This window comes from Microbacterium martis (assembly GCF_047246685.1).
Lineage (GTDB): Bacteria > Actinomycetota > Actinomycetes > Actinomycetales > Microbacteriaceae > Microbacterium.
In genome coordinates, this window is record NZ_JBFOKT010000002.1 from 572,112 (window position 1) to 683,229 (window position 111,118).

Below are 111,118 nucleotides of genomic sequence, written 5' to 3' on the forward strand. Positions count from 1 at the left end.
GCGACGTCACCGGCGGCACCGGCAGCATGCCCGCAGGCGGCACCGGATCGATGACGGAGGGCGCGGAGACCTCGGGCGACGACGGCATCGCCGGCGGCACCCAGGTGCTCGCACCCGTCACCGCTCCGGTCTCGGTCGGCGGCAACGCGATCTCCGTCCTCGGAGAGAGCGACGTCACCGGGGGCACCGGAACCGGCATGATGCCCGGCACCACGCCGGGCGCGATCACGGGCGGGGACGACTCGCTCGCCGGCGGCACCCAGGTGCTCGCACCCATCACCGCCCCGATCTCGGTCGTGGGCAACGCCATCTCCGTTCTCGGCGAGGGTGAGGTCTCGGGCGGAACCGGAACGGGTTCGACTCCGGTCATGCCCGGGCTCGGCGACATCGGAACCTCGGGTGACGGCGGCCTCCTCGGTGGCAGCCAGATCGGCCTGCCGGTGACGCTTCCCATCACGATCGGCGGAAACGCCATCGCCGTGGGCGGCGAGAGCACGGTGACCGATCCCGGCACCGGTCCCGGCACGGACCCGGGCACCGATCCCGGCACCGACCCGGGCACCGACCCCGGAACCGACCCCGGCACGGATCCCGGCACGGACCCCGGCACGGACCCCGGCACGGACCCCGGAACCGACCCCGGAACGGACCCGGGCACTGACACCGGCATGGCGAGCGGCGGCGCGATCGCGTCGGGCGCCGCGATGAACGGGTCCGCTGACGGCCTGGCGATGACGGGTGGCACCGCGTCCACCGGTCTGGTCGCCCTGGCCGCACTCCTGCTCCTCCTCGGAGCAGCCGGCCTGCTGCGTCGTCGTCACTCGATGGCGTAGCCCGTCGCCGGTGGTGCGGCCGCCCTCGGGGGAGGAGGCCTCGCCGCACCACCGGTGCGCCGCCGCGCCCTTCTCCCCAGTGACGGTCGGGCTCCCCAGGCCCCCGTCCACGCCGGCGGCAGCAGCGAATGCCCCGTGGTCCCCAGCCACGGGGCATCCGCCATGCCCGGGTGAGACCCGTTGCATCCGTCGGGAGAAAGACCGGATGCCGGGCCCATCGCGCCGTTCCGCCCGACATCCGTGCAATCCTCCGACATCCGTGACACGGCGACCCGGCATCCGTACCCGGACGGCGACCGGCGCCCCGGCCCGACGGCGCACCCGGGGTTACCCGGTCACGTCTGTCGGGAGAATGCACGGATGCCGGGCCCATCGCGCCGTTCCACCCGACATCCGTGCAATCCTCCGACATCCGTGACACGGCTCACCGCCCCGAACGGCTCCCCGTGCCCCCGCCGCCCACCTCCCTAGATCACGGCGGCTCGCGCCCCGAGGAAGGAGGCGAGGCGTTCGGCCTCGGCGAGCAGCTCGGCTTCGGCCCGGTCGTCGAGCGGCGCGTACGGCCGCAGCCGCAGCTCGCCCTCGTCGATGCGCCAGGTTCCTCGCAGATAGCCGTCGACGAGGAAGGTCCCCTCGCGCGCACCGTTGCCCGGCGGCAGGGGAACGCGGTGCGGCGCGTCGATGATCCGCCGTCGGTCGCGGTGGGAGAGGAGCACGTTGTCGTATTCGGGCAGCAGGCGCGGTGGCGCGGGATGCTCCGCGTCGGGGCGCGGTGCGTCGGGAAGGTCATAGAGCTCCGCGCCGTGCTCCGACGTGAATCGCCGCAGGTCGGTGCCCAGCCGCTGGACGACCTCTCGCAGTCCCGTCAGCCCCGACCACGCCTGCACGTCGTCGACGCCGGCCGGCCCGAACGCTGCGAGATACCGCAGCACGACGGCATCGATCGATGGCGCGGCGTCGAGCGGTCGGCCGATCCACTGGTCCATCAGCGCGAGCTGGGCCTGGCCCTGCTGCCGCCCCCACATCCCGCGGGGCGTCGGCTGAACGGTCGGCAGCAGGTAGCTGACGGCGTAGGCCATCGCATCGGCATCCCGATCGGGCCACAGCTCTGCGAAGCGCGCGCGCAGTTCGGCGCGGGTGTGCGGATGCCGGGCGAGCAGCTCGCGCCCGCGAACCAGCACCTCCCGCTCGTGCTCGACGCTCAGCAGCTTGCGGAAGCCACCCCGGAATCCGCGGACGATCGCCGGCTCGGTCAGCGGCCTCAGCGACAGGGCGTCGTCGGCTGTCGCCAGATGCACGGTTCCGCGCAGGAGGGTCGCCCGTACCAGCCTACGGTCGTCGATCGCCGTCGCCAGCTCGTCCGGCGCGAAATCCTGCAGCCGCGACCACAGCCCGACGTAGGGCGCCAGCGGCGCCTGGCCCTGCATGCCCACGAGGTGGCGGACGGCGTCGACCGGCGACTCCGCTCGGCGTTCGAGGAGCCATTGGCGCGCCAGGAGCGCGCGGTTCAGGGCCCGGTCGGAGAGGGTCGGGGCGGTCATCATCAACGGCGTCCGTCGAAGAAGCGGTGCAGGTCGGCGACCAGCAGGTCAGGCGCCTCCATCGCGGGGAAGTGGCCGGCCCGGTCGTGCTCGGTCCACGATTCGAAGGCGGATGCCGGGTCGACGACGCGGCGCACCGACATATCGGCGGCGAAGACCGATGCGGCGGCGGGTGGAGTGGGCGGGGCCTCCCAGCCGTCGTTCAACCAGCCGCCGCCCGACGCGCCCCCGGCCTCCTCGCCCGCGCCCGCCGCCATCGCGGCGAACCGGCGGTACACCTGCATCCCCTCGTACATCGCGTGCGCCGACGACCATCCGCCCACGGTGAACCAGTAAAGGCTCACAGTCGTGAGCAGCCGGTCGAGCCCGATGGCGTCTTCGGCGAGGGCCGACTCCGGCCCGGTCCACTCCTGGAACTTCTCCACGATCCACGCGAGCTGCGCAACCGGGGAGTCGGTCAGACCGTACGACAGCGTCTGGGGCCGCGTCGCCTGGATGTGCAGATACCCCGCGCCGTCATCACGGAACGCGTTGAAGCGCTCGGCCCGCCCACGGTCGGAGTCGTCCAGCCCCTCCAGCGATACCGCCGGACCGAGGGGGAAGGGGCTCGGGCCGGTCACGTGGGTGGCGATCACGCGGCCGGGAGCTACCATCGGCAGCATCCCGACGATTCCCGACCCCACGTCGGTGCCGTGCGCGAGGAATCGGTCGTATCCGAGCCTCGTCATCACCTCCGCCATCGCACCCGCGACGCGGAACAGATCGCCCCAGCCGGCGCCCGAGAGGGGCGAGAATCCGTAGCCGGGCAGCGAGGGGATCACCACGTGAACGGCGTCTTCCTCCCGGCCGCCGTGCGCGACGGGGTCGGTGAGCGGCCCGATCACGTCGAGGAACTCGACGAACGAGCTCGGCCATCCGTGCAGCAGGAGGAGCGGTCGGGCGCCGGCCACAGCCGAGCGCACGTGGACGAAATGGATCGACTGGCCGTCGACCTCGGTGACGAAGTGCGGCAGCTCGTTGAGTCGCGCCTCCTGCGCGCGCCAGTCGAAGCGGTCGCGCCAGTGCTCGGCGAGCGGACGGAGTGAGGAGACGGGGATGCCGCGGCTCGTGCCCGTGCCGTCGAGGTCGGCAGGCCATCGGGTCAGGGCGAGACGCCGACGCAGGTCGTCGAGGGCGTCGTCGCTGATCTCGATGCGGAAGGGGCGGATGTCGTGCGAGTGAGTGTCCATGGAAGAACCGTAGAACGCATTGCGGAACGTTCACTTCCTCATTATGCGGAATACTGAAGCGATGTTGAAGACTTCCGAGCGACTGCTCCAGTTGCTCAGCCTGCTGCAGGTGCGCCCCTTCTGGGTGGGGCGCGACCTCGCCGAACGCTTCGCCGTGTCGACCCGCACCATCCGCGCCGACATCGAGCGCCTGCGCGAACTGGGCTATCCGATCGAGAGCACACCCGGAGTCGCCGGTGGCTATCGACTGGGCGCGGGCGCCGCGCTGCCGCCGCTCCTGCTCGATGATGACGAGGCGGTCGCGGTGGCCGTCGGGCTCAGCACCGCCGCCGACGGGTCGATCGCCGACCTCGAAGAGGCCTCGGTCCGGGCCCTGGCGAAGCTGCACCAGGTGCTGCCGTCGCACCTGCGCCACCGCATCCGCACGCTCCAGTCGACCGTCGTGCCGGTGCCGTTCCATGGGTCGGCGGTCGACGCCGAGGTGCTGCTGACCCTCGCCTCCGCCTGCCGCGACGCCGTGCAGCTGCGCTTCGACTACCGTTCCCACTCCGACGCCGAGTCCCGGCGACTCGTCGAGCCCTATCGTCTCGCCCTGCGCGCAGGCCGCTGGTACCTGCTCGCCTTCGACCTCGACCGCGACGGCTGGCGCACGTTCCGCGTCGACCGGATCACGCCCCGGATGCCGACCGGCCGGCGCTTCACCCCGCGTGAGCTGCCGTCGGAGGGCGTGGCCGATCACGTCGATCGCGGAGTCGCCTCAGCACCGTGGGAGTATCGCGCCCGCATCGTGATCCTCGCACCGGCATCCGTCGTCGAAGAGCGGATGCCGCGGGCCGCCGGCGCCGTGACGCCAGTGGACGACGCGACCTGCGTGCTGGAGACCGGGTCCGACGACCCGGCTGCGCTGCTGCGGTACCTCAGCATGCTCGACCTCGACTTCTCGGTCGCCGACACCCCCGCCCTCGCCGCCGAGGCCCGTCGCCTGTCGGAGCGCTTCGCCCGCGCCGCGGCATCCGCCCCCTGAACAGCGCGCGCCATCCGCCCCCTGAGCCCGCGCCGCGGCATCCGCCCTTCCCGGCGCAGCCGGATCTCGCAGAACGACGCTTTCTTCGCAGAGATCCGCCCGAATCCTGCGAAGTTCGTGCCGTTCTGCGAAGTTGTGAACGCCCGCACGCCCGCCCGCCCACACGCCCGCAAGCCCCAACAACGCCGAACGCCCCCTGTAAAACACAGGGGGCGTTCGAGAAGGAGCGCGCCTACTTGGCGGCGACGACCTGCAGCGTGATGACCGCGGTCACGTCGTCGTGCAGACGAACCGTGGCCTCGTGCTCACCGACCTGCTTGATCGGCGAGGTGATGTGCACCTTGCGCTTGTCGATCGAGCCCAGGCCGGCGGCCGCGACGGCGTCGGCGACGTGCTCGGTCTTGACCGAACCGAACAGACGGCCTTCCTTGCCGGCCTTGACGGCGAGACGCACCTTGGTGCCCTCGAGAGCGTTCTTCAGGGCGACGGCGTCGTCACGGTCGTGGATCGCGCGTGCCTGACGCGCGGCCTGGATCGAAGCGACCTGCTTTTCGCCGCCGCGGGTCCACGCCGTGGCGAAACCCTGCGGGATGAGGAAGTTGCGGGCGTACCCGTTCTTGACCTCGACAACGTCACCGGCGCTGCCCAGACCGGCGACCTCGTTCGTGAGAATCAGCTTTGCCATCTCGATACCCCTTAACGGCCGGCGCCAGCGTAGGGCAGGAGCGCCATCTCGCGCGCGTTCTTGATCGCCGTGGCGATCAGGCGCTGCTCCTGCACCGAGACACCGGTGATACGACGGGCGCGGATCTTGCCGCGCTCCGAGACGAACTTGCGGAGGGTGGCGACATCCTTGTAATCGATGACGCCGACCCGGATGGACTTCGCGGGGGCGGCGTTCTTCGCGCCCTTCCGCGGCTTGCGGCGATCGCCGCTCGACTTTCCAGCCATTGATCTTCCTTAGTGATGAGCGGCCCTTCGACAAGCTCAGGGACCCAGGGGCCCCGGCTCAGACCGCGAGAGATGAATTCAGAAGGGGGTGTCGTCGCCGAAGCTGCCCGGAGTGCTCCAGGCGTCGGCGCTGGTCGACGAGCCGGGCGTGGACCACGGCTCTTCGGACACCTGCTGCTGGGCGGGACGGGACTGCCCGCCGCCGCCACCGCCGGTCGACGCCGCACGGGTGACCTGCGCGGTCGCGTAACGCAGCGAGGGGCCGATCTCGTCGACCTCCAGCTCGATCGCGGTGCGCTGGTTGCCCTCGCGGTCCTGGTACGAGCGCTGACGCAGACGGCCCTGCGCGATGACGCGCATGCCCTTCGTCAGCGAGCCCGCCACGTGCTCGGCGAACTCGCGCCACACCGACGCGCGGAGGAACAGCGCTTCGCCGTCCTTCCACTCGTTCGCGGCACGGTCGAAGTTCCGAGGCGTCGATGCGATGGTGAAGTTCGCCACCGGCAGCCCGTTCTGCGTGTACCGCAGTTCGGGGTCGGCCGTGAGGTTTCCCACCACGGTGATGACGGTCTCGCCGGCCATGAGCCTTACGCCTTCGCAGCCTTGGCCGCCTTGCGGGCAGCCTTCTCTTCGGTGCGCTTGGCCTCGGATGCGACCATCGCCTGAGCCTCTTCGGCGCGCAGGACCTTGGTGCGCATGATCTGCTCGTTCAGCTTGAGCTGACGGTCGAGCTCCTGCGTGGCCTCGCTCGTGGCGGTGAAGTTGACGACGGCGTAGATGCCCTCGCTCTTCTTCTGGATCTCGTAGGCCAGACGGCGCTTGCCCCAGATGTCGACGTTGTCGATCGAGCCACCATCGTTGGTGATGACCTTCAGGAACTTGTCGAGCGTGGGGGCGACCTGGCGCTCATCGATCTCGGGGGTCAGAATGACCATGAGTTCGTACTGGTGCGTCACTTACCCACCTCCTTCGGACTAGAACGGCTTCCGCGTATCTCACGGAAGCAGGAGGGTGTGTGAACGTGCCCGCCCGAGGGCAGACAACCTGGCAAGTCTAGCGGACTCCGGATGCCGGCGCGAACCGGCCTCAGAACCGACGCGGCGCCGTGCGCACGACGAGGAAGACGAGTGCCGGCGCCCGTCGTCGGGCTCGCACCGAATCTTTGGCATGCTGGACGTCGTGCCCCGGTGACCGTCATCGGGGCATACGACCGAAGGGGGGACGCCATGCGCGTCAACAAGTGGGGGGTCGGCGTCGTTCTCGCCGCCTCCGTCCTGCTCGCCGGATGCTCGGCCGGCTCGGACGAGCCCGCCGAGAAGAAGCCCAGCGAGGCTGCGACGGAAGAGACCCAGGCTCCGGCATCCGATTGCCCCGAGCTGAAGGAAGGCGACACGATCGAGGGCGCCGTCCTCGCCGAGTGCGTGACGGATGCTCTGACCGGCACGGCCGGATTCGCCGCCAAGATGACCACGATGGGCATCGAGTCGACCACGCGCTCCACCCCGTCGGAGGGCGCGCTCGAGACCATCTCGCCCATCGGCTCGGTGATCGTGATCGGCGACGAGCGCTGGGTGAAGAGCTCGTCGAGCGAGTGGCAGGCTCCCGACACCGCGTCGAGCGACCCGGTCGTCGCGGGACTCAGCAGCGCGGCCTCGGCCATCGACCCGTCCGACCCGATGGGCCTCGCCGGCGCCATGGCGGGCGAGTACACCGTGACGGGCACGGGCACGCGCCTCGGCCAGGAGGTCTTCCTGCTCTCGGGCACGTCCGACCAGCAGGGCACCACGGTCGAGATGGTCTTCGAGGTCACCGCCGACTACGCGCCGCTCGCGGCCACCGGCTCGACCGAGCTGAACGGTCAGAGCCTCGACACCACGACCGAGATCACCGAGTGGGACGTCGCGCAGGAGATCGTCGCACCGCTCTAAGCGCTCTCGCACCGTGCTGAGCGCTCTCGATCCGTGAGTAGCGTGGGCGCATGACGTTCGACTCCCGGCCGCTGACCGAGCCCGTCGACCGGGCCGCGGTGCGGGCGTTCGCCGCGCAGGTGCGCGCGCGACAGGGAGCAGGACCGACGGTCAGCACGATCATCGGCATCGTGGTGCTGTCGATCGTGGCGGTCGTCATGCTGCCGATCGTGGCCAGTGTGGTGATCAGCCTGGCCCTCAGCGCGGGGTCGCCCGCGGTCGCCGCGATACCGCTGGGGCTCCTCGCGCTGGTGGTCGCGGGCGTCGCGGTCCTCATCGGGCTCGGCATCCGCAACACCCAGGTCACCCGGTACCGCCTCGGCCGCTTCGCCCGGGCGAACGGCATGACGTACGAGCCGTCTGTCGCCGACCCGCCCCTGCCCGGGATGATCTTCCAGATCGGTCGGTCACGCCAGGCGACCGACCTGGTGCGAGGCACACGGCCGCGCTTCGTCGAATTCGGCAACTACCAGTACACGGTGCAGTCGGGCAAGAACTCCACGACGTACCGCTGGGGCTACGTCGCCGTGAAGCTCGACGTGCCGCTGCCCAACATCGTTCTCGACGCGACGGGCAACAACGGTTTCGGATCGAACCTGCCCGCGTCGTTCCAGAAGGAGCAGCGCCTCTCGCTCGAGGGCGACTTCGACCGGTACTTCACCCTGTACTGCCCGGTCGGATACGAGCGCGATGCGCTCTACCTCTTCACGCCCGACATCATGGCCCGGTTCATCGACGACGCCGCGCAGCTCGACGTCGAGATCGTCGACGACTGGCTGTTCCTCTATACGCAGCGCAAGGTGTCGACGCTCGATCCGGCGACGTGGGCGTGGCTGTTCGGCGCGGTCGGCGCGCTGCTGACGAAGTTCGATCAGTGGGCGCGCTGGCGGGACGAGCGGCTGCTCGCCGAGAACGCGGATGCCGGCGGCGCGGCATCCGTCCCGAACGCGTCGAACGTCGCCGCCCTGCCCTTCGCGCCGCCCGCGGGACTGCTCACGCCACCGCCGGGCGTCGCCCCGCAGGGCCGACGCCTGAAGCGCAGCGCCACGTGGCTGCCGATCGTGGTCGTGGTCGGCTTCGTCGTGTTCTGGATCTGGAGCTGGTTCGACTGAAAGACCAGACGGAGGGGGAGTGTGGGGGTGGGGCCGGCTGGGGACCGAACTCCCACCCCATCCCCCCTCGGGATCGAAAGGAAATCGACTCTCCCTCCGCATGACGGCTCTCGCCGTCGCGCCGGCGGTCAGCTGGGGACTGACGCTGCTCGGCGCTTACGGGGATGGTATACCGGCGCACGTTGCATCAGGTTGCGGCGCCCGTCGCCTCGAGCGGGCGACCGACGCGTCACGACACGGCCCTGCGGGAGCCGAGACCTTCGAGCACGCCGTCGAGCACGCGCCAGGCGTCGGAACCGCGCATGGCCGCCCCGATCCGTTCGGCCTCGGTGCGGTACGACGGCTCGGCCAGCACGCGCGAGACCGCCCGGCCGACCTGCGCCGGGGCGACCGTCGTGGCGCGCAGGTTGATGCCGGCGCCCGTCCAGCCGACGCGGGCGGCCACCTCGACCTTGTCCTCCGTCTGCCCGGCGACGACGATCGGCACCCCGTGCGCGAGCGCCTGCTGCACTCCCCCGAAGCCGCCGTTCGTCACCAGCACATCGGTGAGCGGCAGCAGCCGGTCGTACGGGAGGTACTCGGCGACGCGGACGTTGGCGGGCAGCTCGGCGGGCAGCGCCGACACCGGCCGACCACCCGTCGTCACCACCACGAGACAGCCGGATGCCGCGAGCGCGGTCATGGTCGGCACGACGAGCTGTCCGAAGTCGCTGTTCGCGATCGTGCCCTGAGTGACGTGGACGACGGGGCGCGTGCCGTCGAGGTCGTCCCACCAGTCCGGTGCTGCGATGTCGGATGCAGCAGACGGCAGGGGTCCGGCGAAGTGCACCGTGGGCGGCAGGTCGGAGCGCGGATACTCGAACTCGGGCACGGAGAACTGCACGTACGCGTCGGCTCGGCCGGCCCAGTCGAGCACGAAGCCGCCGAGGTCGCGGCCGACCGCTTGCCGCGCCATCTCGTCGGCCTGCCGCTGCACGCCGCCGAAGATCAGGCGCTCGGCGACCATGCGCAGAGCGGCGTTGCGCAGGCGTCCGATCGGGCCGGCCATCGGCGCGATCCCCAGGCCGAACGGCGCGACATCCCTGCTGCGGGCCCCGAGCGGGACGATGCCGAGCGCGACGACCGGAGGTCGCTGGTCGACCGGGAGCAGCTGCAGGAGCGCCCCGCCGACGAACAGCGGCTCGGTGAGCACGGCGTCGATGCGGCGCTCGCCCAGTTCGCGGCGCACGGCGTCGAGCTGGGCCGCGCCGGGACGGACGAAGAGCGTGCCGATGTCGAAGCGCAGCGCGGCCGGTCCGGTGAGGCCCACTCGCTCGGGGAAGGCCGCGTCGGCATCGTCGAGGTCGACGTCGGCCTCGGGCGGCAGCGCGACGAAGCGCGCGCCGGCCGCGGTGACGCGATCGGCGTACCGGATGCTGGTGAGGAAGCTCACCTCGTGCCCCTGTGACACGAGGTGGCGTGCCACTTGGAGCAGCGGCATGACGTGGCCGTGCGCCGGCGTGCAGGTGAGCAGATAAGTGGACATGCTGGCTTCTTTCCCCGAAAATCGAATGTACCGTCGTAGTATTCATCACCCCGTGAGGAAAGTCAATGAGCCAGACCGTGCCGCGCACCTATCGATCCGCCCTGCGGACGCGGCAGGCGCAGGAGACGCGAAGCCGCATCATCGCGGCATCCGCTCGCCTGTTCGCATCGCTCGGGTATCAGGCGACCACCATCGCCGCCATCGCCCGCGAGGCCGGGGTGTCGGCCGAGACCGTCAAGACCACCGCATCGAAGGCCGAACTGCTGATCGCGGCGTTCGAGGTGACGTTCTCGGGCTCGGAGGCTGCGACCTCGCTCGCCGACACCGAGGTCGCCGCAGGGGTGGTGGATCTCCCCGACGACGTGTTCCTCGACGCGGTGATGACGCAGATCACCGTCGCGAACTCGCGGGGCCACGCGCTCTGGACCGTGCTGCTGGGCGCCGCGCTCTCCGACCCCGTGGTCGACCAGGCGCTCCGCGGCATCCTCGAACGGCGCCGCGCCGACTATCGCGCGTTCGTGAGCGAACTCGTGGCGCGAGGCCTCGTCCCGGAGATCGGCGACCCGGATGCCGTTGCCGACGCGCTGTCGTTCCTGCTCTCGCCGGAGAGCTACCAGCAGCTCGTCACGCAGGCGGGCTGGACGCCCGCGGCCTACGCGGCCTGGCTGCGCTCGCGCGTCGACGCGGAGCTCGGGGTGTCGCGGAGGTGACGTCCGGGGGTCAGCGATCGAGCTTCTCGATCCGGGCCACCAGCGCCGCCCGCTTCGGCGAGCGCGCCGGGAGCATCTCGAGCGCGAGCCGCAGAGCCTCGGCATCGCCCTGGCCCTCGGGGATCTCGGCGTAGGCGAGCAGCACGTCGAGACTGGCCTCGGAGAGCATCGTCTCGCGCAGCGCCGCCCGCACCGACTCGCGGAACTCCTCGACGCCCGGCGACGTCGACTCGGGCAGCACCGGCCCGCGATAGGCGGTGAGGGCGACCCGATGGGCGCCGCGATCGAGAAGCGACAGCACGTCGTGGGCGTCGGTGTCGAGGTCGACGGGCAGTCGGTACGGACGCGACTCGGGCACCAGGTCGGGTGCCGTGCGTTCCAAGACCTTCCGCAGCCGCACCATCTCGGGGCGCAGCGTGTCGGGCGAGACACCGGGTCCGTACACGAGCTCGCAGAGCCGCTCGGCCGACAGGCCCTGACGGTGCACGGCGAGCATGAGGAGGATGGCGGCATGACGCGCACCGAGCTCGATCATCGACTCGTTGTTCGCTGATTCCGTCTCGAGCCGCGCCCGGTCGCGCCCGAGCACGTGCAGGGTCGCGCGGTTGGTCCGGAGCGGACGCGCCTTCTTCGCGACCGAACGGGGGCGCGGGGTCGCGCTCCGCTCGCGCAGCCGGGTCACCAAGAGCTCCGACTCGACCGCGCGTGCCGTCGCATCGACCAGCAATCGCGCCTGAGTGGTGACGACCTCGGGTCCTCCGGTGATGTCGATCACGCCCAGCAGTTGCTGCGTCTCGGGATCGCGCACCGGCGCGGCGGTGCACGACCAGGGATGCACCAGACGGTTGTAGTGCTCGGCTCCCCGGATCTGCACGGAGTGACCGAGCGCGAGGGCGGTGCCCGGTGCGCTCGTGCCGACGGCCTCCTCCGACCAGTTCGCACCGGCGACGAAGCCCATGTCATCGGTGAGCGAGCGCACGCGGTGGTCTCCCTCGATCCACAGCAGACGCCCCGCCCGGTCGCCGACGGCGACGACGACGCCCGAATCCTCCTCGGCATCGGGCAGCAGCAGGGCGCGGATCAGGTCCATCGCCGATGCCAGCGGGTGCGTGCGGCGATAGTCGTCGAGCTCGTCTCTCCGCAGTTCGAGCGGCGGCGCGCCTTCCGGGCCCACCCTGCCGAGTCGCGACCGCTCCCACGACTCGCGCACGAGCGGTCGCACCTGCTGCAGGCGCCGATCGTCGAGATTGCCGGCGAGCATCTCTTCGTGCGCGCGCTCGATGAGCAGCCGCGATGCATCAGAGGGCGCAACGCGTGAGACCTGCCACAGCGCAGACACAACGGTTTCCGATCGTCGAAGAGGACGCCTGTTCCTCAGTGTAGGAGCCGGATGCCGCGGGCGGAACGGGTTGTCGGACGCCGTCCATAGCCGCTTCCTCGCGTCCTGGCAATGGCGTTTTCCAAATCGACGGGAATTCCTATCGTGGGCAGCGTCCACCGAGTCAGGAGTCCTCATGTCTATCCCCACCTCCCACCGCATTGGCTCGAGAACCCGTCGCATCGTCGAGAGCGCGGCACCTGTCGGAGCCCCGGCGCCCCGCCGGGCTACGACCCCGCATGGCGCCCCGGCAACCGCGCCGGCATCGACCCGGGCACCCGCCCCGGCCGCCGCCCCGCGGCACGAGCTGGTCGATTTCGACCGCTACGTGGTGAACGACGACGGCCCGGTCGGGTACGTCGAGGTCGTCGCGCCGGTCTTCGTCTGCTACCTCGGCCACCCCTATGCCATGGCGGAGGAGATCGCCCAGGTGCACGACTTCGACCGCGCCGTGCAGATCGTCACCGAGCGCGCCGCGTCTTCGCGTCGGCCTAAGCTCGCCTGATGAGTCTTGAGATCTGGCCGGGATCGGCCTACCCCCTCGGAGCGACCTTCGACGGCCAGGGAACGAACTTCGCGCTGTTCAGCGAAGGAGCGGAACGGGTGGAGCTCTGCCTGTTCGACGACGACGGCAACGAGCAGCGCATCGACCTGACCGAGGTCGACGCGTTCGTCTGGCACGGATACCTGCCCTCGGTGCAGCCCGGGCAGCTCTACGGCTACCGTGTGCACGGGCCCTTCGACCCCACGCAGGGACAGCGCTTCAACGCCAACAAGCTGCTCCTCGACCCGTATGCCAAGGCCGTCTCCGGTCGGATGGACTGGGGTCAGTCGCTCTTCGGCTACGACTTCGGCGACCCCGACTCGCGCAACGACGACGACTCCGCTGCGGCGATGGTCAAGGGCGTCGTGGTGAACCCGTTCTTCGAGTGGGCGGGTGACCGGCAGCCGAAGACGCCCTACGCGCAGACCGTCATCTACGAAGCCCACGTGAAGGGCCTCACCCAGCAGCATCCCGACGTTCCGGAAGAGCTGCGCGGCACCTACGCCGGCATCGCGCATCCGGCCGTCATCGAGCACCTGACCCGCCTCGGGGTGACCGCGCTCGAACTCATGCCCGTGCACCAGTTCGTCGATGACTCGGTCCTCGAAGACAAGGGGCTCTCGAACTACTGGGGCTACAACACCCTCGGCTTCTTCGCCCCGCACAACACCTACTCGTCGAGCGGCGAGCACGGCCAGCAGGTGCAGGAGTTCCGCGCCATGGTGCGGGCCCTGCACGCGGCCGGCATCGAGGTCATCCTCGACGTGGTCTACAACCACACCGCCGAGGGCAACCATATGGGCCCGACCATCTCGATGCGCGGGATCGACAACGAGGCCTACTACCGCCTCGAAGAGGACAAGCGCTACTACACCGACTACACCGGCACGGGGAACAGCCTCAACGCCGGCAGCCCGCACGCCCTGCAGCTGCTGATGGACTCGCTGCGCTACTGGGTGACCGAGATGCACGTCGACGGCTTCCGTTTCGATCTCGCCTCGACGCTCGCCCGCGAGTTCTACGACGTCGATCGCCTGGCCGCGTTCTTCGAGCTCGTGCAGCAGGACCCGATCGTGTCGCAGGTGAAGCTGATCGCCGAGCCGTGGGACGTCGGGCCCGGCGGGTACCAGGTCGGCAACTTCCCTCCGCAGTGGACGGAGTGGAACGGCAAGTACCGCGACACCGTGCGCGACTTCTGGCGCGGCGAGCCGCAGGCGCTCGGCGAGTTCGCGTCGCGTCTGACCGGCTCGGCCGACCTGTACGAGCACTCCGGTCGGCGACCGGTCGCCTCGATCAACTTCGTCACCGCGCACGACGGCTTCACACTGCGCGACCTCGTGTCGTACAACGAGAAGCACAACGAGGCGAACGGCGAGGACAACAACGACGGCGAGAGCCACAACCGCTCCGACAACATGGGCGTCGAGGGTCCGACCGACGACGAGAACGTGAACCGCGCTCGCGCGCGCCAGCAGCGCAACTTCCTCGCCACCCTCCTGCTGTCGCAGGGCGTGCCGATGATCTCGCACGGCGACGAGCTCGGGCGCACCCAGGGCGGCAACAACAACGGCTACGCCCAGGACAACGAGATCACCTGGATCGACTGGCAGCACGCCGACCGCCCTCTGGTGGAGTTCACCGCGTCGGTGTCGCGGCTGCGGCGGCAGCATCCGACCTTCCGGCGCAGCCGGTTCTTCAACGGTCGCCCGGTCGCCGTCGAAGAGGGCGAGCGCATCCCCGACGTCGACTGGCTGCGGCCCGACGGCAGCCGCATGCAGCCCGAGGACTGGGATTCGGGCTTCGGGCGCCTGGTCGGCATGTTCCTCAACGGGCAGGGCATCCGCGAGCGCGACATCCGCGGCCGTGCCGTCACCGACGTGAACTTCCTCGTGTACTTCAACAGCGGTGACGAGCCCGTCGACGTCACACTGCCCGACGCCCGCTACGGCGAGCGCTGGCACATCGCCGTCGACACGGCGGGCGAGCTGGCCGACGGCGCCGAGCACGATGCCGAGGCGTCGCTGATCGTCGAGGCGAAGTCGCTGCTGGTGCTGCAGGAGTACGACGGCCCTGCGGCGCCGACCGACGACTCGGTCGACGCGTCGCTGCGCGTGCAGAACGACCAGGCGGAGACCGCCGCCCCCGCCCCGAAGACGGAGCTCACCACCTCATGACCCGACGGCCCGTGTCGACGTATCGGCTCCAGATCAGTGACGACTTCCGTCTCGACGAGGCGGCGGGCGTCACGGAGTACATCGCCGATCTCGGCGCCTCCTGGGCGTATCTGTCGCCGCTCCTCGCCGCCACGCGCGGGTCGAACCACGGGTACGACGTCGTCGATCACTCGCGCGTCGATCCGGATCGGGGCGGAGAGGCGGGGTACGAGCGCTTCGCCGCCGCCGCGCGGGCCGCCGGCCTCGGCATCCTCGTCGACATCGTGCCGAACCATGTCGGGGTGAGCCAGCCGCGACAGAGCGTGTGGTGGTGGGACGTGCTGCGACTCGGGCGCGGGTCGCGGCACGCCGTGGCGTTCGATGTGGACTGGAAGGCCGGCGGCGACCGGCTGCGCCTCCCGATCCTGGGCTCCTCCCCCGCCGACGTGATCGCCGCCGGAGAGCTCGTGGTCGACACGACGCCCGCCGACGACGCCCCCGACGGCACGCTGTCGTACTTCGAGCACGTTCTCCCGCTCGCCCCGGGCACGGGCGAGCTCGCCGGCGACCTGCCCGCGCTCCTCGCCGCTCAGCATTACGAGCTGCGCTTCTGGGAGGACCAGAACACCGAGCTCAACTACCGGCGGTTCTTCGCCGTGGTCGAGCTCGCCGGCATCCGGGTCGAGCTTCCCGACGTGTTCGGCGACTCCCACCGCGAGATCGTGCGCTGGGTGCGTGAGGGCCTCGCCGACGGCATCCGGGTGGATCATCCCGACGGATTGGTCGACCCGGCCGGCTACCTCGAGCAGCTGGCCGATGCCACGGGCCGGGTGTACACGCTCGTCGAGAAGATCCTCGAGCCGGGCGAGGCGCTGCCCGCCTACTGGCGCACCGACGGCACGACGGGGTACGACGCCCTCGCCGAGCTGGATCGTCTGTTCGTCGACCGCGACGGCGTCGCCGCCCTCGACCGCCTCGATGCGCGGTTGCGGGAGGAGTCCGGCCTGCCGTCCGCCGCGTCATGGCACGATCTCATCCACGGCACCAAGCGCATGATCGCCGACGAGCTGCTGGGTTCGGAGGTGCGCCGGCTCGTGCGCACCCTGCCGTACGGGATCGTGAAGGCCGAGGATGCCCTCGCCGAGCTGCTCGCCTGCTTCCCCGTGTATCGCTCGTATCTGCCCGAGGGCGTCGTCCACCTGCGTCACGCCTTCGCCGAGGCGCGGCGCCGCCGGGCCGACCTCGAGGCCGCGTTCGCCGAGCTCGAGCCGCTGCTGGCCGACCCGGCTCTCGAGGTCGCCCAGCGCTTCCAGCAGACCAGCGGCGCCGTGATGGCCAAGGGCGTCGAAGACACCGCGTTCTACCGGTACACCCGCCTCGGCACGCTGACCGAGGTCGGCGCCGACCCGTCGATCGCGGCCGTGACGGTGGAGGAGTTCCACGAGGCGCAGCGCAGCCGGCTGGCCGGCTGGCCGCATTCGATGACCACGCTGTCGACGCACGACACCAAGCGCTCGGAAGACGTGCGAGCCCGCCTGTCGGTGCTCTCCGAGATGCCCGACCGCTGGGCCGAGGTGCTCGACGAGCTGCGCGCCGTCGCGAGCACCGGACACGGTCCGCTCGACGCGCTGATCTGGCAGGCGGCCGTCGGAGCGTGGCCGATCTCGTCGGAACGGCTGCTCGCCTATGCCACGAAGGCGGCGCGCGAAGCGGCCGACGCGACCCGATGGCAGCATCCCGACGAGCGGTTCGAGGAGGGCCTCGCGGCGATCGCCGAATCGATCGACGGCGATGCCCGACCGATCGTCGAGCGTTTCGTCGCCGAGATCGCGGATGCCGGGCGCTCGAACTCCCTCTCCGCGAAGCTGCTGCAGCTCACCGGACCGGGCGTCCCCGATGTCTACCAGGGTTCGGAGCTGTGGGACTTCTCGCTCGTCGACCCCGACAATCGGCGCCCGGTGGACTTCGCCGCGCGTCGGCGCCTGCTGACCGAGCTCGACGCCGAGGTCGCCCGCGGCGTCCTGCCGCCGATCGACGAGTCGGGAAGGGCGAAGCTGCTGGTGACCTCGCGGGCGCTGCGGCTCCGTCGCGACAACCCCGAGCTGTTCCGCTCCTACCGTCCGGCCGTCGTCGAGGGCGAGGCGGCCGATCACGCGGTCGCCGTGCACCGCGGCGGAGTCACCGCCGTCGCGACCCGCCTGCCGGTCGGCCTCGCGCGCCGCGGCGGCTGGGGCGACACCGTGATGATGCGACCCGAGATCCCCGCGACCGATCTGCTGACCGGCCGCCGCATCGAGCCCGGGCCCGTGCGCCTGGCCGACCTGTTCGCCACGTATCCCGTGGCACTGATCGAACTCGACCGCTAGAGAGGACACCCGATGATCGAGGTGTGGGGCCCGCGGGCTCGACGGATGCGGGTGCGCCTGCTCGACGCCGACGGCGCGACGATCGACGAGCACGAGCTCGACGCCGCCGGCGACGGGTGGTGGCGAAGCGACCGGAAGCTGTCAGACGGCGATCGCTACGGGTTCCTCATCGACGACGGCGATCAGCTGCGGCCCGATCCGCGGTCGCGTCGTCAGCCCGAGGGCGTGCACGGGCCGTCGGCCGCGTTCGACCCGAGCACGTTCGCGTGGACCGATCAGTCGTGGACCGGCCGTCAGCTCGCGGGCGGACTGATCTACGAAATGCACCTCGGCACCTTCACCCCCGACGGCACGCTCGACGCGGCGATCGACCGGCTCGACCACCTGGTCGATCTCGGAGTCACCCATGTCGAGCTGCTGCCGGTCAACGACTTCAATGGTCGGTGGAACTGGGGGTACGACGGCGTGCTGTGGTACGCCGTGCACGAGGCCTACGGCGGACCGCGCGCGTACCAGCGTTTCGTCGACGCGGCGCATGCGCGCGGCCTCGCCGTGATCCAGGACGTGGTGTACAACCACCTCGGCCCCAGCGGCAACTACCTGCCGGAGTTCGGCCCCTACCTGCGCGAGGGCAGCCGGAACACCTGGGGCGATTCGATCGACCTCGACCAGCCCGCGGTGCGCGCGTTCATCGTCGAGAACGCCCTCATGTGGATGCGCGACCACCACGTCGACGGGCTGCGGCTCGACGCCGTGCACGCGCTGCTCGACGACCAGCCCGTGCACATCCTGCAGGAACTCGCCGAGACCGCCGATGCGCTCTCGGCGCAGCAGAATCGTCCCCTCTCGCTCATCGCCGAGTCCGACATGAACGATCCCACGCTCATCCTTCCGCGCGAGGCGGGCGGGTACGGGCTCACCGCGCAGTGGTCCGACGACTGGCACCACGCGGTGCACGTCGCACTCACGGGCGAGACCACCGGCTATTACGCCGACTTCGCGGCCGAGAACGCCCTCGCCAAGGTGTCGGAGGGCGGGTTCTTCCACGACGGGACGTTCTCGTCGTTCCGGGGTCGCGACCACGGGTCGCCGGTGCCGCCCGCCGTTCCGGCCTGGCGTCTGGTGACCTTCGCCCAGGACCACGATCAGATCGGCAACCGCGCCGCCGGTGACCGCCTCTCCGCCACGCTGTCCGCCGACCGTCTCGCCGTCGCGGCGGTGCTCACTCTGACGGCGCCCGGCACGCCGATGCTGTTCATGGGCGAGGAGTGGGGGGCGTCGACGCCGTGGCAGTTCTTCACGTCTCACCCCGAACCCGAGCTCGGCCGCGCCACGGCCGAGGGACGCATCGCCGAGTTCGCCGAGATGGGGTGGGATCCGGATGCCGTGCCCGACCCGCAGGATCCGGCGACGTTCGAGCGCTCCCATCTCGACTGGTCCGAGTCGGAGCAGGGCGATCACGCCCGTCTGCTGGCGATGTACCGCGCGCTGGCCGCGCTGCGACGGGATCGAGCCGAGCTGACCGATCCGCTGCTGGCGGCGACGAGCGTGACGACGACAGACACGGATGGGTCGCCGCAGCACCGTGTGTTCCGCATCGACCGCGGCGGTCTGTCGGTGCTCGTGAACCTGTCGACCGAGCCGGCCGAGTTCGACATCGGCTCCGACGACGAGGTGCTGCTCTCGACGGTGGCCGTCGAGGCCCGGTCGGCACGGATCGAGCTGCCGGCCGATGCCGCAGCCGTCGTCGGTCCGCCCCGGCGGGCGGGTCTCTAGCCCGCGAGCACCGGCAGGAACGACGCCGCGAAGCCGAGGAGGGCCGCGCCGAGCATCACCAGGGCGATGGTCGTGCACGCGCGCTCGGACGCGGATCTCGCCTCGACGCGCATGCGCTCGGGGTCGCGGTCGGAGACGTAGGCGAAGGGGTCGGGGCGCTCGGCGAGGTGGCGCGCCTCGGCCGCGGTCAGCGGCCGGGTGCACGTGCGACCGCCCGCCGACCACAGCGCCATGGGGCGGTCGTCGAGGTCGTCGATCACCGCGACGGCGGTGCGGGTGTGCGGCCCCTGGGCGGCCCGCACCAGCAGTCCGATCACGAGCAGCGGAATCCCGACCAGCAGGCCCACCCAGCCGATGACCTCGCCCACCGCACCGATGCTCTCGACGATCTCCATCTCCGCAGCCCTCAGACGCGCAGGATGCGACCGCTGACGATGCCTTCGACGGCGCGGACGTATGCCGCACCGATCTCCTCATCCGTCACCGGCCGGTGGCCCGGGAAGGCGGCGTGATAGCGGGGAGAGTTCGCCAGGACGTCGGGCGACACCGCATTGAGACGGATGCCGCGCGGCGCCTCGGCCGCGGCCGTGATCGTGAACGATTCGAGGGCGCCGTTCGCCATCGCGGCGGCGGCTCCGGCGGCCACGGGCTCGCGGGCGAGCACGCCACTGGTCAGGGTGATCGATCCGCCGTCGCGCACGTGGTCGAGCGCCTGAAGGACCACGTCGATCTGGGCGAGGGTCTTCGCCGTGAACGCGTGGACGACGTCGTCGCGCCGGAGCTCGGTGACCGGCCGGAACGCAGCGGAGCCGACCGCCACCACGACCGCGTCGACGTCGCCGACGGCGGCGAACAGGGCGCTGATCGATGCGGGGTCCGTCACGTCGACCGACGGATCGGAGCGGCGAGAGGCGCGGACGACCTCATGCCCGCGAGACTCCAGCGTCTCCGCGACGACGCCGCCGATGCTGCCGGTCGCGCCGATCACCAGTACCCTCATGCCCGTTCCCTCCGCAGCGCGTCGCGCGGGAACGCGACGGGAGTCCACCGTACCGCGCGCGGCTGTGCGCCTGCCGTCGTCGGCGCACGGGCGCACGGGCGCACCGTCGCCCCGCATCCGCTCAGTAGATGTTGGTCGGCCCGAGGGGCTCACCCGTGCGCTGAGCGGCGATCTGCGTGCGCAGTGCGATGTCGTCCCACAGACGCACCTCTTTCACGAGCAGTCCGTCGTGGATCGTGAACTGCGAGACGCCGAGCAGATCGTGTTCCGTTCGAGCGGTCCGCGGTTCCGCCGGCACAACGTCGGGCGGCGGAAGGCACTGGCTTTTCGCGCAGCGTTTCCGAACGCCCGCATCGGCCGGTTCGTCACCGACTCTGCCAGCGACCTGCCGCTGGCGGAATCAGCGCGGGATGTGGTCCTCGTGGCGCCGTCTCCCCGATCGGCGCAGGCGTTCCGGAATGCCGGGATACGCTTTCGCCGCTGGGGTGGACGACCTTCCTGATCTCGTCGTCCTGGCGTTCAGAGCGTTGACCTGTCAGCCCCGGGCGGCCCACCAGTCGCGCAGCCGCTGCTCGGCGGCATCCGCTCCGAGAACGCCCTCGTCGAGACGGAGGTCGAGCAGGAACCGGTACGCCTCGCCCACCTCGCGGCCGGGCGCGATGCCGAGGACCTCCTGGATGCGATTGCCGTCGAGTTCCGGACGGATGGCGTCGAGCTCCTCCTGCTCGCGCAGCGCGACGATGCGCGCCTCGATGTCGTCGTAGGCGGCCGCCAGGCGCGCGGCCTTGCGCTTGTTGCGCGTGGTCACGTCGGCGCGGGTCAGGATGTGCAGCCGCTCCAGCAGGTCGCCGGCGTCGCGCACGTAGCGGCGCACGGCGGCATCGGTCCAGGCGCCCTCGGCGTAGCCGAAAAACCGCAGATGGAGTTCGATGAGGGTGGCGACGGCATCCGTCGTGGCGGTGTCGAACCGCAGCGCCTGCAGACGCTTGCGCGCCATGCGCCCGCCGACGACGTCGTGGTGGTGGAACGTCACCACTCCCCCGTCTTCGAGCTTGCGCGTGCGCGGCTTGCCGATGTCGTGCAGCAGAGCGGCGATGCGGAGCGCCACGTCGGGCGCCGAACCGGGATGCCGGCGCTCTTCGAGCTCGATCGCCTGGCTCAGAACGGTCAGCGAGTGCTCGTAGACGTCTTTGTGATGGTGATGCTCATCGACCTCGAGGCGCAGCGCGCTGACCTCGGGCAGGAACTCGTCGATCAGCCCGCTGTCCACGAGCACGCGGATGCCGCGCACCGGGTCGGAGGTGCCCATGAGGCGCACGAGCTCCGACTGGATGCGCTCCGGGCTCACGATCCCGAGCGTCGACCGCAGGTGCCCGATCGCCGCGAAGGTGGCGGCGTCGACGTCGAAGCCCAGCTGGGCGCTGAACCGCGCCGCCCGCAGCATCCGCAGCGGGTCGTCGCCGAACGAGACCGCCGGGTCGGTGGGGGTGCGCAGGATGCCGGCGACGAGGTCTTCCACTCCGCCGGTGGGGTCGACGAGCTTCACCGACGGCACCCGCAGGGCCATCGCGTTCACGGTGAAGTCGCGGCGCACGAGATCGCCCTCGATCGTGTCGCCGAACTCCACGGTCGGCTTGCGGGTCACGCCGTCGTAGCTGTCGGCGCGGTACGTCGTGATCTCGACCTGCTCGCCCTGCACGCGGGCGCCGATGGTTCCGAAGGCGCGACCGATGTCCCAGTGCGCGGTGGCGACCGGTTTCACGATCGCGAGGATCTGGTCGGGCGACGCGTTCGTGGTGAAGTCGAGGTCGTGCGTCTCGCGACCGAGAAGCGCGTCGCGCACGGGCCCGCCCACCACGGCGAGGTCGAATCCCGCTGTCGCGAACGCATCGGCGAGGGTGCGGACGACGGGATCCTCGGCGAGCGCGCCGAGCCGGGCGAGGCCGTCGGCCATGTTGAGCATGGGTTCCAGCGTACTCGGGGCGTCTCGGGCAGCCGGCCGGGTCCGCCGCGCGGGCGGACCTCAGGCAGGCGGAGGCGGCGGGCGTTCCGCCACGGCCGAGACGCGCTTAGGATCGGCGTGTGACCGACGACGCGACCTCCTCCCCTCCGCCCCCGCCCTCCCGCCGCGGTTTTCTCAAGATGGGAGGCGCGGCACTGGCCGGGGCTGTCGTGGGCGGAGCGGGCGGCGCCGCGATCGGCGCGGGCGTCGTCGCGGGTCAGCGCAACGGGTTCGCCGCCGGACCCGACCATTTCGCCGCGCTGACGCCGCGCACCGAGCCCGGCTTCGACCACATCGTCGTCGTGATGGGCGAGAACCGCTCGTTCGACAACCTCCTCGGCTACCTGTACTCGCCCGACGACCTGCCGGCCGGCGAGACGTTCGAGGGGCTCGCGTTCGGCGAGCACAGCAACACGTCGTCCGACGGCACCAAGGTCGACGCGCACGTCTACGTCGGCGAGACCGACACGATCTTCAGCCACCCGAACCCCGACCCGGGTGAGGCGTACCCGCACGTCAACACCCAGATCTTCGGATCGATCGAGCCGAAGACCAACGCCGACCTGTTCGAGGATCAAATGGCGGCGCCCTACAACGCGCCGTCGCACGGCGAGAAGGCCACGATGTCGGGCTTCCTCGAGGACTACATCATCAACTTCCGCCGGCTCCGCCACGGCAAGCGGCCCTCGGCCGACGAGGCGAAGCACATCATGGGCTCGTTCTCGCCCGAGATGCTGCCGGTGCTGTCGACCCTCGCCACCGAGTTCGCGGTGTTCGACCACTGGCACGCCGCGGTGCCGTCGCAGACCTTCTGCAATCGCTCGTTCTTCCATGCGTCGACCTCGCACGGCTTCGTCACCAATCAGGGCGGTGGCGGCTACGACAAGTGGATCGACGCCGAGCCCGAGCCGACCGTGTTCAACCGGCTCGAAGACAAGAAGATCAGCTGGAAGATCTACATCGACAAGCTGCAGATGGTGTCGTTCACCGGGATGCTGCACGCCCCTGTCCTCGAGAAGTACTGGCGCACCGAGCACTTCGGCACGATGGAGGACTTCTACGACGACGCGAAGAACGGCACCCTGCCCGCCTACGCGTTCATCGAGCCCCGCATGGTCTACAACCACAACGACTTCCACCCGCCGTTCGGCTCTCCGCGCGGCAGTGAGGTCGACGGCGAAGAGGTCTTCGACAGCGCCATCTCCGACGTGCGCGCGGGCGAGCGCCTGGTGCACGACATCTACGACGCCATCCGCATGAGTGCGACGCCCGACGGTTCGAACGCCGTCAACACCCTGCTGCTGATCACGTTCGACGAGCACGGCGGATGCTACGACCACGTGTCTCCGCCCGCCGCCACGAAGCCGACCACCGACACCGGCCCGGGTGAGATGGACTTCACGTTCGACCGCCTCGGATGCCGCGTGCCGGCGATCGCCGTGTCGGCCTACACCAAGCGCGGAACGATCATCCACGACGAGATGCACCATGGGTCGGTGACCGCGACGCTGTCGCGCATCCACGGGCTCGCACCGCTCAACAACCGCGATGCGACCGCCAACAACCTGCTGAACGTGGTGAATCTGAGCGAGCCGCGGCATCCGGCCGACTGGCCTGTCACGAAGCCGGCCTACGCGCCGCCCAACCCGGAGCAGACCGAGCCGCACCCGGGCAAGAAGGAGCACCTGAAGCCGCTCACCCCGCCGGCGCGCGGTCTGCTCGGACTCCTCATCTCGAAGTACGGCAAGCCCGGCGAGCCCGAGCCGCAGACGTTCGCCGACGCCTACCGTCTGCTGCACGAGCACGGCAAGGAGCTGTTCGGTCCGCCGTCCGGCAGCTGAGTCCTTTCCGCCCGACCGACCGCCCGAGGTCTAGGCTCGGGGGCACCCATTCCGACGAGAGGATCTGCTCATGGGCCGCGAAGAGAACAAGAACGACGAGCTCCGCGAGGAGCACCGCGAACAGGACGAGCACCGGCAGGAGCTGCGCGATGCCGCGGAGGCGGGCGAAGGCACCGTCGCCGACCTCGGCTCGCAGGACGAGCGTCGCAAGGAGGGCGAGGGCCGGCTCTGACGCCGGCCCCGTCGAGTGACAGCCTCAGACCGGGTCGCCCTGCACGGGCCCCTCGGTGTTCGGCTTCCAGCCCAGCGCGGGAGCCACGTAGGTGGCGAACGACTCGAGCACGTGGAGGTTGTAGGCCGGTCCGAGCTGGTTCGGGATCGCTTATGGTGTAATGTGAGAGTTCAATGGCGACAAAACGCAGGACGCGAGCGCCCGGCGCAGCGATTTACACCAGGATCAGCCGAGATCCCGAAGGCGACAAGATCGGCGTATCGCGCCAGGAGAAAGACTGCCGGGAACTCGCGGACCGACTCGGCCTTCCAGTCGTCGCCGTCTACACCGACAACGACATCGGAGCGAGCAACCGGACGGGAAACAAGCCCCGGCCCCAGTATCAGGCCATGCTCGAAGCCGTCCGCGACGGGCTCATCGGCACCATCGTCGCCTACAGCAACAGCAGACTCACCAGACGCCCGCTCGAATGGATCGAGCTCATCGGCCTTGCCGAGTCCGGAGCCCTGGAGATCAAGACCGTAGTCTCGGGCAGCCACGACCTCACCACGGCAGACGGGAGAGCCGTCGCGCTCACCGTGGCAGCCTGGGACGCCGCCGAAGCAGATCGAATCTCCGAGCGCCAGACCGCCTCCTTCCACCACAAGGCTCTCCAAGGCAAGCCCAAGCTCCAGCGGCAGCGGGCCTTCGGCTGGGAAAAGGATGGGCTCACCATCGAGCCCACAGAGGCCGAGCGTATCCGTAGAGCGGTCGAGGAGATCCTGGGAGGCGCCAGCATTACATCCATAGCCCGGCGCTGGGAGGAAGAGGGAGTGCTCACCGCGGCAGGAGGAAGCAAGTGGGAGCACTCAGTGCTCAAGAAGGTCCTCCTTGGCTGGCGCACCGCTGGAGTCCGCACCTACCACCGGGAACCACTCTATGACGAGACTGGCCAGCCCATCATGGGGACCTGGGAGCCCATCATCACCCTCAGGGAACGGCGGCAAGCACTGCGAGCGCTCGAAGCCCACTCCCGGGTCAAGGTCCGCCAGGGCACTTGGCCTCTGGCTGGACTCCTCCGCTGTGGGATCTGCAAGAAGCCTCTCTATGGAGCAACCCCGAGCGGCACCCGGAACCGAGCAACCTACGGCTGCAAAGCGGGACATTTGGGAATCTCCGCTGGACTCCTGGAGGCCTATGTGATCCGGCGCTTCTACGCCTACGCCTACTGGAGAGAGGAATACGGGACCTACATCCAACCCGGAAGCTCCGAACCGGACCCCGAAGACCTCCAGCGCGTAGACGAGATCAGCGAGCAGATCGCCGAACTCATGGAGGGCTACCGGACCAAGACACTGCCCGCCGCCATCGCGTTCGCTGAGGTGGACAAGCTCTACGCCGAAAGAGACGAACTGCAAGAACGGATCGAGGCTGCCAGCGCGGAGCCCCCGCCCACCACAGTGCCGTTCAGCCGGGGTATGCCGCTCGAAGATCAGATTCGAGAAGTGCAGGATGCTCTCGCGCGCCCCCCGGCAGAGCCCAATAGCAGCGACCGGCTAGAACAGCCCATCCCCCTCCACCAGGGAACCATCGACTCATTCAACCAGCTCCTCAAGCTCCTCATCGACTACATCGAGATCGCCAAGGCAGGACCGGACCAGCGGACGATGGAGGACCGCGCCAGCATCCACTGGCGCGACTGACAGCCAGCACGCTGTACACATGAGGCCGGGGCAATGGTGCCCCGGCCTTCGTCGTAGCTGCCCGCTCCTGCGCCCATCGCGCCGAGCGTGAGCAATCACGCCGACCTGCCAGGAGTGGTGCTGAGATCGCGCCATGTGGTCAGCGGCTGGACAGCTCAACCCTTGGTCGGGTGCTGCGGTGCCGTGTCGTAGGCGGGAAGGCCGTAGTGCCGCTCGTAGATCTCCCGGAACTCCTTCTTGAGCGGGCCCATCTGGTTGAAGTCGATGCCCTGCTCTTGCAGCCACTCCCTCGCGGCAACCGTGTCATAGGGCTTCCTGCCCGCCGCCAGGTTTCGCTGCGCCTCTGCCTGGAGGAGTTGGGCGCGCGCCCGGTCGGTCTCTCCCAGGGGTACGGCTGGGGTTGCTACCTCGCGCGCCTTCTCGATGTAGGGAGCGAGCAACTTCGCCAGCTCTTCCTCGTGGGCGTTGCTCAGGTCGATCTCAAAGTGTCTGCCGAGGAAGCCGAAGCTCACCGAGCCGCCCCCATCGGGAGGGATCGGAGTCCCGTCGAGGTCATCGACTTTCATCACCACATCTGCCATGGCTCCATCTTATACTCACGGGCACTCATGGGCCCGTCATCGCCCTGAGTCTCTGAGACTTCGAAGGTGCTCAGAGGGCCGATCTTGACCTCCGCAGGATGCTACGCCAGAAGTTTTTTCAGAAAGTTTTTGTAGATCGGCCGAACTCACCCGCGGAATCATGCGGCAAAAGAGGGCATAAACCCCGTGCCTCCTTGGGGTGGCGGAGTGATCGCCATTTTGGGCTTGCGTCTCACAGACTCGGTCTGTAATGTCGAAGACACGAAGCAACCCCGGGGAGGAAACGAGGAACCGGTCAAGGGCTTCTGAACCTTGAAAACTGAATCCGATTTTTCCGAGAGAGGCCTGGAATGGCCTTCCTCAAGAGAGCGCCGTTGGCGCGCCAACAGACCTCGGCGGAGCACAGGCTCCGTCCGACCCAAAGAAAACCGGCTCAAGAGAGCCACCAATCAAACCCAGCCCACAAGGGCAGAAAGCAGTTCAACATGAGCAAGTTTGCTGAGTTCACCGAACTCCCCACCCCCGGCTACATCGTCAAGGAGAAGGGCCGGACCTACCTGAATGACGCTGCTGTGAAGGCAGCAAAGAAGAAGCCCGGCACCTGGATCGAGCTGGCCGATGGTCAGCTCGTGGATAAGGCGTACTTCGGGACGCTGGAGGGCCAGGCCGCCAAGATCGACAACCGCCTTGAGCTGCACTTCATCCTCGAAGAGCGCAAGGAGAACCGGGACACGCCGAGCCGTATCCCCAGCTACTCCTACAGGGGCCGGGTGTTCCTCCGCTACATGGATGCGGTGGCAGAGGCACAGGCCGCGGAGCTGGAGCGCAAGCGGAAGGCCAAGGAGGCCAAGAAGCGTGCGAAGCGCGAGGCGCGAGAGCTTGCTGAGCGGGCCCTCGAAGAGCAGGCAGCCGCCTAACCCAGAGCAGTACTGGGGTCGCTACCCACAGCGGGTAGCGGCCCCACCAAACACAAGAGACTGGTAATGAAATGAACAAGAAGAAGATGAATGCAGAGATCGACCGGGCGCTCGCTGAGAAGATCCAGCTCCTCGTCAACGATCCGGATTTCCCGGCAGAAGAGTCGCTGCACGAACTCGGGCCGAAGGAGGTTGTGCGCAGGATCTGGAGGCTCAACGGTTGGGGGCCGGAGGAGCAGCCCTGGGGTCTTCTGCAGTTGTATGTAGCGGACGAGATCCGCAAGTTCGCTGAGTACATCATGGAGAACGACGGAGCACCAGTTTGCTACATGGTTCTCCGGGAGTTCGCGATGGGCTTCTGGGATAGGAAGCATGCCCTGGCGAACTCCCTCGAAGAGCCGATGTTCTTCCGATTCCACACCTACGCAGCGCTCTTTGGGATGGGGACGCCGATGCTCCAGGCGATCACTGAGGAAGCGCTGGAGATGGTCGAGTGCACCGACAGCGTGGAAATCGACTACCGCTTTTGGCAGCTCACTCAGGGGCTGGCGGCATGACGAAGAAGAGGCAAGCGAAGAGCATGCCCGCTGGGCTTCTGGTCGACACGGTCCACTTCCTCAGCTTCCAGCGGGCCGAAGCTCGGCGGCGAGAGGAGCCGGAGGTCTATGCCGAGTTCCATTTCATGACGGGAATCAAGTCCGACATGTCCAAGGCGATCATCATGCCGGGGCTTGGAATCGTCCCCAGCCCAGTAATGAGAGAGGCACTGCGGATCGTCCAAGCAGACGCCGCATGACACAAGTAGGAGCCCCCGGCCAGTGGCCGGGGGCTCTTTGTGTTGGTGCGGGATCAGTCTGCGAGACCGTCAGCGATCCACTGTGCTCCATCGTGGAGCCAGGGCCGGCTGATCTCCCAGCCGCCCTGAATCGCGTGAGCCATGATCTCGATAGCCTGCCGAAGCACTTCCATCAGCTCCTGGAAGGTCACGGCTGCTTGTCCCTCACCGAGTACATGAGCGGCACGCCGTTGCCGACGATCACGGAGTAGACCTCCTGGCCCTGTGCCTCGGCGTCAGCCAGGGCCTTCTTGAACTCTGGCATCAGCTCGGGCTTGATGTGCTTGTGAGCTTCCGTTGCATCGTAGGTTGCCACGACGATTCCTTCCGTCTGGGGAAATGAGGAAGGGCCGGGGAATCATCCCCGGCCCTGTCTGGTTCGATCAGTCCTGCTTCTTGAGGACATCGATGCGGTCGGCCAGCTCGCTGATGACCTTGAGCGCTGCATCGCGCTTGGCCACGGCCTCCTCCTTGCTCTTGGCGTAGAAGGGGCGGGTGCGGTTCGCGTCATCCACGAGGCCGCCGACCTCGTGGCGGAGCCGGGAGAAGACGCGGCTGAGATCCTTGCGGTCGAAGCTCTCGGCCTGGGGAGCGGCGGTCTGGGTCTGCGTCGGGTTTGCCATGATGTTTCTTCCTTCTGATCTGGGTTTTTAGGAGTGGTGAACATGGCCAACATTATGCGGGAACTAGGAGGAGTCAACTCCTCCTAGAAAATAGTTCTGATCTGGGTGTTCCTACGGTCGGGGGACGCTTTTCCTGACGGTTCCGAGGATGCAGAAACTGCCTTCTGAGCGCGCAGCCTAGAGCCGCGTAGTCATCGACCCTCTGGGCTGTGTTCTCGCGTCTCACGGGCAACCATGGGCTGAGATGGGCGTTTCTTGATGATGATGCGAGAGGCATCGATCCTGGAGGAAAGTGCCACCATCGAGCGGGCATGAGAATGGGCCGCGATCCGAGATGGATCGCGGCCCTCAGTCGCTCACTCAGAACCTGCCGAAACCTCCTCCGCTCGGCGCTGTGTATTTGGGTGCCTCGACCTCTTCGAAGCCGAAGCCTCCGTCGTCGTCCTCGTCGTAGATCGCTGGGTCGATCTCCGCCGTTGGCTTTGAGGCGATCGCTCGCCCCTTCTTGGGGTACTCCTTGATCAGGTCAGCGATGTCCTGATCCGAGCTGTAGGCGAAGCGGACCTTGACGGGCTTGCCGGTCTCTTCCTTCACATAGCCGATGCCCGCATAGGCGTAGCCGTTGGCCTTGGTGCTCAGCGGGATCGCCGTCGAGTCGTAGCCTGCGGCCCTGGCTCCATCACCGAGGAAGAAGTCATTGAAGTACTCGCTGTTCTGCTTCAGGAGGATGATGTTGGCGAAGTTGCCACGCATCCTACCGAGGAGATCCTTGTCGGCCTCCTGTGTGGCAGCTACAACATAGACACCGAGGGATCGACCCTGAGCCAGAATCTCGACGAGAAGAGTGATCGCCGCCCTTCCGTCCTTGCCCATGGCCTGGAGCGCGATGAGGAGCGAGAGGAACTCATCGATGAAGAGCACGACCATCGGATTCTCCTTGGTCGCGTCGAGAGAGCGCCCGAGATCAGCGTTTTCCACATCCACGCGCTTGTTCTTAGCCCGGTGCTTCATCACCTTGTGAACCTCTGCGATCACATCGCAGGCGCCCGAGTTCTCATAGACCAGCTCCGTGAAGAGCCTGGACTCCTCGTAGGGCCGAAGCTCGGATGCCTTCGGGTCGATGCCGTAGAACACTGCCGTGCCTCTGTCCACAAAGTGCGCGAGCTGTCGAATGATGCCGTTGAGGGGCGAGCCCTTCCCCGATCCAGTCATGCCGATGATGAGCAGGTGGTGCATGGCCAGCGCCCAGAGCTTTCCGCTCTCCCGGATTGCGAGCGGGATCAGGTGGGCCACCTTCGCCGGGTGCTCCTTGAAGAACTCGACACCCGCCTTCAGCTTCATCAGAGGATCGCCGGGAGCGGTCTTGTGGGCGGCGTAGCTGATGGTGAAACCGTCCTCGGTATCGATCTCCTGGAGCCGCTTGAGACCGAGCTGCGAGACGATCTTGCCCTCGAGTCGGCGGATCTCATCCGGGCCGTGCCCGTCGAGCTTGAGGTCAATGCGGAAGTGGTTTGCGCGAAGCTTGCGCTCCTCTCGCTTCTCCCGTCGCCGTCGCTGCTTGTCTGTCTCGCTCTCTGGAACCTCCTCGGGTGCCAGCTCCACCACTCGATGACTCTCGGGGAGGTCTCGCACGGCGATGTGAATAGCCGCCTCGGCGATCTGCTTCCGAGCGTCGAGCTTCTTCCCGCGTCCGAGCCCCCGGTTGTCCTTGATGCTGGCGCGGACGGCTCTGGGGTTAGGCGAGAGCCACGCCCACTCCCACGGTTGCTCCTTCTCCTTGAGGTCGCGGATGAAGAGGCTCGATGGTGCGTACATCTCTCGGATGCCCTTGTTGGCGAGCAGTGCGCTCTCGATCTCGAAGTGGATCTTGGGCTCGGCCTTGAACCAGGATGCTGGGCTCCAGTTTCGCTTCTCCCGGTAGTTCTTCCAGCGCTGGCGGCGCTGGATGATTGCGGCTAGCCCGAAGCGGATCACGAGGATAACCGCCAGGAGAACGATGCCGATCAGCGGCAGGTTGTCGATGAGTGGCGCAGCCAGCTCACCGATGTAGTCGAACAGATTTCCCATGATCAGTTACCTCCGATCTTGACTCGGTTCTCAAAGGAGAACGGTGTTCCATCCCTGTGAAGCAGGGGCAGGATTTTCAGCCGGCCTGACTCGATGAGGCCGTAGTTTCCGCGTGCGTTCACACGCTGCAATAGGCTGGGGATCTGGTTGCCGTGAGTGAAGTAGATGCCCCGGTCATAGATCGTTCCATCTTCGAACTCGTGGGCGAGCGTGGCGAAGATCGCGTCGTAGTCCTCCCAGCTCTTCTTGCTGATCTCGACTTCGACGAGCACATTTTTCGCCCGTGGGCCAGTGCGATCACCGTCGAGGATCACTGTGAGATCAGGCTGATGGACAGCCTTGCGCTTCGTCTCGCCTCGCTGAGGAGCGCCGAGAGTGAGCAGCGCAGGCCGTGCTTCCACGATCTCGTTCCACTGGAGCCGACCTTCAGCAACTGCCTGAACGGCTGACTTGATCACATCGTCTCGCCACCGTCCGAAGTCTCCTCGGTGGTCTATTGAGGCGTCCGCTTCGAGTTCTTCCTTGAGTTTCCGCTTCACTCCATCGAAGGAAGCGCGCATCATCTTCTCGCTGATGAGGTTGTCGAGGGGTACAGGATCGATGCCGAGAGCCTTCTTGTAGAAGCCATGAGGAGAGGCTAGGAGAGCCGCCACATGGCCGATCATCTGGTAGTGAGTGAGCCGGGATTTGCTCAGTCCGTCGATGCGATCCGGCTTCTCTAGCGCGTAGCCGTAGCTCCAAGCCGCACCGATCCCGGCATCAGTGATGCCATAGTGCTGAACCTTGGTGCCGATGTTCTTGGTTCGCTTCAGCGCTCCGATTCGAACGATCTTGTCGAGCCGCTGCTTGGTTCCTTGAACGGTTGTCAGCTCGCCGCCGGGGGCAAATCTGGTTTCCTGCCGGTTGCTGAGCACCGAGAGAGCTTCCACATCTACTGCTGGAAACATGCCCGTGAAGGCTACGAGCCGAGCGTTTCCTTCGGTGATGTAGGCACCGCTCGGACGCTTGGCCTTCTCGGTCTGAGGCTCTTCCTCCGCTGTTTCGATGGGCTCTTCGGATGCCTCAGCAGGCTCCTCGGGGGCGGCTAGCCTCACTCGGATCGGTGCGGGTGCGGTGGCCCGAGGCGGCTGAGCAGGCTGCTCGTAGTCCTCTTCCTCCAGGAAGTTGGGGACAGAGCTGGCTGTCGTGGTGGGTTCTGTCATGGTCTCTCTCCTCTTTTCGGGCTCCTTGGGCGGGGACTGCGGCTGCCTATTGCAGCTCGCCCGCGGGAGCAGAGAGCCATATCGTTTTGCCTATTGCAGGAGTGGTTGCAGGAGTCCTTGCAGAAGCTATTGATCGAGGCCGCAATAGTGCTTCTGTTGAGATCTCGCGGCTATCTTCACTGAAAAGACGCGAATAATGTTTCCTCGTATCACTAGAGGAAATCACCACCACTACCACTTTGGATTAGTCCCGCCGAGCCCGAGACCGCAGCCCCCTTCCAACAGGCTTCCAACAGTCTCTGTCGGCAGCCTCCAGCAGCCCTCCTCCTCAGCCTCAGCCTCAGCCTCAGCAGCAGAACTCAGCCAGCGGCTCAGTCAGCAGCCAGCTCAGCAGCGGTGGCGTCGCACCACTACTGAGGAGCCTCAGCACAGCGGGAGCCCCAGCAGCAGTGGCGTCACATCACGGCCTCGGTAGGCTCATGGCATGGCGACTCAAGACAGGAACACGACCGGATGGTTCACGGCGGCTGAAGTGGCCGAGGCCATGCAGCTCAGCGAGCAGGACTTTCTGCGGGCCTTCATCGATGGACCCGATGACGAGCTTGAGTACTGGAGCGGCGAGCCTCAGATTCACTGGCGTGACCTCCTCGCCTGGGTCGAGAAGCACTACTACGAGACCAGTGAAGTCGGTCCAGACAATCCGATGGTGAAGTGGCACATCGACCGGGGCGGCGACCCGGAGACGATCATCGAGAACAGGAAGCGTGAGCAAGCTTTCGATGGTGCTAGAGATCTCCTCGAAGAACTCCTCGGCCTCGACGCCTGGACAGATGGACTCAACGGCCGCGTGGCCACCAACTGGAACATGGAAACGCTCGACTACGAGGTCGAATCCCTTCCAGATGGCATGTGATGTGACACAACCCTGACTGGTCGTAAGTGCGCCGATGGATTTTCGGCCTCTGGGGTAGTGGTGGATAGCCTCCAGCAGTGGTGTCACATCACGGCATCGATACGCTCATTGCATGAGCACAGAGGTCGAGCAGGCGGAGCTGATCTTTGATCGCTTCGAGAGCATCTGGCGAGAGCGTTTCGGAGACTCCGGTCCTGTTATCCAGGTAGCTGAAGGCGAGCAGATCGCGGAGCGATTCGAGGTCGGCCAGTTCGGCTACGGTCTCATGGCCAGCATCATGCGGACAGGTCGAGCTCTCGTGATGCTTTCTCAGTCTGGCTACGCGGTCGAAGCTAGCCCGATGTTCCGCTCTCTCCTCGATCAGGCGATGGCCCTCGAAGCCTTGCTCGTCCATGGCGTGCATGCCGTCCACGCATTCGGCCTTGAGCACAGGTTCAACTTCCAACAGCTATTGAGGGCCGCGGAAGAGGGCTTCCCCTTGGGGCAAGGTGATCGCGAGTACATCTCGAAGTTCCTCGCAATGGCTGATGCACTGCCGAAGAGCAAAGAACTCGGCCAGGCTCAGCACGGCATCAAGACTTCAACGATCGGACGAGAATATGGTCAGTCAGAGAAGTACCTCTACCAGATGTGGCTCTATGCGACTCCGCTCTCCAAGCCGAGCATGAAGCTGGCGGATATGTACTCCCAAGCCGAGCGAGAGGCTGGGGGCATAAGAATGCTCACCTTCCTCGACAGTGACCCCGACGCAACGGTTGACCCAAGGCTCGTGCTCCAGATGATTGTGCCTAGCGCTCTGCTTGCCTTCGCCCTGTCGCTTCGAGACACTGCCTTCGCAGAGCAAGTGCGAACGGAGGCCATGGGGTTTGACCTCCCCATCGACCCCAGGTTGGACCGTAGCGAATAGCCTTCAGCTGTTTGTCCTGGTGTGACACAACCCTGGGAAGAGCTAGACGGCTCGGGGAAGTGTGCGGCGATATGGCTCACTGATGCTGTTTGGATAGGTCAGCGTCAATCATGTGGATGCTCCTGGATAGCCGGGGGCGTGGGTCCTTTACTCCTTTCTCCCCGCGCCTTCGGCTTTCTCTGTGTCTGGCGCTTCGAGCGATCTTCACCGTTTTGATATAGATCTCGATTCGCCGCGCTCGGTGGCGATCTGAGATCAGGAGATCAATCCCATGAAGAACGGAAAGAACAGGCCCGCACTCATCGCCGCTTCCACCGGCCTCGCTCTTTGTCTCGGCCTCGGTGCCGTTGCAGCATCAGCGGCTGAAATCTCGAACGGTGGGTTCATGGTGCGAGCGGTCGATGCTGATGGCTTCGAAGGAATTGCTGGAATGAAGCCGAAACCGGGCAATGGTTCCCACCCCGGCACTGAGAACCCGGGAGAGGGCGGAAGCCACCCAGGCGAGGGTGGCAACGAGGGCACGAACCCCGGCGGAGGGGGAAGCAACCCAGGCGGCGGTGGCGAGGGTACCGACCCCGGCGGAGGTAATGGGGCCAATCCTGGCGGAGGCAGTGGCGGCGAGCAGGAGACACCAGAGCAGCCAGAGGACGGCTTTTGGGGACACCCGCGAATCGACTCGTGCGTGGTCAATCGGGATGATGTCCGCCTGGGCTGGAGCTACCCGGATCTTGTGAAGTCTGGCGAGTTTCCGAAGGTGATCGTGGAAAGCGAGTGGCTGCAGAACGGTGAGGTGGTCTACAGGTACTCGTATGACGCGGTTGTCGAGTATGAGACAGAGCAGAAAGGGCATCGCTACGGATTCTCGCTGTATCGGGAGGATGCGCTAGTGGTCGGCGCGAGGGCGCGGCTTGTAGACGCAGAGAATCCGTCGAGAGCAACGAGCTGGGTCGAGTTCGAAGTGGCATCGGGTGATACTGAGTGCACCATCAAGTAGGAGTCTGACTATGCGGCCTCTGGCGCCCTTGGCTCCGACAGAAACCGCCCGGCACTCCCACAGTGCCGGGCGGTTTTGTGTGTCCGAAGCGAGTGGCCCAGAAGCCAGTTTCGGAGCATGCTGAAGTGAGCCGAGATCGCAGTCTCAGCGCGCAGCCTGGAGCATCGATCCCCTCGACGCTGTAGCGCGCATCTCAGCCCGTAGCCTGCGACCTCGGGCGAGATCCGTCCAGCGCGCATGACGATACATGGATCCCGTTCCTCGCGCGATGGTCAGCGTTGTGTGACACCACGGCTCGATGTCACAAGTGCGCCGATATTGCCTCCGTCAAGAGGAGGCACCCAATGAGTACCCTGCATCAATCAGCACGAACCGGGCGCTGGCAGCGCTGTGTAGCCAAGAGTCATTGCCCCTACGGAGAGCACAGGAGCATCCCCGACCTCGCACGAGCTGGAGGCGCGGAGATCGAGCCAAGCGGCCACGGCCAGACCCAGACCGTCTCGCCCCTGCTCGCCGGTGGCTACAGTGTCGGCACGGGCAAGCGCACTCAGTACTACCGGGAGGATGGCTCGAAGCTCACTCCCAAGGAAGCGCGGGTGAGGCGGAATCGAATCCAGCGGCTCCTACGGGCAGCGGGTGGAGCCTCGAAGCGAGCGGCGAAGCGGCAGCTCAAGCGCACCATGACCCGGGCGAAGCTCCGCGCGAAGTGGGCGGTGCAGGATAGCTCTGCCGCGATCCTCCTAGGGATTGCTCGGGCGCTTGAGGCTACGGCTGAGGGTTTCCAGCGCGAGGTCGATGCTCTGGCTACAGAGTTCGGGGATGAGTGGGAACTTCAGCTAGCGGCCTTCGAGGAGATCATGAATCCTCCGGGGGCGGACTGTTGAGCACCGTCCACTCGCCAGAGCCTGCGATCTGAGACGCTTTCAGCCCGTGATCGCACAACCTGCCCGCCTGAGCACCATCGACGCTTAGGCGGGCAGCGCTGTGGAGCGAGCGCGGAAAGCGCGAAGAGTGCGAAATGACTATGTCAATATGAAGCGGCCCAGGGGTGACGGCTTGATCTGGCCCAAGTGAGGTCTCGGCCGGGAGGGGCCTGGGTTAGATCCGTGTGCGTAGCGCGTCAGTGATCTGTTCGGTGGTGGGTGTTCCCTTGAGTCCGTGTGGGGTGGCGTAGACGCGGCAGGCGAGGTCGCTGGTGCGGCCGTCTGAGGGGAAGATGTCGGTGCCGTTGATCGTGATCGTCGGCGAGCCGGCGAACGGGGTTTCGGCTGCTTCTTCGGGAGTGCGCAGCAATCGGGTGGTGACGAGGACATCGGTGCGTCCCAAGGCTGTCAGCGCTTCCTGCGCGCGGGCTTGCGCGCTCTCCCAGCTCGGGCATTCAGCGATGTGCAGGATCTCAACGGTCATCTCCTCATTATCCTCTCCTCCCTGGCCCGGGGCGCTGGTCTCGAAACGCTCCGGCGGGACACCGGCGACGCGAACGCCTACCGGACCCTCCGACGATGCACCCGGAATCGTCTCGTCAACGCATTCACCGACAGGCCCTCGACCCGCGCCGCGCCCGGATCTCCGAATAGGAACCCTAGGAAGGCGAGGAGCCATAGGAGCGAATCGCCACCGATCCCGGCCGCTGCTGATCCCGAGTCGCTGATCCTCCTACTGGTGTGCGGCACCACGGCTCGGGCGATTCTCGGATCATTGTGGTGTCACACAACTTCCTCCTCAGCTCCTAATGAGATGCCGACTTGGAACCTACGATCTGGGCCGACACGGGGCCGTCTCGACCACCCAGAGGGGCAGGAACCCCGATCTCATCGATGCTCTGGCAGGAATCCTGGGGTGTGTCGGGGTGCCGATGGTGTGCCGGGTTCCCGACACACCCAGAACCGCGATCTCATCGATGCTCTGGGCTGAGTGTGTCGGTGTGTCGGGTATTTCAGGACCAACCTTCTACACGAGATCTGGAGTAGTCCACTTCTTGTAGAGGAGAAGTAGCTGCCGAAATGACGACACACCGACACAGGGGGCTACAGCCCCGATATAGCTGCCTATCTGGCGTGCCGTGCCGCCGACACACGCAGTGGCACACGGCACACCATACAGATGTGCGACACCACTACAGACCTTCACCGTTTTGATATGACAGTTGCGCAGCTCGGCGCTGGGGCTTTGGGGTGGTTCCCAAATGCTTACGGCTCGGAGCGGTGGATTGAGTTTGGCCTCCAGTGCCTGTGTGTCCTCTCCACCGCCCCGGGCCGTTTCTTTCATTTTGGCCGTTTTGATATACCTCTTGTTCCCCAACCAGGAACAGACGCACTTAAAACCTGGAGGACCCATGTCCAATAAAGATGTTGCCGCTCAGCTCGCTCAACTCCGTATTGAGGAGGGCGACCGGATGGAAGTCTTCTGCGAGAACTACAAGCCGTACGGCGGCTGGGATAGCGACGCATTGAAGGATGCTTACCTGGCTTCGCTGTCGGGCCAAGAGATCGCTGAATCCGCTGCACCGGCAGCCGCAACCAGCACCGATCGTAAGAAGTCACCCGCCAAGAGGGTTGCTGATAGTGATGGGCTCATCCCAGAGCGCTACGACGAATCCGGGCTCGGCGATGCCTTCATCGAGGCGCACCCCGAGCTGATCTGGAATAGCACTCGACGCACCTGGATGCGCTACGACGAATCCCGGGGGGTCTGGGATTTCTTCGGTAGCGAAGCCGCCGAGAAGATGATCGATGTGTTCCTCAAGAAGGTTCAACGGGACGGCGAGGAAGCCTTCGGCAAGGATGACTTTGCTGCCGGGAAGCGCCTAGGAGATCAGCGCACACAGGAAGCGGTGGCGAAGAAGATCAAGACCAAGCGGCACATCGAGCAGCGGCACCTTGACTCCGACCCCTACCGCCGAGTTTTTCTCAATGGGGTCTTCGATCCTCGATTCCCAGAAAAGGGCATGGCTCCCTTCGATCCCGAGCTTTACGCCACTCGTTGCATAGCGCTCAACTACAAGCCGGGCGCAACTCATCCCAGAGTCAAGGATGTCTTGGCACCCCTGCCTGATGATGCCCACGAGTGGTTCCAGCTCATGGCCGGCCAGTCCTTGCTGGGCTTCCAGCCCGCCGCCGAGTTCGCCATATTCCTCCACGGTCCCACGGCTGGCAACGGCAAGTCGATGGAGATTGATTGGCTGGAGTCAACGGCAGGAAAGTACATCGAAGAGGATCCGGATCAGAGCGGATACTCTGCCAGACCAGATCAGGCGACGCTCCTTGCCGGGGATAACTACGACCTTGTCAGCTTCGAGGGTCTGAGCCAGGCGATCATCGAGGAGCTGCCCGACAAGCACATCCACTCTTCTCCCTTCAAGCGGCTCATCGGCACCGACAGTTTCAAGGGACGGCAGATCCGAGAGAAGCACCGGATGATCCACAACCGAGCAACCCTCTGGATCACCTGCAACATTTTCCCCTCCATCGACAGCTCCGACCAGGGCGTTATCCGGCGGATCAAGATCATTCCCTTCACCAAGAAGTTCGTGGACACCCCCGAAGAGCTGAGCAAGTACCCCGCTGGGACTGCATTCCTGAAGGATCCCAGCCTCAAGAAGATGGTGAAAGAGGACACGGCACTCAAAGAGGCGTTGCTTGCCTTTCGGATGGCCGGGGCAATCCGCTGGTGTGCAGCACCAGAGTCCAAGCGTGCCGCCCTCGAGGGAGCCGTCCCGGCAAGTGTTGCCCGGGCCACTGCGGCCCAGCTTGAGCGGGAAGACACTATCCAGGCATGGCTCGATGACTGCATCATCTTCGATCCCCGCGAGGACGAGAACGGCGAGACCCTGGCTCCCGCACACTACTGCCTCACCATGGACCTCTACCGCAGCTATAGCGCTCATCTGAAGGCAAGCGGCCACGCTTACGGCGTGAAGCTCAACACCTTCCAGGATCGGTTTGAACTCAACTTGAAGGTGCAGGCGAGCCAGCTGCAGAAGGTACGGGGAAGAGTGAGCGGACTATCTCACTCTCGCTACGAGACAGCCGATGGGGAGTTCGAGAAGCCCGGCGCAACGCCTCGCCATGTGAAGGGAATCCGCTTCCGCACCGTACTGGACGACAACGAGATCAAGCCCGGTCTGACCGCCGAGGAGATCAAGCGACTCAAGCTCATCGATCTCGTGAACCAGATGACGCTTGCTGGGATCACCGTCGAAGACCTCGCTGAGGCAGTGGAGAACGATCCCCGAATACTCGTGCCAGCAGATGCGTCAATCGATGACCTCGAAGGCCTGGATGACTGAGTAGAGGAATTACATCCGAATGTGTGTCTACGCCCCGATCTTCACCATTTTGATATTGATCCGTAGGACCACTAACCCCGGGCATTCGCCCCGGAAAGGAAACCATGAGAAATGAGAATCTTAAACGCCTCAGAGACCACCGTCCCCTACGGATTCTATGAGGGCATGGACCTCCAGGAGTTCGCTCAGGAGCACCACTTTGCAGCCGCGCGGCTCATGGAGGAAAGCCGCTTCAAGATCGAGTTCCCCGATCAGTACTACGACCTCGATCTCTACCTACGCCAGGCACGACGGGCTTATCGCTTCGCTGGGCTTCGCTACCGGTGATGTGACACCACGACTGAAAGGAGAAGGATCATGCACACAAATCAAGACACTGCTCTCACTACTCGCTCTCTCAGGGAGCGGGTCGAGTCTCGGCTCACTCATCTCGATCTCGGCAGCTACGACTTCGCTTGGCTCGATAGCCGGAATGTCGAGAAGATCACGGGTGAACTTCGGTGGCTCGAAGATGCTGCGGCTGAGTGCCGGGTGGAGGCTGCGGCTGGCGATGCCTCTCAGTTCGAGGGCTACGCGGAGACCCTGATCGCGAGTGCCGAAGCCTACGAGGAGGTACTTGAGGTCGTCCAGATCGAGAGCCACCTTCGCTGACCACTAGCCGCCGCGAGGGGCCGCGATCCGTAGTGGATCGCGGCCCCTTCCCTTTGTCCCGAGGCTCATCTTCACCGTTTTGATATAGCTCCCGAGCCGATGGACGGCTGACCTTAGGAAGGAGCAAGACAATGCTAGAAACCGCTGAAGTGACTGGGAACTTCGTACTGCCGACACCCCGAGGCGGCGAGACAGAGCTAACCCGCGAGCAGTACCGCTATCTCATCGATGATGGTGGGCTCACAGCTCGCCAGCTCACCACGCTGACCGCTGCATCTCAGATCCTCGATCATGTCAGCACCGATGAGCCTCTGAGCTTCGCCCAGATCGTGGGGCGTATCCATGAGGATCAGGATGCTGTTCCTTCGAGCACTGAGCGCAGGGCGCTCGATGCTCTTCTTGCGGCTCAGCTCATCAGCCGGAGGGGTGGCGGGTGGACGACTCGCTATGTCTCCCCGGGCCGTCGAGTCCGGTGATGAGTGTGCGACACCACGGCTCGCCATGTTCTCGCGCTCTCGCTCTGAGCCTTCGGCCATTGCGAAGGCTCGGAAGCTCACGCCCTGGTGGCTCAGATGCTTTATCCCGGGCTACCGCTTCGGCTTCGAGCTGACTGCGTTGCCGGATCAGTACCGGGTGACCTACGCCCGCTGGAACAAGTACCGGGGAGCTGTGAATAGGAATCTCGTTCCCCGGCTCACGCTTACGCCGGATGAGTTCTGGGAGTGGTACGCCTGGCTCGATGGAGGCAAATGCTGACTCGGTGTGTGACACCACGGCTGAGGGCCGCGATCTGTTTTGGATCGCGGCCCTCATGCTGTTCAGGTCAACGGTCAGTCCTCGGCGTCTTCCTTCTCCAAGTCCTCAAGGACTTCGAAGGGCGACTCGACATCGCCGCGCCATGCTTCGATGCCTTCTCGAATCGCCAGCACAGCGACAACCAGCGCAGCAACGGAATCGGCCCACCACCAGCCGAAGAGGCTGTTGAGGACAAGGCCGACGAAGACGGCGCCCGAGAGATAGATGCAGAGGATGAGCTGCTTGGCATCTGCCATCACGCTCTTGGAGTTCAGCTCTCGGCCCGTGCGAACCTCATACCAAGCGAGGAGCGGCATGACGACGAGGCTCAGCGCTGTGATGCCCAGGCCGAGGGGGCTATGCTCCGGCCCCTCCTGGTTCACCAAGCTGAGTACGGCGTCGACGGTGACATAGGCGGCCAGTGCGAAGAAGGCGAGGCCGATTGCCTTGACGGTGACCTTCTCCCAGCGCTCAGGATCCTTCCTCGTGAACTGCCAGGCGATGGCGGCAGCAGAAAGAACCTCGACCACCGAATCGAGGCCGAAGCCGATGAGGGCGGCGGAGGATGCCAGGGTGCCAGCCCAGATAGCGACTACGGCTTCGATGATGTTGTAGGTGATCGTGAAGCCGACGATGAACCGGACTCGCCTGTGGAGCCTCGCCCGGCGCTCGGTGGTCAGTGCCGCCATCATGCTTCGACTCCGCAGCATCCAGGAACGGTGCAGGACGAGTCAACGCAAGGAGCGTCCTCCTGCACGGCGAGGCTCACATCGAGCAGAGTCATCAGTGCCGCTGTCAGATGCGGATCTGCGATCTCGTAGCGAGTCTGGCGCCCTTCGGGCTCTGCCACGACGATGCCGCAATCCCTGAGGCAAGTGAGGTGGTTCGAGACATTGGATCGGGTCAGCTCCAGTGATCTAGACAACACGGCAGGATAGCTCGGCGCTTCGAGGAGGGCCAAGAGTATCCGCGAACGAGTGGGATCGGCCATAGCGCGGCCAAGCCTGTTCATCACATCGAGGCGGGAAGCAATAGTCAGCATGCGATGACTATACAGTATTTGCTGACCTATTGTAAAACTGGCGAACCAGTGCGTCTCAGTCCGAACCTGAGCCAGACGACACAGGGATCACGACTCCCGAAGTGAACCATTGGACCAAGGTTGCAGCGAGGATCACAGCTGCTCTCGCTTCCTCCAGGGTGGCATCCGCATAGTCAGGTCGTCCGTGGCGACTCTCGTGGCCTCGCCAGATTGTCCGGAGCATCATGGCCAAGCTCTTTGCCCCGGGGGCCTTCGCGCTGTCGCGGAATACCAACTGCCACTTGGGGGTGTCAGCCTCGAGGATCGAGAAGAGGTTTGCGAGCGTAGGCTCCGGTCCACCGACCGGGATGACAGAGAGGGCCGCTGTTTCGACCGCCACAACGGCGTGGCTGTAGGCCACCGAGGCTCGGGGGCTCGTGCCGTAAGCGTCGAGCCAGGCTTCCTGCAGCTTGAGGGAGGCGGCGTCCTTTGCGCTGAGCGCTGCGCTCATGGCCTTGCGCACTCCATCGGGCACTCTCTTGACGAGTCTCGCCTTCGTGCCGTTCCACCGGATCACCGTCCAAGCTGAGCCGCCGTTGCTGAGCACCAACTCCAGTGGGTGTGCCTCTGCGTAGGGCGCGTAGTGAGTAGTGCTCGCGAAATAGTCGAGGAGGTTGGTGAAGGTCGCGTCATCGAGCGTACGCAAGCGAGGAAGCACAGTGTCCTTCCAGCTCAGGAAGGTATCTGCGCGGAACCCGACATCCGCATGGGCAGCGTTCTGGAAATCGATGAACCTGTGCGAGTAGACATAGCCCCGCTCCTCGCCGACGGCGTTTCCCAACCATCGGAACACCGCTTCCCGCAGGTAGCCGGGGAACTCTTCGATCAGTGCGTCCTCATGACCGGTCGGGATTACGGGACGCCACGCTTCTTCGCTCACGGGATCAGGGTATCGACTCGCTCGACATTCGAGGCGCGATCGTGGGTCCTTCGTCTGTGTCTGGAGCGGATCACTTAACGAGCGTTTCTTGTCACCCCTTAGTTGATATGGGTTCCCGTAACCACTAAACGGTTGCCATTTAGTCGCCCAACAAAGGAGCAGAAAATGAGCGTCGAAGAACGAGAGCCCGCATTCTGGGGCTACATCCGAGCATCGACTGAGGAACAGCGGGGAACGCTGCTTACTCAGAAGGAAGAGCTGGAAGAGGCTGGCTGTGTCCGCGTGTTCGTGGACGATGACCAGTCGGGCATGAGCAATATGACTGATGAGGGGACCGCCTGGCAAGAGCTTTCGATCATCGCTCAGCCCGGTGATCGAGTGGTGGTCATCTCGCTTTCCCGTCTCGGCAGGGAGAACCACGAGCTGATCTATGCGGTTGGCCAGCTCAACAAGAGGGGGATCAGCGTGTGGACCCTTGACGACAACCTGATCTACGACGACATCAACAACGAGACTCAGATCCTCAATCTCAACATCAAGTCCTTCTCTGGCACTTCTGAAGTACTGAAAACCCGCGCTCGGACGAAGACGGCGCTAGGCCTTCGGTCTGCGGCAGGCATGAAGCTCGGGCAGAAACCGAAGCTGTCGAGGAGTCATGTCGCATACATCCACACGCTCCACGAAGAGGGACACGGGATCAAGCACATCGCCGGGGCCGTCAAGGTCTACAGCAAGAAGTACGGCAAGGAGATGCCCATCAGTCCCACTACCGTCCAGAAGGTCCTCAAGGGTACCTACGGGATGACTGTGGAGGAGTGGCAAGCCACCAACGACAAAGCGCGAGAGCAAATGTACAAGACGGCTGACGCGATGCGCCGGGTCAACCAGATGAAGCGAGAGGAGAAGGCTGATGCGTGACACCACTCCAGGCAAGCGACCATCCCGGGAGATCCCTCGCTACAGCGGGACCCTCCCGGAGGCTCAGCCTCAGCAGCACCGTCCAACCTACGATCCCAACCGGCGACCGAGACGGCACATCGTGCTCCCGGCTCGCTGGTGGGTCTGGCTCTCCATCGGCATCGGCCTCGCTGTTGTGGCCAATGTCCTCGCTGGAAGGGGGTGATGGCATGGCTGGCAAGCTGAAAGGACAGCCGAAGAAGATCGGCGGATGGTTCTACCGGAAGCTGCCCTGGTATGGGAAGGTGCTCATCCCCGTCGTGGTGCTCGTGGCGATCCTCTACGGGGTCGAGTGGGCGGCGGGACTATTCGCCTGATCGATATGACCCGCTGACGGATCGACCGATCTGTCTCGCTATGGAACTGTGAAGTAATTGAAGGCCGGGGATCGATGATCCCCGGCCTTCGCTTTATCCTTCAGACCTCGCGGGCTCGCAGATACAGCTCTCTGTCTTCGTCTGTGATGTCCGCGTAGGGCACCAGTCGATAATGCGCCTCTCGGATCACGGCGACCTGCGAGTCTTGTAGGCCAAGCTCGAACATCGCGATCTTGTCATCGTCCATGAACTGCACGGCAATGGCGCGCGCCGCCATGTGCGGCCACTTCTCGCCGCATACCCCGAGGTCCTGCTCGATCTGGGTGAGGCCGATCTCGTCAGTGCCGCCCTTGGCCTGCACGGGCAGGATGTATTGGACTCCGAAGCGGTCAAGGCCGACATAAACCTCGTCGACCTCGACCTGGCCGATGCCCTTCACTGTTGTTCGAAGGTGGTTCTGCAATGAGTAGGTAGTAAGCCCTAGGAAAATGTCTAGGAGCCGGTTGTATCGAACTAGAGCGAGAAGGGCCTGCTCGTCCCCGAGCGCCGAGGCTCGGATGATCTCGGGCGTGGAATCCGGAACCTTTGTGGTGATGAGACCTTCTCGGGGCAGCACCCTCACCTGATGGGGCACAGCCACGAGCTTGTACTTTCCCTTTCCCGCACCGCGAATGATCCACTCCGACCCCTCGGGGGCTTTACTCGTGATGCTCAGTGGGAGTGGCTTCCGGAAGCGGAAGTAGTAGACCAGATCCGCGGGGTTCTCGACTCGCTCCACACCGATTGCGTCGGCAGCATGATTGAGTTCAGACTTCGCGAAAGCCACCTCGGTCGCTCCCTCGGTGTAAGCGAGCTCGAATACCAAATCGAGGATCTGCACATACCGATTCGGCTCACGCTTGGTAGCCACCATCAGCCGACCTTACGATCTCGCTGAGGGATGACGCGCTCGACGAGGCCAAAGTAATCGTGCGCCTGACCAGCTGTCATGTAGAGCAGATCTGTGGAGCCTAGCTTCACCGGCTTGCCCTTGATTGGGGTGACCTCGTCTGCCTCCAGGATTGCGGTACCAACTGCGCGTCCAAGGCGGGCCGGAACCGAGTTTCCAATCTCTCGGAATCCGTTCCACTTCGTCACATGGAATCGGAACCAGTCGGGGTAGCCGTGCAAGCGAGCGGCTTCTCGCACCGTGATGACACGGGGGTGGACAGGGTGAATCGGTCGAGGCGCCGTGTATGCGCCGCGGTCCGAAGCCGTGCCCGCCCTAAGCGTGTTGCAGAGTCCATCCGGGTGAAGTCGCAGGAACCGGCTCACAGTCTCAGTGGTTCCGGGCTCCGCGCTTGCGAAGCGGTCGATGGACTTCTTGGTGTGAACTGTTCGAGCAGAAGAGGTCAGCTCATCCGCGAGCCGTGGGCGCGGGCGTGAGTAGTCAGAGGGATCCTTCTTCGAGCCCCGGAGCTTCGCGGCATACTCGCTTGGCTTCCCGTAGGTCACACCAGATGTGTTGTCATCGTGGAGAAGTTCAGGGAACTGGTCGGCATCCGGCAGGTCACCAAGCGCTTCGAGAACGCTCGGCCCCAGTGGGAGATCGTTGCCCTTGGGAACAACACCCTTGATCGTCCTAGGAGTGTGCGTTGCTTCCGGATAGCTGGGAAGCGCAACATCCTTCCGAGCGCCCATTACGAAGACCCGACGCCGTGATTGCGGCGAACCGTAGTCGGCGGCCTGGAGAACCTTGATGGGAGCTACAACTCGGTACTCTCCATCCGCCTCTACCATCTCGACAACTTCATCGACGAGCTGTCTGTGTCCGCCGACCATGAGGCCAGCAACATTCTCCATGAGGAAGTAGCGGGGCTTGAGCTCCAGCACCACGCGGATGAACTCTTTGAGCAGAGCGTTGCGTGGGTCATCGATAGCGCGACGACCGATCATCGAGATTCCCTGGCAGGGCGGTCCACCAGCCACCAGATGAATCTCACGGTCACCGATCTCCGACTCTTCTCGAATCTGCTTGCCGGTGATCTTCGAAACATCTGCGGCAAAGGTCTTGCCGTACGGAAAGTTGAACTCGTGAACCGCTGCGTGGATCGGGTCGAACTCAACGGAGGCCGCGATCTCGAAGCCCGCTTGCTCCAAACCGAGCGAGAGGCCACCCGCTCCAGCGAAGAGATCAACAGCGATTGGGCGGCGAACATCGATCGACATGACCATCACTCTAGCGAAGATATGTTCGTAGTTCTCTGCTGGCCCCGGTGTGCCGTCACGGACCGTCATTGACGCTTTCAAGGCTCTGGAGAGTGACGCCCTCAGCGCGCCTAGGCTGCGATCTCAGCCCGTTCTAGACGACCCTCGACGGTGTGTGCATGTCGACCAGAAGGTGCGCTCAGATCGCGTATCCCTCGACCGGGCCCTCCGTGTTCGGCTTCCATCCGAGTGCGGGCGCTACATGCTTCGCGAACGACTCCAGGACATGTACACAATAAGCAACCCCCAACTGGTTCGGGATGGTCAGGAGGAGCGTGTCGGCGCTCATCACCGCCTCATCCCGCTTCAGCTGCTCGATGAGGACGTCGGGCTCGGCGGCGTAGGTCTTGCCGAACGTGGAGCGGAAGCCGTCGATGACGCCGATCTGGTCGCCGTTCTCCTCGCTGCGCAGACCGAAGTAGGCGCGGTCCATGTCGGAGATCAGCGGGAAGACGCTCCGGCTGACCGACACGCGGGGAGCGCCGGTGTGCCCGGAATCCTTGTAGGCGGCGCGGAACAGGTCGATCTGCTCGCGCTGCAGCTCGTGGAACGGCTGCCCCGTGGCCTCGGTGACCAGGGTCGAGCTCATCATGTTGAGGCCCTTGCGTCCGGTCTCCTCGGCGGTCGCCCGCGAGCCGGAGCCCCACCAGATGTGGTCGCGCAGCGTGGGCGACTGCGGCTCGATCGCGAGGTAGCGCCCTTCGCCGACCATCCGCGGGTCACCGGGGGCAAGTCGCTCGCCGTCGATCGCCCGCAGGAAGATGTCGAACTTCTCGCGCGCCAGCACACTGCCGCGCTCGGGGTCCTCCTCGTCGCGGAAGCCGAACGCCTCGTAGCCGCGCAGCGCGGTCTCGGGTGAGCCGCGGCTCACGCCGAGCGCGATCCGGCCGTCGGCGATGAGGTCGAGCGCGGCGGCCTCCTCGGCGAACTGCAGCGGGTTCTCGTAGCGCATGTCGATCACGCCGGTCCCGACCTCGATGCGCTTCGTGCGCGCGGCCATCGCCGACAGCAGCGGCATGGGCGAGGCGGCCTGCCGCGCCCAGTGGTGCACGCGCACCGAGGCGCCGTTCACCCCGATCTCGTCGGCACCTTCGGCGATCTCGATCGTCTGCTTCAGCATGTCGCCCGCTGTGCGGGTCGCCGACCCGGGCACGTCGGCGTAGTGCCCGAACGAGAGGAATCCGAAAGCCTTCATGGTCTATTCCAACGCATGGATGGCACGGCTATTCCCCCGCGACCAGGAAGCCGTCGAACACCAGGGAGCGGATGCGGGGTTCGAGTTCGGTCCACAGCTCGGTGAACGGCACCTCGAAGAGATCGGCGAGCGCGGCGGCGATCTGCCCGACCGTCAGGTCTCCGTCGCACGCGCCGACGAATGCGGCGAGCGCGGGGTCGACGTTCTCCGTGCGCGCGAAGCCGCTTCCCTGACGCAGCTCGATCACGCTCGGATCATCGTTGCCCGGCAGCAGATGACGCGCTTCGGTGACGTCGGGCGCGGCCAGCAGGCGGGAGGGGATGCCGCCCGCGAGGCGGTCGTGCGCCGCGAGGCCGGCGGCGAGGGCCGCCCCCACGTGCGACAGCGGCTGCCCGATCCTCTCGACGCGGCGGATGGGGTCGTGCTGGGCCCCTGACCCACCGAGCCCCTGGGCCCCTGAGCCGCCTGGCTGGGCCCCTGAGCCTGTCGAAGGGCGCCGGATGAGCACGTATCCGAATCCGATCGAGGTGACGCGGCGGGCGTCGAAGTCGTCGAGCCAGGCGGTGAGCAGGGGCGTGAAGCCGGCATCGCGCGGCGTGGTTCCCCCGTCGCGGATCCAGAGCTCGGCGTAGGCGAGCGGCGACAGCTGCTCGCGCTCGATCACCCACAGGTCGAGGTCGCCGGGCACCCAGGCGTCGAGCCGCGCGAGCCCTGCCACGCCGGCTCGCGATTCCCAGTTGCCGAGCAGCTGCACGATGCCGCCGGTGGTGAGGAAGGCCGGTGCGGTGCGCACGAACTGCTCGACCAGCGCATCGCCGACCAGTCCTCCGTCGCGGTACTCGTAGGCCGGAACGTCGTCGACGCGCGGCGTGATGACGAAGGGCGGGTTCGAGACGATGAGGTCGAACGCCTCGCCCGCGACCGGCTCGAACATGCTGCCCCGGCGGAACTCGATGTTGTCGACCGCGTTCAGGCGCGCGTTGAGCTCGGCGAAGGCCAGCGCCCGAGCCGAGATGTCGGTGGCGACGACCACGCGGGCGCGTCGTGCGACGAGGAGAGCCTGGATGCCGCATCCGGTGCCGAGGTCGAGCGCGCGGTCGACCTCGATGGGCACCACCGTCTCGGCCAGCGTGCGCGACGCCCCGCCCACCCCCAACACGTGATCGGCGGGCAGAGCACCGTCGAGCGCGACCTCGTCGAGGTCGCTCGCGATCCACCACTCCCCCACGCCGTCGGCGTCGACGAACGACTGGGGTCGCAGCAGCGCGGTCGGGCGTACCGTCTCGGCATCGACGGCCGCGAGTCCGAGCGCGACGAGGCCGTCGACCCCGAGGCGCGGCAGGGCCTCGGCGACCGCCGCGACGGGTTGCGACATCCCGAGCACGAAGAGACGGCCGAGGGTGGCGAGAATTCCGTCGTCGCCCTCGATCGCCCGCAGGATCGGTTCCCGCATGCCCCGCGCGAGCGCGTCGTCGGCCTCCTCGCCCCACAGACGGCGCAGCGGCTCGGAGCGGAGGTCGGCGGCGTCGAGATCGGCGGCGAGAGCGGCGCAGCGCCGGGGCTCCGGTGCGGGCGTGGTGGAGTCGGACACGGCCGTCACTCTACGCGTCTTCAGGGTTCTCCTCCCCGACCCTCCTAGAATCGCAGGGTCAGTACTCACGAGCAGCCCTCGTCCCGAGGCGTTCGAGGAAGACCTACATGTCCGTGACTCCCCTCGAAACCGGCTTCCGTGCGCGCCTGCACCGGCTCGCGCGCACGACCGGGATTCTGGCGATCGCGCTGACCCTGGGCGCATCCGCCGTGCCGAGCGCGGCCACGGCCGCGGAGACGCCGCCTCCGGATGACGCGAGCACCGTCGAGCTGCACGTGTCGGCGGGCCTGCACGGCACGGTCGCACCGGGGAGTTCGACGTCGACGCTCGTCACGGTGCGGAACGAGACCGGATCCGAGCTCTCCGCCGGACGAGTGCACGTGGAGATCAACCCGACGCCGCTCGTCGACGCCGACGCCGTCGATGCCTGGCTCGACGATGAGACGGCTCCGGGCTCGTTCACCGAGCTGGGCAGCGAGAGCACCGATCCGGTCGAGGCCGACGGTTCGGCGACGACCTCGGTAGACGTGCCCTCGACGGCCCTGGGCGATCTCGGCCCCGGCGTGTACGCCCTGCGAGCCGAGCTGACGGGCGCGACCACCGGCGGTCCGTCCGCCGATGACGAGGTGGATCGGGATGCGACGGCGACCAGCGTCGTGGTCGTGCGACCGACCCGCACCGAGCCGGTCGGCGTGCTCGTGCCGATCACCGCGACACCGGCCGACGGCGTGCTCCTCACGGCCGACGAGCTGGCCGCGCTCACCGGCGCCGAGGGCGCCCTGACGGCGCAGCTCGACGGCGTCGCCGGCACGACCGCCGTGCTCGCCGTCGACCCGTCGATCCCCGCCGCGATCCGCGCACTCGGCACCGCCGCTCCCGAGCAGGCCACGGCGTGGCTCACGCGCCTCGACGCCCTGCCCAACGCCCGCTTCGCGCTCCAGTTCGGCGATGCGGATGCTGCGGTCCAGGCGCAGGCGGGTCTGACGGGTCTCCTCCAGCCGCTGACGCTCGCGCCGTACCTCACCGCGACGAACTTCCCCCTCGTGCGCGTCACCCCGGAGCCGACGGATGCCGGTGACGAGACCCCCGCGCCCACGCCGGCACCGACCGAGGTGCCCGCGCTCCCCGACGACGACGAGCTCACCGCCCTCGACGGCGCCCTGCCGGGCCTGCTCTGGCCCCGCGGCGAGATCGGCCCCGACGACCTCGCGGCCTTCGAGACGTACCTCGGCGACGGCACGACGACCGTCGTGCCGTCGTCGTCGGTCGGCGGCCAGAGCTCCGCGCACGCGGTCGCCGGCGATCACGACCTCCTGGTCACCGATGCGAGCACGTCTGCCGCACTGTCGGATGCCGCGGCCGAGACCGACTCGGCGGCCCGCGAACGGCTGCTCGCCGCGGCGGCGGCGCATCTCTTCCTCGCCGGGAGCCGTGCTCCCGGCGCTCCCCTTCTCGTCGGCCTCGATCGAGACGAGACGCGCTCCTCGGCGGCGCTGCGCGACGCGGTGTCGGCCGTCGACTCTCCCGGCTTCGACCTCTCACTCGTCCGCGACGCCGCCCCCGCGCCCGTCGCGGTCTCGTCCGAACCGCTTCCCACCGGTGCGCTCGACGTGGCGAATCTCCTCGCCGATGAGCAGACGCTCGTCGCCTTCTCCAGCATCCTGACCGATCCTCAGGTGCTGCTGGCGTCGGAGCGCATCCGCATCCTCCGTACCATCGCCGTCGGATCGTCCGGCCAGACGTTCGCCGAGAGGGTCGTCGCCCACCGGGCCCTCACCGCGGCGACCCTCGCCTCGGTCAGCATCCCGCCGTCGAGCACGATCCAGCTGCTCACGGCCAACGCCGACCTGCCGATCCGCGTGCGCAACGACCTTCCCTGGCCGGTGACCGTGCGCCTCACGGCCTCGCCCAGCGACCCGCGGCTCGAGGTGAAGCCGATGATCGAGACCGTCGTGCAGCCCTACTCGACCATCCGCGTGAAGGTTCCGGTGTCGGCGAGGGTCGGCAGCGGCGAGGTCGATCTCCGGCTCAGCCTGTACAGCCCCTCCGGTGTCGTCATCCAGAGCGAGCAGACGGTCAGGGTCGCCGTGCGCGCCGAATGGGAGGGCATCGGCCTCGGCATCTTCGGCGGTCTCATCGTGCTGCTGATCGGCCTGGGCGTGGTGCGCACCGTGCGCCGCAAGCGCCTCGAAGCCGCAGTGGCCGGTGCCGCCGACGCGGCAGCACTCGAGGCCGCCGAGCCCAAGGACGGTCGTGGTGAGTAGTCTCGGGCGCGCCAGCGTCGTCATCGGCGCCGGCACGATGGTGTCGCGCATCACCGGTCTGCTGCGCAGCATCGTGCTCGTGGGGGTGCTCGGCGCGGTCAGCTCGGAGGCCGCCGATGCCTTCACCTTCGCGAACACCCTGCCGAACAGTGTCTTCTCGCTGATCTCGGTCGGGGTGCTCACCGCGGTCATCGTGCCGCAGATCGTGAAGGCGACGGCGGATGCCGACGGCGGCAACGCCTTCATCTCCAAGCTGTTCACGCTCGGCACGGTGGTGCTCGTCGCCACCACGGCGGTCGCCACCATCGCAGCGCCGTGGCTCGTCGTGATCGTCGCGGGTCGGGCGCCGCTCGATGCGCAGGCCCTCGCCACCGCGCTCGCCTACTGGTGCCTCCCACAGATCCTCTTCTACGGGCTCTACGCCCTGCTCGGCGAAGCCCTGAACGCGCGGCGGATCTTCGGACCCTTCACCTGGGCACCGGTGGTCAACAACGTCGTCTCGATCATCGGCTTCCTGCTGCTCGGCGCGCTGTTCGCTCCGGTGCCCACGCAGGCGTCCGGGTGGACCACGGGCATGATCACCGTGCTCGGCGCGACGGCGACGCTCGGGATCGCGCTGCAGGCGGTCGTGCTCCTCGTGTTCTGGCGCCGCACCGGCCTCGCCCTCAAGCCCGACTTCCGTTGGCGCGGAGTGGGTCTGGGAACCGTCGGCAAGCTCGCGGGCTGGACCTTCCTGATGGCCTTCGCCAGCCTCGCCGCGGGAGTCCTCCAGGGCAACATCGTGAGCGAGGCCTCCGGATCGGGGGCATCGGCCACCGTCGCCGCGAACGCCTGGCTCATCTTCATGCTTCCGTACTCGGTGATCGTGCTGTCCATCGGCACCCCGTACTTCACGCAGATCAGCGAGCACGCGGCCGCCCGCCGCGACGACGAGGTGCGCGGCGACATCGCGCGTAGCATCCGCACCCTGCTCTTCTTCATCGTCGCCGCCGTGGCCGCCGTCGCGGCCGCCGCGATCCCGGCGTCACGCGTGTTCACCAGCTCGGCCGACGACGCCGAGGCGGCTGCGCTGGTGCTGCTGAGCTACCTGGTGAGCCTGATCCCCCTCACGATCCTGTTCATCGTGCAGCGGACCTTCTACGCCTACGACGACACCCGCACGCCGTTCTGGTTCACGATCTTCCAGTGCGGGCTGATCGTGGCCACCGCCCTCGCGGCCTGGGGTCTTCTCGAAGCGGGCGCGATCCCCCTCACCGGCCTCGCCGCCGCCGTCGCCCTCGGGCAGTCGCTCGCCAGCACCGTGCAGACGATCGTGGCCACGTGGCTGCTGCACCGGAAGATCGGCGGCCTCGGCATCCGTTCCTGGCTCGCCGCGATCACGCGTTTCGCCCTCGCCGGGATCCCCGCCGGCATCGCCGGCTGGCTGGTCTTCCTCGCCATGGGCGGAAGCTCGGGCTGGACCGCCGCCGAAAAGATCCCGGGTGCGCTGGGCACCGCGCTCATCGGCCTCGTCGTGGTCGTGGTGTACGTCGGGATCCTGGCCGCGATGCGCGCGCCCGAACTTCAGACCGCATCCGCTCTGCTGCGCCGTCTCCGACCCCGGGGCTGATCCATCCGCCGGTTCGGTGTCGTGCCGCCGGGCGCGCCACTGCGGGAATGCCCCGCGGCTACCATGGGTTGAATCACCCGTACGTCTATCGACGGCATCGCAGTTCTCACAGGGAAGAAGCACATGCGTCAGGTCATCATCATCGGTTCGGGACCCGCCGGTTTCACGGCCGCCATCTACGCGGCGCGCGCGAACCTCAAGCCGCTGCTCATCGCGAGCTCCGTCGAGGTCGGCGGCGAGCTGATGAACACCACCGAGGTCGAGAACTACCCCGGCTTCCCCGACGGCATCCAGGGCCCCGAGCTGATGGCCAAGTTCCAGGAGCAGGCCGAGAAGTTCGGCACCGAGGTGCTGTACGACGACGTCACCGACCTGCAGCTCGACGGCACGGTCAAGACGGTCACCCTCGGCAGCGGCGACGTGCACGAGACGCAGACGCTGATCTACGCCACGGGTTCCGCCTACCGCAAGCTCCAGATCGAGGGCGAGGAGCGCCTCTCCGGCTACGGCGTCTCGTGGTGCGCCACCTGCGACGGGTTCTTCTTCCGTCAGAAGACGATCGCGGTCGTCGGCGGCGGCGACTCGGCGATGGAAGAGGCCACGTTCCTCACCCGGTTCGCCGACAAGGTCTACGTGATCCACCGCAAGGACACGCTGCGCGCCTCGAAGATCATGCAGGAGCGCGCCTTCGCGAACGAGACGATCGAGTTCGTGTGGAACAGCGAGGTCGCCGAGGTGCTCGGTGGCGACAGCGTGACCGGCGTGAAGCTGCGCTCCACGACCGACGGCAGCGAGCGCGAGCTCGCCCTCGACGGTCTGTTCATCGCGATCGGCAACGACCCGCGCACGCACCTCGTGCACGACAAGCTGAAGCTGACCCCCGAGGGCACCATCTGGGTCGACGGGCGCTCGTCGGTCACCTCCGTGCCGGGTGTCTTCGCCGCCGGCGACGTGATCGACCCGACGTACCGCCAGGCCATCACCGCCGCCGGCTCCGGCACGGTCGCGGCCCTCGACGCCGAGCACTTCCTCGCCGACCTCGAAGACGTCTCTGTCGAGGTGCCCGCGGCGGAGGCCGCCGAGGTCCTCACGGCCTGACCCGCCGGGAACAGTTTCCCCTCTCCTGCTGTTGTAGCAGGGGAACCTCGAATCAAGGAGAACTCTGATGAGTGCAAAGGCAACGAGCCAGGCGACCTGGGAGCAGGACGTCCTTCAGGCCGACGGTCCCGTGCTGGTGGACTTCTGGGCCGAGTGGTGCGGTCCGTGTCGCATGGTCGCGCCGGTGCTGGACGAGATCCAGGCCGACAACCCCGACAAGATCACCATCCTGAAGCTCAATGTCGACGAGAACCCCGAGCTCGCGATGAAGTACCAGATCACGTCGATCCCGGCGATGAAGGTCTTCAGCGGTGGTGAGGTCAAGACGACCATCATCGGCGCCAAGCCCAAGTTCGCCCTCGAGAAGGACCTCGCCGCGTTCATCGGCTGAGTCCTCGCAGACCCACAGGCCGTCGTCTCCTTCGGGAGGCGGCGGTCTTCTGCGTGTCCGCGCACTCTCTTGTGCCGCGCACTGGCCTCCTGTGCCGTTACGGACCTCCCGTGCCGTTACGGATGTCCCGTGCCGTTACGGATGTCGGAGGAAAGCACGGATGCAGGGCGAAAACAGGCGAATCGGTCCGACAAGCGGGCAATCCCCCGACAGGTGAAACCCCGGATGCCGCGGGACCCTGGCCCGGGAGCCGAGGGGCGCAGGCGCAGGCGCGCAGTCAGGCCGCCGGCATCCGCGACATGCGTCAGGAGGCGTCGGCGACCGTCGGGTCCCACCGGCGGTGGCGCTGCTTCTCGTCGAGCAGTCCCCAGACGGCCGGAGTGAGCTCCGGATACTCCAGCGCGATCTGGCGCAACACGCGGTAATGCCGTGCCGCGTTCGGACGCACGCCGTCGTTCGCGGTGATGTTGTCGGCCCGCAGCAGATAGACCACGAGCTCGTCGACGCTCGGCAGTTCCTCCATGAACTCCCAGGGGTCTTCGCCCCCGAGCAGCCGCTCCTGGATGAGCACGGCGAGTTCGTCCGAGGCTTCGGCGCGCAGCACTTCGAGGCTGGCGCGGCGCTGGACGGACTCGGACATACGTCCAGCCTACGCGCGTGCAGGCCGCCGACGGCGCTCCACGGTGCTCTCGTCGGTCATCTCCTCGAGCTCCTTGCCCTTCGTCTCGGCGACCTTGAAGTACACGAAGAAGAACGACAGCAGGGCGAAGAAGGCGTAGAACCCATAGGCGAACGTGAGACCGATCTCGGCGAAGGCGGGGAACGTCGTCGAGATGAAGAAGTTCGCCGCCCACTGCGCGGCAGCGGCGACGGCGAGGGCGCCGGCGCGGATGGAGTTCGGGAAGATCTCCCCCAGCAGCACCCAGACCAGCGGGCCCCAGCTCGCGCCGAAGAACACCACGAAGCCGTTCGCGCAGATCAGCGCGACCGTCGCCCACGGATCCGGCAGGGTCGCCGTGCCCTCGGCGTCGAGGGTTCCGAACGAGAAGGCCAACGCCATGAGCCCCAGGGTCACCGTCATGCCGACCGATCCGACGAGCAGCATGATGCGTCGCCCGACCCGGTCGACGAGCAGGATCGCCACGATCGTGACGACGATATTGGTCACCGAGGTGATCACGGAGGTGAGGAGGGCGCTCGACTCATCGAAGCCGACCGACTGCCAGAGCGTGGTCGAATAGTAGAAGATGACGTTGATGCCGACGAACTGCTGGAAGACCGACAGCAGGATGCCGACCCACACGATCGGCTTCAGTCCGAAGCGGCTTCCGCGCAGGTCGCGCAACGACTCCTTGCGCTCGGTGTCGATCGTGCCGGTGATCTCGGTGATCTTCGCCTCGACGTCGACGGTCCCGGTCACGGTCGAGAGCACTTCGGAGGCCTTGTCGATGTCTCCCTTGCGGACGAGGTAGCGCGGGGATTCCGGGAGCCGCAGCGACATGATCCCGTAGATCAGGGCGGGGAGCGCCTCGACGATGAACATCCACCGCCAGGCCGTCAGTCCCCACAGAGGCTGGTCGGCCTGACCGGCGATGCCGGCCAGCAAGGCGTCGGAGAGCAGAGCCGCGAAGATGCCCGTGACGATCGCGAGCTGTTGCAGCGATCCCAAGCGGCCGCGTACCGCCGCCGGCGAAACCTCCGCGATGTAGGCCGGGGCGATCACGGATGCCGCGCCGACGCCGAACCCTCCGACGACCCGCCAGATGATGAGGTCGATCACGCCGAAGGCGAGTCCGGAGCCGATGGCCGAGATCAGGAACATCGCCGCGGCGGCGACCATGACGGGGATACGGCCGTACTTGTTCGCGATCGGTCCGGCGAACCACGCACCGACTGCGCATCCGATCAGGGCCGAGGAGACCGCGAAGCCCTTCAAGCCGACACCGAGATCGAAACCGGAGACATCGCCGGCGAGGGCGTCGACGGCGCCGTTGATCACGGCCGTGTCGAATCCGAAGAGGAACCCTCCCAACGCCGCTGCGATGCTGACCGCGATGACCCGGCGCTGGATGTTCGCCGGGCTCGTTCCTCTGGACATGCCGTTCCCCCTCATCGTCGAGATGACGCGAGTCTAGTGACGCACGGTGCCCCTCGGGGCATCAGCGCGCGGTCCCGTAGCCCTGCTCCCCGATCTCCTCGAGAATCCGGTTGAGATCCTGGATCGACGCGAAATCGATCGTGACCTGGCCTTTCCGCGCGCCGAGAGCGATCTTCACGCGAGTGTTGAGACGATCACCGAGCTTGCTCGCCACTTCATCGAGATAGGCACGGCGTGCGCCCGGTGTCGGCTTGGGCGTCTTGCCGGCGGCCCCGGGCTGCGCCTTCGCCGCCTCTTCGGTCGCCCGCACCGACAGATCCTCATTGACGACCTTGTCGGCCAGGCGCTGCATCGCCTCGGGAGTCTCGAGGCTGAGGATCGCACGCGCATGTCCTGCCGTGAGCACACCCGCCGCCACCCGCTGCTGCACCGGCACCGGGAGCTTCAGCAGCCGGATCGTGTTGCTGATCTGAGGACGCGAACGCCCGATCCGCCCCGCGAGCTCCTCCTGGGTGATCCCGAAGTCCTCGAGGAGCTGCTGATACGCCGACGCCTCTTCGAGAGGGTTGAGCTCGGATCGGTGCAGATTCTCGAGGAGTGCGTCTCGCAGCAGGTCTTCGTCGGCCGTTTCGCGGACGATCGCGGGGATGGACTCGAGCCCCGCCTCTCGGGCAGCCCGCGTACGGCGCTCACCCATGATGAGCTCATAGTCGCCGTCGGCGTTCTTGCGCACCACGACCGGTTGGAGAACGCCGAACTCACTGACGCTGTGCACCAGTTCTGCCAGGTCGTCGGGATCGAAGTGTGTGCGGGGCTGTCGCGGGTTCGGCACGATCTTCTGCGGATCGACCTGCACCAGACGGATGCCGGGCACCGCCGTCAGATCGTCTTCGGGCGGAGCGATCGTCTCGATCTGAGCCTCGCTCGGACGCAGGCTCGCGCCGGGGAAGAACACGTCGACAGGACGCTCGGTCTGGTCCGCCGTCGGGATCAACGCGCCGATGCCCCGTCCGAGTCCAGTGCGCTTCGCCATCATCTCTCCTTGCTCTGCGTCGGCGTTCGCGACGCGATCTCGACAGCGGCCTCGCGATACGCGATCGCGCCGGCGGACTGCCCATCGTATGCGATCACGGTCTGACCGAAGCTCGGCGCTTCGGAGACGCGCACCGACCGCGGGATCACCGTCTGCAGCACCTGCGTCGGGAAGTGCGCGCGCACCTCGTCGGCCACCTGCTGGGCGAGACGCGTGCGGCCGTCGAACATCGTCAGCAGGATGGTCGACAGATGGAGATCGGGGTTCAGGTGCTTCTGGATCATCTGGATGCTGCCGAGCAGCTGGCTCAGCCCTTCCAGGGCGTAGTACTCGCACTGGATCGGGATGAACACCTCGGATGCCGCCGTGAAGGCGTTGATCGTGAGCAGGCCGAGCGACGGCGGGCAGTCGATGATCACGAAGTCCATGGCCGTGTCGGCGAGGTAGTCGTCGAGCGCGCGCCGAAGACGATGCTCGCGCGCGACCTGGGCGACCAGCTCGATCTCCGCACCCGCGAGATGGATCGTGCTCGGCGCACAGAACAGATTCGGATCCTCAGGGCTCTGCTGCACGATGTCGGCGAGAGGGAACTCCTCGATGAGGACGTCGTAGACGCTCGGTACATCGCCGCTGTGCGGCACGCCCAGCGCGGTGGACGCATTGCCCTGAGGATCGAGATCGATGACGAGGACCTTGCCGCCCAGGCCGGCGAGAGCCGAGGCGATGTTGACGGCGGAGGTCGTCTTGCCGACGCCGCCCTTCTGGTTCGACACCGTGAAGATGCGGGTCTCCCCCGAGAACTCGACCTTCGTGGCCTCGAGCGCTCGGCGCCGGGCGGAGAGGTCGGCGAGCTCCCGCGCGAGCGGTGTATCCATGCCGAACGACTGCTGCGGCGATGCCTTGTCGGGCTGTTTCACGTGAAACATCCACTCCTTTCGGGGCCGCGTTCCACTCTAATCGCTGCGGCTGACGTTCGACTCCGCGGAGGCGGGGACGGCGGGCGGCGGGCCGTCGGTGAGCACGGGGGACGCGGTCAGCAGACTTGTGTGCGGCGAGGTGTCGGCGGGCTCGGGGGCGGATGACTTGCGAGCGGATGACTTGTGGGCGGCGGGGTGGGGCGTTCCCTTCGCTCGCAGAGCGGGGACCCTCCCGCTTCGCGGGCCCCTCCCGATGCTCGCTCCGGGAACGCCGCACCCCGCCGCGGTGCTGCCGGGATGCTGTCCCGCGTCGCGGGGGACGGCATGGGATGCGATTCGCGGGCGAGACCGCCGCGCTGGTCGATACCGTCACGCCGAAGGTTCACGATGTCGACGCACCGATCAGGCTGACGGCATCCGCCGGTTGATTGGCGGTCACTGCCCCGCGCGTGGCCCGGCTTGCAGCCAGAACCGGTTCCGGTGCTCCACTGTTTCACGTGAAATGTACTGCCGAGCCGGCGTTTGCAGCCACTGGCGCTGTTGCTATACCCCTCCGGCGTCTATGACGACGCGCACTACCTTTCTGGCGGACCCGCCGCTCGGTGAGGGTTGGGAAGCGGTGATCGCTCAAGGGAATGTTTCACGTGAAACGTCAGCTCGCGCTTGGTAGTCGCTCAGTCGACGACCGCTGACCTCGTCAAGAATGGCAGTACACGCGGATGTCAGCGTCACTCACCGATCTCCCCCACTGAGCAGTACACCGATGGCGATGGCCCCGATGCGGCTCAAACGACGACGCACCCCACCAACGCGCGCGACCGCAGGAGCGTCCGGCTTCCCGGAGCGAGCATCGAGAGGGCCCGCGAAGCGGGAGGGTTCCCGCTCTGCGCACGAAGGGAAGTCGAACCCTCCCGCCCCCAAGCCCGCTACGACGAAAGTGACCGCCGCGCACACCCCCGTTTCACGTGAAACATCGGCTAAAGCACCTCAATGCACCACCCACCCCGAAGGCGCTCACCAATGCGCACGACCGCAGGAGGGTCCGGCTTCCCGGAGCGAGCATCGGGAGGGGCCCGCGAAGCGGGAGGGTTCCCGCTCTGCGAACGAAGGGAAGCCGGACCCTCCTGCCCCCAAGACCCTGCAGTAACGGCAACGCCGCGGACCCCGCGGTTTCACGTGAAACATCGCCCCGGCCCAAGGCTCGTGACGTCAGCGCACGCGAGCCCGGACGACCCGCGTCGTCTCGGGCAGCACCCCTTCCCCCAAGACCTCGACGCGGACATCGTCGAGGCGGTGCTTCTTGATCTGCTTCCGCGCGGCCTCGATCTCGTTGCCGGCGTTCATGCCTTTGAGGAGTGCGAGCTCCCCGCCGTCTCGCACGAGCGGCGCGGTGATCGGGATGAGCGTACGCAGGGCACTCACGGCCCGTGCTGTCACGACGTCGAATACCTGAACCGGACGAACCTCTTCGGCACGAGCGCGGACCACCTCGACGTTATCCAGGCCGAGCGCCGCCACCTGCTCATCGAGCCAGGTGACGCGACGCTCCATCGGCTCGATCAGAGTCCACTGCACGTCCGGACGCGCGATCGCGAGGACCAGCCCCGGGAGTCCGGCTCCGGAGCCGATGTCCGCAACAGAACCGTGGAAGAGGGGAGCCGCGATGACGCTGTTCAGGATGTGTCGAGTCCAGAGACGCGGCAGTTCGAGCGGCCCGATCAGTCCGCGTTCTTCGCCTTCCTCCGAGAGTGCGGCGGTGAACGACCGCGCGACGTCGATACGGTCACCGAACAGTCTCGCCGCGACCGCCGGTTCGGCTTCGACAGACAGCGGGACGTCGCTCATGAGAACTCGAGACGATGTTTCACGTGAAACATCACCGTCGGCGGAGCACCGTGTGGCGGTCGGCGCCCTCGCCGTACGACTCAGAGACGAGGCCTCGCTCGGCGGCGATGTCGTGCACCAGCTTGCGCTCATAGCTCGACATCGACGGGAGCGACGCCTGCGACGAGCCCTCATCGAGCTTCGCGGCCGCGGCATCCACCAGCGTCTCGAGCTGCCGGCGACGCGTGTCGCGCGATCCGCCGATGTCGAGGATCAGGCGCGAGAAGACCCCGGTCTTGTTCTGCACGGCCAGGCGCGTCAGCTCCTGCAGCGCCTGCACCGTGTCGGGTGCCGACAGCAGGGCGAGTCCGTCTCCCTCAGCCTCGACCGAGACGTAGGCACGGCCCTGGCGTACGTCGAGATTCAGGTCGCCGTCGATGTCGGCGATGTCGAGGAGCTCTTCGAGGTAGTCGGCCGCGACGTCACCTTCGTTCTCCAGCTGAGCCACCGTGGGCTCGACGCTCTGCGTCACGACTTCGCTCATGAACCGCTCCCCTTCTTCTTCGCCCGCTTCTTTCCGACGGGCTGCTGACGCTTCGGTGCCGCTGCCTTGGCCTTCTCGGCCTCTTCGAGCAGGCGCTGCTGCTCGGCCTGGTAGGCGGCCATCGGGACGACCTTGCCCGACGAGTCGATCGCCTTGCCCTTCTTCGCGAGGCGCTCCTCGCGGGCCTTGGCGGCCTCGGATCCCGGCGTGGGCATCTCGCGGATGACGAGGAACTGCTGACCCATCGTCCAGAGGTTCGAGATGAACCAGTACACGACCACGCCGAGCGGGAAGAAGACGCCCGAGAAGATGAAGCCGAGCGGCAGCACGTACAGCATGATCTTCTGCATCTGGTACGCCTGACCGGTCTTGGCCTCGGGCGACAGGTTCTTGGAGATGATCTGCAGCTGGGTGAAGAACTGCGACGCGATCATGAGCACGACGAGCGTGACGAGGATGATGATCGCCGTGGTGTTCCCGGCATCCACCGCGTTGCCGAGCGTCTCGTGCAGTGACGCGACGCCGAACAGCTTGGCCTCGTAGAACTGCGTCGTCAGCTCTGGGCTGAGCAGTCCGACACCGCCCACTCCCTGGATGTGGTGCTTGCTGACGTCGCTCAGCACGCTGTACAGCGAGAAGAAGATCGGCATCTGCACCAGGAGCGGCAGACAGCTCGACATCGGAGTCGTGCCGTGCTTCTTGTAGAGGGCCATGGTCTCGCGGCTCATGGCCTCCCGAGACAGCTGATCCTTCTTCCCGCGATACTTCTCCTGCACTTTCCGCAGTTCAGGAGCTATTTCCATCATCTTCCGCTGGCTCTTGATCTGCCGCACGAACAGCGGGATCAGCGCCGCGCGCACCACGATCACCAGACCGACGATCGACAGCACCCACGTGAGACCGGATGCCGCCGGCAGCCCGATCGTGGTGAGAAGCCAGTGCCAGGCGACGAGGATCAGCTCGACGATCCACTTCAGCGGCCAGAGGATGGTGCCGATCAGGTCGAAGCCGCCACCGGATGCGGCCGGGCTCGGAGTGGAATCAGCGAGCAGAAGGTCTAGACCCACCGTTCAGTCCTTTCGGGAAGGGACGACGAAACCGTGAGCAGTCAGGTCGTGGCGGAAGTGTTCGTGCGGACGGACGTCGTCGACGCCTCCGCGAGTCCAGGGGTTGCAGCGGAGGATGCGCCACGCCGAGAGCAGCGCCCCCTTCGCGGCACCGTGCTGCTGCACCGCTCCTACAGCGTAAGCGGAGCAGGAGGGGTAGTACGCGCACACGTCTCCGTACAGCGGCGAGATCGTCTTGCGGTAGGCGGCGAGGAAGCCGAGCACCAGATTGCGGGGGATCAGCGGGATGCTGCGCAGCAGATCGCGCGATCGCATCCGGGCCGATCCGATCGAGGATGCCGGGAGCGCGGTCATGATGCACCCGCGGGGGCCGCGATCCGGCCGAGGCAGCGGGTCACGTCGGCGCGGAGATCGGCGAACGAGGCGGTGGCGGACGCAGGAAGGGCACGGATGACGACATCCGTGCCCTCGGGAACCCCGGGGAGCGCCTCCGCGCAGACCGCCTTCAGGCGGCGACGCACGGTGTTGCGCACCACGGCGGTGCCCACCTGCTTGCTGATGATGAATCCGAACCGCGCGGCCCTGCGCTCACCGGTCGACAGCATCGACGTGATGACGCGCGACCCGCCACAACGGGATCCGCGGCGAACGACCAGTCGATAGTCGCTCCCGCGGGTCAGCCGATACGGGCGGGCGAGCACAGCGGATTACGCGGAGAGCTCGGTGCGGCCCTTCGCACGGCGGGCGGCGAGGATGCCGCGGCCGGCGCGCGTGCGCATGCGGGCGCGGAAGCCGTGCTTCTTGGCGCGACGACGGTTGTTGGGCTGGAAGGTGCGCTTGCTCATGGAATCACTCCGGGAATACTGCCACCGGGTTCACTGCGACCGGAGACATGGGGAACTGCCAGAAAATGGCATAAGTCAACCAAGTAAGGGTACGTCCTGCCGACGCGCAGAGCAAATCTGCGCGCCCAGGGAACCGGCATCCGGATCCGACCGCACAGCCATTATCCACAAGCGGGACGCACCGGCCCGTTCGACACGCGCGCGTGGTTTCCTGGGCAGGTTGCCGTTCACCGCCGCGGTGACTACCGTGGCATCCGAAGTTATCCACAGGGCTCGGCACGCGGCGCCCTCACCCGATCCACGTCCGGAGCGTCATGTCCTCACCAGCCCAGCCCGACGTCCCGATCTGGACCACGGTGCAGGAACTCCTGGTGGAGGACGACCGGGTGACGCCGCAGCTGCAGGGCTTCCTGAGCCTGGCGGTCCCGGCGGGCGTGATGGCGGCGACGCTCTATCTCGAGGTGCCGAACGATCTCACCGCCGCGCAGATCAACAAGCGCCTGCGGCTGCCGATCATGGAGGCGCTGTCACACATCGGCGACGAGGTCACCTCCTATCGCGTGGTGGTCAACCACGAGTTGGCCGAGCAGCCGACCGCGCCGATCGCCGTCGCCGACTTCGGCCGTCAGGAGCCGGCTCGCGTCGAGTCGCCCATCGAGCCGCCGGCCCAGCTGCGCCACGAGTCGCGCCTGAACCCGAAGTACACCTTCGACAACTTCGTCATCGGTCAGTCCAACCGTTTCGCGCACGCGGCTGCCGTCGCGGTCGCCGAGGCGCCGGCCAAGGCCTACAACCCGCTCTTCATCTACGGCGACTCCGGGCTGGGCAAGACCCACCTCCTGCATGCCATCGGCGATTACGCCCAGTCGCTCTACGCAGGGGTGAAGGTGCGCTACGTCTCGAGCGAGGAGTTCACGAACGACTTCATCAACTCGATCGCCAACAACCGCGGCGCCGCGTTCCAGGCGCGCTACCGCGACGTCGACATCCTGCTCATCGACGACATCCAGTTCCTGCAGGGTCGCGCCGAGACGCAGGAGGCGTTCTTCCACACGTTCAACACGCTGCACGATCACAACAAGCAGGTCGTGATCACCAGCGACGTGGCGCCGAAGCACCTGACCGGGTTCGAGGACCGGATGCGCAGCCGCTTCGAGTGGGGCCTCATCACCGACGTGCAGGCTCCCGACCTCGAGACGCGCATCGCGATCCTCCGCAAGAAGGCGCAGAGCGAGGCGCTGCACATCCCCGACGAGGTGCTCGAGTACATCGCGACCGTCGTGTCGTCGAACATCCGCGAACTCGAGGGCGCCCTGATCCGGGTCTCCGCCTTCGCCAGCCTCAATCGATCCTCACTCGACATCTCGCTGGCCCAGACCGTGCTGCGCGACATCATCGACACCGCCGAGGACAACATCATCTCGCCGACCGACATCATCACTGCGACGGCGCAGTACTTCAAGCTCACGGTCGACGACCTCTACGGGTCGAGCCGCTCGCAGCAGATCGCCACGGCCCGTCAGATCGCCATGTACCTCTGCCGCGAGCGAACGAGCCTGTCCCTGCCGAAGATCGGCCAGCTCTTCGGCAATCGCGACCACACCACGGTCATGTACGCCTACAAGAAGATCAGCGAGCTGATGAAGGAGCGACGCTCGATCTACAACCAGGTCACCGAGATCACGACGCAGCTCGGACGCCGCTGAGCCCGCAGCCTCCGATCAGAAGGGCCGGCTCCCGCATGGGATGCCGGCCCTTCCTCGTTCTTGACAGCGCCCCGCCGCATCCGATAAATGCTTCTATGCACATGTGGATAACTTGTGGATGATGCGGAAAACGATCGGGACGAATGTGCGATCGGCGGGTCATCCTGTGGATAACCGGTCACGACTCCGCAGGGGATCGGATGCCGTACACCCGCGGATTCCTCAGGGATTCCACAACTGACAGCCGTGTAGTTCCTTACTCGCTTCTGCTTTCCACCGGGTTATCCACAGTATCCACAGCGGTTAACACCGTTAAGGAGTTAACACTTCGAGAGGGCGATCCGATCACCAGACGGTGGGGAGAACCCGGTCCCGGGTCGCCGACCCTCCGGTCGTAGGGCTAGGCGCGACTGTGGGACTAGCATGGGAAGCCCTGCACCGGCAGGAACGACGATGACACGTCACAGATCGATGACGAGGGAGCACCCGTGAGGTTTCAGGTCAACCGCGATGTCTTCAGCGAGGCTGTGTCCTTCGTCGTCAAGCTCCTCCCCCAGCGCAACCCGCAGCCGATCCTCGCCGGCGTCCTCATCGAGGCGGACGGAACAGGACTGACGCTCTCGGCGTTCGACTACGAGGCCTCCGCGCGCACGACCATCGAGGCGACCGTCGACACCCCCGGCACGATGCTCGTGCACGGGCGCCTGCTGTCCGACATCGCGAGCCGCCTGCCCAACGCGCCGATCGACATCGCCGTCGAAGAGGACGGCGGGATCACGGTCACCTGCGGCTCCGCCCGCTTCACCCTCGCCGCCATGCCGGTGGAGGAATACCCGTCGATCCCCGAGGTGTCGGGATCGTCCGGCGTCGTTCCGGCCGACGACTTCGGCACCGCCATCGCGCAGGTCGGCTTCGCCGCGTCGCGCGACGACGTGACCCCGGTGCTCACCGGTGTGCAGCTCGCCGTGTCGGGCCAGAACCTCAGCCTGGTGGCCACCGACCGCTACCGCGTCTCGATCCGTGACGTCCCGTGGGACGGCGAGGCCGTCGAGGCCACTGCCCTGGTGCCGGCGCGCACCCTGGTCGAGGTGGGCAAGACCTTCGGGCACGCGGGCACGATCCAGGTGGCGTTCTCCGGAGCGGGCGAGCGCGAGATCATCGCCTTCACCGCCGGCAACAAGACGGTGACGTCGCTGCTGATCAAGGGCAACTTCCCGCCCGTGCGGCGGCTCTTCCCGGAGCAGACCGATCACTACGCGGTCGTCAACACGGCCGATCTCGTCGAGGCCGTGCGCCGCGTGTCGCTCGTGCTCGACCGCGCCGCTCCCCTGCGGTTCACCTTCTCGGCCGACAGCGTCACGATGGACGCATCCGGCAGCGAGCACGCGCGCGCGTCGGAGTCGGTCGACGCGATCCTGCACGGCGGCGACGAGGTCACGCTCGGCCTGAACCCGCAGTACCTGATCGAGGCGCTCGGCGCCGTCAGGAGCGAGTTCGTGCGGGTGACGTTCACGTCGAGCGACAACGCCAACAAGCTCAGTCCCGTGCTCATCACGAGCCAGACGTCTGTCGAGCAGGCCGGTCTCGACTCGTTCAAGTACTTGCTGCAGCCGAACCTGCTCCTGCGCTGAGCGCTCCCGCTCTGCGATTCGTCTCGCCTCACGCGGCGTCACGTCCCGCTCCGCTCGCTCACCGCCCGGGTTTGTCGGACCCCCGAATGTAGGCTGAATCCCGTGATCGTGGAGCACCTGAACCTGGTCGACTTCCGCAATTACGCGACGGCCGATCTCGCCCTTCACCGAGGTCCGAACGTTCTGGTCGGGCGCAACGGTCAGGGCAAGACCAACCTCGCCGAGGCGGTGGTCTTCCTCGCCACCCTCGGATCGCATCGCGTGTCATCCGACGCACCGATGGTCAGAGACGGGCAGGATTTCGCGGTCATCCGTGCACGCCTCTCGCACGGAGAGCGCAAGGTGCTGGTCGAGGTACAGCTGAACAGGCAAGGGGCGAACAAGGCCCGCATCAACGGCTCCCCCTCCAAGACCAACGAACTGCCCCGGTATGCCCACGTGGTGCTGTTCGCGCCCGAAGACCTGCAGATCGTGCGCGGCGATCCGTCGGCGCGGCGGCGTTTCGCCGATCAGCTGCTCATCCAGCGCACGCCACGTCTGGCGGCGGTGCTGGGCGACTACGACCGGGTGCTCAAGCAGCGCAACGCCCTGCTGAAGTCGGCGCGGGCGCGCGGCATCCGCGGCGACGCCCTCAGCACGCTCGACGTCTGGGACGACAAGCTCGTCTCCCTCGGCTCCGAGATCATCACGGCGCGACAGCGCCTCGCGGCGGATCTGCAACAGCCCGTGGCCGACGCGTATGCGGCGATCGCCGGCGCCGACCACCGCCCGCAGCTCGAGTGGGCGCTGTCGGTGAGCGGCGCCGATCCCGAAGACGACGGGGCGGAGCCCGACGACGCCCCGCATGCGCCCCGGGTCGCCGAGGCGGGGACCGTCGCCGACCTGTTCCGCGCGTCGCTCGTGTCGAAACGGGCGAGCGAACTCGACCGGGGGCTGACGCTGACCGGTCCGCATCGAGACGACCTGCTCCTCCGGGTGCGCGACCTGCCGGTGAAGGGGTACGCCTCGCACGGCGAGTCGTGGTCGGTGGCGCTCGCGCTCCGTCTCGCGTCGGCCGAGCTGCTGCGCGCCGAGTCCCCCGCCGGCGACCCCGTGCTCATCCTCGACGACGTGTTCGCCGAGCTCGATGCCGACCGACGCCAGCGGCTGGCGTCGCTGACCGCCGACTACGAGCAGGTGGTGGTGACGGCGGCCGTGGAGGAGGATATCCCCGACGTGCTGCACGCCCACGTGGTGAGGATCGCCGCCGGCACGATCAGCGACGAGCGGCGCAACGGAGGTGAGGACACGTGATCGATGCCTCCTCTTCTGCGGCATCCGCGGTCCCCGAGACGGTGGCGACCTATCTGCGTCTTCGGGGTCTGAAGCCGAGCTCGACATCGTGGAAGCGCAAGAAGCGCATCGTCGACGACGAGAACGCGCCCTTCACGCCCGGCCGGGATCCCGGTTCGCTCGGTGCCGTCCTCGATCGGCTCAGCCGCGACTCCGGCTGGGAGACGACGCTTGCACGTGAAGACCTCGTGCGCCAGTGGGCCGACCTCGCGGGCGCCGACACCGCGAAGCACTCCGAACCGGTGTCGCTCGAACGCGGACTGCTCACGGTGAAATGCGACTCGACGGCCTGGGCGAAGAACCTCCAGTTCATGCGCGCGACGATTCTCACGGAGATCGGGCGGCGTTATCCGGATGCCGGAGTGGAGAACCTCCGCTTCATCGGACCGGACGTCCCCTCCTGGAAATGGGGCCCCAGAGCCGTCCCAGGACGGGGCCCACGCGATACCTACGGGTAGGGCACCACGCAAGGGGTCTGCGGCGCGCAGAGAGCCACACGCGGCCGCTGAGCCGCATATCGTGATGAAATCCCGCTAGAATGGGAGTTCGAGATATCGATGTGGAGAATGCCCTCTGATGACGCCTGAATCCCCCGCAGACGAGACGGAATCGACCGACGGAGGGACCCCCGACCCTTCGACAGGCTCAGGGACCCAGGGGGCGGCATCCGGCGACCAGGGGGCGGCATCCGGCGACCGGGGTGGGGCATCCGGGTCGACAGCTCCGCAGCCCGCAGAGTACGGAGCCGACTCGATCCAGATCCTCGAGGGCCTCGAAGCCGTGCGCAAGCGTCCCGGCATGTACATCGGATCCACGGGTCCGCGCGGTCTCCACCACCTGGTGTACGAGATCGTCGACAACTCGGTCGACGAGGCGCTGGCCGGACACGCCGACACGATCCTCGTGACCCTGCTCGCCGACGGCGGCGTGCGGGTCATCGACAACGGTCGCGGCATCCCGGTCGATCCGCACTCCTCCGACCCCGACAAGTCGACGGTCGAGGTGGTGCTGACCATCCTCCATGCGGGTGGCAAGTTCGGCGGCGGCGCGTACGCGGTCTCGGGCGGGCTGCACGGCGTCGGCTCATCGGTGGTGAACGCCCTGTCGACGCGTTTCGAGGTCGAGGTCAAGCAGAAGGGCTTCGTCTGGCGGCACAGCTTCGCGAACGGCGGCGTCCCGCAGCAGAAGCTCGAGAAGGGCGAGGCGGCCGACACCACGGGCACGTCGATCACCTTCTGGCCCGACGCCGAGATCTTCCAGGAGACGGTGGATTTCGACTACGAGACGCTGCGCACGCGGTTCCAGCAGATGGCCTTCCTGAACAAGGGTCTGCGGATCGAGCTGCATGACGAGCGCGAGGGCCACACCGAGGTCATCGAGGAGGAGGGCACGAGCGTCGAGCAGCAGCGCCGCGACCTCTTCTACTACGAGCGCGGACTAGTCGACTACGTCGAGTACCTGAACAAGGTGCGTCACGCCGAAGTGGTGAACGAGGAGATCATCGCGTTCGAGTCCGAAGACACCGAGCGCAAGATCTCGCTCGAGATCGCGATGCAGTGGACGACGTCGTACACCGAGAACGTCTTCACCTACGCCAACACCATCAACACCCACGAGGGCGGCACGCACGAGGAGGGGTTCCGCGCGGCGCTGACCACCCTGGTCAACAAGTACGCCCGCGCCAACAGCATCCTCAAGGAGAAAGACGACAACCTCTCGGGCGACGACGTGCGCGAGGGACTGACCGCGGTCATCTCGATCAAGCTCGGTGAGCCGCAGTTCGAGGGCCAGACCAAGACCAAGCTCGGCAACACCGAGGCGAAGGCGTTCGTGCAGAAGGTCGTCGGCGACCAGCTCGGCGATTGGTTCGACCGCAATCCGGCGCAGGCCAAGAACGTGATCCGCAAGGCGATCGACGCCGCGACGGCTCGACTCGCCGCGCGCAAGGCGCGCGAGACGGCTCGCCGCAAGAGCGTCTTCGAGTCGGCGGCCATGCCCGACAAGCTCAAGGACTGCACGAGCAAAGACCCCTCGATCAGCGAGATCTTCCTCGTCGAGGGCGACTCGGCCGGCGGTTCGGCGGTGCAGGGCCGAGACCCGCACACGCAGGCGATCCTGGCGCTGCGCGGCAAGATCCTCAACGTCGAGCGCGCGCGTCTCGACAAGGCTCTCGGCAACCGCGAGGTCCAGGCGATGATCCAGGCCTTCGGCACGGGCATCGGCGAGGAGTTCGACATCGAGAAGGCCCGCTACCACAAGATCGTGCTCATGGCGGATGCCGATGTCGACGGACAGCACATCACGACACTGCTGCTCACCCTGCTGTTCCGCTACATGCGCGGCCTCATCGAGGCCGGCTTCGTCTACCTCGCCATGCCGCCCCTCTACCGCCTGAAGTGGTCGAATGCGGCGCACGAGTACGTGTTCAGCGATGCCGAGCGCGACGCCCTGCTGAAGTTCGGACTCGACAACGGCAAGCGCATCCCGAAGGACGCCGGCATCCAGCGGTACAAGGGCCTCGGCGAGATGAACGCGAAGGAGCTGTGGGAGACCACGATGGATCACACGACGCGCACGCTGCGCCAGGTGACCATCGAGGATGCCGCGGCCGCCGACGAGATCTTCAGCGTGCTGATGGGTGAGGACGTCGAGTCGCGGCGCAGCTTCATCCAGCGCAACGCCAAGGACGTCCGCTTCCTCGACATCTAGCGACACCCCTGGGTCCCCGAGCTTGTCGAAGGGTCCCGGATGCTTCGACAAGCTCAGCAACCCAGGAAATGACACATGACTGACGAAGAACGCCCCGAGCCGGCGCACGATCACGGCAAGATCGACCAGGTCGATCTGCAGTCGGAGATGCAGCGCAGCTATCTCGACTACGCGATGGCCGTCATCGTGGGTCGCGCGCTGCCCGACGTCCGCGACGGGCTGAAGCCGGTGCACCGGCGCGTGATCTACGGCATGTACGACGGCGGGTTCCGTCCCGACAAGTCGTTCTCGAAGTGCGCGCGCGTGGTCGGCGAGGTCATGGGCCAGTACCACCCGCACGGTGACACCGCGATCTACGACGCCCTCGTGCGTCTGGTGCAGCCGTGGTCGCTGCGCTACCCGCTGGCGCTCGGGCAGGGCAACTTCGGCAATCCCGGCAACATGGGCGCCGCGGCGCCCCGGTACACCGAGACGAAGATGGCTCCGCTCGCGCTCGAGATGGTGCGCGACATCGAAGAGGACACCGTCGACTTCACCGACAACTACGACGGTCAGACGCAGGAGCCGACGGTCCTCCCCTCCCGCTTCCCGAATCTGCTCGTCAACGGATCGGTCGGCATCGCGGTCGGCATGGCGACCAACATCCCCCCGCACAATCTGCGCGAGGTGGCCGATGCCGCGCTGTGGGCGCTCGACAACCCCGGCATCACGCGCGACGAGCTGCTCGACGGCCTCATCCAGCGCATCCCCGGACCCGACTTCCCGACCGGCGCACAGATCCTCGGCACCAAGGGCATCCACGAGGCGTACCGCACGGGTCGGGGCTCGATCACGATGCGCGCGGTCGTCGACGTCGAAGAGATCCAGGGTCGCACGTGCCTGGTGATCACCGAGCTTCCGTATCAGGTGAACCCCGACAACGTCGCCGTGAAGATCGGCGATCTGGCCCGCGACGGTAAGATCACCGGCATCGCCGACATCCGCGACGAAACCTCGGACCGCACGGGTCAGCGCCTCGTCGTCGTCCTCAAGCGGGATGCCGTCGCCAAGGTCGTACTCAACAACCTGTACAAGCACACCCAGCTGCAGGAGAACTTCGGGGCGAACATGCTCGCCATCGTCGACGGCGTGCCGCGCACGCTGGCGATCGACGGCTTCGTCACCCACTGGATCTCGCACCAGATCGAGGTGATCGTCCGCCGCACGCAGTACCGCCTCAACGAGGCCGAGAAGCGGATGCACATCCTGCGCGGTTACTTGAAGGCGCTCGACGCGCTCGACGAGGTCATCGCTCTCATCCGTCGCTCGCAGACCACGCAGGAGGCGAACGAGGGTCTGCAGAAGCTCCTCGACGTCGACGAGGTGCAGGCCGACGCGATCCTGCAGCTGCAGCTGCGCCGCCTCGCCGCTCTCGAGCGCCAGAAGATCATCGAGCAGGCCGAAGAGCTCGAGGCGCTGATCGCCGACTACAAGCAGATCCTCGCCGACGAGGCGCGTCAGCGCGGCATCATCCGCGAGGAGCTCACCGCCATCGTCGACCGCTTCGGAGACGAGCGCCGCACGCACATCCTGCACGGGTTCGACGGCGACGTGTCGATGGAAGACCTCATCGCCGAGGAGGAGATGGTCGTCACCGTCACGCGCGAGGGCTACATCAAGCGCACGCGCAGCGACAACTACCGCTCGCAGCATCGGGGCGGCAAGGGCATCAAGGGTGCGCAGCTGCGGGCCGACGACATCGTCGAGCACTTCTTCGTCACGACGACCCACCACTGGCTGTTGTTCTTCACCGACAAGGGCCGCGTGTACCGCGCGAAGACCTATGAGGTGCCCGAGGCCGGGCGCGACGCGAAGGGCACGCACGTCGCCAACCTGCTCGCCCTGCAGCCCGACGAGAGCATCGCGCAGGTCCTCGACATCCGCGACTACGCGGTGGCCGAGTACCTGGTGCTGGCCACGCGCGACGGGCTGGTGAAGAAGACCCGGCTCGACGCGTACGACACCAACCGTCAGGGCGGGGTCATCGCCATCCGCCTGAACGAGGACGACGAGCTGGTCAGCGCGCTGCTGGTCGACGCCTCCGACGACATCCTCCTGATCAGCCGCAAGGGCATGTCGGTGCGCTTCAGCGCCACCGACGAGGCGCTGCGTCCGATGGGCCGCCCGACCGCCGGCGTGAAGGGCATGAAGTTCCGAGAGGGCGACAGCCTGCTCTCGGCATCCGTCGCCGCCCTCGGCAGGTTCGTGTTCGTGGTGACCGACGGCGGGTACGCGAAGCGCACCGCGGTCGAGGAGTATCGGGTGCAGGGGCGCGGTGGATACGGCATCAAGGTCGCCAAGCTGAACGACGATCGGGGCACGCTCGCGGGCGGTCTGATCGTCGCAGACGACGACGAGGTCCTTGTGGTTCTGTCCAGCGGCAAGGTGGTACGCTCTGCCGTGGCCGAGGTGCCCGCGAAGGGCCGAGACACCATGGGAGTGGTGTTCGCACGGACGACGGAAGCCGACCGGATCCTCGCGATCGCCCGGAACGGCGAGCGAGGCCTCGCAGAAGACGAGGCGGAGGCAGATTCCGACAGCCCGGCCCCCGAGACGACACCGACACCTGAGGAAAGCACGGACGAATGAGCACGGTAGCCGACAAGCTGGCGAAGAAGTCCACACGCAAGACGGGCGGCAAGCAGGTTCGCCTCCGCCTGGTCTACGTCGACTTCTGGTCGGCCGTGAAGCTGTCGTTCCTCGGAGCGGTGGCCCTGGCGGTCGTGACGATGGTGTCGTTCTTCCTGATCTTCCTCGTCCTGCAGGCCACCGGCATCATGACGACGGCCGACGAGTTCGTCCGCAGCTTCACCGACGGAGCGATCCCGCTCTCCGAGGTGGTGGGCCTCCCGCAGGTCATGGCGTTCGCCGCGGTCGTCGCGATCCTCAACCTCATCGTCTTCACCGTGCTGGGCGCCGTGATCGCCGGCATCTACAACCTCGCCGTGAAGGTGACGGGCGGGCTGCTCGTCGGCTTCATGTCGAACTGACACGTCGCCGAGACCCCGCTCTCTCGCCGAAACCCCGCCCTGCTGACGTCAGCACGGCGGGGTTTCGACGTCAAGGCGGGGTCTCGGCGAAGCAAGTAGGGAAAACCCGAAGGCTGATGTCCGGATGCCTCGGTGTCGGCGCGCGGCACGCGACCGTACCGTGGAACCATGACCACACACTCTGCACCCCCGTCTGAGGCGCCCGCCGCGAAACCGCCGCTGCGCATCCTCCTGACCGCGCTGCATCTGGCCGGCCTCGGAGTGATCGGCGGGGTCATCCTCACCGTTCTGGGTGGACTCCTGGGCACCGGGATCGGTCTCCTCTTCGCCGCCGGCATCGGCGTGGTGCTGCTCGTCGGTCTCGTCTACGCCCTCTTCGGCGTCGGATGGTTCGAGGTCGCGCGGGTGAGTGCGCTCTATCGCACGCCCACCGCTCCCCTCCAGCTGCGTCGGCGCGAGCGCCCGGGCTTCGGAGGCTGGCTGCGGTCGCTCGGACGACAGGCGATCGACGGCCGTATGTGGCGTGCCATCGCGCACTTCGCGATCGCGGCGATCTTCGGCTTCGTCGTGATCCGCCTGTTCTGGTCGCTGGTGTGGTCGGTGTTCATCACCTTCGCCGCCCTCACCGACGCCGAGACCGTCATGGGACCGTTCGGCGGGATGGGCATCCCGGTCGCGTGGTCGCCGCTCGTCGGCATCGTCGGCATCGCGGCATCCGCCGTCGGCATCGTCGGACTGGCACTTCTCCACCGCACGCTCGCCCTGGCGATCGTGGTGCGCAACCGCGAGGCAGAGCTGACCGAGCGCGTTCGCACGACGACCGCACAGCGCGCGGGCGCGGTGCGCGCGGCCGACGTCGAACGCACGCGCATCGAACGCGATCTGCACGACGGCGTCCAGCCGCGTCTGGTCTCGGTGGGCATGACGCTGGGTCTGGCGCAGCAGAAGATCGACAGCGATCCGGATGCCGCGCGGGAGCTGATCGCCGAGGCCCACACCTCGACCAAGGCGGCCATCACCGAACTGCGGCAGCTCGCCCGCGGCATCCACGCCTCCGTACTCGACGACCGAGGGCTCGATGCTGCGCTGTCGGCGCTGGCCGGTCGTTCGCACATCCCCGTGCACCTCGACGTGCGCATGGACCCGTCGTCGGGCTCGAGTCGGCGTCCCAGCCGTGAGGCGGAGGCCGCCGTGTACTTCGCGATCGCCGAATCGCTCACCAACGCGGCCAAGCACTCCCGCGCCAGCGAGACGCGCGTGGTGGTGCGGGTGCGCGACGACGACACGCTCTGGGCCCGCGTCGAAGACAACGGCATGGGCGGCGCGCAGGTGCAGCCGGGCGGCGGTCTCGACGGCATCGCGAACCGGGTGCTCGCCGCCGGCGGCACCTTCCGGCTCGACAGTCCGCTCGGCGGCCCGACCTCGCTGGAGGTGAACGTGCCATGCGCATCCTGATCTGCGAGGACTCGGTCCTCCTGCGCGAGGGCCTGGTGCGCCTGCTCGACGACGCGGGGCACGAGGTCGTCTCGGCCCTTCCCGACACCGTCGGCCTCGCGGAAGCCGTCGACACGACCGGTCCGGAGCTGTGCATCCTCGACGTGCGCCTCCCCCCGACCTACACCGACGAGGGCATCCGCGCCGCACTCGGCCTGCGGGCCGCGCATCCGTCGCTCGCGATCCTGGTGCTGTCGCAGTACGTCGAGGAGCGCTACGCATCCGACCTCATCGCCGCCCAGGGTGGTCCGCTGGGCTACCTCCTCAAGGATCGGGTGGCCGATGTGGCCGAGTTCCTCGAGTCGGTCCGGCGCATCGCCGAGGGCGCGACGGTCCTCGATCCCGAGGTCGTCGCCCAGCTGCTCACGCGTCGCAATCGCGATGATCGGATGCTGCGCCTCACCGAGCGAGAGCGCACGGTGCTGGCGCTGATCGCCGAGGGGAAGTCGAATCAGGCCATCGCGGCGATCCTCTTCCTCTCGGAGGCGAGCGTCGAGAAGCACATCACCTCCATCTTCCAGAAGCTGGGCTTCGAGCAGGACGAATCGGGAAACCGCCGTGTGCTCGCCGCCCTCGCCCACATCGAGAACACCGGCGGCCCGATGCCGTCGACAGGCCCGACAGGAGTGGCACGATGACGAACGAACAGAGCGACCTCTCGGGCGGGCACATCCCGCTCACTCCCCCGCCGGCCTCCGGGCCCGACTCGCCCGGAACGGCGGCCCCCGGCTTCGCCGATCCCGGCGCTGCGGCATCCGCGCCCGAGAACGCTCCGACGCCGTCATCCGGGCGCTCACCCGCGGGTTCGGCGATCCTGACCATCACCGCGGTCATCGGCGGATTCGCCCTGCTCGGCGCCGGCGGCACCGCGGCCTTCGCCGCCACCGGCGATCTGCGCACGGCCGATCGGAAGGACTCCGTGCAGAGCGTCGACGCCGAGGGGGTCGACTCCCTCGATCTGCAGGTGAACGCCAGCAGCACGCGCATCGAGTTCGGCGACGTCGACGAAGCCGAGCTGGCCGTGACGAGCGGCCGAGGTCCGGCGTGGACCCTCGAGCGCAGCGGCGACGAGCTCATCGTGCGCAGCCCGGAGTCGCGGTGGGGGTGGTGGTTCGGATCGTGGTTCGGCGACGAGGAGATCGCGGTCCTCACGCTGCCGGAGGAGCTGAAGGATGCCGCCCTCGACGCGGACCTCACGCTGAACTCGGGCAGCCTCGACGTCGTCGGCGACTTCGGCGGCCTGCGCGTCGACGTGAGCGCCGGTGCGCTCGACATCGAGGGCGCGGCGACCGGCTTCGACGTCGACATGAGCGCCGGTCGCGCCGACGTACTGCTCGACGACGTCGAAGAGGTGTCGCTCGGAGTGTCGGCGGGCACGCTGGCGGTCGAGCTGACCGGGACTCCCCCGACGCAGACCACCGTCGACGTGAGCGCCGGATCGCTCGACCTGACCGTCCCGGATGCCGGATACACGATCATGCAGGACGTCAGCGCCGGGTCGCTCGACGCCACGGTCACGCAGTCGAGTTCGGGAGGTCGCGTCATCGATGTGACGCTGTCGGCCGGCAGCGTGAACATCCGCCCCGGCGACTGACCCGCTTCGAGCGAGAGGCCTGCCCTCCCGGCCTCTCGCTCGATTCGGATTTTCTGTCGTTCTCGGGTAAAGTCTTGGAGGTTGACGGGGCTATAGCTCAGGCGGTTAGAGCGCTTCACTGATAATGAAGAGGTCCCAGGTTCAAGTCCTGGTAGCCCCACCGTTTCCCACCGCGTGATTACGGGGAAGTCCCCACCGTCGTAGCATCACTCGATGCGTTCTGAGCGGCGTGATTGTGCACTCGTTGTGCACTTGCTCGAGACGAGCGCTGCAGCGCTCTCGACGTCGGACGGAGTAGCCCGCGGCTTGTGCGTGACGAAGCCGCCCTCGACCTAGAACCGGGCATCAGGGACAACGCTGGTGATGATCCCGTGCCAGAGGGGGAACGCGTCGAACACGACGCGGGGGCGCCCGCTGAACGGCGCAGCGACGACGACGAAGCGCTCTTGGATCTTATCGAGCGTCGCCGCGTGCAGGCCTTATGGCAGGTACCAAGCCTTACAAGAGTAGCGAGGTTCGTTGAAGGGACGAACCGGGCGGAGACGCTATCCCGACACGACGGATCTGGCGCTCGTGTCGCCTGTGCGCAGAGTCGGAGCACGAAGATCGCGGCGTACTCGGGCAATCGCGCTGACCTCACCCTGCATGTTCTTGACCGCAGCGGCGAGAGTGTCCCACACGGGTGTAGCGAACACCTGGTCGACTGTTTTCGCGTTGACACCGCGAGGCGCTTCGCTTTCGAAGATCACGATCGCTAATGGGTGGAGTTCTGGCTCGACGCCGTCTACTCGGATACCAACGATGCTGCGACACTGCATGCGAAGATTGGCGGCAACCTCTGGCGGAATCCCGTACTCGGCGACGGCTTCCCGTTCCCACTCGGCACGATCCTCTGCGAGGCCGGTGATGCTGTACTTGCCATGTTTCCAAGCCAGGCCGATGATCCCTTGATCAGCGGGATACGACGGACGCCCTCCTATCTTGAGCGTTGGATTCTTTGAGACACGAGCGAGCAGCACGAACTCATCGCCGTCCAGAGCGTAGATACTCGCGCGCGTGTCGTCTCGGTAAAGGCTCAGATCTGTGCAGACTCGCACCACGATCGCGCGCAGCACCGTCTCGATCGCCGACGCATGGGTGCGCAAGTCGCTCGAAGCAGTGTCGAGATCGCGTTGAAGTTCTCCCGTATTTTTCGCCGCAATGATGCCGCCCACGAGGCCAGCACCCACCAAGGCTGCGCCGATGAGGAGCAGAACTACGGTAGTCGCCGCCGCTGACCACGGCCACCACGGGATGAACGCCTCGCTTGCCTCGCTGGGCTGGTCATCGACTAGGAACCCGGCGACGCCTGCAAGCGCGAGCACGAGCGTCCCCGCGTAGTTGACGACCGCAGCCCAATGGTCATGAAACCATCGCTCGGACCGGATGCCGAAGCGCTCCTTGGGCTTCGTTGCGCTGCTCGCCAATGTTAGGCGGGAACCATCTCTGTGCTTCGAATATCGGCTGTCAGCGACTCATCGTCAGCGAGAGAAGGCACACCAGACTCGGCCACTCGACCCCCGGCTGAGCGGATCGCGTCAGTGAACACCTCCGAAGCACGCTCATCGGCGTCTTCCCACGAGTCGGCAGCCACGACCGCGCTGATGTCAACGATGCCCGTTGCGAGCGCAGCGGCAACGTCCGCCCCTTCGACATCCCGGCGCTGCTGCTCGATCTGATGCAGTGCGTTCATCAGGTCATCGATGTGGCTCGCAAGACCATCATGCGTTCGCACGTTGTAGCGGGAGGTTACTCGAATCTTCATAGTTCTCATTCCCATCCTTAACCGCGACTGTAGCAGGACTCGTTGAACAGCCAGTGCAACTTGTAGTTGGCGTACTCGCGCGTCAGGTTGCCAGAGCGGATGTAGGTGACGTGACGTTCCACGCATCCGCACGTTGCTTTCAGTATGGGCCGGACCCCGGACACCGCCCAGCCCGCTTCACGGAACTCGCCGACGATGTGCCGGTGATAGTTCTCCGGCAGGGGTTCGATTGCCACCTGCATCCTCCCGTTGGCCTATCTGAACGTAGCATCTGCCTGGGTAGCTGCTGGGAGCGTGCAGATAGAGACGCGTCGAGGGCGCGAGTGCCGGACAGTCAACGGGCGATTACGGTCCGGCACTCTAGATCACGTATGATCATCTGCGGGGCATCACTGATAATGAAGAGGTCCCAGGTTCAAGTCCTGGTAGCCCCACCCTGAAACTCAAGAATCACCCTCACGGGGCCTTAGCTCAGTTGGTAGAGCGCCTGCTTTGCAAGCAGGATGTCAGGAGTTCGAATCTCCTAGGCTCCACCCTCAGCTCTCCTCCGCACGCGGGCGCCGTGCCGCGTCGTCCCATCGGGGTGACGGCAGGTGCAGCAGCACGAGTCCGATGCCGGCGATCACCGAGTTCCGGAACGCGGGGTCGAGGCCGTTCCACGCGGTCGAGCGCCACATCTGGAACCACTCCCCTCCGATCGTGATGAATCCGCCGACGAAGAGCAGGATGATCATCACCAGCCCGATCGAAGCCCACACGCGCGCGGTCTGGAAGCCCCGTCCGAGGAACCCGCGCACGAAGAAGACGACGGCGACGATCAGGACGATCGCGGTCAGCGACTCCCACGCGATCACTCCGATGTACGCGACGTTCCAGAGAACGGGGTTGTCGATGGCTCGCCACATCACATCGGGGTCGAGTCCCTTTCCGGCATCCTGACCGAAGTTCGTGGTGTCCATCGCCAAGACGTGGTGCACGAAATCGAAGTTGGTCCCGTAATCGGTGATGTTGCCGATGGCGACGAGGAGGATGTAGAGCCCGTTCACGAGCACGAGTGCGGCCGCCGCGAACGGGAGCGAACCGAGCACGTGCCACCGGGGAGAGCGCGCCTGCGCGTCAGTGGTACTCATGACCAGGACCATATCGACTCGCAGGCCCCACATCCAGAGCGCGGCCTTCCCGCCGCCTCCGCGCACCGCGTCAGAGCCTCGGCCCCCCGGATGATCCGCACCGGGCCGCGCACCTCGTCGAGACGCACCGGCTCGCCCTTCTGCGTCACCACGACCTCTCCGCGCTCGGCGAGTTCCGCGGTGACACGGCGGACGTCGTCCATCCGCGACCGCCACGACTCCCCTCCCACGGCGCGTGCGACGTCGCTCGGGCAGATCGACGATTCGCTGCGCTTGCGGGTGAGCGCGCGCACGGTCGCGGCGATCCGCGCGTCGAAACCGTCGCCGGACCGTTCCTCCCACCAGGGGATGCCGCGCTCACCCAGGGCGGTCTTGGCGTCGGCCACCCGTGCTCGCGCGTCGGGCTCGCTGGCCTTCACGGCGCGCCGTGCCGACATCAGCTCGTCGACGAGCTCCTTCCGGAAGGTCTCGGGGATCGACGGATCGGTCGCCCGCCACCGTCGCCCGTCGATGATCACGTGGTGACCGTCGGCCGTCTGCTCCGGCTCCTTCTCGCTGCGCGGCATCCTGTCAGTGTGCCCGGTCCGCCCGGCCGCGCCCAGGGACTTGACGCGAGCGTCGACCCCCGACCCGCTACGCGGCCGGGTCGCTCACCGCCAGCCGGATGCGCTCGGTGAGCACCTTCTTGTTCGCCGCCGTCAGCTCCAGCAGCGCATACGACGTCGGCCACATCGTCCCGTCGTCGAGGTTGGCGATCGGCTCGAACCCGAACGTGCCGTAGCGCACCTTGAACTTGCTCGCCGGCTGGAAGAAGCACAGCACCTTGCCGTCCTTGCCCCATCCGGGCATGCCGTAGTAGGTGCGCGGCATGAGGTCGGGAGCCACCTTCATCACGAGCTCGTGCAGGCTGGTGGCGAGCTTGCGGTCGCCCTCGTCGGGCAGCTTGGCGATGGCCTCCTTGAGGTCGGCCTCGCCGGCCGCGCGCTGCTCTTCGGGAGACTTCTTCGCCCGTGACCGCTTGGCCTTCGCCTCCTTCGCCGCGGCCTGCATGGCCTCGCGTTCCTCGGCGGTGAAGTTCTTGGTGTCTTCGCTCATGAGAGCTCCTCTCGATCGTTCCGGCGTGATGAGGTTCAGCGTAGGCAGGCGGCGCGGTCGTGCGCTTCTCGATTCATGATCGATCCGTCACACCTCCTCGAGGAGGAACGCGAGCTCGATCGTCCACGCGGTCTTGCGCCGCTCGTGCCGGGGATCGGTTCGCAGGATCTCGAAGCGTCCCCCCCAGACACCCGTGTCGGGCTCGGCGTCGAAGCGTCGGCCGATCGTCTCGGGCCAGGCCAGCAGCATCCGGTTCGCCTGCAGGGAGCTCCCGCGGTAGGCGAGCACGGCGTACTCGCCCGGCGGCATCTCGCCGGGTCGCACGCGGTCGTCGCCGGCGTGCACGACGCCGATCGCGCCGACCTCGATCTCCATGTCGCCCGCCATGTCGATCGTGAGCAGACGCAGGAAGAACGGACCATCCGTTTCGACACCCTCCGCGCTCAGCCACGCGAAGAGCTCGGCGAGGAGGGCGTCGCGAGTCGCCAGCATCCCTCGGAACGGGGTCACGATCCGGATGCCGAGCGTCGCGGTCGCTTCCCGGCGCTCGACGCGAGGACCATCGATCTTCTCGAATGCCATGGGGCCATGATGGCGCGCGGGGACGACGGCGTCCAGATCGCTCGGGCGCGGGCGGATAGTGTGAGAGGGATGGATCTGCGAGTCGCCGCCTACGCGGTCGTCACCGACGACGACGGCCGACTTCTGCTCGCGCGCTGGGCCGAGGGGCGTCGTGTGGCGTGGACGATGCCGGGTGGCGGCCTCGAACCGGGGGAGGCACCCGAGGATGCCGTGCGCCGCGAGCTGCGCGAAGAGACCGGGTACACGGTGAAGGTGGGCGATCTGCTCGGCATTCACTCCCGGGTGATCCCGGCGAGCCGGCGCGTGCACAAGGCCGATCGGCCGCTGCACACGCTGCGCATCGTCTACCGGGCGCAGGTCACGGGCGGCAGGCTGCGGTTCGAGACGGACGGGTCGACCGACAGGGCGGAGTGGTTCCCGCTGCCCGCGATCGCCGATCTGCAGCGGGTGAAACTCGTCGACATCGCGATGCGGATGGCCGGACTGCTCCCCTGAGCCTGGGTCCCTGAGCCTGTCGAAGGGTCCTGAGCCCACCCTGGGTCCCTGAGCCTGTCGAAGGGCGCGGGCTCAGCGCTCTTCGGGCACCGAGATGTCGGCGACGGTCGCGCCGTAAGCGGCGATGAGGTCGTCGGCGTCGACGAACAGGCTGAACCCGTGGCTGCCGGCTCCCATCGCGATGCGCTGACCCACGATGGTCTCGTCGGCGTAGACGGGCCAGTCGGTGCTGCTGCCGATCGGAACGATCGTGCCGCGCTCGTACCCCGTCGCCGCGAGGGCGAGATCGGCCTCGGGAAGCCGCAGCTTGTTGACGCCGACGACCGCGCGCAGCTTCGGCCACGAGATGGCGCGACCACCGGGAACGAGCGCGAACAGGTAGGTGTCATCCGCCCGCTTGACGACGAGGGTCTTCACGATCCCGGACGGCGGGATGCCGAGCAGCTCGGCTGCTTCGAACAGGCTCCTCGCCTCCGGGCGCTCGCGGATGTCGATCGACAGACCGCGGGCGGCTGCCGCCTCGCGCACCCGGACATGCCGATCCCCTCCGGCGCCCGGGGCGTCGGAGGGGAGATCGGTCGAGGTCACGCGTCGGGCGCGGAGAGCGGGTCGTCCGCGACCCAGAGCTCGTCGTCGGCCCGCAGGGTCTGCCACGCGGCGTACAGCACGCCGACGGCGGCCGCCACGCCGAGAACGATGGCGACGACCGAGCCGAGACCCGGGCCGCTCTTCTTCTTCTTGCCGAACGCGCCGCGCGGAGCGGGCGGGGCCACTCCGTGGCGCTTTGCGTTGGCGTAATCCCACGCGGTCAGGGCACTGCCGACGACACCGCCGACGATCGGCACGACCTTGTCGTCGACGACGTGCTTGCCGAGCCTCACGCCCTGGTCGACCACGGGGGCGACGCGGCGGTTGTAGGTGTCCTGCACCGCAGGCAGCACCTGCTCACGACCGAGGCCGCCGAGCTGACGGCTCGCCTCGCGGGCGACATCGGCGGCGTGTCCGACCACGACCTGCTGCGACTCCCAGAGCTGGGCGGCATCCTTCTGCAGACGACGCAGTTGCTTCTTCCGCTTGCGGCTGAGGCTCACGATGTTCTCCTGTCCATTGCAGTGCGGGTTCCCCATCTTGCCAGAAGAGGCTGAGAGGCAGGGGGAAAAACGGCACCCTTGCCAAGTGGGCGGCCTCACGCTAGCGTTCGGGTCCCGTCATCGGCTGCGAGACCACGGCGAACACATCGGAAGCTCTGCGAGAATGAGCTCATGGTCCACGCTTCTCACGTCGCAACCCTGCACACCAACCACGGTGACATCGTCATCAACCTCTTCGGCGACCACGCCCCGAAGACGGTCAAGAACTTCGTCGGCCTCGCCGACGGCACCCAGGAGTGGACCGACCCGGCGACGGGCAAGCCCGGCGAGGGTCCGCTCTACAAGGACGTCATCTTCCACCGCATCATCCCGAACTTCATGATCCAGGGCGGCGACCCGCTCGGTCAGGGCGTCGGCGGACCCGGCTACAACTTCGACGACGAGATCAACATGGAGCTGAACTTCAACGAGCCCTACGTGCTCGCCATGGCCAACGCCGGTCTGCGCCGCAATGCCATCACCGGCAAGCCCGAGGGGACGAACGGCTCGCAGTTCTTCATCACCACCGACCCGACGCCGTGGCTGCAGGGCAAGCACACCATCTTCGGTGCCGTCGCCGATGACGCGTCGAAGGCCGTCGTCGACGCGATCGGCGCCGTGGCCACCGGCGCGGGCGACCGTCCGGTCGAGCCCGTCGTGCTGCAGTCGGTCGACGTCGTCGCGGTCTGAGAGCTGCGGCCGATCCGGATGACGACGCCTGAGTTCGCGCACAATCGCGACAACTTCTGCTACCGGCATCCGGATCGGCAGAGCTTCGTGCTCTGCCAGCGCTGCCTGCGCACCATCTGCGGGGAATGTCAGACACCGGCCGCCGTCGGCGTGATCTGCCCCGAGTGCATGAAGGCCGAGCGGAAGAACCGCACGCCCGCCCAGAAGAAGGCCGAGCGGCGCTGGGGGAGCAGGAGCTCGGGTGCCGCGCTCGCCGTGACGCGCAGCGGCCGTCCTGTGGTCACTTACGTGCTCCTCGCGGTCACCTCGTTCATCGGCCTGCTCCAGCTCATCCCCGGGCTCGGCGACGTGCTCACCGGGCAGCTGCTCTTCGCCGCGCCCTACCTGTATCCCCAGCTGTCGGTCTACCCGTTCGAGCCGTGGCGGCTGCTCACCGCGATCTTCGTGCACGGAGGTTTCATCCACCTCGCGCTGAACATGCTCGCCCTGTGGATGATCGGTCAGAGCCTCGAGCCGATCCTCGGTCGAGCGCGGTTCCTCGCCCTGTACCTGATCAGCGGTCTGGGCGGGTCGGTGATGGTCGCGTGCCTGGCACCGACCACGGCGACGGTCGGAGCATCCGGCGCGATCTTCGGCATGATGGCGGCCCTGCTCATCATCGGTCGGCACATCGGAGCGAACGTCACCGGACTGCTGGTGATCCTCGGCATCAACTTCGCCCTCGGCTTCTTCATCGGCAACATCGCCTGGCAGGCGCACCTGGGCGGGACGATCGTCGGAGCGCTCGTGGCGCTGATCCTGACGCGCACCAAGCGCCGTGACCAGCGGGTCTGGCAGATCCTGCTGCTGGCGGCGCTGGTCGTCGTGCTCCTGGTGGCCGTCGCGTTCGTGCCGCCGCTGATCATCCTGGGCTGATCCGGTTGTTAACAGGGTTATCAACCCCTGTGAACAACACCGGTGTAATTCTCCCCATCCTGTGGATAACCCTGTGCAGAAACAAGGCCCCTCGCTCGGCGAGGGGCCTTTCGACGTCGGGGGCGGTTCAGCGCCATCGCGTCGTCATCAGGAAGCCGATGAGCGCGATGCCGAGGCCGATGGCGAGGTTCCAGTTGCCGAGTCCGGGGACGGGGAACTGCATGCCCGAGATGTAGAACACGAGGATCCACGCCAGACCGAGGAGCATGAAACCGATCATCACCGGCTTGAACCACACGGCGTTGGGAGCGGCTTCACCCTCGGCGCGCTCGACGACGGGCTCTTCAGTCTTACGGTCTCGTGCCATTCCGTCATTCTACCCATGACGTCCCTCTCCCCACGAGGCCGTGATCCGCGGCACAGCGGCGGGCGATAGGATCGCGCCATGACTGCATCCGTCGTGCCGGAGGGGCGGCGTTCACGACGCGAGCGGCGCTCCCGCGCGACAGTCACCAGCGTCCTCGGCGAACTCCTCCTCACGGCGGGGGTCATCGTGCTGCTCTTCGTGGCGTGGCAGATGTGGATCGGCGACATCATCATCGGCGCCCAGAAGAACGACGAGGGAGCGGCGCGGTCGGCGCAGCTCGCCGAGGCCGAGGCGCCCGAGCCGCCGCCGCTCGTCGAGAACGAGGACGGCACCACCGAGTACGAGGCTCCGATCCCCGACGCCCCCGCCGACGGCGAGTGGTTCGGTCAGATGCACATCCCGCGCTTCGGGGCCGAGTACAACTTCGGCATCTACGGCGGAACCAGCCGCGCCCGCACGCTCGACCAGAAGGGGATCGGCGTCTACAAGAACTCGAAGATGCCCGGCGAGATCGGCAACTTCTCGATGGCCGGCCATCGCACCACCTGGGGCAAGCCGTTCAACCAGCTCGACAAGCTGCAGCTGAACGACGCGATCGTCGTCGAGACGGAGGACGGCTGGTACACCTACCGCTTCCGCACCCTCGAATACGTCACGCCGACCCAGACCGACGTGCTCGCCGACGTGCCGCAGATGCCGGCGCAGCAGACCGGTGAGCAGTACATCACCCTCACCGCGTGCTCGCCGCTCTACTCGCTGGCCGAGCGCATCATCGCCTACGGGGTGTTCGAGAGCTTCCAGCCCCGTGCGGAGGGTCCGCCCGCCGCCCTGACCGATCCGCCGCCGCCCCCGGCCGCACCGTCGGTGTAGCCGTGGACGTCGCCGAAGGAGGTTGCTGATGTACGCCGCGCTGTGGCGCCTGCTGCCCGGACCCTGGTGGGTGCGCCTGATCATCGTGCTCGTCGTGGTGACCGCCGTGCTCTACGCGCTGTTCTGGTACGTGTTCCCCTGGGTCAGCCCTCTGATCACGCCGGGTGAGGTCGACGTCGAATGACGCGAGTGCTCGTGGTCGACAACCACGACAGCTTCGTGCACACCCTGGTGGGCTATCTGCACGAGCTCGGCGGGGAGACGACGATGATCGAGGCCGATGCGACGGATGCCGGGGGCCTCGAGCGGCTCGTCGAGAACGTCGACGGCGTGCTGCTCTCCCCGGGGCCGGGCACACCGTCGGATGCCGGTGCGTCGCTCGACGCCGTGCGCATCGCGGCGCGTCGACGGATCCCGCTGCTCGGGGTGTGCCTAGGGCACCAGGCGATCGGCGAGGCCTTCGGCGCACCCGTGAGCGAGGCGCCGGAGCTCATGCACGGCATGGTCTCGACCGTCACCCACGATGGATCGCCGCTGTTCGCGGGCATCCCGTCTCCGTTCCGGGCGGGTCGATATCACTCGCTGGCGCTCGCGGCATCCGCTCTCCCCGCCGATGTGACCGTGACAGCGGTGACCGACACGGGAACCGTGATGGCGCTCGAGCACCGCGGGCTTCCGATCCACGGGGTGCAGTTCCACCCCGAGAGCGTGCTCACCGAAGGAGGCTACCGCCTGCTGGCCAACTGGCTGGAGATGTGCGGGTCCGAGGGCGCCGTCGCCCGGTCGGCGCGGCTCGACCCGCTCGTGCGCTGAAGCGCGCGCTGAGGCTCTCTTCTCAGGGGCCGGTGCAGTAGCGGAGCTCGACGGTCGAGCCGATCGGCACATCGCCGGGCGCGATCGACATCGTGTCGACGGTCGCCGGGTCGTTGGCGGGGCAGTCGGGCAGCTCCACCGGCGTGGCGGTGAGTCCGAGACGGGTGAGCTCGGCCGTGGCCGCTTCGACCGTCCACCCGGTGACATCGGTCAGGGTCATCTTGCCGCTGGCCACCACGAGGTTGATCACCGTGTCGGGCGGCACCTCGGCGTCGGCCTTCTCGCTGGCCGAGATGACCGTGTCGGCCTTCAGCGCCTTGTCGTTGCGCTGGATGACGGTGCCGAGTTCGAGGCCCGCGCTCTGCAGCGCCTTCTTGGCGTCGGCCAGACCCATGCCCTCGAGCGTCGGGACCACGACCTTGTCCTCGCCGGAAGAGACGTACAGCGTGACGGCGCTGCCCTCCTCGATCGAGACGCCGGCCTCCGGGTCGGTGCGGATGACGTTGCCCTCAGCGATCTCGGCGTTCGCCTCGATGACGATCGTCGAGGTGAGATCGAGTTCGGCGAGATCGTCCTGGGCCCGCTCCGACGACACGTTGACGAGGTCGGGCACCACCCGCGACGTGCTCGGCACGTCGGCCGGGCGCATGCTGATGGTGACGACCCAGAAGAGGACGGAGGCGAGCAGCACGGCGAGCAGCGCCACTCCGGCCCAGATCCATGCGACCGGCGGGCCCGACTGCGTGCGGGCCATCGTCGTGTCGGTGCTGAGTTGGCGGAGGGACCGGGCGGTCTCCTGCGCCTGACGAGGGCTCGGGCCGTACAGCTCGCTGGTCAGAGCGCCCAGCTGCTTGCGGGTCGGCGCAGCGCCGGTCACCGCCGAGTCGAGTGCCGAACGGAAGTGCGCGGCATCCGGATAGCGCTGATACGGGTCTTTCGCGAGGGCGCGCAGCACGATCGGGTCGAGCGCCCCGGGCGCGTCTTCGTTCACCTCGGTCGGGGGGAGCGGGGTCTCGCTGACGTGCTGGTAGGCGACGGCCACCGGCGACTCGCCGCGGAACGGCTGGCGCCCGGTGAGCAGCTCGTACAGCACGACGCCGGTCGAGTAGAGGTCGGCGCGGGCGTCGACCGGCTCGCCCTTCGCCTGCTCGGGCGAGAAGTACGCCGCGGTGCCGAGGATCTGCGTCGTCTCGGCGACGGTCGACGACGAGTCGGAGACGGCTCGGGCGATGCCGAAGTCCATCACCTTGACCTGGCCCTTGTCGGTCACCATGACGTTGCCCGGCTTGATGTCGCGATGCACCACACCGGCGCGGTGCGAGTAGTCGAGCGCTTCAAGGATGCCGTCGACGTAGCGCACGGCGTCGTCGACCGGGACGGGGCCCTGGGCGATGATGTCCTTCAACAGGGTGCCGCGGATGAGTTCCATCACGATGTACGGCGGATCGGCGGCCTGGCCGGTGCCCGAGGCGGATGAGGCGTCGCCGATCGACGAGTCGCCGGCGTCGTACACGCGCACGATCGACGGATGCGACATGCGCGAGGCCGCCTGTGCCTCGAGGCGGAACCGGGTGCGGAAAGCCGTGTCACGGGCCAGCTCGGGGTCGAGGATCTTGATCGCGATCTCGCGGCCGAGGGTCAGGTCGTACCCGCGGTAGACCTTCGCCATGCCGCCGTGCCCGATGAGCTCGTCTACGCGGTAGCGACCCGCGAGAACGCGTGGCTCTGTGGACACGGACTACCCCCCTTGAAAACGACGTTCGACTGAGCTGGGTCCAGGCTACCCGGCGGTCTCGCCCTCGCCGTCACCCTCGCCGTCGCCGTCGGCCGGGGGCGCGGTGATCGCGACCGACAGCGCAGGAGACGGATTGGAGGTGCGCTGGTCGCCCCCCGAGCACAGACCCTGGTACGTCACGATGAGCTGCTGGCCGACGGCATCCGCGATCTTGACCTGCGTGTTGCGCTGCGTCGGCTGGAAGTTCGGTCCGCCCGACACGAAGCTGGCGTTCTGCAGCGACACGACGTAGCCCGAGAGCGTCGATCCGCTCGGGCAGGTGAAGCCGGTGCCCCAGGCGATGGTCACGGTGCTCCCCGCGACCGGGTCGCCGGTGAGCGTCGGCGCGTCGGTCGGCGTGGGCAGTGCGGCGCGGGCGGCGTAGACCGTCAGCGTCATGGCCTGCGTGGTCTCGACGTTGCCCGAGGGCTGCACCCCGTAGACCTTGCCCACCTCGGCGTCGGACGGGGCCGGGTCGCCTTCGGGGCACGTGATCTCGGCGTTCTCGAAGCCTGCCTCCTTGAGGGTGGCGGTCGCGGTGCCGCAGTCCATGCCCACGAGGTTCAGGGCCGTGACGTCGACCCGCGTCACCTCGGGAGTGGGGGTCGGCGACGGCGTCTGCGACGCGGAGGGCGTGACGCTCGGCGACTTCGACGGCTCGGGGTCGTCGCCGCCCTGCTGTGAGAGCGCCCAGATCGTTCCGCCGAGCACGATCACCAGGAGGACGATGAGCGCGATCAGCGGCCAGGTCCACGGGCTCCGCTTCTTCTTCTCCGGCTCCTCGGTCGGCTGCTCGGTGGGCACCTGCGCGGTGGTCGGCAGGATGCGCGTCGCGCCCTGGTCGTTCGCCGCCGTCAGCATCCGAGTCGCGTCGTCGTCGCCGGCGATGCCCCCGGTCGCGATGGCGGGAACGGCGATCGCGGCGGAGTTCAGGTCTCCGCGGCGCAGGGCCTGCGCGGCACGGGCCACCGTGGCCGACGACGACGGACGGTCGCCCGGCTTCTTCGCGATCATCGCCATGACGAGGTTCTGCACGGGGATCGGCACGGTCGGCGGCAGCGGCGGCGGCTGCTCGTTGATCTGCGCCATCGCGATCGCGACCTGCGACTCGCCCGTGAACGGGCGCTTGCCCGCGAGGCACTCGTAGGCGACGATGCCGAGCGAGTAGGTGTCGGTGGCGGGGGAGGCGGGGTGACCCGACGCCTGCTCCGGCGAGAGGTACTGCACCGTGCCCATCACCTGGCCGGTCGCGGTCAACGGCACCTGGTCGGCGATGCGCGCGATGCCGAAGTCGGTGATCTTCACGCGGCCGTCGGGGGTGATCAGCAGGTTGCCCGGCTTGATGTCGCGGTGCACGAGGCCCGCGGCGTGCGCGGCCTGCAGGGCGGATGCCGTCTGGGCGACGATGTCGAGCGTCTTGTCGGCGCTCAGCGCGCCGTCGCGCTCGAGGATCGTCGACAGGGCCTCGCCCGGCACGAGCTCCATGACGAGGTAGGCGCTGCCGTTCTCCTCGCCGTAGTCGAACACGCTGGCGATGCCCTCGTGGTTGACGAGCGCCGCGTGCCGCGCCTCGGCGCGGAACCGCTCGAGGAACCCGGGGTCCCCCATGTACTCGTCTTTGAGGATCTTGATCGCGACGGTACGCCCGATGACGTGATCCGTCGCCTCCCACACCTCGCCCATGCCGCCGATCGCGATCCGCGACTGCAGCTCGTAACGACCACCGAACGACACACCCTGCGTCGGTCTCATCTGCCCAGCACCGCCTCTATGACCTTCTTCGCAATCGGAGCGGCGATGGTGTCGCCGCTTCCGGACTGCCCCTGTCCGCCGCCGTCCTCGACGACGACCGCTACTGCGACCGCGGGGTCGTCCGCCGGTGCAAAACCGGTGAACCACAACGTGTGCGGCCTGTTTCCGTTCTCAGCCGTCCCGGTCTTACCCGCCACGTCGATCCCGTCTATTCTTGCACCCTGCGCTGCGCCGTTTGAGACGCTGGCGACCATGGCGGCCGTGATCTCATCGGCCTGATCCGCCTCCATCGCGCGGCCGAACTCGCTGTTCTCGAACGACCGGATCACCGACAGGTCGTTGCCGATGACGGCATCCACCATCTGGGGGTTCATGACCACGCCGTCGTTGGCGATGCCCGCCGCCACCATCGCGATCTGCAGCGGCGTCGCCGTCACCTGACCCTGCCCGAAGCCGGTGAGCGCGGTCTGCGCGTCGTCGAGCGCGCGCGGGTAGCTCGACGCCGTCGATTCGAGCGGCGTCGCGAAGCTCTTGTTGAAGCCGAACTTCTCGGCCATCTCGCGGATGCGGTCGTCGCCCAGCTCGACGGCCAGCTCGGCCATCGGGATGTTGCAGCTCAGCCGGATCGCCTCGGCGATGGTCACCGTGTCGCCGGCACCGCACGTGCCGCCCCAGGCGTTCGACACCTGGTTCGACGAGCCGGGCAGCGTGTACCGCGCCGGATTGGGCAGCGTCGAGTCGGGGGTCCAGTCGCCGCTGGCGAAGGCCGCGGCGGCGACGACGAGCTTGAACGTCGATCCGGGCGGGTTGAGGTCGCCGGCGATCGCGCGGTTCGACAGCGGCTTCGACCCGTCGGACTCGAGCTGGTCGTAGAAGGAGTTCGCGGCATCCGCGTCGTGCGTCGCCAGCTGGTTCGTGTCGAACCCGGGGGTCGAGACCATGGCGAGGATGCGACCCGTCGAGGGATCGATCGCGACGACCGCGCCCTCGAGACCCTGCAGGGCGTCGTAGGCCGCCTTCTGCGCCGCGGTGTTCAACGACAGCTCGACGCTGAATCCGCGCTGCGGCTGGCCCGAGAGGATGCGTTCGACCTCGGCGAGGAACGCGTTGGCGCCCGTGCCGGAGAGATCGGCGTTCATCGCCCGCTCGATGCCGGTCGCCGATCCCAGCGCCGGGTTGAACCAGCCGGTCACCGGCTCCCACATCGGAGCGTCGGCGTAGACGCGCTGGAAGCGGTATTGATCGTCGCTCGGGATCGACGTGGCGATGGCCGCGCCGTCGACGATGATCGATCCGCGCTGGATCGCGTAGCTGTCGAGGCGCGTGCGCTTGTTGTGGCTGTTCTGAGCCAGGCTGTCGGCCTCGACGACCTGGATCCAGCTCGACGCCGCGAAGAGGGCGATGAACATGAACAGCATGACGATGCTGAGGCGGCGGAGTTCCTTGGTCATGCGACGCCCCCTAGGGCCGTGGGTCGCTGAGCCTGTCGAAGCGTCGCGGACCGGCCCTTCGACGAGCTCAGGGACCCAGTTGTCATCGGACAGCCTTGCAATCGAGTCATCCGATCACCACCCGGGGCTGGCGGCGGACGCCGTCGGAGATGCGCAGCAGCAGCGCGACGATGAGCCAATTGGCGACGAGAGACGATCCGCCGGCGGCGAGGAAGGGTGTGGTCAGTCCGGTCAGCGGGATGACGCGGGTGACGCCGCCGACCATGATGAACACCTGCAGCGCGATGGTGAACGACAGCCCCGTGGCGAGGAGCTTGCCGAAGTCGTCCTGTCCGGCGAGGCCGATGCGCATGCCGCGACTGACGAACACCATGTAGAGGCACAGGATGGCGAAGAGGCCGATGAGTCCGAGCTCTTCGCCGAGGCTCGTGATGATGTAGTCGCTGTGCGCGAGGGGCGTGATCTGCGGGCGCCCCTGGCCCCATCCGGTGCCGATGAGTCCGCCGCGGGCGAGACCGAACAGACCCTGCATGGGCTGGTAGCCCGCACCGTCCGGGTCGACCTGGTTCGCATCGAACAGGAAGAGCCAGTTGGTGAACCGACCGCGCACATAACTGAGGATCTGGGTCGCCAGCGCCACGCCGGCGGCGACGAGAACCAGGCCGATGAGCACCCAGCTCGTCTTGCCGGTCGCGACGTAGAGCATCGCGACGAACATGCCGAAGATGAGCGTTCCGGTGCCGAGATCGCGCTGGAAGACGATGATGGCGAGCGAGATGACCCACACGACCAGCACGGGTCCGAGCTCGCGCATCCGCGGCCAGGTGATGCCGAGCACCCGCTTGCCGACCGACGTGAGGCTCTCTCGCGTGCGCACCAGGTAGCCGGCGAAGAAGATCGCCAGGCAGATCTTGGCGAGCTCTCCCGGCTGGAAGGCGAAGACCCCGCCGAGCGACACCCAGACCGCGGCGTTCGCGTCGGCGATGCGGAGGCCGGGGACGAAGGGGAGCAGGAGCAGCAGGATGCCGGCGAGGCCGAAGATGTACGTGTAGCGGAACAGGATGCGGTAGTTGCGCAGCAGGATGACGACCGCGATCGCGCCGGCGAGCGAGATCCCGGTCCAGGCGAGCTGCTTCGTCGAGTACGCGTCCCAACCGGTGTTCTTGAACGCGATGTCGATGCGGTAGATCATCGCGATGCCGAGACCGGTCAGCAGCGTCGCGATCGGCACCACGAAGGGGTCGGCGTCGGACGCGACGATCCGCAGCACGACGTGCAGCGCGAAGGCGAGCACGGCGAGGCCGCCGCCGATCGCGAGCACGACCGGGTCGATGACGCCGAGGGCGCCGAGCTGCACGAGGGTGAGGGCGGCGCCGCTGACGACGCAGGCGAAGAGCAGCAGCCAGAACTCGCGGTTGCGCTGCGTCTGCGGCATCCGGAGTCTCTTGAGCGCCTTGATGACGGTGGTGTCGGCGGCGACGTCGGTGCTCATCCCTCACCTCCGGCGGGGGTCTCGCTCGGGGTCGGCAGCGGCGTCGGCAGGGGTGTCTGCTCGATCGCGTTGGCCTCGGCGCCCGCGCGCAGCCGGTCGACGATGGCCATGGCGTCGGCGAGCGAGCGCGCGGTGATCGTGCGCTCGACCGACGCGCGCTGATAGGGCGGCAGCTCGGCGAGGAGGATGTCTGTGTCTTCGTAGGGGGTCGACAGGGTGATCGGGCCGATGTTCTGCTGCACGCCCTGGAAGATCACGACGCTGTCGTCGTCGGCGCCGATGAAGTAGCGCGTCTGCGTCCAGCTGTAGGCGGCGAACGCCGCGACCCCGAGCATGGCCAGCACGACGAGCACGCCCGCGATCCAGCCCCAGCGACGGCGCTTGGCGCGACGGCGATCCTCTTCGATGAGCTCCTCGAGGTACTCCGGTGCCGGCTCGAAGTGGCTCGGCTCGTTCGCCGCCTGGCGCACGGGGTGCAGCCAGTTGGCGCGGGTCGGCCGCACCGGCGGCACGTACACGCCCGACGGGTTCGACGCCGAGCCGACCACGGTGGCCGTTCCGGAGTGCATCGGATGCTGCCCGCCGACGTCGACCAGCACGATGGTGACGTTGTCGGGGGCGCCGCCGTCGAGCGCCTGCTTGAGCAGGTTGTCGGCGGTGCGACCGGGTGCGAGACCCAGCTGCATCGCCTTGAGGATGCGGGCCTCGTCGACCACGCCCGACAGGCCGTCGGAGCACAGCAGCCAGCGGTCGCCGGGCTGCGTGTGCATGACGAACATGTCGAGCTCGGGGTCGGAGTCCATGTCGCTGAGCACGCGCATGAGCACGGAGCGCCGCGGGTGGTAGCGGGCCTCCTCCGGGGTGATGCGGCCCGAGTCGACCAGCCGCTGCACGAAGGTGTGGTCGGCCGTGATCTGGGTCAGCGCGTCATCGCGGTAGAGGTAGATGCGCGAGTCGCCGATGTGTCCGATGACGGCGTAGTCGTCGACCATGATGATCGCGCTGAGCGTGGTGCCGAGGCCGGCCAGCTCGGGGCGGTCCTTCGCCGCACGGATGAGGTCGTTCGCCGCAGTGGTGGCCGCCGCCTGCAGCGAGGCCTGCGCGTCTTCGACGGTGGCGTAGGGCTGGTCGAGGGGCTCGAGGCGGTGGATGGCGATGCTCGAGGCCACGTCACCCCCGGCATGACCGCCCATGCCGTCGGCGACGACGAACAGGTTGGCCCCGGAGTAGCCGGAGTCCTGGTTGTTGGAGCGGACCTTCCCGGTGTGGGAGATCGCGACGCTCGAGCCCTCGAAGACCATGCCCGGGTCAGGCTCGCAACTCGAACGTCGTGGCCCCGACCTTGATCGGCGTGCCGAGGGAGAGGTTCACGGGGCCGCCGGTGACGCGCTGTCCGGCGACGAAGGTGCCGTTGGTCGAGTCGAGATCCTGGATCGCCCAGCTGTCGCCGCGCAGGATCAGGCGCGCGTGGTGACTCGACGTGTAGTCGTCGCGGATCACCAGCGCCGACTCGCTCGAGCGGCCGATCGTGAGGGTGTCGGCGCCGAGGGGGAGTTCGAGCCCCGCCTTCGGGCCCGACGTGATGACGAGCCGCTTCGCCGTGGCGACCGTCGCGGGACCGGTCGACGGTCGGGCGGATGCCGGCTTCGCCGCGGCTGCCGGCTTGGCGGGAGCGGCCGGGGCGGATGCCGCGCCCGCGACGGCCTCGGCGGGGAGCTTGCGCGCCTTCACGCCGAACAGGTCGGCACGGAGGGAGTAGACCACGCCGAAGACGAAGAACCACATCAGCAGGAGGAATCCGATGCGCAGCAGGAGGAGGATCAGCTCGCTCATCCGAACCCTCCGAACGCGCGTGTCGAGTCGTCGGTCGGGCGTGACGGCGCGGCCACCGGCACGATGCGGAACACCAGGTCGGTGCGGCCGATGGTGATCGTCGTGTCGGACGGCAGCGCCGCCTCGCGGAGCTTCTGCCCGTTCACCTTGGTGCCGTTGGTGGAGCCGAGGTCGCGCATCATGGCGCGCTCGCCGTCCCACAGGATCTCGACGTGCTTGCGGCTCGAACCGGCATCCGCGATCGTGATGTCGGCGTCGGAACCGCGTCCGATCACGGTGCGCGCACGCGAGAGCGAATGCCGACGGCCGTCGACGTCGACCACGGCCTGCCAGCTGACGCGACCCTCGACCGTGCCCGAGCTGACGCGCACCGTGCCGGTCGCGACCTTCTCGTCGGCCTCGAGCGTGATCGACAGCGGACCGGCGAAGCTGTAGCCCTGCGCCTTCGCGTGCTTGTTCAGCAGCGCGTGCAGCTCATCGGTGAGCGCGCCGCCGAGTGCTCGCATCCGCTCCGCGTCATCGGTGCTCAGACGCACCACATAGCTGTTCGGCGCGATGATGCGGTCGCGGCTGACGACCGCCGCCTTCGTGTCGGCTTCGCGACGAACGGCCGAAGCGATCTCCACGGGTTGGATGCCGCTGCGGAAGGTCTTCGCGAACGCGCTGTTCACCGCGCGCTCGAGACCCTTCTCAAAGCTGTCAAGTAGTCCCACTGGGCTCCTCTGGCATGCCGACCGGTAGGGACATCGTAGCCAGGTGACCTGGGGAACGCCCGCCGCAGGGCCGTCGGCGGTGTGCTTCGGGCCCGAAATCGCGTGATATCCTCGGGAAGTTGAGTTCTTCGGAACGAGACGCTCGCGCGAGTGGCGGAATGGTAGACGCGCTGGCTTCAGGTGCCAGTGTTCGCAAGGACGTGGGGGTTCGAGTCCCCCCTCGCGCACAGGACATATGACGGGTTCATGAATGGCCGTGGACGGCGCCATCGTCCATACCCTGGGCGCCGGCGACGCGACCCTCGCCACCGTGATCGTCCACACGATCCATGGCGGCTTTCACCGAGACCTCGCGAAGATCACGATCCGGCCGCACGGGACGGGACGCAGCCGCAGCTCTCACGGCGGACGAGGGTGTGGGCGAACGTGTGGCGCGAAGGGGCATCATCGGACGACGTGAGCGTGCGGGCGACGTACTCTGCGATCTCGTCGAGCGGAAGCTGGATCGCACTCAACGACGGCACCGCGAACTCGGAGGCCTCCGTGCCGTCGATGGATATCACGGCGACCTCTTCGGGGATCCGCACTCCCCGCGCGTGGAGAGCGCGCATCGCCCCGAGAGCTTGAACGTCGGATGAGGCGAAGATCGCGCTCGGGGCGTGGGAGGAATCGAGAAGCTTCTCTGCGGCGCGGTAGCCACCGCGCAGCGAGAAGTCGTCATACGCGCGCAGCTCATCGAGCCGGTCCGGAGAGACGTACGGTGCGAGCGTATCCGCCCACGCCGCCTCGCGCAGGTCTCCCTCATCACGCCCTGCGATCAGGCCGATGTCGCTGTAGCCGTGATCCAGGAGATGCTGCACGGCATCTCGTGCTGCTCCGTAGTCGTCGACTCCTACCGACGGCACCGGCGTCTTCTCGAAGTGCCAGTCGAGGGACACCACTCGCGCTCCCGAGGAGGTGATGGCCTGCAGCGTCTCGTCGCGGTGCACACCGTAGATGGCGATGCCGTCCACCTCCCGGGACAGCAGGTTCTGCAGCTCAGCGGTCTCTTCGACGCCGCCGTGGCCGGCGTTGCCGATCATCAGGGCGTAGCCCGCTCGATGGGCGTACTCCTGGAGGTCGCGGGCGAGCTCGGAGAAGTACGGGTTGGTGAGGTCGCGGACGAGCAGACCGATGACGTTCGTCCGGGAGAGCTTCAGCGCGCGGGCGTTCGCGTTGGGCCGGTAGCTCAGCTGCCGCATCGCATCGAGGACGCGTTCTCGCGTGGCTTCGGCCACAGGACGCGGACCGTTGTTGACCACGTAACTGACCACCGTGGTGCTGACCCCCGCCAGTCGCGCGACGTCGACGCGATTCGCCCTCTTCATCCGTCTCACTGTAGGGGATGGCAGTCGAGATCCGGCGATCCCGCCAATTTATCTACTGCAGTAGCGCACATCGCGTCTACTGCAGTAGCATCATCGAAATCTACTGGAGTAGCACCGAAGCAGCGGTAGACACCATCGGACAGCCGGGCTGTGGAGCTCACGAGGCACGCGCCAGCCGTCCACCGAGTCACGGACCTCGCCACCCCGCCATCGCATCCTTCCGAACTCCGAGTTCATTCGACAGCATCAGGGGACGAGGACAGCCGGCCACGTCGGCTGACGGGACTGCAGCACGAACAGAGGCACCACCCGACAAACAGAAGGGCACCACAATGAAGAAGCTGATCGGGGCGACCGCCCTCGCGGCCGTCACGCTCCTCGCACTCACCGCGTGCGCCGGCACGACGCCTGAGCCGTCGGGGACGGAACCCGCTCCAACCGAAGGTGACGTCGCCGCGGCACCTCTCGACGAAGAAGCGGCCGCGCTGCTTCCCGACGGCACGGACTCCCTCATCTCCGTCACCGACCCGACCTTCGCTCCGTTCCAGTTCTACGACGAGGCCAACGAGGAGATCATCGGCTGGACGGCGGACATGATCACCGCGCTGGGACAGACGCTCGGCGTCGAGATCCCGCTGGAGGCTGCGGCATTCGACACCATCCTGCCCGGGGTGGCATCCGGGAAGTACGACCTCGCCGCCTCCGCCTTCACCGTCACCGAGGAACGTCTCGAGAACGCCGACATGGTCACCTGGGGCCTCGGTGGCACCGGCGTGGCCGTGCCGGAGGGCAACCCGAAGGACATCAGCACCGACCCGCTGTCGATGTGCGGTCTGCGCATCTCGGCGTCGAAGGGCACGTCCCAGGCGATCGAGATCCTCCCCGCGTTCCAGCAGGCGTGCGCCGACGCCGGCAAGCCGAAGATCGAGGAGAACCTGTTCCCTTCCGGTCAGGAGGCCCTGCTCGCCCTGTCCTCTGGCCGCACGGACGGTCACCTGAACGACACCATCAGCATCGCCTACGAGGCCGACATCAACGGTGGATTCGAGGTCGCGCCCGGCGACGACATCGACAGCTCTCCGTTCGCGTTCGCGCTCGCAAAGGACTCGCCCCTGACCCCGGCGTTCGAGGCAGCTATGGCCGCGCTCATCGACAACGGAACGTACGACGCCATCAACGAGAAGTGGGCGTTCCCGGCGACGGCGGCCATCACCGCTGACCAGATCTCCAACGAGTAGTCCACGAAGGGGCTGAGCACGATGACTCTCACGACACCCGTCCCGGTGAACGAGCAGCCGTTCGTCATCCACCGCAAGAAGCACATCGGGCGTTGGATCGCCGGACTCATCGTGCTCGGCCTCCTCGGACTCCTCGTCTACTCGGCGGCGAGCAACCCACGCTTCGAGTGGGGTTCCGTCGGCGGCTATCTCGTCGCCCCGCCCATCCTGACCGGCGTACTGGTGACACTCGAACTGACCTTCATCAGCATGGTCATCGGCGTGGTGCTCGGCGTGATCATCGCCATCATGCGGCTGTCGTCCAACCCCGTGTTGAGCGTGAGCTCAGCGGGGTTCGTCGCCTTCTTCCGCGGGACGCCACTGCTCGTCCAGCTGATCTTCTGGTACAACCTGGCATCCCTGTACCCCGTCATCACCTTCGGTCTTCCTGGGGTCGAGCTCAACGCCAACGAGATCATCACCCCTTTCCTGGCTGCCATTCTCGGGCTGAGCCTGAACGAAGCGGCCTACATGTCTGAGATCGTCCGAGGAGGCATCATCTCCGTCGACCGTGGGCAGCGCGAAGCGGCGACAGCGATGGGACTGACCGGCGGGCAGACGATGCGCCGGATCATCCTTCCGCAGGCGATGCGCGTCATCATCCCGCCGACAGGTAACGAGCTGGTCGGCATGTTGAAAGCCACCTCCCTCGTCTCGGTCATCGCGGTGGCGGACCTGCTGTACTCGGCGCAGATCATCTACGCACGCAACTTCGACGTGATCCCGCTGCTCATCGCCGTCAGCATCTGGTACATCGTCCTGACCACCATTCTCACCATCGGGCAGGGCTTCCTTGAACGTCACTATGCACGCGGCAGCGAGTTCCAGACATCCCGCGGATCCGACATCTGGCGCCGCATGATCCGATTCCGCTTGTTCTCCCAGTCGACGAAAGGCGGCCAGCGATGACAGCTCTCGTTCGCGCCGAGCATGTTGAGAAGCACTACGGCCCCCTGCACGTCCTCAAGGGCGTCGACCTTGAGGTCTCGAAAGGTGAGGTCGTCTGTCTCATCGGTCCGTCCGGGTCCGGCAAGAGCACCTTCCTCCGGTGCATCAACCAGCTCGAAGACCTCAACGATGGCATGATCTGGATCGGCGACGAGCCGGTCGGCTTCCAGCAGCGAGGCCGAGCACTCTACGAGCTCAACCCACAGGAAGCCGCCCGTCGCCGCTCCCGCATCGGCATGGTGTTCCAGCACTTCAACCTTTTCAAGCACATGACCGTGCTGGAGAACCTCACTCTCGCCCCGAAGATCGTGCTCGGCGAAAAGTCGTCGGCCTACCTTCCTCGAGCTCGGGCGCTTCTGGACCAGGTCGGTCTTGCCGACAAGGCGAACAGCTACCCTGCACAACTCTCGGGCGGCCAGCAGCAGCGAGTTGCCATCGCGCGAGCGCTCTGCGTGCAACCCCAGCTGATGCTCTTCGATGAGCCGACATCGGCGCTCGATCCGGAGCTCGTCGGAGACGTCCTGGAAGTGATGCGGGATCTCGCCGCTACCGGTATGACCATGCTCGTCGTCACGCACGAGATCGGCTTCGCACGAGATGTCGCCGACCGCGTCGCCTACTTCAACGACGGACGCATCGTCGAGGTGGGGCCGGCTCATCAGATCATCAACGACCCTCAGCACGAGAAGACGAAGGCGTTCCTCGCCTCCGTGCGGTGACTTCATGCGCCTTCTCATCGACTGCGACCCGGGAATCGACGATGCCCTCGCCATCCTCCTCGCGCTGGGGGCGGACCTCCCCGTGGAAGCCATCACCACCGTCGCCGGTAACGTCATCGTGGAGCAGTCCACGAGCAACGCCTTGACGGTCCTCGACATCGCCGGCCGACTCGACATCCCCGTCCACGAGGGGGCGAGGTCGCCTCTGTTCGGCTCGCTCCCCGAAACGTCCAGCTCTCACGGTATCGATGGGCTCGGAGGTAGAGGGGCGATGCCCCTTCGAACCGGTGCCTCGACGACGTCCGCGGTCGACGCGCTGCTGCAGGCGTCCGGAAAGAGCGCGGAGCCCGTGACTATCGCAGCCATCGGCCCGCTCACGAACATCGCTCAAGCGGTGTTGGCCGACCCGGAGTTCGCATCCCGCATCGAACACCTGGTCATCATGGGTGGCGCCATCGGCGCCGGCAACGTCACTCCTGCTGCCGAGTTCAACTTCTGGCACGACCCTCACGCAGCCGATGTCATTCTGCGGGCGGGCTTCGCTCGCGTGGACATCGTCGGTCTCGACGTCACCGGTCAGGTGTTCCTCGACGCTGAGACCCGTGAGCGAATTCGATACCGCGGCACCCGAGCGTCGGAGTTCGTGTACGAGATGACACGTGACTACTTCGACGCGTACTGGCACAGTCACGGGGTCGTGGGAGCGGAGATGTGCGACCCGCTCGTCATCGCGCACCTCCTCGACGATCAGGTCCTGACGTTTGCCGACGCCTTCGTCGAAGTCGAGACAACCGGCGAGAGTGTCGGGCGCTCCAACGTGTGGCCGGTAGCGCGCTACGCCGGTAAGGAGGCGAATGCGAGGGTTGCGGTGGGTGTCGACACGGCGGCCTTCTTCCGGATATTCCTGGAGGCGGTGTTCCCGGACGGCGGTCGGGTCAGTTCACCGTCGAGTGCCGGACGTGATGAGCGCCCAAGTCCGGGCAGCGATCCGACCACGCGGCTGCGGGCCGCTCTCTGAAGAACGAGGCCCTGTCACACGGGTCAGCCGTCTGCGCGGTGCCTTCGCCATTGCCCACGGTGGGCGATAGCCCGCAAGACGTACGAGCTCACAGATACTCGGCGAGGGGGCGAAGCGGCGGCTGTGCAGCTTCGTGCTCAACCGCGTGCGAACCCACGGCGCACGCCGCCTGGAGCGCGACCTCTGAAGACAGCCCGCTCACGATGGCGAACGTCAGCGCGGCACAGAAGGCGTCACCGGCGCCGACAGTGCTGACAACGTCCACTCGGGGCGCGGTTGCTCGCGCGACCTCCTTTCCGTACTCGTACATGACTGCACCAGCGCCACCATGTGTGACTACGAGTAGGCGCGCATCGCGCAGCTTCGGGGTGAGGGCGAACTCGGTCTCATTCGCGATGAAGAGGTCCCCCCGGGCTACGATCCCGTCGGAGAGGGGGGTGGCCGGCGCGCTGTTCACGGCCAAGAACCCTGTCGTGGTCTGGGCGAGGTTCTCCACGGACTTCATCGGGATCTCCAGCTGAGTGAGGACCGCGCCGTCGATGAAGTCGAACACCTCCGCGCCCACCTCGTCATTCGCACCAGGGCATATGACGATCTGATTCTCTCCGTCGCCGTCCACCATGACCAAGGCGACGCCCGTCTGGGCGTCGCGAACAGCCACATGGTCGACGAGCACCCCGGCGTTCCGCAGATTGTCAAGGGCGAACGATCCTGGCTCGTCGCGTCCCACGGAGCCGACCATGTGCGAGGTAGCCCCGAGTCTGCTGAGAGCGACGGCCTGGTTCGCACCCTTGCCGCCCGCTTGGCGCGTGAAAGAGCCAGCCCCCACAGTCTCACCGGGCGAAGGCAGACGGGCTGAGCGCGAAGTCAGGTCAACGTTGATGCTGCCGACGACGGTGATCTGAGTCACGATGGTCCCTCTCCAGCGGTAGGTCGAGCCGTCCGCTCGGCGAGTCCCGCGGCCGCTTCCAAGACGGTCAAGGCCGCGAGGCGGACTGTTCGTCCGTCGGCGGAGTCAGCCGAAGCATCCACCTCCGCGATGTCGATGCCTCGAACGAGTGGGCTGCGTGCGAAGGCCCGAGTCAGCCGCCGCAACTCGTGAGCCTGGAGACCCCCGGGGATGGATGCCGGGCACCCCGGAGCGACGGAACGGTCGCAGACGTCGACATCGACATCGACATGCACGGGTCCGCCGCCGGCGCCTGCAACCCCCAACGCTTCGGCCGCGATCTCCGACAGGGAACGCTCGAACAGCTCATCCCTGTGGATGACCGTGATGCCCAGGTCGAGTGCTCTCTGGCGGTACGCCTGGGAGTTCGCGAAGTCGGCGATCCCGATCTGAACCACGCGGCGGGGGTTCAGCCCGGCTTCGATGAGGCGGCGGACCGGAGAACCGTTGCTGCGTCCATCGCGGAGATCATGGTGCGCGTCGAGGGTGATGAGACCCGCGCGGTCGAGGTTATCGCCGGCCACTCCCAGGGCTGCGGGCACGGTGAGGGAGTTGTCGCCTCCCAGGAACATCGCGAGGCGCGCACGCTCAGCGATCTCTGCGACTCGCGCGGTGGCGACGGACTCCCCAAGCTCTGAATCCGGGTCTTCTACATCTCCGAAATCGAAGATGCGGAGGTCGTCGTCGAGAACGCGGCCGAGCGACCGGCGGTCATCCGTTGCGACGTGCGCCGAGTACCTGCGCAAGGCTTCACGGATGGCGGCAGGTGTCTTGTGCGCGTTGCTCGGAGACAGGGAGAGGCGATGTGTCGGGATTCCGACGAGCGCCAGGTCAACCTGGTCACCGTCCACGGGCGGACCCCAGGAACCCGCTCGTGGCCAGAGAGCGTCGTAGGACAACGACGTGGTCGATCCGTCGTGAGTAGGCATGTCTGGACGCTAACAACGGTGAGATCGGAAAGGAGCAAGCCTGGGCATGTTGGCGTCTGAGATACCAGACGATACGACGCGGCGGCCACTGTTGCGGTGCGTGAGGAGTCGGTGAGATAGATCATGGCCGAAGAGTCGCCGTCATATGGACGGGTCCCTGCAGCGGAACAGGTGCTCGATGTCCTTTCGCTGTTGGCGGCGTCACGCGGGCCGCTTCCGGCCGCCACCCCAGCGGCCACTGCCTGTTCCTCACGGCCGGGACATGCTCTACGTCTCGGAGCAACGAGCGCGAGGCGCTCGCCATCTCATCACCGATGTCGATTTCCGTCGTCTCCATGGCACGTGATCTCTCGAGGGGCAGCATCCGCGTTGACCGCGGTCATGGGCGACTCTTTCGCAGAGTTTCTGAAGGGGAGATCCCGAAGGCCTCGCGGTACGCGCGCGCGAATCGGGAGGGGTGAGCGAACCCCCACCGGCGTCCGACGGCTGCGACGGTGGCGGGCGAGCCGAAGCGCAGCTCCCGGTGCGCGCCGTCGAGCCGCGCTTGCCTGAGAGCCTCCGCCGGGGTGATATCGAGGGCTCGACGGAACGCGTACTGCAGTCCCCGTGTGGAGATGTGCACCGCGTTGGCGATGTCGTCGACGGTGATCGGCAGGTGGGCGTTCGCCGCGATGAATTCGCGGGCGCGTCGAACCGTTCCCGGTGCGGCAGTCGTTTGCTCCGCGTGCTCGTCACGATGCGGCATCGTGGTGGCGAAGGATGCGAGGGTGGTGACGGCCGCGTGGCGAGCGAGTTCGCTCCGCAGCAGCGTGTCCCCATCGCGCAACGGGGCGGCGGCACGTTCGACATAGGTGAACATTCGGCTCCAGGAGGCGGCGGCCTCCGCGTTGTGCGGAGTGAGCTCGGCGACGCTCAACGAGAGGTCATCATCGCCGCTGATCTGTCTGCTGACGCCCTCGAGGTAGCCGTGGTCCAGGACGAGCGCTGTCACGCGTGCGTTTCCATCCCAGTGGGCATGCACCTTCGTGCCGTCGGAGATCCACGGCCTGCCAGCGTCGAGGTCCTTCCGAGCGGACCGGACATCGATCTTCGCGCCACTGACACGACAGGCGAGGAACTGGTCGTGGGGCTCGGCGGTCGAGTGGACCTCCGCAGAGAGGGTGTAGTGGACCAGGCTCACCCCGCCGAGTTCGATGGAATGCCAATCGAACTGGAACGGGTCACGGTCGACGCGATGCAGCACGGCGGAGGGCACGTACTGTCGCCAAGTCTCCTCGACCCGGGACACCTCGCGTGTGCGGAACCGCATGCGTTCCCCCTTTCCCTCGCCGGCAGACGGGTGCAAGACAGAAGCCGAGATGACTCGTCCGTGTAGTGTAGGCGTCCGCCACCGGATACGACAGGGGTATCGCCGCACGGAGTCTGCGGGCGGCCAACGTCCTCGGCCGCTTACGTACGCCCGTGTTTCGGCGATTTCACCGACTCGATGCACTGACCGAACCGGTCAATAGGCCGAGCACTCGATGTCAGCCCGGGGCACGGAGCACCCCGGCCCGACGGAGCCACGACCCAGATAGAGTCGCACCCCCGCAGGACCCAGAGAATCGAGGACACTGATCCTCAGTGCAGCGACGTCGTACTGCCCGAACGGGATGTGCCGCCAGTCGGCTGGTTCGGGCCGACCGGTGAGAGGGTCGTTCTGGACATTCACGATCACGGAGACGACCCCGGACAGATACAGCACGGAGTAGACGTTCGAGACGACGCCGACCAGTGAGGAGATCAGGGGGCGCAACGAGTCGACCAGCGACCCGACGGTGGGTAGCAGCCCCCCGACGAGATTCGCGACGACAGGGCCGAGACCCGACGTGAGGGCATTGAGCAGCCCGTCGAGGATCCCGAGGTCGAGCGCGCCGAGCAGCTTCGCCTCGACAGCCACCCCGCCGCCCGCGGCGAGAGCGGCCAGGCCGGCGTCCACGGAGATCGTGATGTCCGCCACCGGCAGCCCGAGCAGACGCAGGCGCACACTCGCGTCCAGTGTGATCCGGATGCTGTTCAGGACATCGATGAGCGCATCCTCGACGTCTCGGAGCCACTCGCTGAGAGCGGATGTGAGCGCATCGGTCAGCGCAGCGAGAATCCGGGGGTCGGCGAGGAGATCGGTGTTCGGCGCGAGCCCATTCAGGCTCGTGCCGTCGGTGATCCCGTACGCCGAGGCGACGAGCCCAGCGGAGTCCACGCGGATGCTGCCACGACCGAGATCGACTCGCACGATTCCGGCCTCATCCGAGATGCTCCCCCTCAGCAGATCCGTGACCGGCCGGAGGTCGACCGAAGCCGCGAGCGAATCGACGGTCACCGCGCCGAGCCGCAGCGTGCCCAGCAGCGGCCGCAACAGGCCGGTGATGCCCTGGACCAGTCCGTCGAGGAGACCCGCGTCGCCGGCGAGGGCGGCGACCAGGGTGTTCAGCTCATCGACGATGCCCGTCGTCCCTGCCACGAGACGAGCGACGGCAGGCGAGCTCACCTCTGTGGCCACGTCGGCGGCGACATACTCGCGGGTGAGAGCGGAAGCCAGAACCTGCGCGTCCGCCTGCGCTCCCTGCCACGCCAGATCGCACCCGTCAATGGTGGCTCGACCGGCCACTGCTCCCGTGGTGAGTGTCACATCGGTGACATCGGTGAGCAGCGCGGCGGTGCCCGGGTCGAGGGAGCCGAGCAGTGTGGAAAGGCGCAGTGCAGCGAGCTCGGGGTAGCCGTTGGTCGGTTCCGTGGCGATGCCGCCGCTGCTTGTCACGAATCCACCGGCACCGACCGCCTCTCCATCGCTTCGAGCCCGGCCGTACTGGCCGAGCAGGCCGGTGGCGGTGTCCAGCGGGAGCTGCAGCAGACCGTTGCCGAGGTCGACGTCCACCGCGCTGAGGGCGACGACACGCAGCGGATTCGCGAAGGCATCGGGTCCTGCGGGGTTCGCGCCGAGCGGCGAGTAACGAACCTGGTCGCCGTCGTTCGTGACGGTCGTACCGGAGGCTTCGATGAGCGTGTCAAGGTCTGTGCCGAGGAGGGAACCGCTCACGGCCCGCCCCTCCGCGCGGGTCGCGAAGGACCCGGATGCATCCGCGCAGGATGTCGTGCCGATCATGCCGGTGGCCCACTCGGAGTCGTTCCATGTCGCGTCGCTCGCCACGGCGGCCTGCGTGACCAGCGACGCGGCCACAATCAGGCCGAGCGCCGTGAGCACGCGTCCGCGAGATCGCCCGATCATGACGGCGCGGACCCGGATGGTTGGCTGCGCCCTCGCGCGGCGAGCCTCAGGCCCAGCCCGATGCCGCCTGCGGCGAGCATGCTCAGGGCCGACAGATCCGCCCAGAGGTCCGCGCCGGTCGCGGCGAGGCCGCTCGGCGCGTCGGGGGGATCTCCGGCTGCGTGAACGCCGACGCCGATTCGCCCGACGAGCATCTCCGCGGCGCGCGGATCCACGGTGGACGGGATCTCCAGAGTGACCAGAAGATGGCGCGGCTGGCCCCGGCGCAAGACGGCCAGCTCATAGATGTCGTCACCGCGGTCGCCCGCGTAGGCGGCGAGCAGGGTGGGCCCGATGACTGCCTGCGCCCCGCCCGGGCACTCGTACCGGTCGGATGCCGCGCGATGCCGGAACGGCACCGTGCAGGTGACGAGACGGACGGTGAGTGCCTCGATATGCGAACCTGTCGCGTGCATCTGCACAGCCAGGGAGCTCTGATCGACCTCCTCCACAGACGCTTCGATCAGCCAGGAGGCCTCGTCGCCGGGAACCATATCGGTCCACTGCGGCGCGGCCGGGATGGAACGAACCATGAGCGGGCCATCGACTGAGGGTCCGTACGCGTCAGCCAGAGCAGACGATGCCCTCAGCGCGATGACCACCACCCCCAGGGCCACCAGAGCGGCGAACAGCACCGTCGGGAAACGCGGCGAGGTCCGCCGCGCGGGGTTCGATCTCGAAAGGGTCGGTTCCATGCCGTCAGGCTCGTCTCGCAGCACGTGGGTGCTCGCTACCTGATCGAGACTGAGACGGGAGGGCGCCGCCGGTCGGCTCTGCGACGCTCGTCGGCTCGGGTCGACGCGGCCACAGCGCCCACGCGGTGAGCGTTGCGGTGGTCAGCGTCAGGACACCCATCCCCAACGGCGACTGCAGCAGCATGATCACAGCGCCCACCATCGGCACAGACGCGACCGTGCGTCGAGCATCCGTCACGAGGTACGGCAGGTGATCGACACTGTCGTTGTCGTCGCCCTTCAGCACGAGTTCGCGTGCGCCGCGCTCACCCACGGTGTCGGGGACAGGGCGTACCTCCACGACGCGATGCGTCACGGGAAGTGCGTTCTCCTGCCGCTGAACGGTCACCACATCGCCCACGCGGATCTTCTCCGCGGGCAGCGGCACCGACACTGCGACCGCCCCCTGCGGCATCGTAGGGCTCATCGACCCCGTGCGGAGCACGATGAGCGTCGCGCCGGTGAGCGCGGAGAAGACGAACCAGACGACGATGACCAGCAGCGCCGACGCGACAAGCGTCGTCGCGGCCCTGCTGACGATTGCTCTCAGCATGAACAGACCCGCGGACAGCGGAAGGTCACTGTGGAGTGACGGAGACCGAGCGGAACTCCCACGCGGGGGAGATCGCCAGGCCCTGCAGAGTGTCCACATCGGGGGTCGAGGCCGGGAGGGAAAGCGCGAAGCAGTAGTGCTGCGTCGACCCGGCCGCGGCCTGCAGAGACTGCGTGACAGCGGCTGTCGCGGTCAGCGGTCGTCCCTCCAGCAGCGTCTCCCACCCTGCAGCAGAGAAACCGCTGGTGCAGGGCGTCGCCGGAGCTTCCGAGGCGACCGTGAAGACCGACACCCGCACGGCGTCGAACAGTGCCTGGTCGTTCCGAGGGGTCGGCGAGCCTTCCGCGGTGACAGCGCCTTGCAGTGTCACCGCGGCCGCGAGCGAATCGTCGGTCGTGCGCAGGGCCACCGGCGCGTACACCGTGTCGCCTGGGCTGAGCGCGAGAGATCCGACGGAGAAGACCAGCGAACCACCGGCATTGCTCTCAGCGTCGAGCCATTCGTCAGCGCCATCTGCGAACGGCATCGAAGTGTTCTGCTGCACCTCGAAGGAGCTTGTCGCGATGGACGGAGCGCCGTCGGCACCGGCCCACACCCACTCCGAGTCGTTCCAGGATGCGAGGGTGTATGTGGCCCCGACTCCGAGCACGGCGATGCCCGCGCCGAGTGCCGCGAACACCCTCGTGCGACGTCGAACGCCGCCTCTCCGCTCTGCCACCATGGACCCCCTCGTTCCGTCTCCCGTGGTCATCGGCATCCTGCCTCGGCGGCGATCGTAGGCATGACTGCCTTCTCCGCACCGCCTGCACTTCGCTCAGCGTCATTCGCGCGAGCGATTCTGTTCGCAATATGTGATGCCGCCGCCGTTCTTGTCCTCGGGTGGGGGCGACCTCGGCCACGACTTCCGTTCAGCCCGCTGTCGACTTTCGTCCAGAGAATTGATGAACCAGGCCTAAGTATTGGTGAACGCCCGTTCGGCGGTGATAACTTCGGGTCCCAGTCGACGGGCCGCAGAGGGTGGCTCGTGTCGGGGGGAATCCGGGGGGATATCCGTGACGCACGTCCGGTGGTGGGCACTCGTGCTGGGTGCCATCCTGCTCATCAACGCCGTTCTCATCTTCGTGAACGTCGACGGGCGGGTCGAGGGTTACGTGAGCAGTGCGATCTGCCTCGTGGCGGGGATCGTCAACGTCGTCTACGCCTTCTGGCGGCGATCGGCGCCGGCGAACCCGACGGCATCACGGCGAGACTGATCCGCCCGTGAACCATCGACACGACAACACGGACCTCCTCGACACCGCCGCACCGGCGAACGCCGACTCGCGCGAGCGGAGAGTGTCGTCCGCGGTCTTCCAGTGGGCGACCGGCGTGGCTCCCGCATCGGCAGGACGCGTGGTGCTCTGCGCCACCGACGACGAGGTGTCGGGGCTTCTCGCGCACGACGGTCTTGCCGACACCTTCCTCGTTCCGTCGTCCTCCGACGCTGCGGCCCCGCCCGACCGGGTGCTCACCTTCGAGGGCCGATTCGACGAGCCCGGCGACGTCATGCACATCGGTCGCGGCTACGAGATCGAACTGCAGGACTACCTCGCCGTCCCCTTCGTGCCCGTCACCCGCCCCACCGTCGTCAGCTGTCTGACCTCGTCGGCGTGGAGCGCCTTCATCGAAGACGCCGAGGAGGCGTTCGCGACGGGCTCGTTCATCCCGCAGCTCGCCTCGCACTCGGTCGTCATCGCCGATCGATCGGTGATCGACGCCGCGATCGACGGCACGAGCGTCGCGATCAACCGACTGAGCATCGACGCGCACGGCGACGTGCGCTATCGGCTCGGCGGTCCCGTGGTGGGAGCCGCCGGTTCGACGGATCTCGGCGATCAGCCGGCATCGACCTTCCTGGTGGGCGAGGAGGATGCTGCGGAGGCGGGTGAGTCCGTCGCCGCCGAGTTCGCCGCACGACCGTGGATCCGTCGCTACCTGACCGCCCTGCGCATCGTCGGCGGAACGGACGGCGAGAGCTGGTCGATCTCGGGCTTCGGAGGCGCTCTCACCGGGGCCGAGACCGATCGCGGCCTGCGTCGTCGTTCGGGGCATCTGATCATCTGGCGCGACGACGAGTACCAGCTGGTCGCCGAGACGGGTCGCCGGTTCGCGCTGGGGCGTGAGACGGCGATCGCCGTCGAGGCGCTGCTCGAGGCGCCGTCGTTCGAGCAGGCGGTGTCGACCGCCCGCTCCGCGGGACTCGATCGCCACACCGTTCCGCAGGAGCTGAGAGAGCTCCGCGAACGATTCGCCGCGGTAGGTGTCATCTTCGACAGCGCAGAAGACGAGACGTCGTCATGAGCGCACGCTCGTGGCCGTTCCTGCTGCGGCCGAGTGATGAGCCGTCGCCGGGCGACTGGGCGACATCGGCGAAGGGCACCCGGGTGCGCTTCGCCGACGGCCTCGAGGCCTTCTGCGCCACGAGCGGTCTGTGGAACGTTCCGCTCGGGTACGGGCGCGACGAGATCGCGGATGCCGTATCGGAGGCCCTGCGCGACGCCTCGTACCTCACGCTCTTCCGGCGTTCCCATCCCCTCGCCGAAGAGGCGGCGGAGCGGGTGATCTCGTTCACCGGCATGCCGTTCTCGCGTGTTCTGCACGCCACGTCGGGCGGTGCCGCGAACGACCTCGTGATGAAGCTCAGCCGCCAGTACTGGTCGATCGAGGAGGGCATGCCGCGGCGACTCGTGGTGGGGCTCCGCGGCAGCTATCACGGGCTGACCTACGGCGCCCACGCCCTGAGCGGCGACGAGCTCGGCCAGGCGGTCTACGGCGTCGACGGGCGCGACGTGCGGCACGTGCCGTTCGACGACGGCGGAGCGGCACTCGAGGCGCTGTGCCGACGGGAGGGCAACCGCATCGCGGCGCTCGTCGTCGAGCCCGTCCTCGGGTCGGGCGCGATCGAGGTGCCGGCCGACTTCCTCGACGCGGTGCAGCGACTGCGAGCGCAGTACGGCTTCCTCCTCGTCGCCGACGAGGTGGCGACCGGGTTCGGACGCACCGGCGTGCGGTTCGCCTCGTCGCGATGGATGCCGCACCCCGATGCCCTCGTGCTCTCGAAGGCCCTGACGAACGGGGCGTGCGCCGCCTCGGTCGTGGTGGTCGGGGAGCGGATCGCCACCGCGTTCGACCGGCACGACGCCCTGCTCGTGCACGGCGAGACGCAGGCCGGAACCCCGTCGAGCTGCGCGGCCATCGTCGCCACGCTCGACCTCTACGAGCAGCTCGACGTCGACCGCCTGTTCCCCGAGGTCATCGCGCAGATCGATCGTCTCGAGGAGCGGCTCGTCGGGCATCCGCGGGTCATCGGCGTCGCCGGTCGCGGCGCGTTCCGTGCGCTGCGCATCGCGGGCCGGACCTCCGCATCGACAGAGCCGGGGGGCACTGAGCCGGTGGGCGCCTCGAAAGAGGAGATCGTGGAACTGGTCGAGCGCATCCGCCGTGCCGGGGCGATCGTCCACCCCGGGCCGTCGGTGCTCCAGCTGATTCCCGCCGCGATCTCGGATTCCGCTGATCTCGATCGGCTGGGCGACGTGCTCTGCGACGTCCTCGACGAGCAGGACGCGGCATGATGCCGCAGACGGCGGTGCGCGAGGAGCTGCTGACGCACGACGCGGTCGCGCCGACGATCATCGGCGCCGGTGCCGCGGCGCGTGCACTCCCGCGACTGGGTGCGACGAAGAACGCGCTCCTCGTGATCGACGACAGGGTCCATCAAGAGCACCCGGAGCTCGCCCTCCGCGTCCGTCGCCTCGTGCGTCACGATCCCGCCGGAGAGGCGCAGTCCGCGCTCCTGGAGCGGGTCGCGCGCGACACGGCCGGCGAGCCCGCCTTCGAGGCCGTCATCGGCATCGGCGGCGGCTCGGTGCTCGACGCGGCCAAGCTGATGCGGCTCGCCCTGCAGAGCGCGGCATCCTTCCGATCCGCCCGCCGCCGGGCGATCGCCTACGGCGTGTCCCTCCTGCCGGAGAGCAAGGGCTCGGGGGCGCCGTCCCTTGCGCTGATCCCCACCACCGTGGGAACGGGATCGGAGGCGAGTGCGGTCGCCTGCCTGCATCCCGACACCGGCGACTCCCGCCGGCTGGTGGTCGGCAGGCTCATGAGGGCCGACACGGTGGTTCTCGACACGACTCTGACGCGCTCGCTCACCGATCGCGGAGTGCGCGAGGGCGCCGCTGAGATCCTGCTGCGCCTGCTCGGAAGCTACGTCGGCAGCCCCGCCGCCGCTGTGCCGGATGCCGCCGCCGAGGAGCTGGTCGACCGCGTCGCCACGGTCGTCGCGG

Annotated in this window: 111 protein-coding genes, 3 tRNA genes and 2 pseudogenes (1 of these 116 running past the window's edge); 56 read left to right on the forward strand and 60 right to left on the reverse strand. The window is 67.2% G+C overall.

What is annotated here, in order from left to right:
• A pseudogene (locus AB3M90_RS10645) lies at positions 1 to 833 on the forward strand (hypothetical protein); the annotation flags it as partial.
• Positions 834 to 1,300: 467 nt separating this feature from the next.
• On the opposite strand, the gene AB3M90_RS10650 reads toward AB3M90_RS10645, so the two are convergent.
• Positions 1,301 to 2,374, reverse strand: a complete 1,074-nt coding sequence (locus tag AB3M90_RS10650) for a winged helix DNA-binding domain-containing protein (protein ID WP_412951924.1) — start codon at positions 2,372 to 2,374, stop codon at positions 1,301 to 1,303.
• Between the two features lie 2 nt (positions 2,375 to 2,376).
• On the reverse strand, positions 2,377 to 3,603 hold the full coding sequence (locus AB3M90_RS10655) for an epoxide hydrolase family protein (protein WP_412951925.1): 1,227 nt from the start codon (positions 3,601 to 3,603) through the stop codon (positions 2,377 to 2,379).
• A 61-nt stretch (positions 3,604 to 3,664) separates the two neighbouring features.
• Here AB3M90_RS10655 and AB3M90_RS10660 point away from each other — a divergent pair, with 61 nt between their 5' ends.
• Positions 3,665 to 4,627 (forward strand): helix-turn-helix transcriptional regulator, encoded by a 963-nt coding sequence (locus tag AB3M90_RS10660; RefSeq protein WP_412951926.1) that lies wholly within the window; start codon positions 3,665 to 3,667, stop codon positions 4,625 to 4,627.
• A 232-nt stretch (positions 4,628 to 4,859) separates the two neighbouring features.
• On the opposite strand, the gene rplI is transcribed toward AB3M90_RS10660, so the two are convergent.
• The 4 genes from rplI to rpsF form a co-directional block, all read right to left on the reverse strand.
• Positions 4,860 to 5,312 (reverse strand): 50S ribosomal protein L9, encoded by a 453-nt coding sequence (rplI, locus tag AB3M90_RS10665; RefSeq protein ID WP_412951927.1) that lies wholly within the window; start codon positions 5,310 to 5,312, stop codon positions 4,860 to 4,862.
• A gap of 11 nt (positions 5,313 to 5,323) precedes the next feature.
• Positions 5,324 to 5,578 carry a 30S ribosomal protein S18 gene (gene rpsR, locus AB3M90_RS10670; RefSeq protein ID WP_017203799.1) on the reverse strand — a complete coding sequence of 85 codons (255 nt, stop codon included), beginning with the start codon at positions 5,576 to 5,578 and terminating at the stop codon, positions 5,324 to 5,326.
• 78 nt (positions 5,579 to 5,656) lie between these two features.
• Positions 5,657 to 6,160, reverse strand: coding sequence for a single-stranded DNA-binding protein (locus AB3M90_RS10675; RefSeq protein WP_412951928.1), 504 nt, complete (start codon positions 6,158 to 6,160; stop codon positions 5,657 to 5,659).
• Positions 6,161 to 6,165: 5 nt separating this feature from the next.
• A complete protein-coding gene (gene rpsF / locus AB3M90_RS10680; RefSeq protein WP_412951929.1) occupies positions 6,166 to 6,534 on the reverse strand; it encodes a 30S ribosomal protein S6 in 369 nt (122 codons plus the stop codon).
• A 270-nt stretch (positions 6,535 to 6,804) separates the two neighbouring features.
• On the opposite strand from rpsF, the gene AB3M90_RS10685 reads away from it, so the two are divergent.
• Both AB3M90_RS10685 and AB3M90_RS10690 read left to right on the forward strand, forming a co-directional pair.
• Positions 6,805 to 7,506 (forward strand): hypothetical protein, encoded by a 702-nt coding sequence (locus AB3M90_RS10685; RefSeq protein WP_412951930.1) that lies wholly within the window; start codon positions 6,805 to 6,807, stop codon positions 7,504 to 7,506.
• 50 nt (positions 7,507 to 7,556) lie between these two features.
• Positions 7,557 to 8,657: a hypothetical protein gene (locus AB3M90_RS10690; RefSeq protein ID WP_412951931.1), complete on the forward strand. Its 1,101-nt coding sequence runs from the start codon at positions 7,557 to 7,559 to the stop codon at positions 8,655 to 8,657.
• Positions 8,658 to 8,886: 229 nt separating this feature from the next.
• Here the strand turns inward: AB3M90_RS10690 and AB3M90_RS10695 are convergent, their stop codons facing one another.
• Positions 8,887 to 10,182, reverse strand: coding sequence for a glycosyltransferase (locus AB3M90_RS10695; protein WP_412951932.1), 1,296 nt, complete (start codon positions 10,180 to 10,182; stop codon positions 8,887 to 8,889).
• A 65-nt stretch (positions 10,183 to 10,247) separates the two neighbouring features.
• Between AB3M90_RS10695 and AB3M90_RS10700 the strand changes: the two genes are divergently transcribed.
• On the forward strand, positions 10,248 to 10,892 hold the full coding sequence (locus AB3M90_RS10700; RefSeq protein ID WP_412951933.1) for a TetR/AcrR family transcriptional regulator: 645 nt from the start codon (positions 10,248 to 10,250) through the stop codon (positions 10,890 to 10,892).
• A 10-nt stretch (positions 10,893 to 10,902) separates the two neighbouring features.
• Here AB3M90_RS10700 and AB3M90_RS10705 read toward each other — a convergent pair whose 3' ends face one another.
• Complete coding sequence (locus tag AB3M90_RS10705; protein ID WP_412951934.1) at positions 10,903 to 12,231, reverse strand: GAF domain-containing protein; 1,329 nt, start codon at positions 12,229 to 12,231, stop codon at positions 10,903 to 10,905.
• A gap of 370 nt (positions 12,232 to 12,601) precedes the next feature.
• Between AB3M90_RS10705 and AB3M90_RS10710 the strand changes: the two genes are divergently transcribed.
• Genes AB3M90_RS10710 through treZ form a run of 4 tightly spaced genes read left to right on the forward strand, consistent with a single transcriptional unit; the run spans position 12,602 to position 19,109 of the window.
• Entirely contained in the window at positions 12,602 to 12,775 is a 174-nt protein-coding gene (locus AB3M90_RS10710; RefSeq protein ID WP_412951935.1) for a hypothetical protein, read from the forward strand.
• Complete coding sequence (gene glgX, locus AB3M90_RS10715) at positions 12,775 to 14,988, forward strand: glycogen debranching protein GlgX (RefSeq protein WP_412951936.1); 2,214 nt, start codon at positions 12,775 to 12,777, stop codon at positions 14,986 to 14,988. Before AB3M90_RS10710 ends, glgX begins: the two co-directional genes overlap by 1 nt.
• Positions 14,985 to 17,333 (forward strand): malto-oligosyltrehalose synthase, encoded by a 2,349-nt coding sequence (gene treY / locus AB3M90_RS10720; protein ID WP_412951937.1) that lies wholly within the window; start codon positions 14,985 to 14,987, stop codon positions 17,331 to 17,333. Before glgX ends, treY begins: the two co-directional genes overlap by 4 nt.
• 12 nt (positions 17,334 to 17,345) lie before the next feature.
• Complete coding sequence (gene treZ / locus AB3M90_RS10725; protein ID WP_412951938.1) at positions 17,346 to 19,109, forward strand: malto-oligosyltrehalose trehalohydrolase; 1,764 nt, start codon at positions 17,346 to 17,348, stop codon at positions 19,107 to 19,109.
• On the opposite strand, the gene AB3M90_RS10730 is transcribed toward treZ, so the two are convergent.
• Complete coding sequence (locus AB3M90_RS10730; protein WP_412951939.1) at positions 19,106 to 19,504, reverse strand: hypothetical protein; 399 nt, start codon at positions 19,502 to 19,504, stop codon at positions 19,106 to 19,108. The genes treZ and AB3M90_RS10730 overlap by 4 nt on opposite strands.
• Positions 19,505 to 19,515: 11 nt before the next feature.
• Positions 19,516 to 20,109 carry a short chain dehydrogenase gene (locus tag AB3M90_RS10735; RefSeq protein ID WP_412951940.1) on the reverse strand — a complete coding sequence of 198 codons (594 nt, stop codon included), beginning with the start codon at positions 20,107 to 20,109 and terminating at the stop codon, positions 19,516 to 19,518.
• Positions 20,110 to 20,338: 229 nt separating this feature from the next.
• Here AB3M90_RS10735 and AB3M90_RS10740 point away from each other — a divergent pair, with 229 nt between their 5' ends.
• Positions 20,339 to 20,611: a hypothetical protein gene (locus AB3M90_RS10740; RefSeq protein WP_412951941.1), complete on the forward strand. Its 273-nt coding sequence runs from the start codon at positions 20,339 to 20,341 to the stop codon at positions 20,609 to 20,611.
• A gap of 33 nt (positions 20,612 to 20,644) precedes the next feature.
• Here AB3M90_RS10740 and AB3M90_RS10745 read toward each other — a convergent pair whose 3' ends face one another.
• Positions 20,645 to 22,072 (reverse strand): CCA tRNA nucleotidyltransferase, encoded by a 1,428-nt coding sequence (locus tag AB3M90_RS10745; protein WP_412951942.1) that lies wholly within the window; start codon positions 22,070 to 22,072, stop codon positions 20,645 to 20,647.
• 119 nt (positions 22,073 to 22,191) lie between these two features.
• Here AB3M90_RS10745 and AB3M90_RS10750 point away from each other — a divergent pair, with 119 nt between their 5' ends.
• Together AB3M90_RS10750 and AB3M90_RS10755 are read left to right on the forward strand one after the other, a co-directional pair.
• Positions 22,192 to 23,952: an alkaline phosphatase family protein gene (locus AB3M90_RS10750; protein WP_412951943.1), complete on the forward strand. Its 1,761-nt coding sequence runs from the start codon at positions 22,192 to 22,194 to the stop codon at positions 23,950 to 23,952.
• Positions 23,953 to 24,022: 70 nt separating this feature from the next.
• Positions 24,023 to 24,184 (forward strand): hypothetical protein, encoded by a 162-nt coding sequence (locus AB3M90_RS10755; RefSeq protein WP_412951944.1) that lies wholly within the window; start codon positions 24,023 to 24,025, stop codon positions 24,182 to 24,184.
• A gap of 24 nt (positions 24,185 to 24,208) precedes the next feature.
• Here the strand turns inward: AB3M90_RS10755 and AB3M90_RS10760 are convergent.
• A pseudogene (locus AB3M90_RS10760) lies at positions 24,209 to 24,331 on the reverse strand (LLM class flavin-dependent oxidoreductase); the annotation flags it as partial.
• 26 nt (positions 24,332 to 24,357) lie between these two features.
• Here AB3M90_RS10760 and AB3M90_RS10765 point away from each other — a divergent pair.
• Entirely contained in the window at positions 24,358 to 25,866 is a 1,509-nt protein-coding gene (locus AB3M90_RS10765; protein ID WP_412951945.1) for a recombinase family protein, read from the forward strand.
• Between the two features lie 155 nt (positions 25,867 to 26,021).
• Here the strand turns inward: AB3M90_RS10765 and AB3M90_RS10770 are convergent, their stop codons facing one another.
• A complete protein-coding gene (locus AB3M90_RS10770) occupies positions 26,022 to 26,447 on the reverse strand; it encodes an Lsr2 dimerization domain-containing protein (RefSeq protein ID WP_412951946.1) in 426 nt (141 codons plus the stop codon).
• A gap of 485 nt (positions 26,448 to 26,932) precedes the next feature.
• Between AB3M90_RS10770 and AB3M90_RS10775 the strand changes: the two genes are divergently transcribed.
• The 3 genes from AB3M90_RS10775 to AB3M90_RS10785 all read left to right on the forward strand — a co-directional run bounded on the left by AB3M90_RS10775 (position 26,933) and on the right by AB3M90_RS10785 (position 28,160).
• Entirely contained in the window at positions 26,933 to 27,364 is a 432-nt protein-coding gene (locus AB3M90_RS10775) for a hypothetical protein (RefSeq protein WP_412951947.1), read from the forward strand.
• Positions 27,365 to 27,435: 71 nt separating this feature from the next.
• Complete coding sequence (locus AB3M90_RS10780; protein ID WP_412951948.1) at positions 27,436 to 27,921, forward strand: hypothetical protein; 486 nt, start codon at positions 27,436 to 27,438, stop codon at positions 27,919 to 27,921.
• Entirely contained in the window at positions 27,918 to 28,160 is a 243-nt protein-coding gene (locus AB3M90_RS10785) for a hypothetical protein (protein ID WP_412951949.1), read from the forward strand. Before AB3M90_RS10780 ends, AB3M90_RS10785 begins: the two co-directional genes overlap by 4 nt.
• A 187-nt stretch (positions 28,161 to 28,347) precedes the next feature.
• Here the strand turns inward: AB3M90_RS10785 and AB3M90_RS10790 are convergent, their stop codons facing one another.
• From AB3M90_RS10790 to AB3M90_RS10805, 4 genes are all read right to left on the reverse strand, one after another.
• The gene (locus tag AB3M90_RS10790; RefSeq protein WP_412951950.1) at positions 28,348 to 28,515 is read right to left on the reverse strand and encodes a hypothetical protein; all 168 of its coding nucleotides are present in this window, start codon (positions 28,513 to 28,515) and stop codon (positions 28,348 to 28,350) included.
• Positions 28,516 to 28,582: 67 nt separating this feature from the next.
• Positions 28,583 to 28,822, reverse strand: a complete 240-nt coding sequence (locus tag AB3M90_RS10795) for a hypothetical protein (protein WP_412951951.1) — start codon at positions 28,820 to 28,822, stop codon at positions 28,583 to 28,585.
• A gap of 360 nt (positions 28,823 to 29,182) precedes the next feature.
• On the reverse strand, positions 29,183 to 30,889 hold the full coding sequence (locus AB3M90_RS10800) for an FtsK/SpoIIIE domain-containing protein (RefSeq protein WP_412951952.1): 1,707 nt from the start codon (positions 30,887 to 30,889) through the stop codon (positions 29,183 to 29,185).
• A gap of 2 nt (positions 30,890 to 30,891) precedes the next feature.
• Entirely contained in the window at positions 30,892 to 32,091 is a 1,200-nt protein-coding gene (locus AB3M90_RS10805) for a hypothetical protein (RefSeq protein WP_412951953.1), read from the reverse strand.
• Between the two features lie 484 nt (positions 32,092 to 32,575).
• On the opposite strand from AB3M90_RS10805, the gene AB3M90_RS10810 reads away from it, so the two are divergent.
• The 4 genes from AB3M90_RS10810 (at position 32,576) to AB3M90_RS10825 (ending at position 35,789) form a co-directional block, all read left to right on the forward strand.
• Positions 32,576 to 33,004 (forward strand): hypothetical protein, encoded by a 429-nt coding sequence (locus AB3M90_RS10810; RefSeq protein ID WP_412951954.1) that lies wholly within the window; start codon positions 32,576 to 32,578, stop codon positions 33,002 to 33,004.
• Between the two features lie 112 nt (positions 33,005 to 33,116).
• Positions 33,117 to 33,911, forward strand: a complete 795-nt coding sequence (locus AB3M90_RS10815) for a DUF5677 domain-containing protein (RefSeq protein ID WP_412951955.1) — start codon at positions 33,117 to 33,119, stop codon at positions 33,909 to 33,911.
• Positions 33,912 to 34,182: 271 nt separating this feature from the next.
• The gene (locus tag AB3M90_RS10820) at positions 34,183 to 34,905 is read left to right on the forward strand and encodes a hypothetical protein (RefSeq protein WP_412951956.1); all 723 of its coding nucleotides are present in this window, start codon (positions 34,183 to 34,185) and stop codon (positions 34,903 to 34,905) included.
• Positions 34,906 to 35,249: 344 nt separating this feature from the next.
• The gene (locus AB3M90_RS10825) at positions 35,250 to 35,789 is read left to right on the forward strand and encodes a hypothetical protein (protein ID WP_412951957.1); all 540 of its coding nucleotides are present in this window, start codon (positions 35,250 to 35,252) and stop codon (positions 35,787 to 35,789) included.
• A 214-nt stretch (positions 35,790 to 36,003) separates the two neighbouring features.
• Here AB3M90_RS10825 and AB3M90_RS10830 read toward each other — a convergent pair whose 3' ends face one another.
• Positions 36,004 to 36,312, reverse strand: a complete 309-nt coding sequence (locus AB3M90_RS10830) for a hypothetical protein (RefSeq protein ID WP_412951958.1) — start codon at positions 36,310 to 36,312, stop codon at positions 36,004 to 36,006.
• Positions 36,313 to 37,240: 928 nt separating this feature from the next.
• Here AB3M90_RS10830 and AB3M90_RS10835 point away from each other — a divergent pair.
• The 3 genes from AB3M90_RS10835 to AB3M90_RS10845 all read left to right on the forward strand — a co-directional run bounded on the left by AB3M90_RS10835 (position 37,241) and on the right by AB3M90_RS10845 (position 39,844).
• A complete protein-coding gene (locus AB3M90_RS10835; RefSeq protein ID WP_271982995.1) occupies positions 37,241 to 39,193 on the forward strand; it encodes a hypothetical protein in 1,953 nt (650 codons plus the stop codon).
• 111 nt (positions 39,194 to 39,304) lie between these two features.
• Positions 39,305 to 39,520 carry a hypothetical protein gene (locus AB3M90_RS10840; protein ID WP_412951959.1) on the forward strand — a complete coding sequence of 72 codons (216 nt, stop codon included), beginning with the start codon at positions 39,305 to 39,307 and terminating at the stop codon, positions 39,518 to 39,520.
• 30 nt (positions 39,521 to 39,550) lie between these two features.
• Entirely contained in the window at positions 39,551 to 39,844 is a 294-nt protein-coding gene (locus AB3M90_RS10845; protein WP_271982989.1) for a hypothetical protein, read from the forward strand.
• Positions 39,845 to 40,674: 830 nt separating this feature from the next.
• Here AB3M90_RS10845 and AB3M90_RS10850 read toward each other — a convergent pair.
• The 3 genes from AB3M90_RS10850 to AB3M90_RS10860 are packed head-to-tail and all read right to left on the reverse strand — an operon-like array spanning position 40,675 to position 42,600.
• The gene (locus tag AB3M90_RS10850; protein WP_271982982.1) at positions 40,675 to 41,331 is read right to left on the reverse strand and encodes a cation diffusion facilitator family transporter; all 657 of its coding nucleotides are present in this window, start codon (positions 41,329 to 41,331) and stop codon (positions 40,675 to 40,677) included.
• The gene (gene cmtR / locus AB3M90_RS10855; protein ID WP_271982979.1) at positions 41,328 to 41,681 is read right to left on the reverse strand and encodes a Cd(II)/Pb(II)-sensing metalloregulatory transcriptional regulator CmtR; all 354 of its coding nucleotides are present in this window, start codon (positions 41,679 to 41,681) and stop codon (positions 41,328 to 41,330) included. The genes AB3M90_RS10850 and cmtR overlap by 4 nt, the downstream gene beginning before the upstream one ends.
• Before the next feature lie 55 nt (positions 41,682 to 41,736).
• Positions 41,737 to 42,600, reverse strand: coding sequence for a hypothetical protein (locus AB3M90_RS10860; protein ID WP_271982975.1), 864 nt, complete (start codon positions 42,598 to 42,600; stop codon positions 41,737 to 41,739).
• Positions 42,601 to 42,765: 165 nt separating this feature from the next.
• Between AB3M90_RS10860 and AB3M90_RS10865 the strand changes: the two genes are divergently transcribed.
• Together AB3M90_RS10865 and AB3M90_RS10870 are read left to right on the forward strand one after the other, a co-directional pair.
• Positions 42,766 to 43,518: a recombinase family protein gene (locus AB3M90_RS10865; protein WP_412951960.1), complete on the forward strand. Its 753-nt coding sequence runs from the start codon at positions 42,766 to 42,768 to the stop codon at positions 43,516 to 43,518.
• 209 nt (positions 43,519 to 43,727) lie between these two features.
• On the forward strand, positions 43,728 to 43,874 hold the full coding sequence (locus tag AB3M90_RS10870; protein WP_412951961.1) for a hypothetical protein: 147 nt from the start codon (positions 43,728 to 43,730) through the stop codon (positions 43,872 to 43,874).
• Between the two features lie 100 nt (positions 43,875 to 43,974).
• On the opposite strand, the gene AB3M90_RS10875 is transcribed toward AB3M90_RS10870, so the two are convergent.
• The 4 genes from AB3M90_RS10875 to AB3M90_RS10890 all read right to left on the reverse strand — a co-directional run bounded on the left by AB3M90_RS10875 (position 43,975) and on the right by AB3M90_RS10890 (position 48,916).
• On the reverse strand, positions 43,975 to 44,787 hold the full coding sequence (locus AB3M90_RS10875) for an endonuclease (RefSeq protein ID WP_412951962.1): 813 nt from the start codon (positions 44,785 to 44,787) through the stop codon (positions 43,975 to 43,977).
• On the reverse strand, positions 44,787 to 46,151 hold the full coding sequence (locus AB3M90_RS10880; protein WP_412951963.1) for a DNA cytosine methyltransferase: 1,365 nt from the start codon (positions 46,149 to 46,151) through the stop codon (positions 44,787 to 44,789). Before AB3M90_RS10880 ends, AB3M90_RS10875 begins: the two co-directional genes overlap by 1 nt.
• 109 nt (positions 46,152 to 46,260) lie before the next feature.
• Entirely contained in the window at positions 46,261 to 47,316 is a 1,056-nt protein-coding gene (locus tag AB3M90_RS10885) for an LLM class flavin-dependent oxidoreductase (RefSeq protein ID WP_412951964.1), read from the reverse strand.
• Positions 47,317 to 47,344: 28 nt separating this feature from the next.
• Positions 47,345 to 48,916: a DUF7059 domain-containing protein gene (locus tag AB3M90_RS10890; protein ID WP_412951965.1), complete on the reverse strand. Its 1,572-nt coding sequence runs from the start codon at positions 48,914 to 48,916 to the stop codon at positions 47,345 to 47,347.
• Between the two features lie 98 nt (positions 48,917 to 49,014).
• Between AB3M90_RS10890 and AB3M90_RS10895 the strand changes: the two genes are divergently transcribed.
• From AB3M90_RS10895 to trxA, 4 genes are all read left to right on the forward strand, one after another.
• Entirely contained in the window at positions 49,015 to 51,171 is a 2,157-nt protein-coding gene (locus tag AB3M90_RS10895; protein WP_412951966.1) for a DUF6049 family protein, read from the forward strand.
• The gene (murJ, locus tag AB3M90_RS10900; RefSeq protein WP_412952705.1) at positions 51,164 to 52,780 is read left to right on the forward strand and encodes a murein biosynthesis integral membrane protein MurJ; all 1,617 of its coding nucleotides are present in this window, start codon (positions 51,164 to 51,166) and stop codon (positions 52,778 to 52,780) included. The genes AB3M90_RS10895 and murJ overlap by 8 nt, the downstream gene beginning before the upstream one ends.
• A gap of 123 nt (positions 52,781 to 52,903) precedes the next feature.
• Positions 52,904 to 53,878, forward strand: coding sequence for a thioredoxin-disulfide reductase (trxB, locus tag AB3M90_RS10905; protein ID WP_412951967.1), 975 nt, complete (start codon positions 52,904 to 52,906; stop codon positions 53,876 to 53,878).
• Positions 53,879 to 53,945: 67 nt separating this feature from the next.
• A complete protein-coding gene (gene trxA, locus AB3M90_RS10910) occupies positions 53,946 to 54,269 on the forward strand; it encodes a thioredoxin (RefSeq protein ID WP_017203843.1) in 324 nt (107 codons plus the stop codon).
• Positions 54,270 to 54,573: 304 nt separating this feature from the next.
• Here the strand turns inward: trxA and AB3M90_RS10915 are convergent, their stop codons facing one another.
• The 10 genes from AB3M90_RS10915 to rpmH form a co-directional block, all read right to left on the reverse strand.
• The gene (locus AB3M90_RS10915) at positions 54,574 to 54,909 is read right to left on the reverse strand and encodes a tryptophan synthase subunit alpha (RefSeq protein ID WP_412951968.1); all 336 of its coding nucleotides are present in this window, start codon (positions 54,907 to 54,909) and stop codon (positions 54,574 to 54,576) included.
• A 9-nt stretch (positions 54,910 to 54,918) separates the two neighbouring features.
• Positions 54,919 to 56,367 carry a sugar porter family MFS transporter gene (locus AB3M90_RS10920; protein ID WP_412951969.1) on the reverse strand — a complete coding sequence of 483 codons (1,449 nt, stop codon included), beginning with the start codon at positions 56,365 to 56,367 and terminating at the stop codon, positions 54,919 to 54,921.
• A gap of 61 nt (positions 56,368 to 56,428) precedes the next feature.
• Positions 56,429 to 57,400 (reverse strand): ParB/RepB/Spo0J family partition protein, encoded by a 972-nt coding sequence (locus AB3M90_RS10925; protein ID WP_412951970.1) that lies wholly within the window; start codon positions 57,398 to 57,400, stop codon positions 56,429 to 56,431.
• Positions 57,400 to 58,326: a ParA family protein gene (locus tag AB3M90_RS10930; protein WP_412951971.1), complete on the reverse strand. Its 927-nt coding sequence runs from the start codon at positions 58,324 to 58,326 to the stop codon at positions 57,400 to 57,402. The genes AB3M90_RS10925 and AB3M90_RS10930 overlap by 1 nt, the downstream gene beginning before the upstream one ends.
• A gap of 1,200 nt (positions 58,327 to 59,526) precedes the next feature.
• A complete protein-coding gene (gene rsmG, locus AB3M90_RS10935; RefSeq protein ID WP_412951972.1) occupies positions 59,527 to 60,162 on the reverse strand; it encodes a 16S rRNA (guanine(527)-N(7))-methyltransferase RsmG in 636 nt (211 codons plus the stop codon).
• A gap of 31 nt (positions 60,163 to 60,193) precedes the next feature.
• On the reverse strand, positions 60,194 to 60,685 hold the full coding sequence (locus AB3M90_RS10940; protein WP_412951973.1) for a Jag family protein: 492 nt from the start codon (positions 60,683 to 60,685) through the stop codon (positions 60,194 to 60,196).
• Entirely contained in the window at positions 60,682 to 61,752 is a 1,071-nt protein-coding gene (yidC, locus tag AB3M90_RS10945) for a membrane protein insertase YidC (protein WP_412951974.1), read from the reverse strand. The genes AB3M90_RS10940 and yidC overlap by 4 nt, the downstream gene beginning before the upstream one ends.
• Before the next feature lie 3 nt (positions 61,753 to 61,755).
• Positions 61,756 to 62,106 (reverse strand): membrane protein insertion efficiency factor YidD, encoded by a 351-nt coding sequence (yidD, locus tag AB3M90_RS10950; RefSeq protein WP_412951975.1) that lies wholly within the window; start codon positions 62,104 to 62,106, stop codon positions 61,756 to 61,758.
• Entirely contained in the window at positions 62,103 to 62,453 is a 351-nt protein-coding gene (gene rnpA, locus AB3M90_RS10955; protein ID WP_412951976.1) for a ribonuclease P protein component, read from the reverse strand. Before rnpA ends, yidD begins: the two co-directional genes overlap by 4 nt.
• A 6-nt stretch (positions 62,454 to 62,459) precedes the next feature.
• Positions 62,460 to 62,597 (reverse strand): 50S ribosomal protein L34, encoded by a 138-nt coding sequence (gene rpmH / locus AB3M90_RS10960; protein ID WP_013584598.1) that lies wholly within the window; start codon positions 62,595 to 62,597, stop codon positions 62,460 to 62,462.
• A gap of 437 nt (positions 62,598 to 63,034) precedes the next feature.
• Between rpmH and dnaA the strand changes: the two genes are divergently transcribed.
• From dnaA to AB3M90_RS11015, 11 genes are all read left to right on the forward strand, one after another.
• The gene (dnaA, locus tag AB3M90_RS10965) at positions 63,035 to 64,303 is read left to right on the forward strand and encodes a chromosomal replication initiator protein DnaA (protein WP_412952708.1); all 1,269 of its coding nucleotides are present in this window, start codon (positions 63,035 to 63,037) and stop codon (positions 64,301 to 64,303) included.
• A gap of 488 nt (positions 64,304 to 64,791) precedes the next feature.
• Positions 64,792 to 65,934 carry a DNA polymerase III subunit beta gene (gene dnaN, locus AB3M90_RS10970; protein WP_412951977.1) on the forward strand — a complete coding sequence of 381 codons (1,143 nt, stop codon included), beginning with the start codon at positions 64,792 to 64,794 and terminating at the stop codon, positions 65,932 to 65,934.
• Between the two features lie 102 nt (positions 65,935 to 66,036).
• Positions 66,037 to 67,227 (forward strand): DNA replication/repair protein RecF, encoded by a 1,191-nt coding sequence (gene recF / locus AB3M90_RS10975; protein ID WP_412951978.1) that lies wholly within the window; start codon positions 66,037 to 66,039, stop codon positions 67,225 to 67,227.
• A complete protein-coding gene (locus tag AB3M90_RS10980) occupies positions 67,224 to 67,724 on the forward strand; it encodes a DciA family protein (RefSeq protein ID WP_412951979.1) in 501 nt (166 codons plus the stop codon). Before recF ends, AB3M90_RS10980 begins: the two co-directional genes overlap by 4 nt.
• Positions 67,725 to 67,842: 118 nt before the next feature.
• Positions 67,843 to 69,975, forward strand: coding sequence for a DNA topoisomerase (ATP-hydrolyzing) subunit B (gene gyrB / locus AB3M90_RS10985; protein WP_412951980.1), 2,133 nt, complete (start codon positions 67,843 to 67,845; stop codon positions 69,973 to 69,975).
• Between the two features lie 75 nt (positions 69,976 to 70,050).
• Positions 70,051 to 72,603, forward strand: a complete 2,553-nt coding sequence (gyrA, locus tag AB3M90_RS10990; protein WP_412951981.1) for a DNA gyrase subunit A — start codon at positions 70,051 to 70,053, stop codon at positions 72,601 to 72,603.
• Complete coding sequence (locus AB3M90_RS10995) at positions 72,600 to 73,004, forward strand: DUF3566 domain-containing protein (protein WP_412951982.1); 405 nt, start codon at positions 72,600 to 72,602, stop codon at positions 73,002 to 73,004. Before gyrA ends, AB3M90_RS10995 begins: the two co-directional genes overlap by 4 nt.
• A gap of 168 nt (positions 73,005 to 73,172) precedes the next feature.
• Positions 73,173 to 74,459: a sensor histidine kinase gene (locus AB3M90_RS11000; RefSeq protein ID WP_412951983.1), complete on the forward strand. Its 1,287-nt coding sequence runs from the start codon at positions 73,173 to 73,175 to the stop codon at positions 74,457 to 74,459.
• Positions 74,447 to 75,136: a LuxR C-terminal-related transcriptional regulator gene (locus AB3M90_RS11005; protein WP_412951984.1), complete on the forward strand. Its 690-nt coding sequence runs from the start codon at positions 74,447 to 74,449 to the stop codon at positions 75,134 to 75,136. The genes AB3M90_RS11000 and AB3M90_RS11005 overlap by 13 nt, the downstream gene beginning before the upstream one ends.
• Positions 75,133 to 76,092 (forward strand): hypothetical protein, encoded by a 960-nt coding sequence (locus AB3M90_RS11010; RefSeq protein ID WP_412951985.1) that lies wholly within the window; start codon positions 75,133 to 75,135, stop codon positions 76,090 to 76,092. The genes AB3M90_RS11005 and AB3M90_RS11010 overlap by 4 nt, the downstream gene beginning before the upstream one ends.
• A gap of 86 nt (positions 76,093 to 76,178) precedes the next feature.
• Positions 76,179 to 76,252 (forward strand) — tRNA-Ile (locus AB3M90_RS11015).
• A gap of 385 nt (positions 76,253 to 76,637) precedes the next feature.
• On the opposite strand, the gene AB3M90_RS11020 is transcribed toward AB3M90_RS11015, so the two are convergent.
• The 3 genes from AB3M90_RS11020 to AB3M90_RS11030 are packed head-to-tail and all read right to left on the reverse strand — an operon-like array spanning position 76,638 to position 78,132.
• Complete coding sequence (locus AB3M90_RS11020; protein ID WP_412951986.1) at positions 76,638 to 77,558, reverse strand: hypothetical protein; 921 nt, start codon at positions 77,556 to 77,558, stop codon at positions 76,638 to 76,640.
• A 2-nt stretch (positions 77,559 to 77,560) separates the two neighbouring features.
• A complete protein-coding gene (locus AB3M90_RS11025) occupies positions 77,561 to 77,905 on the reverse strand; it encodes a hypothetical protein (protein WP_412951987.1) in 345 nt (114 codons plus the stop codon).
• Positions 77,906 to 77,913: 8 nt separating this feature from the next.
• Positions 77,914 to 78,132 (reverse strand): hypothetical protein, encoded by a 219-nt coding sequence (locus tag AB3M90_RS11030; protein ID WP_412951988.1) that lies wholly within the window; start codon positions 78,130 to 78,132, stop codon positions 77,914 to 77,916.
• Positions 78,133 to 78,356: 224 nt separating this feature from the next.
• Here AB3M90_RS11030 and AB3M90_RS11035 point away from each other — a divergent pair.
• Positions 78,357 to 78,429 (forward strand) — tRNA-Ala (locus AB3M90_RS11035).
• A gap of 3 nt (positions 78,430 to 78,432) precedes the next feature.
• Here the strand turns inward: AB3M90_RS11035 and AB3M90_RS11040 are convergent.
• From AB3M90_RS11040 to AB3M90_RS11055, 4 genes are all read right to left on the reverse strand, one after another.
• Complete coding sequence (locus AB3M90_RS11040; protein WP_412951989.1) at positions 78,433 to 79,026, reverse strand: DUF2165 domain-containing protein; 594 nt, start codon at positions 79,024 to 79,026, stop codon at positions 78,433 to 78,435.
• Entirely contained in the window at positions 79,023 to 79,592 is a 570-nt protein-coding gene (locus AB3M90_RS11045; protein ID WP_412951990.1) for a DUF3253 domain-containing protein, read from the reverse strand. The genes AB3M90_RS11040 and AB3M90_RS11045 overlap by 4 nt, the downstream gene beginning before the upstream one ends.
• A 67-nt stretch (positions 79,593 to 79,659) precedes the next feature.
• Positions 79,660 to 80,121 carry a hypothetical protein gene (locus AB3M90_RS11050; RefSeq protein ID WP_412951991.1) on the reverse strand — a complete coding sequence of 154 codons (462 nt, stop codon included), beginning with the start codon at positions 80,119 to 80,121 and terminating at the stop codon, positions 79,660 to 79,662.
• Between the two features lie 87 nt (positions 80,122 to 80,208).
• Positions 80,209 to 80,703: a GyrI-like domain-containing protein gene (locus tag AB3M90_RS11055; RefSeq protein ID WP_412951992.1), complete on the reverse strand. Its 495-nt coding sequence runs from the start codon at positions 80,701 to 80,703 to the stop codon at positions 80,209 to 80,211.
• Positions 80,704 to 80,772: 69 nt separating this feature from the next.
• Here AB3M90_RS11055 and AB3M90_RS11060 point away from each other — a divergent pair, with 69 nt between their 5' ends.
• Complete coding sequence (locus tag AB3M90_RS11060) at positions 80,773 to 81,198, forward strand: NUDIX hydrolase (RefSeq protein WP_412951993.1); 426 nt, start codon at positions 80,773 to 80,775, stop codon at positions 81,196 to 81,198.
• 72 nt (positions 81,199 to 81,270) lie between these two features.
• Here AB3M90_RS11060 and AB3M90_RS11065 read toward each other — a convergent pair whose 3' ends face one another.
• Together AB3M90_RS11065 and AB3M90_RS11070 are read right to left on the reverse strand one after the other, a co-directional pair.
• The gene (locus AB3M90_RS11065; protein ID WP_412952711.1) at positions 81,271 to 81,726 is read right to left on the reverse strand and encodes an aminoacyl-tRNA deacylase; all 456 of its coding nucleotides are present in this window, start codon (positions 81,724 to 81,726) and stop codon (positions 81,271 to 81,273) included.
• Between the two features lie 56 nt (positions 81,727 to 81,782).
• On the reverse strand, positions 81,783 to 82,289 hold the full coding sequence (locus AB3M90_RS11070) for a DNA helicase (RefSeq protein ID WP_412951994.1): 507 nt from the start codon (positions 82,287 to 82,289) through the stop codon (positions 81,783 to 81,785).
• 171 nt (positions 82,290 to 82,460) lie between these two features.
• On the opposite strand from AB3M90_RS11070, the gene AB3M90_RS11075 reads away from it, so the two are divergent.
• A complete protein-coding gene (locus AB3M90_RS11075) occupies positions 82,461 to 83,018 on the forward strand; it encodes a peptidylprolyl isomerase (RefSeq protein WP_412951995.1) in 558 nt (185 codons plus the stop codon).
• An 18-nt stretch (positions 83,019 to 83,036) separates the two neighbouring features.
• Positions 83,037 to 83,933, forward strand: a complete 897-nt coding sequence (locus AB3M90_RS11080; protein WP_412951996.1) for a rhomboid family intramembrane serine protease — start codon at positions 83,037 to 83,039, stop codon at positions 83,931 to 83,933.
• Between the two features lie 127 nt (positions 83,934 to 84,060).
• On the opposite strand, the gene AB3M90_RS11085 is transcribed toward AB3M90_RS11080, so the two are convergent.
• Positions 84,061 to 84,300 carry a cell division protein CrgA gene (locus AB3M90_RS11085; protein ID WP_412951997.1) on the reverse strand — a complete coding sequence of 80 codons (240 nt, stop codon included), beginning with the start codon at positions 84,298 to 84,300 and terminating at the stop codon, positions 84,061 to 84,063.
• A gap of 78 nt (positions 84,301 to 84,378) precedes the next feature.
• Between AB3M90_RS11085 and AB3M90_RS11090 the strand changes: the two genes are divergently transcribed.
• Genes AB3M90_RS11090 through AB3M90_RS11100 form a run of 3 tightly spaced genes read left to right on the forward strand, consistent with a single transcriptional unit; the run spans position 84,379 to position 85,983 of the window.
• Positions 84,379 to 85,170 carry a class E sortase gene (locus AB3M90_RS11090; protein ID WP_412951998.1) on the forward strand — a complete coding sequence of 264 codons (792 nt, stop codon included), beginning with the start codon at positions 84,379 to 84,381 and terminating at the stop codon, positions 85,168 to 85,170.
• A 28-nt stretch (positions 85,171 to 85,198) separates the two neighbouring features.
• On the forward strand, positions 85,199 to 85,354 hold the full coding sequence (locus AB3M90_RS11095) for a hypothetical protein (RefSeq protein WP_412951999.1): 156 nt from the start codon (positions 85,199 to 85,201) through the stop codon (positions 85,352 to 85,354).
• Positions 85,351 to 85,983: an anthranilate synthase component II gene (locus AB3M90_RS11100; protein WP_412952000.1), complete on the forward strand. Its 633-nt coding sequence runs from the start codon at positions 85,351 to 85,353 to the stop codon at positions 85,981 to 85,983. The genes AB3M90_RS11095 and AB3M90_RS11100 overlap by 4 nt, the downstream gene beginning before the upstream one ends.
• A 22-nt stretch (positions 85,984 to 86,005) precedes the next feature.
• Here the strand turns inward: AB3M90_RS11100 and pknB are convergent, their stop codons facing one another.
• The 7 genes from pknB to AB3M90_RS11135 all read right to left on the reverse strand — a co-directional run bounded on the left by pknB (position 86,006) and on the right by AB3M90_RS11135 (position 94,998).
• Positions 86,006 to 87,718 (reverse strand): Stk1 family PASTA domain-containing Ser/Thr kinase, encoded by a 1,713-nt coding sequence (gene pknB / locus AB3M90_RS11105; protein WP_412952001.1) that lies wholly within the window; start codon positions 87,716 to 87,718, stop codon positions 86,006 to 86,008.
• A gap of 45 nt (positions 87,719 to 87,763) precedes the next feature.
• Positions 87,764 to 89,509, reverse strand: a complete 1,746-nt coding sequence (locus AB3M90_RS11110; RefSeq protein WP_412952002.1) for a protein kinase domain-containing protein — start codon at positions 89,507 to 89,509, stop codon at positions 87,764 to 87,766.
• A complete protein-coding gene (locus AB3M90_RS11115; protein WP_412952003.1) occupies positions 89,506 to 90,960 on the reverse strand; it encodes a peptidoglycan D,D-transpeptidase FtsI family protein in 1,455 nt (484 codons plus the stop codon). Before AB3M90_RS11115 ends, AB3M90_RS11110 begins: the two co-directional genes overlap by 4 nt.
• A gap of 106 nt (positions 90,961 to 91,066) precedes the next feature.
• On the reverse strand, positions 91,067 to 92,452 hold the full coding sequence (locus AB3M90_RS11120; protein ID WP_412952004.1) for an FtsW/RodA/SpoVE family cell cycle protein: 1,386 nt from the start codon (positions 92,450 to 92,452) through the stop codon (positions 91,067 to 91,069).
• On the reverse strand, positions 92,449 to 93,753 hold the full coding sequence (locus AB3M90_RS11125; protein WP_412952005.1) for a protein phosphatase 2C domain-containing protein: 1,305 nt from the start codon (positions 93,751 to 93,753) through the stop codon (positions 92,449 to 92,451). Before AB3M90_RS11125 ends, AB3M90_RS11120 begins: the two co-directional genes overlap by 4 nt.
• A 7-nt stretch (positions 93,754 to 93,760) precedes the next feature.
• Positions 93,761 to 94,285 carry an FHA domain-containing protein FhaB/FipA gene (locus AB3M90_RS11130; protein WP_412952006.1) on the reverse strand — a complete coding sequence of 175 codons (525 nt, stop codon included), beginning with the start codon at positions 94,283 to 94,285 and terminating at the stop codon, positions 93,761 to 93,763.
• Positions 94,282 to 94,998 (reverse strand): FHA domain-containing protein, encoded by a 717-nt coding sequence (locus tag AB3M90_RS11135; RefSeq protein WP_412952007.1) that lies wholly within the window; start codon positions 94,996 to 94,998, stop codon positions 94,282 to 94,284. The genes AB3M90_RS11130 and AB3M90_RS11135 overlap by 4 nt, the downstream gene beginning before the upstream one ends.
• 144 nt (positions 94,999 to 95,142) lie before the next feature.
• Here AB3M90_RS11135 and AB3M90_RS11140 point away from each other — a divergent pair.
• Positions 95,143 to 95,225: transfer RNA gene (locus tag AB3M90_RS11140), tRNA-Leu, on the forward strand.
• 132 nt (positions 95,226 to 95,357) lie between these two features.
• Here AB3M90_RS11140 and AB3M90_RS11145 read toward each other — a convergent pair.
• Complete coding sequence (locus AB3M90_RS11145; RefSeq protein WP_412952008.1) at positions 95,358 to 96,365, reverse strand: LacI family DNA-binding transcriptional regulator; 1,008 nt, start codon at positions 96,363 to 96,365, stop codon at positions 95,358 to 95,360.
• Positions 96,366 to 96,697: 332 nt separating this feature from the next.
• Between AB3M90_RS11145 and AB3M90_RS11150 the strand changes: the two genes are divergently transcribed.
• The 4 genes from AB3M90_RS11150 to AB3M90_RS11165 are packed head-to-tail and all read left to right on the forward strand — an operon-like array spanning position 96,698 to position 100,327.
• Positions 96,698 to 97,603, forward strand: coding sequence for an ABC transporter substrate-binding protein (locus tag AB3M90_RS11150; RefSeq protein WP_412952009.1), 906 nt, complete (start codon positions 96,698 to 96,700; stop codon positions 97,601 to 97,603).
• A 21-nt stretch (positions 97,604 to 97,624) separates the two neighbouring features.
• Positions 97,625 to 98,551, forward strand: a complete 927-nt coding sequence (locus tag AB3M90_RS11155; RefSeq protein WP_412952010.1) for an amino acid ABC transporter permease — start codon at positions 97,625 to 97,627, stop codon at positions 98,549 to 98,551.
• Entirely contained in the window at positions 98,548 to 99,309 is a 762-nt protein-coding gene (locus tag AB3M90_RS11160; RefSeq protein WP_412952011.1) for an amino acid ABC transporter ATP-binding protein, read from the forward strand. The genes AB3M90_RS11155 and AB3M90_RS11160 overlap by 4 nt, the downstream gene beginning before the upstream one ends.
• A 4-nt stretch (positions 99,310 to 99,313) precedes the next feature.
• On the forward strand, positions 99,314 to 100,327 hold the full coding sequence (locus tag AB3M90_RS11165) for a nucleoside hydrolase (RefSeq protein ID WP_412952012.1): 1,014 nt from the start codon (positions 99,314 to 99,316) through the stop codon (positions 100,325 to 100,327).
• An 88-nt stretch (positions 100,328 to 100,415) separates the two neighbouring features.
• On the opposite strand, the gene AB3M90_RS11170 is transcribed toward AB3M90_RS11165, so the two are convergent.
• From AB3M90_RS11170 to AB3M90_RS11200, 7 genes are all read right to left on the reverse strand, one after another.
• Positions 100,416 to 101,237 carry a ribokinase gene (locus AB3M90_RS11170; protein ID WP_412952013.1) on the reverse strand — a complete coding sequence of 274 codons (822 nt, stop codon included), beginning with the start codon at positions 101,235 to 101,237 and terminating at the stop codon, positions 100,416 to 100,418.
• Complete coding sequence (locus AB3M90_RS11175; RefSeq protein ID WP_412952014.1) at positions 101,234 to 102,205, reverse strand: arginase family protein; 972 nt, start codon at positions 102,203 to 102,205, stop codon at positions 101,234 to 101,236. The genes AB3M90_RS11170 and AB3M90_RS11175 overlap by 4 nt, the downstream gene beginning before the upstream one ends.
• Before the next feature lie 379 nt (positions 102,206 to 102,584).
• A complete protein-coding gene (locus AB3M90_RS11180) occupies positions 102,585 to 103,514 on the reverse strand; it encodes an AraC family transcriptional regulator (RefSeq protein ID WP_412952015.1) in 930 nt (309 codons plus the stop codon).
• A 195-nt stretch (positions 103,515 to 103,709) separates the two neighbouring features.
• A complete protein-coding gene (locus AB3M90_RS11185) occupies positions 103,710 to 105,470 on the reverse strand; it encodes a choice-of-anchor G family protein (RefSeq protein ID WP_412952016.1) in 1,761 nt (586 codons plus the stop codon).
• Positions 105,467 to 106,204 (reverse strand): hypothetical protein, encoded by a 738-nt coding sequence (locus tag AB3M90_RS11190; protein ID WP_412952017.1) that lies wholly within the window; start codon positions 106,202 to 106,204, stop codon positions 105,467 to 105,469. Before AB3M90_RS11190 ends, AB3M90_RS11185 begins: the two co-directional genes overlap by 4 nt.
• A 4-nt stretch (positions 106,205 to 106,208) precedes the next feature.
• Complete coding sequence (locus AB3M90_RS11195) at positions 106,209 to 106,796, reverse strand: signal peptidase I (RefSeq protein WP_412952018.1); 588 nt, start codon at positions 106,794 to 106,796, stop codon at positions 106,209 to 106,211.
• A 25-nt stretch (positions 106,797 to 106,821) separates the two neighbouring features.
• Entirely contained in the window at positions 106,822 to 107,514 is a 693-nt protein-coding gene (locus AB3M90_RS11200) for a SipW-dependent-type signal peptide-containing protein (RefSeq protein WP_412952019.1), read from the reverse strand.
• Between the two features lie 334 nt (positions 107,515 to 107,848).
• Between AB3M90_RS11200 and AB3M90_RS11205 the strand changes: the two genes are divergently transcribed.
• The 4 genes in view from AB3M90_RS11205 to AB3M90_RS11220 are tightly spaced (at most 7 nt apart) and all read left to right on the forward strand, a layout consistent with a single transcriptional unit that may run on beyond the window.
• Positions 107,849 to 108,049, forward strand: coding sequence for a hypothetical protein (locus tag AB3M90_RS11205; RefSeq protein ID WP_412952020.1), 201 nt, complete (start codon positions 107,849 to 107,851; stop codon positions 108,047 to 108,049).
• Between the two features lie 7 nt (positions 108,050 to 108,056).
• Entirely contained in the window at positions 108,057 to 109,136 is a 1,080-nt protein-coding gene (gene mpaB / locus AB3M90_RS11210) for a daptide biosynthesis RiPP recognition protein (protein WP_412952021.1), read from the forward strand.
• Complete coding sequence (mpaD, locus tag AB3M90_RS11215) at positions 109,133 to 110,407, forward strand: daptide-type RiPP biosynthesis aminotransferase (protein ID WP_412952022.1); 1,275 nt, start codon at positions 109,133 to 109,135, stop codon at positions 110,405 to 110,407. The genes mpaB and mpaD overlap by 4 nt, the downstream gene beginning before the upstream one ends.
• A protein-coding gene (locus tag AB3M90_RS11220; RefSeq protein ID WP_412952023.1) for an iron-containing alcohol dehydrogenase crosses the window boundary here: on the forward strand, positions 110,404 to 111,118 show its 5' portion. It continues 476 nt past the right edge of the window; the window shows 715 of its 1,191 coding nt (coding positions 1-715); it begins with the start codon at positions 110,404 to 110,406; the stop codon falls past the right edge of the window. Before mpaD ends, AB3M90_RS11220 begins: the two co-directional genes overlap by 4 nt.

Excerpts from the sequence above, each read along its gene's own strand:
- AB3M90_RS10650 (WP_412951924.1), bottom strand. The coding sequence starts at position 2,374 with ATGACCGCCCCGACCCTCTCCGACCGGGCCCTGAACCGCGCGCTCCTG.
- AB3M90_RS10655 (WP_412951925.1), bottom strand. The coding sequence starts at position 3,603 with ATGGACACTCACTCGCACGACATCCGCCCCTTCCGCATCGAGATCAGC.
- AB3M90_RS10660 (WP_412951926.1), top strand. The coding sequence starts at position 3,665 with ATGTTGAAGACTTCCGAGCGACTGCTCCAGTTGCTCAGCCTGCTGCAG.
- rplI (WP_412951927.1), bottom strand. The coding sequence starts at position 5,312 with ATGGCAAAGCTGATTCTCACGAACGAGGTCGCCGGTCTGGGCAGCGCC.
- rpsR (WP_017203799.1), bottom strand. The coding sequence starts at position 5,578 with ATGGCTGGAAAGTCGAGCGGCGATCGCCGCAAGCCGCGGAAGGGCGCG.
- AB3M90_RS10675 (WP_412951928.1), bottom strand. The coding sequence starts at position 6,160 with ATGGCCGGCGAGACCGTCATCACCGTGGTGGGAAACCTCACGGCCGAC.
- AB3M90_RS10685 (WP_412951930.1), top strand. The coding sequence starts at position 6,805 with ATGCGCGTCAACAAGTGGGGGGTCGGCGTCGTTCTCGCCGCCTCCGTC.
- AB3M90_RS10690 (WP_412951931.1), top strand. The coding sequence starts at position 7,557 with ATGACGTTCGACTCCCGGCCGCTGACCGAGCCCGTCGACCGGGCCGCG.
- AB3M90_RS10695 (WP_412951932.1), bottom strand. The coding sequence starts at position 10,182 with ATGTCCACTTATCTGCTCACCTGCACGCCGGCGCACGGCCACGTCATG.
- AB3M90_RS10700 (WP_412951933.1), top strand. The coding sequence starts at position 10,248 with ATGAGCCAGACCGTGCCGCGCACCTATCGATCCGCCCTGCGGACGCGG.
- glgX (WP_412951936.1), top strand. The coding sequence starts at position 12,775 with ATGAGTCTTGAGATCTGGCCGGGATCGGCCTACCCCCTCGGAGCGACC.
- treY (WP_412951937.1), top strand. The coding sequence starts at position 14,985 with ATGACCCGACGGCCCGTGTCGACGTATCGGCTCCAGATCAGTGACGAC.
- treZ (WP_412951938.1), top strand. The coding sequence starts at position 17,346 with ATGATCGAGGTGTGGGGCCCGCGGGCTCGACGGATGCGGGTGCGCCTG.
- AB3M90_RS10730 (WP_412951939.1), bottom strand. The coding sequence starts at position 19,504 with ATGGAGATCGTCGAGAGCATCGGTGCGGTGGGCGAGGTCATCGGCTGG.
- AB3M90_RS10735 (WP_412951940.1), bottom strand. The coding sequence starts at position 20,109 with ATGAGGGTACTGGTGATCGGCGCGACCGGCAGCATCGGCGGCGTCGTC.
- AB3M90_RS10745 (WP_412951942.1), bottom strand. The coding sequence starts at position 22,072 with ATGCTCAACATGGCCGACGGCCTCGCCCGGCTCGGCGCGCTCGCCGAG.
- AB3M90_RS10755 (WP_412951944.1), top strand. The coding sequence starts at position 24,023 with ATGGGCCGCGAAGAGAACAAGAACGACGAGCTCCGCGAGGAGCACCGC.
- AB3M90_RS10765 (WP_412951945.1), top strand. The coding sequence starts at position 24,358 with ATGGCGACAAAACGCAGGACGCGAGCGCCCGGCGCAGCGATTTACACC.
- AB3M90_RS10770 (WP_412951946.1), bottom strand. The coding sequence starts at position 26,447 with ATGGCAGATGTGGTGATGAAAGTCGATGACCTCGACGGGACTCCGATC.
- AB3M90_RS10775 (WP_412951947.1), top strand. The coding sequence starts at position 26,933 with ATGAGCAAGTTTGCTGAGTTCACCGAACTCCCCACCCCCGGCTACATC.
- AB3M90_RS10780 (WP_412951948.1), top strand. The coding sequence starts at position 27,436 with ATGAACAAGAAGAAGATGAATGCAGAGATCGACCGGGCGCTCGCTGAG.
- AB3M90_RS10785 (WP_412951949.1), top strand. The coding sequence starts at position 27,918 with ATGACGAAGAAGAGGCAAGCGAAGAGCATGCCCGCTGGGCTTCTGGTC.
- AB3M90_RS10795 (WP_412951951.1), bottom strand. The coding sequence starts at position 28,822 with ATGGCAAACCCGACGCAGACCCAGACCGCCGCTCCCCAGGCCGAGAGC.
- AB3M90_RS10800 (WP_412951952.1), bottom strand. The coding sequence starts at position 30,889 with ATGGGAAATCTGTTCGACTACATCGGTGAGCTGGCTGCGCCACTCATC.
- AB3M90_RS10805 (WP_412951953.1), bottom strand. The coding sequence starts at position 32,091 with ATGACAGAACCCACCACGACAGCCAGCTCTGTCCCCAACTTCCTGGAG.
- AB3M90_RS10810 (WP_412951954.1), top strand. The coding sequence starts at position 32,576 with ATGGCGACTCAAGACAGGAACACGACCGGATGGTTCACGGCGGCTGAA.
- AB3M90_RS10815 (WP_412951955.1), top strand. The coding sequence starts at position 33,117 with ATGAGCACAGAGGTCGAGCAGGCGGAGCTGATCTTTGATCGCTTCGAG.
- AB3M90_RS10820 (WP_412951956.1), top strand. The coding sequence starts at position 34,183 with ATGAAGAACGGAAAGAACAGGCCCGCACTCATCGCCGCTTCCACCGGC.
- AB3M90_RS10825 (WP_412951957.1), top strand. The coding sequence starts at position 35,250 with ATGAGTACCCTGCATCAATCAGCACGAACCGGGCGCTGGCAGCGCTGT.
- AB3M90_RS10830 (WP_412951958.1), bottom strand. The coding sequence starts at position 36,312 with ATGACCGTTGAGATCCTGCACATCGCTGAATGCCCGAGCTGGGAGAGC.
- AB3M90_RS10835 (WP_271982995.1), top strand. The coding sequence starts at position 37,241 with ATGTCCAATAAAGATGTTGCCGCTCAGCTCGCTCAACTCCGTATTGAG.
- AB3M90_RS10840 (WP_412951959.1), top strand. The coding sequence starts at position 39,305 with ATGAGAATCTTAAACGCCTCAGAGACCACCGTCCCCTACGGATTCTAT.
- AB3M90_RS10845 (WP_271982989.1), top strand. The coding sequence starts at position 39,551 with ATGCACACAAATCAAGACACTGCTCTCACTACTCGCTCTCTCAGGGAG.
- AB3M90_RS10850 (WP_271982982.1), bottom strand. The coding sequence starts at position 41,331 with ATGATGGCGGCACTGACCACCGAGCGCCGGGCGAGGCTCCACAGGCGA.
- cmtR (WP_271982979.1), bottom strand. The coding sequence starts at position 41,681 with ATGCTGACTATTGCTTCCCGCCTCGATGTGATGAACAGGCTTGGCCGC.
- AB3M90_RS10865 (WP_412951960.1), top strand. The coding sequence starts at position 42,766 with ATGAGCGTCGAAGAACGAGAGCCCGCATTCTGGGGCTACATCCGAGCA.
- AB3M90_RS10870 (WP_412951961.1), top strand. The coding sequence starts at position 43,728 with ATGGCTGGCAAGCTGAAAGGACAGCCGAAGAAGATCGGCGGATGGTTC.
- AB3M90_RS10875 (WP_412951962.1), bottom strand. The coding sequence starts at position 44,787 with ATGGTGGCTACCAAGCGTGAGCCGAATCGGTATGTGCAGATCCTCGAT.
- AB3M90_RS10880 (WP_412951963.1), bottom strand. The coding sequence starts at position 46,151 with ATGACGGTCCGTGACGGCACACCGGGGCCAGCAGAGAACTACGAACAT.
- AB3M90_RS10885 (WP_412951964.1), bottom strand. The coding sequence starts at position 47,316 with ATGAAGGCTTTCGGATTCCTCTCGTTCGGGCACTACGCCGACGTGCCC.
- AB3M90_RS10895 (WP_412951966.1), top strand. The coding sequence starts at position 49,015 with ATGTCCGTGACTCCCCTCGAAACCGGCTTCCGTGCGCGCCTGCACCGG.
- trxB (WP_412951967.1), top strand. The coding sequence starts at position 52,904 with ATGCGTCAGGTCATCATCATCGGTTCGGGACCCGCCGGTTTCACGGCC.
- trxA (WP_017203843.1), top strand. The coding sequence starts at position 53,946 with ATGAGTGCAAAGGCAACGAGCCAGGCGACCTGGGAGCAGGACGTCCTT.
- AB3M90_RS10915 (WP_412951968.1), bottom strand. The coding sequence starts at position 54,909 with ATGTCCGAGTCCGTCCAGCGCCGCGCCAGCCTCGAAGTGCTGCGCGCC.
- AB3M90_RS10920 (WP_412951969.1), bottom strand. The coding sequence starts at position 56,367 with ATGTCCAGAGGAACGAGCCCGGCGAACATCCAGCGCCGGGTCATCGCG.
- AB3M90_RS10925 (WP_412951970.1), bottom strand. The coding sequence starts at position 57,400 with ATGGCGAAGCGCACTGGACTCGGACGGGGCATCGGCGCGTTGATCCCG.
- AB3M90_RS10930 (WP_412951971.1), bottom strand. The coding sequence starts at position 58,326 with ATGTTTCACGTGAAACAGCCCGACAAGGCATCGCCGCAGCAGTCGTTC.
- rsmG (WP_412951972.1), bottom strand. The coding sequence starts at position 60,162 with ATGAGCGACGTCCCGCTGTCTGTCGAAGCCGAACCGGCGGTCGCGGCG.
- AB3M90_RS10940 (WP_412951973.1), bottom strand. The coding sequence starts at position 60,685 with ATGAGCGAAGTCGTGACGCAGAGCGTCGAGCCCACGGTGGCTCAGCTG.
- yidD (WP_412951975.1), bottom strand. The coding sequence starts at position 62,106 with ATGACCGCGCTCCCGGCATCCTCGATCGGATCGGCCCGGATGCGATCG.
- rpmH (WP_013584598.1), bottom strand. The coding sequence starts at position 62,597 with ATGAGCAAGCGCACCTTCCAGCCCAACAACCGTCGTCGCGCCAAGAAG.
- dnaA (WP_412952708.1), top strand. The coding sequence starts at position 63,035 with ATGGCGGCGACGCTCTATCTCGAGGTGCCGAACGATCTCACCGCCGCG.
- gyrB (WP_412951980.1), top strand. The coding sequence starts at position 67,843 with ATGACGCCTGAATCCCCCGCAGACGAGACGGAATCGACCGACGGAGGG.
- gyrA (WP_412951981.1), top strand. The coding sequence starts at position 70,051 with ATGACTGACGAAGAACGCCCCGAGCCGGCGCACGATCACGGCAAGATC.
- AB3M90_RS10995 (WP_412951982.1), top strand. The coding sequence starts at position 72,600 with ATGAGCACGGTAGCCGACAAGCTGGCGAAGAAGTCCACACGCAAGACG.
- AB3M90_RS11000 (WP_412951983.1), top strand. The coding sequence starts at position 73,173 with ATGACCACACACTCTGCACCCCCGTCTGAGGCGCCCGCCGCGAAACCG.
- AB3M90_RS11005 (WP_412951984.1), top strand. The coding sequence starts at position 74,447 with ATGCGCATCCTGATCTGCGAGGACTCGGTCCTCCTGCGCGAGGGCCTG.
- AB3M90_RS11010 (WP_412951985.1), top strand. The coding sequence starts at position 75,133 with ATGACGAACGAACAGAGCGACCTCTCGGGCGGGCACATCCCGCTCACT.
- AB3M90_RS11025 (WP_412951987.1), bottom strand. The coding sequence starts at position 77,905 with ATGAGAACTATGAAGATTCGAGTAACCTCCCGCTACAACGTGCGAACG.
- AB3M90_RS11040 (WP_412951989.1), bottom strand. The coding sequence starts at position 79,026 with ATGAGTACCACTGACGCGCAGGCGCGCTCTCCCCGGTGGCACGTGCTC.
- AB3M90_RS11045 (WP_412951990.1), bottom strand. The coding sequence starts at position 79,592 with ATGCCGCGCAGCGAGAAGGAGCCGGAGCAGACGGCCGACGGTCACCAC.
- AB3M90_RS11050 (WP_412951991.1), bottom strand. The coding sequence starts at position 80,121 with ATGAGCGAAGACACCAAGAACTTCACCGCCGAGGAACGCGAGGCCATG.
- AB3M90_RS11055 (WP_412951992.1), bottom strand. The coding sequence starts at position 80,703 with ATGGCATTCGAGAAGATCGATGGTCCTCGCGTCGAGCGCCGGGAAGCG.
- AB3M90_RS11060 (WP_412951993.1), top strand. The coding sequence starts at position 80,773 with ATGGATCTGCGAGTCGCCGCCTACGCGGTCGTCACCGACGACGACGGC.
- AB3M90_RS11075 (WP_412951995.1), top strand. The coding sequence starts at position 82,461 with ATGGTCCACGCTTCTCACGTCGCAACCCTGCACACCAACCACGGTGAC.
- AB3M90_RS11080 (WP_412951996.1), top strand. The coding sequence starts at position 83,037 with ATGACGACGCCTGAGTTCGCGCACAATCGCGACAACTTCTGCTACCGG.
- AB3M90_RS11085 (WP_412951997.1), bottom strand. The coding sequence starts at position 84,300 with ATGGCACGAGACCGTAAGACTGAAGAGCCCGTCGTCGAGCGCGCCGAG.
- AB3M90_RS11090 (WP_412951998.1), top strand. The coding sequence starts at position 84,379 with ATGACTGCATCCGTCGTGCCGGAGGGGCGGCGTTCACGACGCGAGCGG.
- AB3M90_RS11095 (WP_412951999.1), top strand. The coding sequence starts at position 85,199 with ATGTACGCCGCGCTGTGGCGCCTGCTGCCCGGACCCTGGTGGGTGCGC.
- AB3M90_RS11100 (WP_412952000.1), top strand. The coding sequence starts at position 85,351 with ATGACGCGAGTGCTCGTGGTCGACAACCACGACAGCTTCGTGCACACC.
- AB3M90_RS11110 (WP_412952002.1), bottom strand. The coding sequence starts at position 89,509 with ATGAGACCGACGCAGGGTGTGTCGTTCGGTGGTCGTTACGAGCTGCAG.
- AB3M90_RS11115 (WP_412952003.1), bottom strand. The coding sequence starts at position 90,960 with ATGACCAAGGAACTCCGCCGCCTCAGCATCGTCATGCTGTTCATGTTC.
- AB3M90_RS11120 (WP_412952004.1), bottom strand. The coding sequence starts at position 92,452 with ATGAGCACCGACGTCGCCGCCGACACCACCGTCATCAAGGCGCTCAAG.
- AB3M90_RS11125 (WP_412952005.1), bottom strand. The coding sequence starts at position 93,753 with ATGGTCTTCGAGGGCTCGAGCGTCGCGATCTCCCACACCGGGAAGGTC.
- AB3M90_RS11130 (WP_412952006.1), bottom strand. The coding sequence starts at position 94,285 with ATGAGCGAGCTGATCCTCCTCCTGCTGCGCATCGGATTCCTCCTGCTG.
- AB3M90_RS11145 (WP_412952008.1), bottom strand. The coding sequence starts at position 96,365 with ATGAAGAGGGCGAATCGCGTCGACGTCGCGCGACTGGCGGGGGTCAGC.
- AB3M90_RS11150 (WP_412952009.1), top strand. The coding sequence starts at position 96,698 with ATGAAGAAGCTGATCGGGGCGACCGCCCTCGCGGCCGTCACGCTCCTC.
- AB3M90_RS11155 (WP_412952010.1), top strand. The coding sequence starts at position 97,625 with ATGACTCTCACGACACCCGTCCCGGTGAACGAGCAGCCGTTCGTCATC.
- AB3M90_RS11160 (WP_412952011.1), top strand. The coding sequence starts at position 98,548 with ATGACAGCTCTCGTTCGCGCCGAGCATGTTGAGAAGCACTACGGCCCC.
- AB3M90_RS11165 (WP_412952012.1), top strand. The coding sequence starts at position 99,314 with ATGCGCCTTCTCATCGACTGCGACCCGGGAATCGACGATGCCCTCGCC.
- AB3M90_RS11175 (WP_412952014.1), bottom strand. The coding sequence starts at position 102,205 with ATGCCTACTCACGACGGATCGACCACGTCGTTGTCCTACGACGCTCTC.
- AB3M90_RS11180 (WP_412952015.1), bottom strand. The coding sequence starts at position 103,514 with ATGCGGTTCCGCACACGCGAGGTGTCCCGGGTCGAGGAGACTTGGCGA.
- AB3M90_RS11185 (WP_412952016.1), bottom strand. The coding sequence starts at position 105,470 with ATGATCGGGCGATCTCGCGGACGCGTGCTCACGGCGCTCGGCCTGATT.
- AB3M90_RS11190 (WP_412952017.1), bottom strand. The coding sequence starts at position 106,204 with ATGGAACCGACCCTTTCGAGATCGAACCCCGCGCGGCGGACCTCGCCG.
- AB3M90_RS11195 (WP_412952018.1), bottom strand. The coding sequence starts at position 106,796 with ATGCTGAGAGCAATCGTCAGCAGGGCCGCGACGACGCTTGTCGCGTCG.
- mpaD (WP_412952022.1), top strand. The coding sequence starts at position 109,133 with ATGAGCGCACGCTCGTGGCCGTTCCTGCTGCGGCCGAGTGATGAGCCG.